This is a genomic window from Streptomyces sp. NPDC039609, from assembly GCF_055596705.1.
Genome location: NZ_JBVIUJ010000002.1, coordinates 495,660 through 609,593, shown reverse-complemented (window position 1 = coordinate 609,593; position 113,934 = coordinate 495,660). Strand labels below are relative to the sequence as shown.

Genomic DNA, 113,934 nt, shown 5'->3' with positions numbered 1-113,934 from the left:
GGTCGAGGGAGACGCGCTCCTGCTTCATGGTGTCGCGCTCGCGCACGGTCACCGCGTTGTCGTCCAGGGTGTCGAAGTCGACGGTGACACAGAACGGCGTACCGATCTCGTCCTGGCGGCGGTAGCGGCGGCCGATGGCGCCCGCGTCGTCGAACTCGATGTTCCAGTTCTGCCGCAGGTCGGCGGCGAGGCCCTTGGCCTTCGGCGACAGCTGCGGGTTGCGGGAGAGCGGCAGGACGGCGACCTTGACCGGCGCGATGCGCGGGTCGAGGCGCATCACGGTGCGCTTCTCCATGACGCCCTTGGCGTTCGGGGCCTCGTCCTCGTTGTACGCGTCGAGCAGGAAGGCCAGCATGGTGCGGCCGACGCCGGCGGCGGGCTCGATGACGTACGGGGTCCAGCGCTCCTGCGCGTCCTGGTCGAAGTAGAGCAGGTCGTTGCCGGAAGCCTTGGAGTGCGCCTTCAGGTCGTAGTCGGTGCGGTTGGCGACACCCTCGAGCTCGCCCCACTCGCTGCCGCCGAACTGGAAGCGGTACTCGATGTCGGCGGTGCGCTTCGAGTAGTGGGAGAGCTTCTCCTGCGGGTGCTCGAACCAGCGCATGTTCTCCTCACGGAGACCCAGGCCCGTGTACCAGTTCCAGCGCTGCTCCATCCAGTACTCGTGCCACTGCTCGTCCTCGCCGGGCTTGACGAAGAACTCCATCTCCATCTGCTCGAACTCGCGGGTGCGGAAGATGAAGTTGCCCGGAGTGATCTCGTTCCGGAAGGACTTGCCCATCTGCGCGATGCCGAACGGGGGCTTCTTGCGCGAGGTCTGCAGGACCTGGCCGAAGTTGGTGAAGATGCCCTGCGCGGTCTCGGGGCGCAGGTAGGCGACCGAGCCGGAGTCCTGGGTGGGGCCGAGGTGCGTGGAGAGCAGACCGGAGAACTGCTTGGGCTCGGTGAAGGTGCCCTTGTTGCCGCAGTTGGGGCAGTTCAGGTCGGTGAGGCCGTTCTCGGGGAGACGGCCGTGCTTCTCCTCGTACGCCTCCTCCAGGTGATCGGCGCGGTAGCGCTTGTGGCAGGAGGTGCACTCGGTCAGCGGGTCGGTGAAGGTGGCCACGTGACCCGAGGCCTCCCAGACCTCGGTGGCCAGGATCACCGACGAGTCGATGCCGACGACGTCCTCGCGCGCGGTGACCATGTAACGCCACCACTGACGCTTGATGTTCTCCTTGAGTTCGACACCCAGCGGTCCGTAGTCCCAGGCGGCCTTCTGGCCGCCGTAGATCTCACTGCACGGGTAGACGAAGCCACGGCGCTTGCTCAGGCTGACGATGGTGTCGATCTTGTCGGCGGCCACGGTGCTCTCTTCATTACGACGACGAAGTGCGAATGCTTCAGATTACCGGCGCCCGCACCCCCGGTATCAAATCGGTCCGGCCTCGCTCATCGGGAAGCGCAGGAAGGGTGGAACGCGGGCGTCGACGGCGGCGATCGGATCGCCTCCCGACTTGTACCAGTCTGCATGGATGTCGATGACGGCGCCGTGCTCACCGAAGAGCATCCGCCGCCACGCGGGTGACACCCCGAGGCCGGCCACCTGGTGCCGGCGCACGGCGTGGTGGCAGTGCCCGTCCAGTGCGCCAGACCCTCGTCGCCCACTTACACCCGCTCCGCGCGGCCGCACGGCGCGAGCCCGCACCGGCGTCGAGCCCGTCGGCGATCTCCTGGGCTGCAGTGGGGCGGAACACAGGAAGGGCAATTGACAACCGTTTCCAACTTTGTTGAAAATGAGTGTCATGAACGTACGCCGCCTCATACCCTCCACCGCCGTCGCCGGAGCTGTCGCCCTCGGGCTCGTGACCCTGTCCGCGTGCTCCGGAACGTCCGACGCCGCCGACAAGGGCGAGGGCAAGCTCAGCGTGGTGGCGTCGTTCTATCCCATGCAGTACCTGGCCGAGCAGATAGGCGGCGAGCACGTCTCCGTCGAGACGCTCACCGCGCCCGGCGTCGAGCCGCACGACCTGGAGCTCAAGCCGCGGCAGATAGGCGAGCTCGGCGACGCCGACTACATCCTCTATCTCAAGGGCGTCCAGCCCGCCGTCGACGACGCGATCAAGCAGGCGGGGGTCAAGAACACCGTCGACGTCAGCACCCTCACCACACTCGAGAAGCACGGCGCCGGCCACGACCACGGAGCCGACGACCACGGTCACGGGGAAGAGGGTCACGAGCACGGCCACGAGTCCGAGGCCGGTGCCGACCCGCACATCTGGCTCGACCCGGTGAAGTACGCCGAGGTCGCCAAGGGTGTCGGCGCCTCCCTGGAGAAGGCCGACCCGGACCACGCCGCCGACTACAAGAAGAACACCGACGCCCTGGTGAAGAAGCTCGGTGATCTGGACACGGCGTTCGAGACCGGTCTGAAGAACACCACCACCAAGACCTTCATCACCACCCACTCCGCCTTCGGCTACCTCGCCGAGCGCTACGGCCTGGACCAGGAGGGCATCACCGGCATCGACCCCGAGTCGGAGCCGAGCCCCGCCCGCGTCAAGGACCTCCAGGCCATCGCGAAGAACGAGAAGGTCTCCACCGTCTTCTTCGAGACGCTCGCCAGCGACAGGACCGCGAAGACCCTCGCCAAGGACACCGGTCTCAAGACCGACGTCCTGGACCCGCTGGAGGGAATCACGGACGCGTCCAAGGGCGATGACTACATCGAGGTCATGCAGTCCAACCTCGCCGCGCTGAAGAAGGCCCTCGGCGCGAAGTGACCCACGCACAGCAGGAGGCACCCGTGACCGCGCCCGTCATATCCGTCCGCGGAGCCACGGCGACCCTCGGCTCGCGCCCCGTCCTGCGCGGCATCGATCTCGCCGTGAACCCCGGCGAGGTCGTCGCGCTGCTCGGCGCCAACGGCTCCGGCAAGTCCACCGCCGTCCGCGCCGTCATCGGCCAGGTGCCGCTGACCGGCGGGACGATCTCGCTCTTCGGCACCGAGCAGAAGCGGTTCCGTGCGTGGGCCCGCGTCGGTTACGTACCGCAGCGCACCACCGCCGCCTCCGGTGTGCCCGCCACGATCCGCGAGGTCGTCTCCTCCGGCCGGCTCTCCCGCCGCAGGTTCGGCCCGCTGACCAAGGCCGACCGGGCCGCCGTGGACCGGGCCATCGAGCTCGTCGGTCTCGCCGACCGGGCCAAGGACTCGGTGAGCGCCCTCTCCGGTGGCCAGCACCAGCGCGTCCTGATCGCCCGCGCGCTCGCCTCCGAGCCCGAGCTGCTGATCATGGACGAGCCGATGGCCGGTGTCGACCTCGCCAGCCAGGAGATCCTCGCCGCCACCCTGCGCGATCAGGTCGCCGGCGGCACCAGCGTCCTGCTCGTGCTGCACGAGCTGGGCCCCCTGGAGCCGCTGATCGACCGCGCCGTGGTCCTCCGCGACGGCTGCGTCGTCCACGACGGCCCGCCGCCGCAGGCCGTCGGCCAGCACGCGCTGCCCGGCCACGACCACGTCCATCCGCACGCGGCCGGTGAGCCGCTCCGTACGGGTCTGCTGACCTGAGGAAGCTGACCTGATCATGGAATTCCTCGAACCCGCCTTCATGCAGCGGGCGCTCCTCGCGGCCGTCCTCGTCGGCATCACCGCGCCCGCCGTCGGCATCTTCCTCGTCCAGCGCCGCCAGGCCCTGATGGGCGACGGCATCGGCCATGTCGCCATGACCGGTGTCGGCCTCGGCTTCCTGCTGAACAGCAGTCCGGTGTGGATGGCCACCCTGGTCGCCGTCGCCGGCGCGGTCCTCATGGAGCTGATCCGGACGTACGGACGGACCCGCGGCGACCTCGCGCTCGCCCTGCTCTTCTACGGAGGCATGGCGGGCGGCGTCATGCTGATCCAGGTCGGTGGCGGCTCCAACGCCAACCTGCTCTCGTACCTCTTCGGCTCCCTCTCCACGGTGTCGTCCGAGGACGTCACGGCGATCGCGGTGCTCGCCGCCTTCGTCGTCCTCGTCACGATCGGTCTGCGCCGCCAGCTCTTCGCCGTGAGTCAGGACGAGGAGTTCGCCCGTGTCACCGGTCTGCCGGTGCGGGCCCTCAATCTGCTCGTCGCGATCACGGCGGCCGTGACCGTCACGGTCGCGATGCGGGTCGTCGGCCTGCTGCTCGTCAGCGCGCTGATGGTGGTCCCGGTGGCGGCGGCGCAGCAGCTGTCGCGCTCCTTCCGTACGACCTTCGTCCTGGCGATCGTCATCGGCACCGGCGTCACGCTGACGGGCACCGTCACCACGTACTACCAGGACCTGCCGCCGGGCTCGCTCATCGTGCTGCTCGCGATCGCCGTCTTCATCGTCCTGACGGCGCTCGCCGCTCCCCTGGCCAGGCGCCGCGCCAGGGCGGCGGAGGCCGCGGCCCCGTCCTCGTCGCCGTCCGGGGCGGAGTGCGACATGGCCGTTCCGTCCACCCGGCGACCCACGGACGACGCCAGGGTCTAGCAGCCTGGCAGAATGGCGGGGGCGACGACATCCCTAGGAGGCCCCTGTGGCGACGGCAGGACCCCCCGTACGCGGCCGCTCGACCAAACAGCGGGCCGCGGTGGCGGCGGCACTGAACGAGGTGGACGAGTTCCGCAGTGCCCAGGAGCTGCACGACATGCTCAAGCACCGCGGCGACTCCGTCGGCCTCACGACGGTGTACCGCACGCTCCAGTCCCTCGCGGACGCGGGCGAGGTCGACGCACTGCGCACCAACGAGGGCGAGACGGTCTACCGCCGCTGCTCGACCGGCGACCACCACCACCATCTCGTCTGCCGCGTCTGCGGCAAGGCGGTCGAGGTGGAGGGCCCGGCGGTGGAGCAGTGGGCGGAGGCGATCGCGTCCCAGCACGGGTACGTGAACGTGGCGCACACGGTCGAGATCTTCGGAACGTGCGCGGAGTGTGCGCAGAAGTGACCTGAGTACGGAAGGGGCCCGCACCGGAGCGATCCGGTGCGGGCCCTTTCGCGTGTCAGCCTGGCGTACGGGTGTCAGACCCGCTTCACATGACGTTCCAGGATCGCCCGCAGCCGGTCGAGGTCCCCGGGGGCGGACACGCCCTGCTTGGGCAGCGCGGCCACGCCGACACCCGCCTTGTCGGCGGAGAGCAGGACGAAGAGCGTGGGCGTCTCGACGTACAGGGGCAGCATCGCCCACCGGCTCGTGGTCTCGCTGACGCGCGTGGTCCAGGTCACCCCGTCGTCGTCCACGACGGCCCGGACCTCCCCCTGCGGCTCGACGAGACCGTACATCTGACGCCCCGTCATCCGGGGTATCAGCGGCCCCAGCACGAGGACGAAGACGCCCAGCCAGCCGAAGAGAAACACCTTGAACATGTCCGGCTCCCCCGGCCCCGCCAGCTCCCACGCCACGATCAGGGAGCACAGGACGCCGGCGGCGGGCAGCAGCCACCGCAGCAGCAGCCCCGTCGGCGAGTTGCGCATCCTGACCCGGACCGCCTCCGTGACCTCGGCCTTCGTCGGTACGTAGACCAACTCGACGGCGCTCGTTTCCTGCACGGTCCCTCCCCGGTACCTCGATGACGAGGCGTGATCGTAGCGGCGCCGGGGCGCCCCGTTTACGCTGGCCCCTCCGCAGGGGTGGCCGGGAGGGGTGGGGTACGGGTGGAGTCGGTGTCCGGGGACTCGTCGCTGCTCGCGCTGCTCGGGCTCGACGCGGAACAGGACAGTGTCTACCGGCTGCTGGTGGACCGGCCGGACAGCGATCCCGCCGCTCTCGGCCACCCCACGGCGGACCCGGAGACGGTCCTGCGCGCCCTCACCGAGCTCGTCGAGCGCGGGCTCGCCAGCGCCGAGCGGGACGGGGACCACGTGCGGTACCGGGCGGCCTCCCCCGTCCTCGCGCTCGGACCGCTCCTGGAGTCCCGGCGTACCGCACTGCACCGTGTCGAGCACTTCGTCACCGAGCTCGCCGAGCGGCACCGCGCCGCCCACACCCGAAGATCCGGCGCGCCCGTCGAGGTCCTCTCCGGAGCCGCCGCGATCCGGCGCCGGCTCATCGCGATGCAGCGTGAGGCGCGGTACGTGGTCCGCTCGCTGGTCCCGGCGATGCCGGCGCCCGCCGTCATCACCTTCGAGGACAACCTCGACGAGGTCGAGCGGGACTCGATGCGGCGGGGCCTGACCGTGAAGTCCGTCGTGTCGCGTTCCTGGCTGGAGGACGCGCATGCCGCGCAGTGGCTCGCGGAGCTCGCCGCGGACGGCCAGCAGATCGCGGTCACCGACGAGTTGCCGATCAAGCTGATCATCATGGACAGGGAGTGTGCGCTGCTTCCGCTCGATCCCGAGCGCGACAGGACGGAGGAGCCGGTGGCGCTCGTGGTGCACCGCAGCGGGCTGCTGACGGCGCTGGTCTCGCTCTTCGAGCAGTACTTCGAGAAGGGCTGGCGGCTCAGCACGGCGCCCGGGGAGGAGAGCCCGGTGGATGAGACGGGGTGGCTCGACCCGGTGGACCGGCAGATCGTCGCGCTGCTCCACGTCGGTCTCACCGACTCGGCCATCGCCCGCCAGTTGGGCATGGGTCACCGCACGGTGCAGCGGCGCCTGCACGCGCTGATGGAGGCGGTGGGCGCGGCGACCCGTTTCCAACTCGGCTGGCACGCGGCCCAATCGGGCTGGCTGGACAAGCGCCCCGCGGACCGCTGACCCACCCCGACCAGCCTCAACCCGCCCTGCCGTAGGCGCTTTTACGCCTGGGCGGCTTCGCGCCACCTCCGGTCCCTTGTATCCGGAACCTTGAATACCGAACCATCGACCCCATCAGTCGCGAGGGCCACCAGCCCTCGCGAACGTGTGTGATGGGGAGACTTCGTGAGAACACAACGGATCCGTCGGATCCTGGCCACCGGCGTCGTCGCCGCGGCAACCGGTTCAGTCCTGTTGACCGTTCCCGCCCAGGCGCAGGAGGTGCCGGAGACCCCGGCGGCGACCCTGCCCACCACCCCGGTCGCGCCCCGCATGACGCAGGGCCTCGACTCGACACCCCGCACCGGCACTCCGGCCGAGGCGGCCCGCGCCCACCTCAAGGCGCACGAGCAGACCTATCGGGTCCCCGTCGCCGAGCTGACAACGGTGCGCACGACCAGGTCCGGGGCCCAGTCCTCGGTCCGCTTCCAGCAGAAGCGGGGCGGCGTCCCGGTGTTCGGCGCCGAGTACGCCGTACAGACCGAGACGGCCGACGGCGGCGAGCAGGTCGTCTCCGCGACCGGCACGCTCTACCCGGAGCTGACCGTCTCCACCACGCCCACCGTCACCGAAGCCACCGCCCGGCAGCGGATGTTCACCCTCGACTCCGACCTCTCCGGTGTCGAGGGCGGCGGGACCGAGAGCCACGGTCTGACCGTGCTGCCCGGCTCCGGCGGTGGCCGCCTCGCCTGGCATTTCACCGTCACCGGCGCGAAGGCGGACGGCTCCCCGGTCCGCCAGGAGGTCTTCGTCGACGCGCACGTGGGCGGTATCGCGCTCTCGTACGACAATATCGACGCCGCCGCCGCGCCCGCACAGGGCACGGGCGTGAAGGTGGACGGTGCCGAGGAGCGGATCGAGATCGACAAGGAGGCCGACGGCTCGTACACGCTCGTCGACTCCTCGCGCTCGATGTTCGCGAAGACCGGCGGTCAGATCCGTACGTACGACGCGAACCGCAAGAGCTACCTCGAGGTCGCGAACGGCCCGGTCACGGAGGACGTCAAGGTCGTCTCCTCGCCGACCGACCGCTTCTCGGGGACCGCCACCACCTCCGGCGCGGTGGACGCCCACCTGAACGCCGCGAAGGTCTACGAGTACTTCAAGAACGAGATCGGCCGCGACGGCATCGACGGCAAGGGCGGCACCGTCCACTCGGTCGTGAACGTCGCCCAGAACGGCAAGGACTACGCCAACGCCTTCTGGGACGGCACCAAGATGGTGTACGGCCACATGAACGGTGTCCCGCTCTCGGTCGGCCTCGACGTCGTCGGCCACGAGATGACCCACGGCGTGACCGAGCACAGCGCCGGACTCGTCTACCTCAACCAGTCGGGCGCCCTCAACGAGGCGATATCCGACTACTTCGGCAACGCCATGGAGACCGCCGACAAGGGCGTCGCCATGTCCGACCCGACCTCCGGCCTCATCGGCGAGTACCTCTGCAACGGCACCAAGCCGCTCGCCGAGTGCGCGCTGCGCGACATGAACGACGGCCGGGTCGCGGGCGAGGACTACCTCCCGGCGTCGCTCGACATCGACAACGGTGGTGTCCACCTCAATTCGACGATCGTGTCCGGCGCGCTGTGGGACATGCGGAAGAACCTGGACCCCTCGCTCGCGGACAAGATCGTCTACCGGGCCGCGCAGAACTACCTCACTCCGCTCTCCGGCTTCTCGGACATGCGGAACGCGGTCACCCTCGCCGCGAAGTCGCTCAAGGCCTCCCGCGCCGACCGCGAGGCGATCGCCAGGGCCTTCGACGACCACGGCATCGTGGAGGGCTGGGAGCGCAGGTCCGGCACCCACGACGGGAAGACGCTCGCCCGTGACGTCCTGCCCGCGTACGAGGTGTACAGCGGGGTGGACGAGCAGGCGGCGCAGATCAGCGGCGACGTCTACGCGATCGGCCACGGCGACGCGATCGCCTGGAACGCGAACAGCGCGGACTTCGGCATCACGGTCGGCCGCTTCGGCAAGAAGCACGGTGACGACCGGCACGGCGACTCGCAGCACGAGCTGGCCCAGAAGGACGCCTACCTCCTCGACCCGTCGCTCGACGACGACCGGATCGTCTTCACCCGGATCACCGCCGACTCCATCGGCGTCTACACCGCGGGCGACAGGGGCCAGGGCGCCATCCGCAAGCTCGTGGACGGCCCGGGCGACGAGATGGAGCCCGTGACCGCCGACGGCCGACTCGCCTACGTCAACCAGCAGGACGGCGAGTCCGACGTCATGCTGCGGGAGCGCGACGGCACCACGGTCAACCTGACCCCGGCCCCGGGCACCACCGCCGCGCGCCTGGCCATGAAGAACGGCACGGTGGCCTGGCGGGACGGCGACAACGACCACATCAGCGTGTACGACATCGCCACCGGAGCCTCGCAGCGCGTGCGGATCCAGTCCTTCGTCTTCGGCGAGGCCACGGACATCCAGCTCACCGAGGACCGGGTCTTCTGGCGCGAGACCACCACGTTCCTCTTCCGGAGTGACACCTTCTGGTCGGCCCCCCTGGGCGACCTCACTCAGAAGAAGAGGATCGGCACTCCGTCCACGACCTACGGCGGCCAGTTCTCCGTGAACGAGCAGTACTTCGCCTTCTCGACGTACGACCCCACCGGTGCGCTCGGCGCCTGGACCGGCAGGATCGGAAAGGTGAACGTGGCCCCGCTCGCGGACGTGGTGGGCGGCACCCCGGCGTACAGCAGGGTCTCCTGCTCCTCCGGTATGCAGCTGTCCCCGCAGCTCGGTGACGGGCAGCGGACGGTCTGGCTGGACACGACGGCCGCCTCGACGGACGTCGTGACCCGGGACTCGTTCGCCGGCACCTGCGCGTAGCGAAAAGCCCGGGCCGTGCGGACAGCGTCCGTACGGCCCGGGCCTCGTCCGTCCTCAGGCCTTGTCGAGCACGGCCATGTCCGCCGGGTCCACGCCACCGAAGCGGCGGTCGCGGGAGGCGTACTCCACGCACGCCCGCCACAGGTCACGGCGGTCGAAGTCCGGCCACAACACGTCCTGGAAGACCATCTCCGCGTAACTGCTCTGCCAGATCAGGTAGTTCGAGGTGCGCTGCTCGCCACTGGGGCGCAGGAACAGGTCGACGTCCGGCATGTCCGGGTAGTAGAGGTACTTCTGGAAGGTCTTCTCGTTCACCTTCGACGGGTCCAGCTTCCCCGCCGCCACATCCTGCGCGATCTTCTTCGCGGCGTCGGCGACCTCGGCGCGCCCGCCGTAGTTCACACAGAAGTACAGCGTCATCGCGTCGTTGTCGACGGTCTGCTCCTGGGCGACCTGGAGCTCCTGGACGACCGACTTCCACATCTTCGGCATCCGGCCGACCCAGCGGATACGGATGCCCAGCTCGTCCATCTCGTCACGCCGGCGCCGGATGACGTCCCGGTTGAAGTTCATGAGGAAGCGGACCTCCTCGGGGGAGCGCTTCCAGTTCTCGGTGGAGAAGGCGTAGAGGGAGAGGTTCTTGACGCCCATCTCCAGGCATCCCTTGAGCACGTCGAGGACCACACCCTCGCCGACCTTGTGCCCCTCGGTGCGCGGCAGGCCGCGCTCCTGGGCCCAGCGGCCGTTGCCGTCCATCACGCAGGCCACGTGGTTCGGCACCAGCTCGGCGGGGAGCTTCGGCGGACGGGCACCGGAGGGGTGCGGCTCGGGGACCTTGTACTCCCGGCGCTGCCGTCCGAGGATTCCGCGTCGTGCGATGGCCATGGCGATGGATCTCCTAGCTCTTCTCTACATACCGCAGGGAGCGCAGGCCGCGCTCCAGGTGCCAGTGGAGGTAGGCGGACACCAGCCCACTCCCCTCCCTGACGTGACGCGGCTCGCACGCGTCCGCCGTCGCCCAGTCGCCGGTGAGCAGCGCACTGAGCAGGCCGATGGCCTCCGGAGAGGGTACGACGCTGCCGGGCACCCGGCAGTCGCCGCATATGACCCCGCCCGCTGCGACCGAAAAGAACCGGTTCGGCCCGTGAAGTCCGCATTTCGCGCAGTCCTCGAAGCTCGGCGCGTAGCCGTTGACGGCGAGGGAGCGCAGGAGGAAGGCGTCGAGGATGAGATGGGGCGCGTGCTCGCCCCGGGCGAGCGTCCGCAGACCGCCGACGAGCAGCAGGTACTGCTGCACGGCCGGCTCGCCCTCGTTGTCCGTGAACCGCTCCGCCGTCTCCAGCATCGCCGTCCCGGCGGTGTAGCGGGCGTAGTCGGTGACGATCCCGCCGCCGTACGCGGCGATGGTCTCGCTCTGCGTACAGAGCGGAAGCCCCCGCCCTACGAGATCACTCCCGCGGGCGAAGAACTGCACGTCGACATGGGAGAAGGGTTCGAGCCTGGCCCCGAACTTCGACTTGGTCCGCCGAACCCCGCGGGCTACGGCGCGTACGCGACCGTGACCACGCGTGAGGAGCGTGATGATGCGGTCCGCTTCACCCAGCTTCTGGGTGCGCAGCACGATGCCGTCGTCGCGGAACAGACTCATGCGGCCATTCTCGCTCATACGACAGGCGGCCATTTGCCATGTACACGGCAGCAAATCGAGAGTCGCCGCGTCCTTGATCGTTCCCACGAGGGTCACCGAACTCATGCGCCTCACACCGCTCGTCATCACCGCAGCGGCGGCCCTGCCGGCACGTTCCTGATCGGCAAGGACTTCGCCGTCCTCAACGACCGGAGCGCGGCGATCCGGAGTCTCCTTCACGACCCCGAGCGGCTACCGCAAGGACGACACGCCTGGCGGAGGGCTGCGTCCTGACCAATTACTACGAGGGCTGGGGCACCCGCGCCGAGGGGCGGGGGCCTCGCCCCCGCCCTGCGGCACCCTCTTCACGGCACCTCGCCCCGGCTCCGCGCGTTCGCGTGCGCCGTGGCCGCCCTCAGCCGCTCGGCGGCCGTGGCAGCCCGCACCCCGTCCGGTTCCGCGTCCCACTCCCGCCCGCCGCCGAGCGGCCGCAGCTGGATGTACGGGCCTTCGTGCCCCATGACCGTGCCGACCTTCCCTGTACGGATGTCGACGACATACGACCCGATGGGCAGTTTCACGACCGGCCCCCTTCTTCCCCCGGCGGTACGACGGCGGCCAGCCGACGCGCCGTCTCCACCGTGCAGCGTCCCAGTTCGATGAGCGGCCGAGGGGGATCGGAGGCGAGGGTGAGAACGTCGAGCCCGAGCGAGGGCAGGACGATTCCGACCCTCGCGAGTGCGTCGCGCAATTCCCCTGCCACCTCCTGAGCCTCTTGAACGGTCCCCGTTGTCGGTCGCTCGTGTTCTTCCTTCACCAACGCAACCCTTTCCGAATCAATTTCCCGCTTACCGCATCCAGGGTGGTGCCGGATCCGTAGAATCGGCAGATGCGCAGGTCCTACAACTGCTGAGTAGGGTTCGGGAGTTAATCCATGGCCAGAGCCGGCAAGCGGCAAGAGGCGTGGGAGTTCTTCGGCGAGCTCCTGAAGGAGCGCCGGGAAGCGGCGGGTCTCTCGCAGGGCGAGTTGGGCCGACAGGTGTTCGTATCGGGCGGTTACATCGGCCTGTTCGAACAGGGAATCCGAAAGCCGCAACTGGATGTGGCGCAGCGAATCGACCAGGTACTACAAACCGGCGGCATTTTCGAACGGACGTGGCGCAGACTCATCAACAAGTCGCCGTACGCGTCCTATTTCCACGAGGTGGCCGAATTGGAGTCGGTGGCGACGAAGATCTGCGAGTTCGCACCGACGGTGGTGCCGGGCCTGATGCAGACGGGCGAGTACGCGCGGGCGGTGACGCTCGCGGCGAACCCGTTCGCCACGGAGGAGTACGTCGAGGAGAAGGTGACCGCGCGGCTCGACCGCGCGGCGATCCTCAAGGCCGCTACAAGGCCCGAGTATTGGGTCGTACTGCATGAGAACGCGGTGCTCACCCCGGTGGCTGGAGCGGCGGGCATGGCCGGGGAACTGGACCACATCGCAGGGCTCATGCGTGAGCGCAAGGTACTGGTGACGATCCTGCCCCGCTCGGCCGGCGCGCACGCGTCCATGACCGGGTCGCTCAAGCTCATGGAATTCGAGGACGCGCCGCCAACGGCCTATACAGAGACGTCGTTCTCGGGAACGCTGCTCGACGATCCGGCGGTGGTGAAGCGGGTGGAGCGCGCCTACGATCTGCTCAGGGTCGCCGCGCTGTCGCCGGAGGCGTCCTTGGCCCTGATCGAATCGGCAGCGGAGGACTACAGACGATGCGCGACTACGACCTGAGCACCGCCCGTTGGTTCAAGAGCTCTTACAGCAACGGTGAGGGCGGCGACTGCGTCGAGGTTGCGTACGACTTCCCCGGCGCCGCATGGCGCAAGAGCACCTACAGCAACGGCGAGGGCGGCAACTGCGTCGAGGTCCTCGACGACATCCCCGGTGTCGTCCCCGTCCGGGACAGCAAGAACCCCGCCGGCCCCACCCTCATCGTCCCCGCCGCCGCCTGGGCGGCCTTCGTCGCGGGGGTCAGGAGGGGCTGACGATCAGCCCCACCGTCGCCAGTACGCCCGCCGCGAAGGCCAGGAGGGCGGTCCGCTGCGCGCCCCGCACAGAGCTCTGGCGGAATCTGAGCTCCTTGCGGACCGTCGCCTTCGTTCCCATGTGCACGCGCTTCACGTTGTTCGGGTCGTAGACCAGCGGATACAGGTCGTCGACCACGTGCGCGGGGCCCATCGAGACACCGGTTCCGTGGCGGGCGGTCCCGGTCGGGGTCCGGAACTCGTAGGTCACGCTCAAGGTGCCACTCGTGTTGATCTGCACCGCGCTGACCAGCCGCGCCTGCACCTCGATGCCGGACTCGTTCAGGTCCTTCATCTTTTTCAGCTCTCCCCGCTCACCACTGATGAGCAGCAGGCCGAAGATGAAGACCGGCACGGACGCGATGATGAAACAAACAAGCACTGCAGTCACCAAGTTCACAGGCGGACCGTACGACACCACGGCTCCCGACCGAAACCCCCACACCCCCTTCACCAGCGCGGACCTCGCACCCTACGATCACGCGCATGTCGATCACTTCGCCCATACCCGTCCTCCGGGGCGACAAGGGCACCGAACTCCGTTCCGACGGCGAGGAGCTGTTGCTGCGTCGCCCGGACGACGAGCTGCGCATCCCGCTCGCGGCGATCGCCCGCGTCCACGCCGAAAGGCGGGCCGTCTCCATCGAGTTGACGGCCCCGGCGGGGGCCACGCCGACCGTGTACCGGGTCACGGACGTGAGCGCGGCCGCCGCCTCGGTCTTCGCGGACGTGGTGAACGCCGCGCTGCCCGAACGCGCCGAGGGCGAGACGGTGATCGACGGCGCCACGCTCGTCGTCACCCGGAGTCTGGTCGCCGGCGAGGAGGAGGAAGAAGAGGACGACGAGGTACGGGGCGGCCTTCCCACCCCCGCCAAGTGGACGACCTACACAGCCTTCGCCGCTGTCGCGGCTCTCGCCGTCGTCGTCGGGCTCGTCGACAGGAACTGGGGTCGGGGAATCGCGACGCTGCTGCTCGGGGAGCTCGGCGTCGGAGCCTCCTTCCTCGCTTGGGCGGGTCTGACGTCCGTATGGGAGGACTGGTACCTGCGCCGCTACGGCATCACCGTGGACGCGCGGCAGATCTACCGGAACGGCACGACCACCAACGCCTACACGGACAGCGCCGGCGTGACCCGCTACGTCGGCGGCAGCAACAAGGGCAAGCCGGTCCAGGTCGCGTACCACCCCCGGAAGCCGCAGACCGCGGTCGTCCGCACCGGGCGGGGCGATCAGGTGGGCAGCCTGATCCTGTTCTTCGTGATCGCCGCCATCGCAGCGCTCATCGACTACGGGACGTTCCGGCTCGCGCTCCCCGCCTTCGGAGGATGAGGAAAATGTCGATCATCTCCTCCATACCCGTCCTCCTGGGCCGCGGCGGCTCCGTCCTGTCCGCCGATGAGCAGGCGCTCACTCTTGAGCGCCCCGGCGAGGTGGTGACGTTTCTCCCCGGGTCGGTCGCCAAGGTCCACGCCGAGGGCCGGAGGGTCACGCTCGAGCTGCGGGCCAAGGCTGGGGTCACGCCGGTCACGTACCTGATCGAGGACGTGAGCGAGGCCGCCGCCGTCGTCTTCGCCGATGCCCTGAACGAGCTGCTGCCCGGCCCGACGGACGACATCGACGGCACCCACTACACCGTGGTGCGCTCCCTCTCCCCCAGCTGGCACGAGAGGTTCCTGCGCCGCATCAAGTGGCTGGTGATCGGCTCCCTGGTCGCGGTCGCCGCCCTGTGCGTGATCGTCGCGGTCGCGGGAGAGGCGGGGCTGATCATCGGCCTCGTGCCGGTCGGCGGCATCACGACGGCGGGGCTCGGCGTCGGCACGTACGCGACCGGACGGTGGATCCGCGAAAGGCGGCTGCTCAGGCACGGCATCACGGTCATCGCGACGCCGTCCGACGTGCCGGGCATGTATCTGTACACGGACAACACCGGCACGACCCGCCCGCTCAAGTACTGGGGCTTCGAACAGTTCGTCCGGGCCGGGTACGACCCCCGCGACCCGTCGGACGCACTTGTGCCCCAGGCGCCGCTCCTGCGGCGCTTGAACTTCTCCCTGGGGCTCTTCATCCTCTTCTGCGCGCTGAACGGCGTGGCCATGCTGGTCATCCTGACCGTCGACGCCCTCACCGGCAGCGCCCTCTCCGGCTAGGCCCTCCAGGCCCCGGGGCGTCGGGTGCCGGCCGGAGGGCGGGCCCGCCTCCTCGGTGGGCCCGCCCTCCGGCCGTACGGCACGATCCCCTACTGCCTCCGCGCGTACCGCATCAGCGGGCGCGGGCGCCCTGGCGGGCGAACACACGCCACATCCATACCTGGCCGTACGCGACAGCCGCCAGCGCCGGCAGGACCAGCACCGCCAGCAACCCGAGGGAGGCGGAATCCGCGATGGCCTCGGACAGAGTGAGCGCGCCCTCGCCGGATCGGGTGGCCAGCACCGTCGTACCGTTCACCACGCCGACCGCGGCGGGCAGGGCGACCAGCGGGGCGCTGCCCAACAGCAGCGCCGCACCGGGACGGCCCGCCGTACGGAGGCGCTCGGATGCGTACGTGGCGAGCGCGGCGGCGACGGCGACCAGCGCCACCGCCACCGAGGCGCCCGTCACCCCGACCGCCGCGGCGAGGAGGACCAGCCCCACCAGGGGCCAGAGGAGACGGCCGGCAAGCCGCGCCAGCCGTACCTGGTCGGGATCGTCCTCGGGCAGCCGACGGGCGGCGAAGAGCACGCCCTGGCGGAGGCTGGCCACGACGACCACGGCCGCGCAGGCGAGTGAGAAGGGATGTGCCAGGTCGGAGAACGCGGCCACCGCGTGCCCGTTGCCGTCTGTCGACAGCCCCCGGATCAGGGCCGCCAGCAGCGTCCCCCACGCGACGGCGAGCACCAGGCTCGCAACCGGCAGGACGACATCCCACGTGCGTCGCCAGCCGCCGGACGGAAGCGCCGTGCGGAACCACAGGGCGGCGTCGCGCAGCACCCAGGCGCACAGCACGATCACCACGGGAATCCGCAGCACGGTCAGCAACTCGCCCTCCAGCAGCGGCAGGGCGCCGAGCAGCAGGCCGACCACGGCGACCAGCCACACCTCGTTGGCGAGGAAGAGGGGGACGACGGCACCGCGCGCCCGCTCGCGGTCCCGCTCCGTCCGGGCGAATGAGAAGAGCATGCCCATGCCGAAGTCGATGCTCCCCAGAGCCAGGTATCCGGCGAGGAGCAAACCCGTCAGGGCGTACCAGAAGACATCCACAGCGCGTCCCGTCAGATGTGTGAGTTCGGTCGGTCAGTAGGTGAAGTGGGCATCGGCACCGTCGGCGCGGCGGCCGACCTCCGCACCCTCTCGGTCCATCGGCGCTCTCGACCCGGGGAACGCATCGGGCCCGCCGATGAACGCCTGGTCGGGGCCCAGCCGGGCGTAGTGGGAGAGCAGTGCCCAGTCGACGACGGCGAGGAGCGCGAGAACGGTCGTCAGGGCGACGCACGTAGTCAGCATGGCGCCGAAGGAGACGTCCGAGACGGCCTCCTCCACGGTGAGTTCGCCGGTCACCACCCACGGCAGGCGGCCCACCTCGCGGGTGAGCCATCCGCAGATCAGCGCGATGAACCCGAAGGGGAGCAGTTTCACGGCGAGCCACATCCGGACCCGTTTGCGGGACGGTGGCACGTCCGTCCGTCGGGCGGCGGTCGCCGGGATCCACGCGATGAGCAGCAGGACCAATCCAATGGCGATCATGACCAGGGAGGCGGTGCTCACCCAGTCCGGCGGCATCCAGTCGCCGGGGCCGTGCCGCTCCACCTCGGCGGCACTCACCTCTTCCAGGGAGGGCCCCTCCCCGGTCACCACGGCGTACTTGGCGGGCTGGTAGCCCACCAGCGTCTCCAGATGGATGATGCCCGACACGACGGTGACGAGCGCGCCGACGCCCGCGAGGATGCCGCCCTGCGCCAGGGTGGGCCGGAAGAACTCGACCTCTTGGTCACGGCGCAGGTGGAAGGCGCTGACGGCGGCGATGAAGAGCCCGGCGAGCAGCGCTACGGCACCGGCGATGTGCGCGATCGCGTACCAGGTCGCCTCGTTGGTGAGGATCGCTCCCCAGTCGGTGACGCGGGTGACGCCGTCGCTCGTCTCGTGGCCGACGGGCTTCTGCATGAAGCCGTTGACCACCATGATCCAGAACGTGGAGGCGTACGCGGTGAGCGCGACCAGCCAGATCAGCACCAGATGGGCGCGGGCGGGCAGGCGCTGGAAGCCGAAGGCCCACATGCCGAGGAAGGTGGACTCGAGGAAGAACGCGACGATGGTCTCGATGGCCATCGGGGCGCCGATGATGTTGCCCATCGTGTGGGAGAGGCCGGACCAGTTCAGCCCGAATTGGAACTCCTGCACGATGCCGCTGATGATGCCGAGCGCGTAGTTGATGACGTACAGGCCGCCCCAGAAGCGCACCCGACGCATGCCCGTGGCCCGCGCCTCGGGGTCGCGGCCCCAGGTGGCGCGGGTCTGCGTCACGGCGACGACGGTGACGAGACCCAGGGTCAGGGCGACGAAGAGGAAGTGAAGCCCGGCCGTGACGGCGAACTGGAGGCGGGCGAGTTCGGCTGTGTTCAAGGCCGCGTTCCTCGGCCGAGGTGTGCGGCGTGCCGAACCACGGGGGCGGACGCTCCGACGCCCGTCATTCGCACCGTGCGCCCGCCGCGACCGGGTGGTTCCTCCCCGGCTCTCCGTTCACCTGGGCTTGCCCGGACGCCTGCCCGGGTCAGGTCGACGGATAAGCGTGCAACGACTCGGGAAGACCGCGCCGCCTCGGCGGCGCGGTGCAGTAACTGACACTCCATGGAGACACCGTATCCGTTGACATCTCAACTCAACATGTAAATAGGCTAGTTGAATCATCACGATCCGGGTCGACGGCCTATCGAAGGCCGCCGAATGATCGCGACATCACACGGACCCCAGCCCTTCCTTTGGGAAGTCATAAGTTCGACTTATGGGGCCATAGACGGGGGGCGGGTACCGCTCCGCGCAAGGCGTTATTTAGGGTGACCTAAGTGGCGACGGATATCGTCGCCACGTCGCTTGCGAAGGGAACCTGACATGCCCCGCCCTCTCCGGGTCGCGATCGTCGGCGCCGGCCCCGCCGGGATCTATGCCGCTGACGCGCTGCTGAAGTCCGAGGCCGCCGCCGAGCCGGGCGTGTCGATCGACATCTTCGAGCGGATGCCGGCTCCCTTCGGCCTCATCCGCTACGGCGTCGCCCCCGACCACCCGCGTATCAAGGGCATCATCACCGCGCTCCACCAGGTTCTCGACAAGCCGCAGGTCCGTCTCTTCGGCAATGTCGACTACGGCACCGACGTGCACCTCGACGACCTGCGCGCCTTCTACGACGCCGTGGTCTTCTCCACCGGCGCCATGGCCGACCGCGAGCTGAAGATCCCCGGCGTCGAGCTCGACGGCTCGTTCGGCGCCGCCGACTTCGCCTCCTGGTACGACGGCCACCCGGACGTCCCGCGCACCTGGGAGCTGAAGGCCGAGAAGGTCGCCGTCCTCGGCGTGGGCAACGTGGCCCTCGACATCGCCCGCATCCTCGCCAAGACGGCGGACGAGCTGCTGCCGACCGAGATCCCGGCGAACGTCTACGACGGTCTCAAGGCCAACAAGGCCGTGGAGATCCACGTCTTCGGCCGCCGTGGCCCGGCCCAGGCGAAGTTCAGCCCGATGGAGCTGCGCGAGCTGGACCACTCCCCCAACATCGAGGTCATCGTCAACCCCGAGGACATCGACTACGACGAGGGCTCGATCGCCGAGCGGCGCAAGAACAAGCAGACCGACATGGTCGCGAAGACCCTGGAGAACTGGGCGATACGCGACATCGGCGACCGCCCGCACAAGCTCTTCCTCCACTTCTTCGAGTCCCCCGTCGAGATCCTCGGCGAGGACGGCTCGGTCGTCGGCCTGCGTACCGAGCGCACCGAGCTGGACGGCACCGGAAATGTGAAGGGCACCGGCCAGACCACGGACTGGGACGTCCAGGCCGTCTACCGCGCCGTCGGCTACCTCTCCGACGAGCTGCCCAAGCTCCCCTGGGACACCGCCTCCGGCACCGTCCCGGACCAGGGCGGTCGCGTGATCGAGGAGGGCGGCGAGCACCTCGCGTCCACGTACGTCACCGGCTGGATCCGCCGCGGACCGGTCGGCCTCATCGGCCACACCAAGGGCGACGCCAACGAGACGGTCGCGAACCTGCTCGACGACTTCGCCAACGGCCGGCTGCTCACCCCCGAGACCCCCGAGACGGACGCGGTCGTGTCCTTCCTGGAGGGCAAGGGCGTCACGTACACGACGTGGGAGGGCTGGTACGCCCTCGACGCCGCCGAGAAGGCGCTGGGCGAGCCGCAGGGCCGCGAGCGCGTGAAGATCGTCGAGCGCGAGGACATGCTCCGCGCGAGCGGTGTCGACCTGGGCTGACCCGGTCCTGTTCCTCCCGGGCCCCCACCGGTCATATGCCGGTAGGGGCCCGGCCCGTTTCAGCGCCCGGCCGTTGCGGCGCCCGGGCCGTATCAGTGCCCGGCCGTTGCGGCGCCCGGGCCGTATCAGTGCCCGGGCCGTCTCCGCCGCCCGGGCCGTTTCGGAGACGCGCCGTTTCGGCAACCGAGCCGTTTCGGCAACCGCGCCCGTCCGGAGCCCCGGCTCATCTCAGCGCCCCGGCGCGACCAGGCCCGACTCGTACGCCGTGATGACCAGCTGGGCCCGGTCCCGCGCCCCGAGCTTGCCCATGATCCTGCTGACATGGGTCTTCGCGGTGAGGGGCGAGAGCCCCAGCGTCTCCGCGATCTCCGTGTTGTTCATGCCCCGGGCCACCAGCGCCAGCACCTGGCGTTCACGGTCCGACAGCCCTTCCGGCCCGCCCGTCACCGGCGCGTCCGGGCTCGCGAGGACCCTGGCTATCAACCGGGCCGTCGGGCCCGGGGACAGCAGGGACTCCCCCGCCGCCACCGTGCGGATCGCCGCCAGGAGTTCGGCGGGGCGGATGTCCTTGACCACGAAGCCCGAGGCGCCCGCCCGCAGCGCCTCCACGATGTGCTCGTCCGTGTCGTACGTCGTCAGGACCAGCACCTTCACCCCGGCCAGGTCCTCGTCGGCGGCGATCAGTCGGGTCGCCCCGATCCCGTCGAGCTCGGGCATCCGGACGTCCATCACCACCAGGTCCGCCCGCGCCGAACGGGCCAGCTCCACCGCCTCCTTGCCGTTGGCCGCCTGGCCCACGACCTCCATGTCGGGCGCCGAGTCGACGAGCATCGCGAACGACGCCCGGACGAGCGTCTGGTCGTCCGCCAGCAGCACCCGGATCACGCCGACACCCCCTCCCTCGCCGCGAGCGGCAGCGCCGCCGCGACCTCGAAGCCCCCGCCGGCGCGTGGGCCTGCGCTCAGTGTGCCTCCCACGCTCTTCGCCCGCTCCCTCATCCCGACGATCCCGTACCCCGAACCGCCCGGTCCCCGGGATCCGCCCGAACCGCCCGGGACACCCGAGCCCCTCGAACCCCCCGCCACAGCCCCGTCGTTGGTCACCCGTACCGTCAACACCTCGTCCGCCAGCCCCACATCGACCCGCACCTCGGCGTCCGCACCCCCGTGCCGTACGGCATTGGTCAGGGACTCCTGCACGATCCGGTACGCCGCCGCCCCCACCGCCGCCGGGACCTTCGCCTCGCCCGTCCGTATCGTCAGGTCCGCGCCCGAGGACCGTACGAGATCGGGCAGCGAGGCGAGATCCGGCAGGGGGCCCTCCGGGGCCGCCCGCAGCACGTCCAGGGTCGTCCGCACCTCGGAGCGGGCCTCCCGGCACGTCTCGGCGATCCCGTCGAGCGCCCGGACGAGCGCAGCCCTGTCGAGCCTGTCCGGGTCGGCGACCAGGACGTGCGCGGCGACCGACGTCTGCACCCCGATCAAGGTGATCGAGTGCGCCAGGAGGTCGTGCAGGTCCCTGGCTATCCGCAGCCGCTCCTCGGTGACCTTCCGCTCCGCCTCGTGCTCCGCCCGCTCCACCACGCCTGCCACGAGCTGCCGGTAGAGCCGGATGCTCGTGCCGAAGACCAGCATGGCGATCACCCAGCCGGAGATCCTCAGCACCTCCACCATCTCGTGCGGGTTGACGAAGCGCTGCATGGTGAGCGTGAGGCACGTGACCGAGAGACCCACGATCACCGTGCGCTTCGGCGGGCCGGTGGCCGCAACCGTGTACAGCGCGGTCATCGTGGCGGGTAGCGGCGCCAGATGCATGTAGTCCAGCCCGTGGTACGGGGCGACGCAGGCCGCCACGGCCAGCAGCACCGGCAGGGGCGCCTTGCGCCGCCAGGCCAGCGGGACGTATGTGGCGAGCAGCAGCGCCCAGCCGAGAGCGTCCGGCCGGCGGCCGTCCTCGACGGTGATCGCGATCACCGCCGCGACCACCGCGAAGACCGCGGCGGCCGTCGCGTCGCACCGCACCGGGTACGACGCCGCCTGCGGGTCACGGGTGAAGGCCGCTGCGAAGTCCATGAGGTTCATCCTCCCTGCGGGCGGGGGCTCCTGACAGTCCGGGGAGCCCCCGACCCGTCCCTGATCACACCCGTACGGGCTGCCGCTCGGACCCTGAGCCGTCCGTTGACGAATCGCCCGTCGACGAACCGTCTGTCGCCGAACCGCCCGTCGAGGCGGGCTTCTTGGACAGCGGTCCCGGCCACCACACCCTCCGGCCGAGCAGCACGCTCGCGCTGGTGACGAGGTACGTGCGGACCAGGAAGGTGTCGAGCAGGACGCCGACCGCGATCACGAAGCCCAGCTCGGCCAGTTGCACCATCGGCATGTTGACGAGGACCGCGAAGGTCGCGGCGAGGACGAGCCCCGCCGACGCGATCACCCCGCCGGTCGTGCGCAGCGCCGTCAGGGCCGCGGCGGCCGGCTCCGCACCGTTCAGGCACTCCTCGCGCATCCGGTGCATCAGGAAGATGCCGTAGTCGACGCCGAGGGCGACGAGGAAGACGAAGGAGAGCAGCGCCAGGCCCGGGTCGGTCCCCTCGAAGCCGAAGAGGGTCTCGAAGACGAGTCCGCCGATGCCGAGGGCCGCTCCCCAGACGGCGACGACGGCGGCGACCAGGATCAGCGGTGCGACAAGGCTGCGCAGCAGCACGATCAGGATGAGCAGGACGACGACGATGACGAGCGGGACGACGATGTTCCGGTCGCCGGCGTTGGTGTCGGTCATGTCGAGCTGCTCGGCGCTCGGCCCGCCGACGTACACGCCGTCGCCGAGCGCGGTCCGCAGCTCCCTGATGGTCGTGGTCTCGGCCGGCGACTGCGGCGGGTCGGAGGCGACGACGGAGATCTCCGTCCAGCCGTTGCCGCTGCGGCCGCTTTCGGCCTTCGCGACGCCGTCGGTCGCGAGGGCGGTCCGGAGCGCCCCGGGGGCCGAGGCGGTCGGGGCGACGACGGTGATGGGCTGGGTTCCCATCTCCGGATACGCGGTGGCGAGCGTCTTCAACGCGGCGACCGCCTCCGGGGTGGAGGTGAAGGAGTCCTCCTGCTTGAGGGCCCCGGGCAGGTTCAGCGCACCCAGCGCGAGCGCGGCCAGGGCGGCACCGCCCATGACGAGGACGGCGAGCGGACGGCGGCCGGCCGAGGAGCCCATGGCCGCGAAGAGGGAACGGCGCGCGGCCTTCGGCTCGCTCCCGTACGCCGGGATCAGCGGCCAGAACACCCGCCGGCCGAGGACCACGAGCAGAGCGGGGAGCAGCGTCATCATCGCGACGAGGGCGCACAGCACTCCGACGGCGGCCGTGGGGCCCATGCCCCGGCTGCTGTTCATGTCCGCGGCCAGCAGGCAGAGCATCCCGAGGGCGACGGTGCCGGAGGAGGCGAGGACGGCGGGGCCGCAGCCGCGCAGGGCGGTGACCATGGCGTCGTACGGGCGCGGGGTGCGACGGAGTTCCTCGCGGTAGCGGGAGACGAGGAGGAGGGCGTAGTCGGTGCCCGCTCCGAAGACCAGGATCGTCATGACGCCGGTGCTCTGACCGGAGACGCTGATGTCGAAGCCCTGGTGGAGAAGGTAGGTGACGGCCATGGAGAGGTAGTCGGCGACGCCGGCGACGACCAGGGGGACGAGCCAGAGGAAGGGGCTGCGGTAGATCACGATCAGGAGGACGGCGACGACGGCGACGGTCGTGTAGAGCAGCGGGCCGTCGAGGGAGTTGTAGACCTCGCTCGCGTCGGTGGCGAGGGCGCCGGGTCCGCCGACCTCGCCGCTGACCGTCTCGCGGATGTCGAGGACGAAGGCGTCCCTGGCCGTTTCGTCCGTACCGGGCTCGGTACTGGACACGGCGTACAAAAGGGTGGTGCCGTCCTCGGAGGGGACGGGCTGCGGGGGCGAGGTGAGCGGGTGCTCGGTGGCGACCTGCGCCACTTCCCGGGCGGCGGTGGCCTTGTCGGCGGGGGTCAGTCCGCCGTCGCGGTGGTAGACGAGGACGAGGTCGGTGGAGTCTCCGCCGGGCATCTGCTCGGTGATCTTCGCGACCTGGGTCGAGTCGGCGCTCGCGGGCAGGTAGTCGACGGCGCGGTCGCGCTGTACGTCGCCGAGCTTTCCGGCGAGGGGTGCGGCGAGGGCGATCAGGATCACCCACAGGGCCAGCACCCCCCAGCCGATGGTCCTCTTACGGCCCTCCATGGCGGGGGCTCCCTCCGGTCGGTGCGGTCATCTGGGCCGATCGGACCGAGTCGGTCGGATCGGGCCGTTCGGGTCGATCCCAGATTCCCGCCGCCCGAACGCGGATTCGTCGCGCCGAAGGCCGAGTTGGGAGCTACTGCCGGGGGCGGTACGGCGGCCCGGTTACTCCCGCGGGAGTACGGGAGGCCGTACGCGCCACGCGCTCATGTGCCGTACGCGCCACCCGCTCATACCCTGGAAGGACCGGCAGGGCCGGGAAGGGAAGTGAGCGGCGATGGCCGTCCCCGTCGAAGAGGCCCCGGTCGTCGAGCGGGCGCGGGACGCGGCGGCCCGGGAGTCGTGGGCCGAGGCGTACGTCCTGCTGCGCGAGGCCGACCTGCACCCCTCCGTCGCGCTGGGCCCGGACGACCTGGACCTCCTCGCGGACGCCGCCTGGTGGGCGGGGCACGTGGACGAGTCTGTCGCGGCGCGACTGCGGGCCCATGCCGGGTACGTGGCGGCGGGCGACCACCGCGGGGCGGGCCAGGTGGCCTGGTGGCTGCACTTCGAGTACCGCTGCCTGGGGCGACCCGCGGCAGCCGCGGGCTGGCTGCACCGGTCCCGGCACCACCTGGAGGACGTACCGGACTGTCCCGAGCAGTGCTTCCTCGCCTGGACGGACGCGGAGGAGGCCCAGGAGCACCGCGACCCGGCCGCGGCGCTCGCCGCGGCGCGGCGCATGGAACTCCTCGCCCGCGACTCCGGCAGTCCGGACCTGATCGCCCTGAGCCGCCAGGCCCACGCAGCGATTCTCCTGGCGAACGGCCACCGGGCGGAGGGTCTGGCCCTCCTCGACGACGCGATGTGTTCGGTCACGGCGGGCGAGTTGAGCGGCATGTTCACGGGCTGGCTCTTCTGTCTGGCGCTGACGCAGTGCATGGAGGCGGCGGACCTCGGCCGCGCCGTGGAGTGGACGGACGCGGCGATGGACTGGTGCGAGGTCCCCTGGTCCCAGCACGTCCGCCCGGCGGGCCCGGGCCCGGGCGCCGTCGAGCCCGCCGCCCCCGAGCCGGCCGCCGGCCCGCAGGCGGCCCCCGACAACCCGTTCCGCGGACTGTGCCGGATCCATCACGTCGAGGTGCTCGATCTGCTTGGTGCCTGGACGCTCGCCGAGGCCGAGGCCGAGCGGGTGTGTTCCGAGGTGGCGGTGGACAGTCTCGACGTCGCCGCCGGGGCGTACTACGCGGCCGGGGAGATCAGGCGCCGGCAGGGGCGGCTCGACGCCGCGGCCGTCGCGTACGGGCACGCCCACGAGCTCGGCCGGATCCCGCAGCCGGGTCTCGCTCTGCTGCGGCTCGCCCAGGGCAAGGCCGATGCCGCCGTGACGGGCCTGAAGCTGGCCCTGGCCTGTCAGAGCGACCCGAGTCACGATCTCCTCGGCAAGGCCAGGCTGCTCGCGGCGCAGACGGAGGTCGCGCTGGCCGTCGGGGACCCGGACACCGCCGCGGAGGCCGTGGCGGAACTGGAGGCGCTCGCCGCCGAGGCGCCGCTCCTCGGTGCCATGGCCGACACCGCCCGCGGCGCTCTCGCGCTGGCCCGGAACGAGCCGGCGCTGCGTCCGCTGCGCCGGGCGCTGGCCGGCTGGCTGGAGCTGCGCGTCCCGTACGAGGCCGGGCAGGTACGGATGCTGCTCGCGGCCGCCGACCGGGCCGCGGGAGACGAGGAGGCGGCCCGGCTGGAGCTGACGGCCGCCCGGGCGGCGTTCGAGCGGCTCGGAGCCGTGCCCGACGCGCGGCGCGCCGCTGCCCTGCTGTCGGGGCGGCACCGCCCGCTGCCCGGCGGTCTGACCGGCCGCGAGGCGGAGGTGCTGCGACTGGTCGCGGAGGGCGGCACCAACCGGGACATCGCGCACGCCCTGGTGATCAGCGAGCACACGGTCGCCCGCCACCTGAACAACATCTTCGCCAAGCTGGGCGTGACCTCCCGTACCGCCGCCACGGCCTACGCCTACTCCCACCGCCTGGCATAGGCCGTTCCCCCACCGCCTGGCGCGGGCGCTCTCCCACCGCCTGGCATAGGCCGTTCGACCCATGCCGGGCAGGCGCCCCGATGTGGGTGGTTCGGGCGATGCCCGTGCGTGCGCCCGCGGCCTAGAACGGGTTCATGAACACCACGACACTCAGCACAGAGGCTTCCCTGGACATCCTGCGCGGCGCCGTCCGCGGCGATGTCGTCGTCCCCGGCGACCCGTCGTACGACGAGGCCCGCCGTGTCTACAACGCCATCCACGACCGCCACCCGGCCGTCGTGGTCCGCGCCGAGGACACCGGCGACGTGATCGCCGGTGTCCTGTTCGCCCGTGACAACGGGCTGCCGCTCGCGGTCCGCGGCGGCAGCCACGCCGTCGCCGGGTACGGCACCGTCGACGACGGTCTCGTCGTCGACCTGTCCCGGATGCGTTCGGTCCGCGTGGACCCCGTGACCCGTACCGCCCGCGCCGAGGGCGGCTGCACCTGGGGCGACTTCAACCACGCCACGCACGCCTTCGGCCTGGCCACGACCGGCGGGGTCGTCTCCACCACCGGCATCGCCGGTCTCACCCTCGGCGGCGGGATGGGCAACCTGGCCCGGCGCTACGGATTGAGCTGCGACAACCTCGTGCAGGCCGATGTCGTCACCGCCGAGGGCACCCTCGTCACCTGCGACGCCGAGCGCCATCCCGACCTGTTCTGGGCGCTGCGCGGCGGCGGAGGCAACTTCGGCGTGGTCACCTCGCTCGTCTACCGCCTGCACCCGGTCTCCGACGTCCTGGGCGGCGTGGTCTGCTTCCCGCTCGACGCGGAGGTGGCCCGGCGCTGGCGCGACATGATCACCGGCGCGCCCGAGGAGCTCAACACGATCTTCGTCATGATGCTGGGCCCGGACATGCCGTTCCTGCCGGAGCGCTGGCACGGCCGTCCGATCTGCGGCCTGGTGACCTGCTTCAGCGGCCCCACGAACGAGGACGAGAAGGTGCTCGGCCTCCTCGACGAGCTGGGCCCCGTCGTCGGCAGATTCCTGGAGCGGATGCCGTACCCGGTGGTCAACACGCTCTTCGACGAGGAGTTGCCGCCGGGGCTGTACCACTACTGGAAGGGGAACTTCAGCCGCGATCTCAGCGACGGCGCCATCGATGTCCACATGCGCTACGGAACGACGCTTCCCTCGATGGAGAGCGACACGGCCATCTTCCCGATCGACGGCGCATGCCACCGCGTCGGCCCCGAGGACACCGCGTTCGCCTACCGCGACGCCTCCTTCTCGGCCGCGTTCGGCACCACGCACACGGACCCCGCCGACAACGAGGCGAACATCGCCTGGACGCGGGAGTACGACCGCGACCTGCGACCGCACACGGAGGAGGCCGGCTACATCAACTTCATGGACACCGACGACCAGGACCGAGTGCGCGCCAACTACCGGCAGAACTACGACCGCCTGCGGGCGGTGAAGCGCCGCTACGACCCCGGCAATCTGTTCCGCCTGAACCACAACATCGCGCCGTGAGCGCCGTGAGCACCGCGAGGGGGCGCTGTACGAGCCCTTCGAGCCCCTACAGCAGCGTCCTCGCGGTGGCGAGCAGCCGGGCGGTGTCGTCGGCGCAGAGCGCCAGGGCGTTGCCGACCGTGTTGAGCACGTCCCGCTCCGCCGGGCTGTACGCCCCGTCCGCGAGGGCGATCCTGGCTCCCTGGAGCAGGATCGACTCGCGGCCGGATGCGGCGAGGTGCGGGGCGAGCGGCTCCAGGGCTTCGTGGAGCTCGATGGCCAGGGCCGCGCCCCCGCTGCCCTCGTCGGGCAGGAAGCGGCCGGTGTCGGCCGCCAGCGCCTCGACGAGGTCGGTGAGCTGGATGGCGGTGCACTCGTCGAAGCCGGCGGCGCGGACCGCCCCGACCGCGGTGTCCACGGCCGTACGCGAGGAGGTCCCGCCGGCCGCGAGGACGGCGAGGGCGACGGTGTGGACGGCGTCCCGCAGCATCGCGGAGAAACGGCTCGTCGTCGGGTGGTCGAGGACGTCGGTGCCGAAGTGGGTGTGGCAGGCGGCGCATTCGACGACGGGTCCCGCGTGGCCGCGGGGCAGCACCGGGACGCCCAGGACGGCGAAGCGCCGACGGCCGGTCCGGCGGCGGTAATTACGGTCGCCGCCGCACTCCTCGCAGAAGAACTCACCGTCTCCTACGGTGTTCCAAGAAGTGCGAATGCCGCAGATGCCCACTTTTCGACTACGTGACTCCCGGGCAGACCGCATCCCGCACCTCCCTTAACGAACCGGCAACATTGCCGACGTGGGCGTGATGTTAACCACATCCGTGATGCGGCGTCAGCACCTCGTCCACAGAACGCCACGGACATGGCCGAGACGCGACACCCACCAGGAGCGGCGGAAGGGGGCTCGCCCGAACGGACGAGCCCCCTTCCGGCACTACCTCTCAAGTCGACCTGAAAGGGTGACGGGGACGAAAGCGGCCGGTCAGCGCGCGGCGCGGTTGACCGCCGAGATGACGGCCTTCAGCGAGGCGCGGGTGGTGTTGGCGTCGATGCCGATACCCCACAGGACCTTGCCGTCGATCGCGCACTCGATGTACGAGGCGGCCTGCGCGGAGGCGCCCTCGCTCATCGTGTGCTCCTGGTAGTCCAGCAGGCGGGCGTCCACGCCGATCGCCTGCAGGGCGGCGAAGAAGGCCGAGATCGGACCGTTCCCGGAGCCGCTCAGGACGGTGTCGACGCCGTCCACGACCGCCTCGACGGTCAGGGTGTCCGTGCCGTCCGTGTCGGAGGTGGTCTGGCCGGAACGCAGCTGGATACGGCCCCAGGCGTTGTCCGGGTTCGGCAGGTACTCGTCCTGGAAGACGGACCAGATCGCGGCCGGGGTGACCTCGCCGCCCTCGGTGTCCGTCTTCTGCTGGATGATCTTCGAGAACTCGATCTGCATGCGGCGCGGCAGGTCCAGCTTGTGGTCGTTCTTCAGGACGTACGCGATGCCGCCCTTGCCGGACTGCGAGTTGACCCGGATCACGGCCTCGTAGGAGCGGCCGACGTCCTTCGGGTCGATGGGCAGGTACGGCACCGCCCACTCGATGTCGTCCACGGTCTTGCCTGCGGCGGCCGCGTCGGCCTCCATGGCGTCGAAGCCCTTCTTGATGGCGTCCTGGTGGGAGCCGGAGAAGGCGGTGTAGACCAGGTCGCCCGCGTAGGGGTGGCGCGGGTGGACCTCCATCTGGTTGCAGTACTCGGAGGTGCGACGGATCTCGTCGATCTGCGAGAAGTCGATCTGCGGGTCGACGCCCTGCGAGAACAGGTTCATGCCCAGCGTCACCAGGTCGACGTTGCCGGTGCGCTCGCCCTGGCCGAACAGACAGCCCTCGATACGGTCGGCGCCGGCCATGATGGCCAGCTCGGCCGCCGCCACCGCCGTACCGCGGTCGTTGTGCGGGTGGACGGACAGGCAGACGTACGCGCGGCGGCTCAGGTTCCGGGACATCCACTCGAACCGGTCGGCGTGCGTGGACGGCGTCGAACGCTCCACGGTGGCGGGCAGGTTGAGGATGATCTCGCGACCCTCCTCGGGCTGCCAGACGTCACAGACCGCCTCGCAGACCTCCAGGGCGAAGTCCAGCTCGGTGTCGGTGAAGATCTCCGGGCTGTACTGGTAGCCGAAGATCGTCTCGTCGCCCAGCAGCTTGTCCGCGTACTCCATGACCAGCCGCGTGCCGTCGACGGCGATCTGCTTGATGTCCTCCTTCGAGCCGCGGAAGACGACCCGGCGGAAGGTGGGCGCGGTGGCGTTGTACAGGTGGACGGTGGCGCGCTTGGCGCCGACCAGGGACTCCACGGTCCGCTCGATCAGGTCCTCGCGGGCCTGGGTCAGTACGGAGATCGTGACGTCGTCCGGGATCGCGCCCTCTTCGATGATGGAGCGCACGAAGTTGAAGTCGGTGTCACCGGAGGACGGGAAGCCGACCTCGATCTCCTTGTAGCCCATGCGCACCAGCAGGTCGAACATCTCGCGCTTGCGGGCGGGGCTCATCGGGTCGATCAGCGCCTGGTTGCCGTCGCGCAGGTCGGTCGACAGCCAGCGGGGAGCCTGGGTGATGCGCTGCTCGGGCCAGGTGCGATCGGGAATCTGCACGGCCTCGTAGCGGCCGTACTTGTGGATCGGCATCCCGGACGGCTTCTGCATCTGGGTGGCGTTGGTGATGGGCGTCGGACGGCCAACGGGCTGAGACATTGCGTAGGGCTCCTCGGATCCAGCGGGAGTGGGGGTCCCCCTGCTCGAGCGAAGTCGAGAGCTTGGGGGAGGCCGACTGGTCGAACGCAACACCAGGTCCCGCGGGGAGGGGGTCGGCCTACGACTACAGGCCCTCGCCGCGGCAGCTAAGGAGAAGCAGCCCGAAACGCATGATGTGCCGCAGCCTAGCTCAGGTCCGCCGAGGGCGGACGTCCGTTTCAGTATGCGGGACGACTGGTGCGTCAATGCGAAAGGGTGATGAATCACTCCATTTCGCGGATCATGGTCGCCTCTAGTGACAGTGGCGTGACCCAGTGCCACATTGCTGGCATGACCTCCCACGCGTACGTACCCACCCACCCGGTCTTCTGCACGATCGTGCCGCCCCACCTTCTGGAGCACCTCGCCACCTCCACGAACCCGGCCGTGGCGGCGGTCGCCCGGCGGACGCTGGTCGCCGACGCCATGAACCGGACCAGCCGTGTCCACGCGCTGCCCGGCGCGGCCACGGCCGTGGCGCCCACGGAGCCGGCCCGCCCGCGGCGCACGGTGTACGACGCCCAGGGCGGCACGGAGCTGCCGGGTGTCGAGGTTCGCGCCGAGGGCCAGGAGGCCACCGGGGACGCCACGGTCAACCGCGCGTACGCCGGCCTCGGCGCCACCTTCGACCTCTTCCTCAAGGCCTTCGAGCGGGACTCGATCGACGGCGCGGGGCTGCCGCTCCTGGCGACCGTCCACTACGACCGGAACTACGGCAACGCGTTCTGGAACGGCGAGCAGATGGTGTTCGGCGACGGCGACGACGAGATCTTCCTCGACTTCACCCTTCCCGTGGACGTGATCGGCCACGAGCTCGCCCACGGCTTCACGCAGTACACGGCGAATCTGGAGTACTTCAGCCAGTCGGGCGCGCTCAACGAGTCGGTCTCGGACGTCTTCGGCTCCCTGGTGAAGCAGTACACGCTGGGCCAGAGCGCGCAGGGAGCCGACTGGCTGATCGGCGAGGGCCTCTTCCACCCGAACGTGGAGGGGACGGCGCTGCGCTCGATGAAGGCGCCGGGTACGGCGTACGACGACGACGTACTCGGCAAGGACCCGCAGCCGGGTCACATGGACGACTACGTCCGCACGAGCCGGGACAACGGCGGGGTGCACATCAACTCGGGCATCCCGAACCACGCGTTCTACCTGGCGGCGACCGAGCTGGGCGGCAAGGCGTGGGAGCGGGCCGGCCAGGTCTGGTACGACGTGATGACGGGTGGGGTGCTCACCCCCGAGACCCGGTTCTCCGAGTTCGCGGCGGCCACGGTGGCGGCGGCGAAGGCGCGGTACGGGGACGGGGAGGAGATCCAGGCCGTGCTGAAGGCGTGGGCGGCCGTCGGCGTACCGACGGACTGATAGACCTGCGGCATGCGTATTCGAGTGCGGCGCACCGGCGGTTTCGCGGGCATCGAGCGGTCGGCCGAGGTGGACACCTCCGGCCGGCCGGACGCCGGGGACTGGCACACCCTGGCCGTCGCCGTCCTCCGGGAGGGCGACGGCGACGTCCGGGGCGTGCCGGACGGCTTCTCGTACGAGATCACGGTCGACGGCGAGACGATCCGCTGCGGCGACCCCCGCCTGACGGAGTCGCAGCGCGCCCTGATCGCGAAGGTCCTGAAGGAAGGGGCGTAGGGGGTGTCTTGCCCGTGTCGCCTCGGCATCGCGGACGGGAACGCCGCGCGTTCCCGCCCGCGCACCGCCGTGACACGGACGGCACGAAGCCTGGACGCCCACACCGAACGACGGGTGAATGTGGGGGAAAGTCTGCGCATTGATCGCGTAGCCGCACAAGAGGAAACAACAAACAACACCATGCGACCGCCTGCGTCGCGCCGGAAGTCAACGCCGTTCCCGACGAACGGCGTTGCCGGCAGCGGTGCTGCCGCTAGAAGCCGAGCTTGCGGAGCTGCTTCGGGTCCCGCTGCCAGTCCTTCGCGACCTTGACGTGGAGGTCCAGGAAGACCGGGGTCCCCAGCAGTGCCTCGATGTGCTTGCGGGACTTCATCCCGACCTCCTTCAGGCGGCTGCCCTTCGGGCCGATGATGATCCCCTTCTGGCTGGGGCGCTCGATGTAGACGTTCGCGTGGATGTCGAGCAGCGGCTTGTCCGCCGGACGGTCCTCGCGCGGGATCATCTCCTCGACCACGACGGCGATCGAGTGCGGCAGCTCGTCCCGTACGCCTTCCAGCGCGGCCTCGCGGATCAGCTCCGCGACCATCACCTGCTCCGGCTCGTCCGTGAGGTCGCCCTCCGGGTAGAGCGGCGGGGACTCCGGCAGGAGCGGGATCAGCAGGTCGGCGACCAGCTGGACCTGCTTGTCGCCCACCGCGGAGACGGGGACGATCTGCTGCCACTCGAAGCCCAGCTCCTTGCCGAGCTGGTCGATGGCGATGAGCTGCTCGGCGAGCGTCTTGGAGTCGACCAGGTCGGTCTTGGTGACGATCGCGACCTTCGGGGTCTTCTTGATCCCCGCGAGCTCCTTGGCGATGAAGCGGTCGCCGGGGCCGAGCTTCTGGTCGGCGGGCAGGCAGAAGCCGATCACGTCGACCTCGGCCCACGTCGTCCGTACGACGTCGTTGAGGCGTTCGCCCAGGAGGGTGCGCGGCTTGTGGAGGCCTGGCGTGTCCACCAGGATCAGCTGCGCTTCCGGGCGGTGCACGATGCCGCGGACGGTGTGCCGGGTGGTCTGTGGCCGGTTGGAGGTGATCGCCACCTTCTGGCCGACCAGAGCGTTCGTGAGGGTGGACTTGCCCGCGTTGGGGCGGCCGACGAAGCAGGCGAAGCCGGCCCGGTGGACGGCTTCGGATTCTTGATTACGAGCGCTCATGGGGGCCATTCTCCCCGATGCGGGACGTCGTCACGTACTCAGTGCCCGCCGGGGGCCCTGCGACGCCGGACCCGCAGCACGATCAGCGCCGCCGCTCCCCCTGCGAGGACGGCCGCGGCGGCGAGCCAGGGCAGGGCGAGAAAGGACGCGCGCCCGGACTCCCGTACGTCCTTCGCGGTGGCCGTGAGGGTCACCTCGCCCCAGTCGAACTGCGGGGATCCCGTCCAGCGCTCGGTGAGCCGGATCTTCTGGCGGGGCAGCAGCTCGGAGGGGATCTTCGCCAGATCCCGGGCGAGCAGGGTGCGACCGAAGACGCCCTCGGCACGCAGGGCCACCTTGGGGTTGAGGGTCACGTTGCCGCGGTTGTGCAGGGTGTACGAGATGAGGGCGGTGCTCGCGCCCGCGCCGGGGACGAGCGGCCGGTCCTGGTCGAGGGTGACGTCCTCGACGGCGAGGGCCGGGACGGTGGGGCCGTTGACCCGGAGGTAGACCCTCGCCCCGACGGCGCGCTGTACGCCGACCGCGACGGAGCCCTTGCCGCCGGCCTCCACGCGCTCGTCGAGAGCCACGACGGCGCCGGGGTGGTCACCGGGCTCGGCGTCCTCGGGGACGGCGAGGGTGTAGGGCACGGTGACGGAGGAGCGGGGCGGGACCGTGACACGGGTCCGTTCGGGCGTGATCCAGGCGCCGGCGCCGGTCTGCTTCTCCTGGCTGGTGCGGACGGCGAAGCCGCCGTCGCGCTCGGTGTTGTAGGCGTCGGCCCCGTAGATGCGGAAGGTGAGCGGCGCGCCCGTCTTGTTGGTGACGGTGACCCGGTCGGTCAGGGTCGTGCCGGGGTCGGCCGCGAGATAGAAGTACGGCCGGCTGCCCAGCTGGGAGGCGGCCGGGTAGACCGCCCACTCGCCGTTCTCGGCGGCCGGAGCGGCGGGCGCGCCGAGCAGCACGAGCGCCGCCGCGACGAGGAGGACGTACAGCTTGGTGCGCACGGTGCGGAACCCCCCGGGGTCGGAGCGGGCCGACCGGGTGCGCGCCCGGCCCGCTGTGAGCGTTTCTGCGGTCAGCTGAGCGTGAGCGTCAGGACGCCCGCGTACGAGCCGGGCGCGGTGAACGCCGGGACGTCGAGGGAGACCTTGGCGTCGACGGTGAACTCACCGCCGGTGACCGTGCCGTTCGGGGTCGAGGCGAGGGTCGCCCCGCCACTCCCGACCGTGCCCGCGGAGCCGGGGACGCAGGTGCTGGGGCTGCCGGCCTTGGTGGTGCAGGCAGGGGTCCAGCTGAGCTTTCCGGCGCCGATGGAGCCGCCGGGTCCGGTGAAGTCGGTGACCTTGCCGGTCAGGGACCAGCCCGCGGGGCCGCCGCGGAAGTCCTTGACCGTCACCGTCTTCAGATCGCCGGTCGCCGCGCCGCCCTGACCGAAGTCGACGGACGACAGCTGGACCGTGTCACCGGCCTGGGTCATCGACAGTTCGCCCGCCGTGACGGCCGCAGTGAGCTTCTGGCTGTTCGGCGGTTGCGGGGTGTCGTCGATGACGGTGTACGCGGCAGGTCCGGCGCCCTTCTCCGGATCCCAGGCCGCCCCCTCGTACGCCACGACCCCGGTGGTCGCCTTGTCGTTGACCATCAGTCGGGCGGTGAACCCGCCCTGGCTGTCGGTCGTGACGGTCATCCGGTCGGCGGTCTCCGCCGCGCCGGAGCGGCCGACGACGGTGACCTCGGCGAGCGGGGTGAACTTGGCGCCGGTCACGGTGACCCGGACGCCCGGTGCGCCGGAGGGCGTGGCGAGCGAGATGTTGCGCTCGTTGGCACCCGGCTGCGCGCTCGCCGTGATCGTCTCGGAGACGGGGGCGGGCGGGTTGGTGACCGTACAGGGGGTGTCCAGCTCCATGATGTAGCTGGTGTGGATGTTGTAGTCGCCGGGCGAGAGGGTGATCGAGCCGGGCGCGGTGACCGTGAAGGTGCCGGTCATCGAGAACGGCGGGAACGCTCCCTTGCCGGGGACGGGGTCGTTCTTCTTGGGTCCGGTGACGGTGACCGCGCCGGACTGGGCGCCACCGAGGACGACCTTGCCGCTCGGGGTCATGATGTCGGCCGGAAGGGCCAGGTCGACCGGGTTGGACGCGGCCGGTTTGGTGACCTTGTAGGTGACCGTGACCGTGTCGCCGACCTTGGGCGTGGGCTTGTCCACGGTGATCTCGGCGGTCGTGGTGCCGTCGATGGGCGGGATGCCGGCGATCGGCGGCGGGACGCAGTGCGTGGGGAAGTCCACCGCCTGGGACGCGGCCGCCAGGGCGCCGGCCGGAGCGGCCAGCGCGCCGCTTGCGACCGCGAGTGCGGCGACGCCGAGGGCGGCGGTCCAACGCCGTCTTCGGGTCGGTGTTCTCAGAGCCATGTGTGCCCCCTCCTGAGGGATGAGAGGGCGCCATTGACGGCCGCGCGCGAGGAGAAGTCAATGGAATCGAAATGCACCGACTGATGGCCCATCAGGTAATGTCAAGATCGACGTTTTACCTGGTCAGACGCTTGCGCAACACAGGCACCGGCGCCGCCTGAGGCGACGCCGGTGAGGGGTGGAACAGGGGCCCGTCAGAAGACGAACGGCCCCGGCGACTGCGAGGTGACCGCGTCGCAGTTCACGGTCACCCCGAAGATCGTCATGGTGAGGGCGGTGCCCGCGAAGTACGAATCGAGACTGTCGCCGACGGCCACGGTCCCACTGAGCGGACCGATGGTGACGGACTGGTTCGCGGCGAGCGCCGGGTTCTTCTGACCGCTGAACACTCGGGTGCCGCCACCGCCCTTGGCCATCGTCAGCTGGGCGTTGATGGTGTCGGCGCCGACCGCGACGGGCGTCTTGACGGCCGAGGTGAGGGTGATCGTCGCGGCCGTGCCGCTCTGCGTGGCCTGGAGGGTGGCGAGACCGCCGCCCCAGATCCCGCAGTCGTACGTGGCCGTGGCGGTCCCCGGAGCGACGGCGGCGGCCGCCGGGGCGAAGGCGAGTCCGGTCACGGCGAGCGCGCCCGCGAGGACCGCACCGATTCCTAAGTTGCTGCCTCTCATGAGGTCGTACCCCTTCCCGATGAAGCACGCAGGGGTGCGGACGCTGCGTGAAGGCGTAGATCTGACGGCCCGTCGGGCGGACCGCTGTCATTGACGCGCAACGGACCGGGGAAGACAAGAGAAGGTTCGTTGATTCTTCACAAACACGCAAAGGGGGCCCGGCACATCGCCGGACCCCCTCGGAATCTCCCGTCGGACCTCAGCCCGCCGTGACCGCCGCGCGCAGCTGCCCGTCGGGGCCGGCGAGCAGTACCGGGGTCTCGGGGCCACCGAGGTCGCGCACCGCCGCGCGGTCCTCGTCGGAGGCGGCGTCGGCGGTCGACACGACGGCCGCGGCCTCCAGGGACTGGGCTCCGCTGGCCACGGCCATCGCGACCGCGGTCCGGAGAGCGCTCAGCTTGAGCGACTCCAGGGCCACGGTCCCTGCCACGTACGTGCGGCCGGTCTCGTCCCGTACCGCCGCGCCCTCGGGTACACCGTTGCGGGCCCGGGCGCTGCGCGCCAGCGTGATGATCTTGAGGTCCTCGGCGCCGAGATCGCCGTGGTCGGGGTTGAGTGTCATGCCCCGAGCATAGGTCGGGGCACGGACTCAGCTCTGCGCGCCCTTGACGAACTTGTCGGTGGCGAGCTTGGCGAGGGCGTCGAAGTCCTTGTGGCCAGAGGCGTTGGGCGGCACGTGGGAGATGCGGGCGACGCCGGTGCCCTGCCGCACGACGAACATGTTCGACTCGACATTCATGGCGAGGTCGGCGATCTTCATCTTCAGCCGGAAGGCGTGCGACTCCTCACCGGCCTTCGGGCCGGCGAGCTTCTCGGCGGTGACGGTCATCTTCATGCCCTGGAGGTCGGCGGCGAAGCCCTTGCAGGTGTCCAGCGAGGTGCCGAGCGCCTTGACGAAGTCCGTGGCGCCGGCAGCCGGGAAGGTGAAGACCTGGCTGTCGAGGCCGGTCGTGTCGCTGACCCGCTCGAAGGTACCGGACGGGCCCATCGTCGCCCCTGCGATGGTGTCGGCCATCAGGCCGGCGAGAGGCTGGCACTCCGCCTTGTCCGCCTTCGGCTGGATCTGGTCGGTGTCGGACGAGCCGCTCTTCCACCCCGACGGCAGGTCCTTCACCTCAAGGCTGGCGGCCTTCATCTGAGCCGCCGTCAGCGGCGTGGCCGGCTTGGCGGCCGGCGCGGACGAGGTCTGCCCCGCGGCCGGCTTGTCGGCTGCCTTCTTGGTGTCGTCCTTGGCGTCACCGCCACCGCACGCGGCGGTGAGGGAGAGCGCGGAGACGGTGAGGGCCGCGGCCAGGCCGTGACGTATGCGAGTGCGCATGAGGAAGTGCCCCTTGGGGGTACGAGGGTGAGCGGAATGTCCCGTACCACCGCATCGCGATGATCGGATCGTGTGGAGGATATAGGTGAGGTGTGACATTCCTGTGTGCAGGCCCCCGTCTCAGCCCGCGATCGGGAACATCGCCCCCCGCCGCCCCTCCGGGGAGACCAGCCACTCCAGCTTCGCCGCCGTGTCGTCCTGCGGCAGCGGGGTGTGCATGATGATCGTCAGGTCGGGCCGTGCGGGCACCCGCAACTGCGTGGATTCCACGTGCAGGACGCCGACGAGCGGGTGCTCGATCTCCTTGCGGATCTGGCCGCCCGGGGAGATGTCCTGTCGCTCCCACAGCTCGGCGAACTCCTCGCTCGCCGCCTTCGCCTCCTCCACCACCGCGCGGAAACCCTCGTCGTCGGGGCACTCCGAGCACGCGGCCCTGAACTGGGCGACGACCTGCGGGGCGAGCCGCCGCCAGTCGGTCGAACGGGAACGGTAGATCGGGTCGGTGAAGAACGAGACGAGGCAGTTCTGCGAGATCTCGGGGCGCATCCCGAGGACGACGGACGCCGACTCGTTGTACATGATCGTGTTCCAGTACGCGTCCATGATGTGCGCCGGGAACGGCATCCAGGCGTCGATCAGCCGACGCAGCCCCGCGCACATGTCCCGCGCCTCCGGATCGACCTCCGGCGCGGGCGGATTGAGCCCGGCGAGGACGTACAGATGGCGCCGCTCCGCCCCGGTGAGCCGCAGCACGCGCGCCACCGAGTCGAGCACCTGAGGCGAGACCGTGATGTCCCTGCCCTGCTCCAGCCACTGGTACCAGGAGACCCCGACGCCCGCGAGGACGGCGACCTCCTCGCGGCGCAGGCCGGGCGTACGGCGACGGGCGCCGCCGTCCGGCAGACCGGCCTCGGTCGGCGTGACCCGGGCCCGACGGCTCATCAGGAACTCGCGCAGTTGGGCCAGTCGGTGCCCCTTGGCGTCCGTGCTCTCGACCGCTGTGGCCACGTCTGCTTCCTCCCCCGGGATGCCTGGTGGTGCGACCAACAGGATAAGTTCCCGCTCCCCACGCTTGTTCCCGCGCGCCGAGGGTGGTTGCCATGGCAACCACCCTCGCACCCCCGCCCCCGACCCAGCCGGCCCTGACCGGCCGCTCCCGGCTCATCCTCTTCGTGCTGTGCGCGGCCCAGTTCATGGTGGCCCTGGACTTCTCCGTACTGAACGTGGCACTGCCCGTCCTCGGCGCCGATCTCGGTCTCGACGCGTCCGCGCTGCAGTGGGCGGTGACCGCCTTCGCCCTGCCGTCCGGCGGGTTCCTGCTCCTCTTCGGCCGCATCGGCGACCTGTACGGGCGCAAGAAGCTGTTCCTCGCGGGACTCGCGCTCTTCGGAGCGGCCTCGCTGCTCGCCACCTTCGCCTGGGACCCGGCCTCGTTCCTCGCCGGGCGCGCCCTGCAGGGCCTGGGCGCGGCCGCGATCGTGCCGACCGGCATGTCCCTGCTGACCACGACGTTCCCGGAGGGTCCGCAGCGCGACCGGGCCCTCGGCATCTCGGGCACTCTGCTGTCGCTCGGCTTCACGATCGGTATGGTCCTCGGCGGTGTCATGACCGACACCCTCGGCTGGCGCTCGACGATGGGTCTGCTCGCCCTGTTCACACTGATCGTGCTGCCGCTGGCACCGGGCCTGCTGCCCGAGTCGCGGACCCCCGACCGGCCCCGGCTCGACGTGCCGGGCGCGGTGACCGTGACGGGTGGGCTGCTCGCCGTGATCTACGCCCTGTCGACGGCGGCCGAGCGCGGCTTCGGCGGCGCGGACGTCCTGGTGACGCTGGTGGCCGGGGTGGCGCTGCTGGGCGCGTTCGTGCTCGTCGAGTCGCGGCACGCGGCCCCGCTGGTCTCGCTGCCGATGCTGCGCCGGCGGACCGTGGCGTTCGGCAATCTGGGCGGTCTGATCACCTTCTCGATGATGTCCGTCGTCATCTTCGTGCTGACCCTGTACCTACAGGAGACGCTGGGGCTCTCGGCCTTCGCCACCGGCCTGGTCTTCGGTGTGCAGGGCGCCGTGTCCGTGTTCGCCGGGACGATCGTCCCGAAGGTCATCGGCCGGTTCGGCGCCCGTCGCGTCCTGGTCTTCTCGCTCATGGGGCAGGGGCTGTTCGTGTCGACGCTGCTCGCCATCGGCACCGAGTCGGGCGCGATCCTCGCGGGGGTCGGCGTCTCGCTGGCGTCCATGTGCCACCTGGGCGCGATCATCTCGTACGGGGTGACCGTCACCTCCGGCGTCCCGGACGAGGAGCAGGGCCTGGCGACCGGCCTGGTCACCACCACGCAGCAGGTCGGCCTCACCGTCGGGATCCCGCTGCTCGGGGTGCTCGCCACCACGGGCGGGGACCTGTACGGAGGGGTCCGCACGGTCCTCGCCCTGGACGCGGCGATCGTGCTCGGTACGGCGGTGCTGATCGGCCTGGGTCTGCGGCGGAAGGCCTGAACCCGGACTCTAAGGCCGGTCGAGGCGGAGCCGTACCGTCTTCGGCAGACCGGCGACCACCAGGTCGTAGGAGTCCTCGATGAGCTCCCGGACCATCCGGTCCGGGAGCCCGCCGACCACCACGGTGTTCCAGTGGCGCTTGTTCATGTGATAGCCGGGGGCGACGGCCGGATACTCCTCGCGGAGCCGTACGGCCTCCTCCGGCTCGCACTTGAGGTTGATGCTCAGGGGCCGGCCGTCCAGCGAGGACAGCGCGAACATCTTCCCGGCGACCTTGAAGACGGAGGTGTCCGGCCCGAAGGGGAACTCCTCCGTCGCGTCGTTGAAGTCCAGGCAGAAGGCGCGCAGCTGGTCGGGGGTCATTCCGGCTTCTCCTCCGGTTCCACGAGGACGGTGACGATCTTGTTCCGCCGGCCTGCCGGGGACTCGGCCGTCAGCCGCAGCGTGCGGCCGTCCGGCAGTTGCACCTTCGCCTTCGCACCCGCGATCGGCACCCGGCCCAGCGCCTTGGCGAGGAGTCCGCCGACGGTCTCCACGTCCTCGTCGTCGTACTCGTCCGGGCCGAAGCCGTACAGCTCGCCGAGGTCCCCGATGTCGAGGCGGGCGGTGACGCGGTAGCGGTCGTCGCCCAGCTCCTGGACCGGCGGGAGCTCGCGGTCGTACTCGTCGGTGATCTCGCCGACGATCTCCTCCAGGATGTCCTCGATCGTGACGATCCCGGCCGTGCCTCCGTACTCGTCGATGACGACGGCGACATGGTTGCGCTCCTGCTGCATCTCACGCAGCAGGTCGCCGGCGTTCTTGGTGTCCGGCACGAAGGCGGCGGCACGCATCGCCGTGGACACGAGGTCGGCCTCGGCGTCGCGGTTGATGTGCGTCTTGCGGACCAGGTCCTTCAGATACACGATGCCGACTATGTCGTCCTCGTTCTCACCCGTGACGGGGATCCGCGAGAAGCCGGAGCGCAGCGCGAGCGTGAGCGCCTGACGGACGGTCTTGAACCGCTCGATGCAGATCAGGTCGGTGCGGGGCACCATGACCTCCCGTACGAGCGTGTCGCCGAGCTCGAAGACGGAGTGCACCATCCGGCGCTCGTCGTCCTCGATCAGCGACTCCTGCTCGGCCAGGTCGACCATCGCCCGCAACTCGGCCTCGGAGGCGAAGGGGCCCTTGCGGAAGCCCTTCCCGGGGGTGAGCGCGTTACCGATGAGGATCAGCAGCTGCGGGATCGGGCCCATGATCCTGGCCAGCGGCAGGAGGACGTACGCGGAGGCCGTCGCCGTGTTCAGCGGGTGCTGCCGGCCGATGGTGCGCGGCGAGACGCCGACGGCCACGTACGAGACCAGCACCATCACCGCGATGGCGACGAGCAGCGCCTCCCAGGTCTCGGCGAACTCCTCCAGGCAGGCGTACGTGACGAGGACGCCGGCCGCCATCTCGCAGGAGACCCGCACGAGCAGCGCCACGTTGAGGTAGCGGGTGGGGTCGGCGGCGACCTGGGCGAGCTTCTCGGCGCCGCGCCGCCCCGACCGTACGGCCTCGGCGGCACGGAAGCTGGAGACACGGGCGATTCCGGCCTCGGCACAGGCGGCCAGCCAGGCGACGATGACCAGGCCGACCGCGCCGAGGATGAGCGATGCGTTCATCGGAGGCTCAGGAGACGGTCGGCGCCGGGGACGGGCCGGTCAGGCCCTTCTCCGCGCGCCAGCCGTCGACGATGGCCGCCTGGAGGCCGAACATCTCGGCCTTCTCGTCGGGCTCCTCGTGGTCGTAGCCGAGCAGGTGCAGCACTCCGTGGACGGTGAGGAGCTGGAGCTCCTCGTCCATGGAGTGCTGCGTCGGCGCGTCCTTGCCCTGCTGGGTGGCTACCTCGGGGCAGAGCACGATGTCGCCGAGGAGCCCCTGCGGGGGCTCCTCGTCGTCCTTCGCCGGCGGGCGCAGTTCGTCCATCGGGAAGGACATGACGTCCGTCGGGCCCGGCAGGTCCATCCACTGGATGTGGAGCTGCTCCATCGCCTCCGCGTCCACGACGATCACCGAGAGCTCGGAGAGCGGGTGGATGCGCATCCGCGCGAGGGCGTAGCGAGCGATGTCGAGGATCGACTGCTCGTCGACCTCGGTTCCGGACTCGTTGTTGACGTCGATCGACATGGTGCTTCTGCGCTACTTCCCGTTGCGGCTGTCGTACTGCTCGTACGCGTCGACGATACGGCCGACGAGCTTGTGCCGGACGACATCCTGCGACGTGAGCATCGAGAAGTGGACGTCCTGGACTCCGTCGAGGATGTCCCGGACCTGACGCAGACCGCTCTTCGTACCGCCGGGGAGGTCGACCTGCGTGATGTCACCGGTGATGACGATCTTGGATTCGAAGCCGAGGCGGGTGAGGAACATCTTCATCTGCTCGGGGTTCGTGTTCTGCGCCTCGTCGAGGATGATGAAGGCGTCATTGAGGGTCCTGCCACGCATGTACGCCAGCGGCGCCACCTCGATCGTGCCCGAGGCCATCAGCTTCGGGATCGAGTCGGGGTCGAGCATGTCGTGCAGCGCGTCGTACAGCGGCCGCAGATACGGGTCGATCTTCTCGTAGAGCGTGCCGGGCAGGAAGCCGAGCCGCTCGCCCGCCTCGACGGCCGGCCGGGTCAGGATGATCCGGGTGACCTGCTTGGACTGCAGGGCCTGGACCGCCTTGGCCATGGCCAGATATGTCTTGCCGGTGCCCGCGGGGCCGATGCCGAAGACGATCGTGTGCTTGTCGATCGCGTCGACGTACCGCTTCTGGTTGAGGGTCTTGGGGCGGATGGTGCGGCCGCGGCTGGAGAGGATGTTCTGCGTGAGCACCTCGGCCGGAGTCTCCTGGCCTGCCTCCGCCTTGCCGTTCTCGCTCGCCCTGAGCATGGCGATCGAGCGTTCCACTGCGTCCTCCGTCATCGGCTGTCCGGTGCGGAGCACCAGCATCATCTCGTCGAACAGGCGCTGGATCAGAGCGACTTCCGCCGCCTCGCCCACCGCGCTGACCTGGTTGCCCCGGACATGGATGTCGGCCTTCGGGAACGCCTTCTCGATCACGCGCAACAGGGCGTCACCGGAGCCGAGAACGGTCACCATCGGATGCTTGGCGGGGACGGTGAAGTGGGCGCGGGTCTCGCCCTGCGCACCATTGGGGGCTGTGGGTGTCTGAGTCATGGGCCGGCACTGTGGCCTGCACATACCTCCCGTTGCAGGGTTCTCGCTGCTCGACAACCTCTGGGCTACCAAGCCTACGACTTGTCACTGACAAGGCCGAAGGCTTTTACGAGTGCGCTGCTCTGAACCCGATGGTCGGGACCGCACGGCGCAGGGGCCAGGGGCGGGAGCCCGCGGGGAGGAGGGGTTCCAGGAAGGCGTAGCGGCCGCGCAGGGCCTCCGGGTCCTGGCAGACGTGGTCCTGGACGTGCTCCCACCAGGCGGCGACCTCGCCCCAGCCGGGCGCGGAGAGCGAGCCGCCGAACTCCTGCACCGACAGTGCCGCGATGAGTCCGGCGAAGGCCAAACGGTCGGCGAGCGGCCAGCCCGCGAGCGTCCCGGTGACGAACCCGGCCACGAAGACGTCACCGGCGCCGGTCGGGTCGAGGGCGGAGACCTCGATGGCCGGCACCTCGGCGGTCTCCCCGGTGGCCCCGTCGACGGCGTAGGCACCCTCGGAACCCAGGGTGACCACGGCGTAACGGACCTTGTCCGCGAGCGCGCGGGCGGCGGCCCGCGGGCAGTCGGTACGGGTGTACCGCATCGCCTCCTGCGCGTTGGGCAGGAACGCCTCGCAGTGCTCCAGGTCGCTCAGGCCGTTCAGGTCCCAGCGGCCGGTGTCGTCCCAGCCGACGTCGGCGAAGACCTGCGCGCCGCCGCGTGCGGCCTGGGCGACCCACTCCTCGGCGCGCCCCGGCACGAGCGAGGCGACCGCGGCGCGGGCGTGCGGCGGGTAGGCGGGCAGGGCGCCGTCCAGCGGCGGGGCCTCGTGGCCGTGGGAGACCATCGTGCGCTCGCCCTCGTACGCCATGGAGACGGTGACCGGGGAGTGCCAGCCGGGCACGGTCCGGGAGAGCGAGAGGTCGATGCCCTCGCCCTGCTCCAGGGCGTCCCAGCAGTACTCGCCGTAGTGGTCGTCGCCGAAGGCGGCGGCGAGCGAGGTGCGCAGGCCGAGGCGGGCGAGCGCGGTGGCCATGTTGGCGACACCGCCGGGGCTGGAGCCCATGCCTCGCGCCCAGGACTCGGTGCCGCGCACGGGGGCGCTGTCGAGGCCGGTGAAGATGATGTCGAGGAAGACCGTGCCGGTGAGGAAGACGTCGCAGTCGGGGTCGGTGGGCTCGCGCAGGCACACCAACGGGTCGACCCCTGCGTCGTGTTGCTGGTCTCCCCTTGCTGTGGTCACGGCGACCTCCCCGAACGTGGTGCGGATCAGGTCAGTGTGCCTGATGGGGGTCCGGTGACGGGGGTGACGCAGTCAGGAAAGCGGCCGCATCTACCCGGAGAATCCGACCCCAAACCCATAGTGACCCAGATCACAGGAAGAAGGGGTGAAATTCGCCCTGTCCGGGCTTCTCCGGACCGTCGGTTGCTTGATACATATGTCCCGCGATCCCGTGCAACACCGGGCGCTCCTCCCCCTCTCCTTTGTTCCCTGGAACGCCCATGTTGTCGCGCCCGCGTGCCCTGGGGCCCCTTGTCGCCCTGTTCACGGCCGGTTATCTCGCCCCGTACCTGCTGCCGACCGTCGTCGGCCGGCTCTCCGCCGGACTCGGTCTCACCCCGGCCCAGGCGGGCCTCGTCGGATCGGTCCTCCTCCTCGCCTCCGCCTCCGCGGGCTTCACCCTCGCCTCGCGCGTGGAGCGGTTCGGGCCGCGCCGGACGGCGCGGGCCGGGCTGCTCGCCATGTGCGTCGGTTACGGCGCGGCGGCGCTCACCGCGAGTGTTCCGCCGGTGATCGGCGGCGCGGTCGTCGGTGGCTTCGGCTCGGGTACGACGCTGGCGGTGGCCGCGGCGGGCATCGCCGCGCAGCAGGATCCGCACCGGGCCTCGACGCTCGGTCTGCTCTCGGTCTCGGCGACGGCCGGCGCGCTCTACCTCACGCTGCCGCACCTCGGCGGCGGCCACGCGCTGCCGTTCGCGTCGATCGCGCTGGCGGCGGCGCTGGTATGGCCACTGACGGGCGGCCTGGCGGGCGGGACGAGGCGGGCGGATGCCGACCGCCTCGTCGAAACGCCGGGCAGGGGGTCGCCGCTCCCCCACCGGCGTTCGGGCCTCGTGCTCGCCGCCGCGATCCTGCTCTGGTCCATGGCGCAGAACGCCCTGTGGGGCGTGAGCGGCCGGATCGGCCTCACCCAGGCCGGGCTCGGCGAGGTCACCGTCGGTGCGGTCTTCGCCGTGGCGCTGGGGGCCGGGCTCGCGGGTGTCACGGCGGCCGGGGCGCTCGGCTCGCGGCTGGGCCGCGCGGTACCGATCGGCGCCGGTACGGCGATCATCGCCGCCTGTGTCCTGGTCAGTTCGAGCGCCGGGAGCCTGCCCGCCTTCGCGACCGGCGAGATCCTCTGGAACCTCTTCTATCCGGTCGTCCTGTCCTACCTGCTGGGCCTCGCCGCCTCCCTGGACCCGCGCGGCCGCTGGGCCGTGCTCGTCGGCTCGGCGTCCTCCCTGGGCGTGGCCTGCGGCCCGGTCGTCGGCAGCGTCCTGTCCGCGCGGGCGGGGTACCCGGGCATGGGCGTGGTCCTGTGCGTCCTGCTCCTGCTGGTCGCGGGCCCGATGACCGCGGTCGCCCTGCACACCTCGGGCCGCCCGCTGGTCCCGGGCTCCGTCCGGCGCCGCGGCGGCGCCCCGGCCGCCGTGCTCGCGGGCACGACGACCGCCGCCACGGGCCTCGTCCCGCAGATGGGCGCGCCGGAGCAGGAGGTCACCGAGATCCCGGTCCCGTCCCGCCGCCGCGCCGACCGCCGCGCCTTCCGCCTGGCCCGCCCGAGCGACCGCGGGTAGCTGTTCCTTCCCGACCCCGCCCCTTCCCGAACCGGGGCTCCGCCCTGGACCCCCGTACGGCCCGCGGCCGTGTCCTCGAACGCCGGAAGGGCTGGTTCTTCGCCCGCGGGGCGGAAGATGCAGCTGCGCTGGGGACCCCCTACGCCCTTAGGGCGTAGGGGGAGTTCGAGGCGCGGGGTCTGGGGCGGAGCCCCGGTTCGGGAAGGTGCGGGGTGGGGAAAGCGCCCGCCGCAGGCGCCTCGCCCGCCCCCTACTCCGCGTCGAAGTCGTACGCCTCGACCTCGGCGAGATACCGCGCCCTGCGCTCCTCCTCGTCGTCGAGGAACGACGCCTCGAAGGAGTTGCGGGCCAGCGTCCTCAGCTGCTCCCGGTCAAGACCCAGCGCACCCCGCACCGCGTCGAAGGTGTCGCCCACGTATCCGCCGAAGTACGCCGGGTCGTCGGAGTTGACCGTCGCCATCAGACCGGCGGCCAGCATCGACGCCAGCGGGTGGTCCTCCAGGATGTCGATCGCCCGCAGGCGCACGTTCGACAGCGGGCAGAGGGTGAGCGGCACCCGCTCGCGCACCAGGCGTGACACCAACTCGGGGTCCTCCATGCAGCGCAGCCCGTGGTCGACCCGCTCCACGCCGAGGACGTCCAGGGCCTCGCGGATGTACGCCGGCGGACCCTCCTCGCCCGCGTGGGCGACCTTCCGCAGTCCGAGCGCCTCGGCAGCCGCGTACACCTCACGGAACTTCGACGGCGGGTGGCCGACCTCCGCCGAGTCCAGACCGACACCGGTGATCCGGTGCAGATACGGCCTCGCGGCCTCCAGCGTCGCCATCGCCGACTCGGCGGACTCGTCGCGCAGGAAGCACATGATCAGCCGCGTCGAGACGCCGTGCTTCTCCTCGGCCCCGTCGAGCGCACGCCCCAGGCCCTCGATCACCGTCCCGATCGGCACGCCACGGGCCGTGTGCGCCTGCGGGTCGAAGAAGATCTCCGCGTGCCGCACGCCCTGCGCCGCCGCCCGCGCCAGGTACGCGTCGGCGAGCTCGGTGAAGTCCTCGGCCGTGTGCAGGACGGCCATCAGCCCGTAGTACAGGTCCAGGAAGGACTGCAGATCGCTGAAGAGGTACGCCTTGCGCAACTCCTCGGTGTCCGCGTACGGCAGGGTGACGCCGTTGCGCGCGGCCAGCGCGAACGCCAGCTCGGGTTCGAGGGTGCCTTCGATGTGGAGGTGGAGTTCGGCCTTGGGGAGGGGCATCGATCTATCTTTTCGGTAGGGGGACCCGCATGAGGTCCTGGGCAATGCTCAGTTCGCCGTCGAACCCGGCCGCCCGCGCCTGCCGTTCGAACTCGGCGGGATCGCTGTACCGCTGCGAGAAGTGGGTCAGGACCAGGTGCCGCACTCCCGCGTCGCGGGCGACGGCAGCGGCCTGTCCGGCCGTCAGATGGCCGTGGTCGGCGGCGAGCCGGACGTCCTCGTCGAGGAAGGTCGACTCGATGACGAGCATGTCGGCGCCCTCGGCGAGCGCGTGCACACCGTCGCAGAGCCGGGTGTCCATGACGAACGCGAACCGCTGCCCGCGCCGGACCTCGCTGACCTCCTCCAGCGTCACGCCGTTCAGGACGCCCTCGCGCTGGATCAGGCCGACGTCCGGGCCCTTGATGCCGTGCGCGGCGAGCCGTTCGGGCAGGATGCGGCGCCCGTCGGGCTCGGTGACCCGGTAGCCGTACGACTCCACCGGGTGCGACAGCTTGTACGCGTCGAGGGTGTACGGCTCGGTGACGGCGAGGGGCCCGTCGGCGGCCACCGGGGCCTCCGTCAGCTTCACCGTCTCGCGGTAGGCCGTCGCGTACCGCAGCCGCTCGAAGAAGCGCTGCCCGCTCGCCGGGTAGTGCGCGGTCACCGGGTGCGGGACCTGGTCGAGGTTGATCCGCTGGATCACGCCCGCCAGACCGAGGGAGTGGTCGCCGTGGAAGTGCGTGACGCAGATCCGGTCGATGTCGTGGGCGGCCACCCCGGCGCGCAGCATCTGGCGCTGGGTGCCCTCGCCCGGGTCGAAGAGGATGCCCTGCCCGTCCCAGCGCAACAGATAGCCGTTGTGGTTGCGGTGCCGGGTCGGGACCTGGCTGGCGGTCCCGAGCACGACGAGTTCACGTACGGACACGTCTTATCCGGGGGGCCAGTTGAGGCCACGGCCGCCGAGGACGTGCGCGTGGGCGTGGAAGACGGTCTGGCCCGCGCCGGCTCCGGTGTTGAAGACGATCCGGAAGCCGCTGCCGTCGACCTTCTCCTGGGCGGCGATCTCGCCGGCCTCGCGCAGCACGTCCGCGGCGATGGTCGGCGCGGCGGTGGCGAGCGTCGCGGCGTCGGGGTAGTGGACGCGCGGGATGACGAGCACGTGCGTGGGCGCCTGCGGGTTGATGTCCCGGAAGGCGACGGTCGTCTCGGTCTCGCGCACGATCGTCGCCGGGACCTCCCCGTCCGCGATCTTGCAGAACAGGCAGTCGCTCTGCGGCTCTCCGGCCATGGCCCGGGCCTCCTCGCCTTGGTGATCAGTACCCGGGCATCGTATCGGCCGTGTCACCGGCCGCGCTCGGCCGTGGGGGCGCGGCGCTGCAGGGCGGAGCGGCTCACCCAGTAGGTGATGATCACGATCCAGAAGAGCGGATAGCCGAGCGCCCCGACGACGGAGGCGTCCAGCGTCCACAGCGCCATCGAGACCATCGAGTGCAGACCCAGCAGTCCGACGGAGATCGCCATGGCGAGCACGGGCCGGCAGTTGCGTGCGACGAGGAGCATGGGGCGGCGCAGCCGCTGCGGTACGCGCCGGGTGATCCACACCGCCCAGCCGGCCCAGCCGCCGACGAGGACGAGCGCCCCGATCGCGTACGGGACGAGGGCCTCGGCGCCCGACGAACCGGTCCGCAGCGACGCCGAGCCGATGGCGGCGGCGACGAAACCGAGCAGGGCCACCCAGCGGGCTCCGGCGGCGGTGCCCCAGGCCATGGTCTCCAGGTTGTAGCGGGCCTGCCGGTCGTTCATGTCGAGGGCGGCGGACTCGACGAAGCCCTCGGCGGCCTTCGTCCACGCCCCGGGCCGGAGCCAGCGCCGGCGCAGGTGTAGCAGGGAGAGGTTGTTGTGTGCCTCGCTGCTCTGCGGGTCGAGCCGCAGCGCCGTCTCGTAGGCCTGCTTGGCGACGGCGTGGTTGCCGGTGCGCTGGGCGGTGAGTCCGACGAGGAAGTGCGCGTCGCTCTGCTCCGGTGCGAGAGCGACGGCGGTCCGGGCCGCCTCGTACGCCTCACGCCGGCGCTCCGTGCGGACGGACCGGTCGAGGACGGTACCGAGGGCGTAGTGGCTGCCCCAGTACTGCGGGGCGAGTTCGACGGAGTGGCGGGCGGCCTGCTCCGCCTCCTCGTACCTCGTCAGCGCGAGCAGGATGTGCGTGCGCATCAGCCAGGCCGGCAGCGAGTCGGGTTCGGCGTGCAAGGCCGATTCGATCGACTCGAACGCCTCCTCCTCACGGCCCAGGCGGTGCCGGCAGCGGGCCAGCAGGACCAGTGCGGTGGCGTCCTGCGGGTCGGTCGCCAGATGCTGGGCGGCGAGGGCTGCGGCCTGCTCGTACCGCCCGACGTCGAAGAGCGCGTCGGCCTTGTCCAGGGTGTGGCTCATCAGACCTTGTTCCGGTCGTGGGTGATGCTGAGCAGGTTCGGTACGAGTCCGAGCCAGAACAGGACCTGGGGGATCGTCCGGTCGGTCCACGGCACGAGGACGATCAACAGGGCGCAGAGCGTGGCGAGGACGGCCTGGCCGAGAACCACACGGGGCCAGAACAGCCGCCGCACGAGGTCGCGTACGGTCAGCTTCGCGCCGGTGCGCATCCGCAGATAGCGGCGCAGGGCGCCGAAGCCCCACACGGCCGCCATCAGGGCGAGCGCCCAGAGCCGGGTGCCGAGGTGGATGGGGAGTTCCTTCGGCTCCTCGCCGTCGGTGGGGAAGACGTCGAGGGTGACACCCGCCATGACCAGGCAGATGAGCGCGAGCCAGCGGGTGCCGCGCAACATCCGGTAGACGGCCTTGTCGAGATCGGAGCGGAGCGAGGCGGAGTCGGGGGCGGCGGCGAGTCCGCTCGCGTACACGTCGGCGGCCCTGGCGACGGAGGTGCCGGGCTTGGTGGCCTCGCGCTCGGTGCTCACGGTGACGGCGAGGGTGTGCGTCGGGTCGATGCGGATGAGCTCCCGGATGGCCTCGTCGGCCAGCTCGGTGCGCTCGTGGAACGAGGCGACCTTGTGCATGGTCTGCCAGGTGTAGGTGGCGTCCGGCCCCACCCGCACCGCCGCGTGGGCCTGCTCCAGCGCCTCCTCCGGGCGGTCCGGGGCCAGTTCGAGGAGCAGTTCGGCGAGATGACGGCGCGGGCCCCAGGCGTACGGGTCGATGCGGATCGCCTCGCGCTGTGCCGCCGCGGCCTCCTCCAGACGGCCGAGGTGGCGCAGCGCCACACCCCGCACGAAGTGGGCTTCGAGGTACTGCGGTTCGAGCCGCAGCGACGCGATGGCGGCGGCGAGAGCCTCGGAGGGCCGCCCGAGACCGATCAGGCACTGGCCCAGCACGGACCAGGCGTGGTGGTCGTCGGGGGCCTCGGCGAGGCGGCGGCCGATCAGCTCGTGGGCCTCCTCGTCGCGCGACATCTCGTAGAGGAGACTGGCCCGTTGGACCTGCGGATGGGGGCTCACAGCTTCCGCTTCTTCTTCAGATAGGCGACGAGATCGTCGTACATACCGCCGTCGTTGGCGAACATCGCCACGTTGCGGGCGGAGGCGAACCAGGACTCGCTCGACGGCCTGATCTGCTTCGCCGCGCCCAGCAGGTCCTTCATGTTGATCATGCGTACGGTGCCGGTGCGGGCGGAGTCGAGGAGCGCGGACTCGGCGGCCGTCTCGCAGAGATGGGCGAGGTCGGCGCCGGAGAAGTCCTCGGTGGCCTTGACGAGCTTGCCGAGGTCGACGGACTCGATGGGGCGCTCGCGCAGGTGGTAGCGGAGGATCGCCTCGCGGGCCGGGGCGTCGGGCGGCAGCACGAGCAGGGTGCGGTCGAGGCGGCCGGGGCGGCGAAGTGCGAGGTCCACGTCCCAGGGGACGTTGGTGGCGGCGAGCACGAAGACGCCTTCGTTCTCGGCACCGTCGACGCCGTCGAGCTCGGTGAGGAGCTGGTTGACGACGTTGCGCAATCCGCTGTGGTGGGTACGGGAGCGCTTCGCGCCGAGGGCGTCGAGCTCGTCGAGGAAGACGACGCAGGGGGCCTGGGCGCGGGCGGTCTCGAAGATGTCATGGACGTTCTTCTCGGACGAGCCGATGTACATGTCCAGGATGTCCGCGAGCGAGATCGACATGAAGCTCGCGCCGAGCTCACCGGCGACGGCGCGGGCGATGAACGTCTTGCCGCAGCCGGGCGGGCCGTAGAGCAGCAGGCCGCCGCGGAGCGACTTGCCGTACAGCTTGCGGAGTTCGGGGTTGCGCATGGGGGCGAGGAAGGCGGCCTCCAGGCGGTCCTTGACCTCCTGCATCCCGCCGACGTCGGCGAGGCGTACGGAGCCGGGGGCGTCGATGTCCCAGGCGGAGGCGTCCCCGGGGTCGCCGCTGCCGTCGGCGGTCAGCGGCTGCTCCAGGTCGCCACCGGCGCCGCTGCCGCTCTCGACGAAACGGGGCCCGACGAGGTCTCCGACCTCCTGCTCGGCCTTGTCCCAGTCGAAGGGTGAGGGCCGGCTGGGGGTCTCAGGGGCTGCCGGGGCTGCCGGGGCCGCGGGCGCCTCGGGCGCCGCGGGAGCCTGCGGGGCAGCGGGAGCCTGCGGGGCTTCGGGAGCCTGTGGGGCTGCCGGGGCGACGGCGGGCAGTCCCATCGCGCGGACCATCAGCGCACGTGCCGCCTCGTCACCCGGCGCGTGCTGGAGCGCGACGGCAGCCTCGGTGACGGCCTCGTCGCCTCGGCCCTCGGCGAGGAGCAGTTCGGCGAAGTGGAGCCGCAGGGGCACGTCTTCGGGCGCGGCGGCGACCGCTGCGCGCAGACTACGGATCAGGGGAGACTCGTCGGACATGCGGCCAGCCTATGAACCGACCCGCCACCCGCGCCCACCGGGTTCCCGAAATCCTGGTTGCCGGACCACCGGGTTCCCGGCATACCGTGGGCCCATGGGACGACGAGAACGCGTACCGCGCAGGCTGACGGTGGACGGCACGGTCTGGCTCTGGTCGGTCGGGCATCTGCATCCCCCCTGCCGGGAGCTGCTGACACTGCGCCGCGCCGACGCCCCCCACGCCCAACTGCGCCTGGTCTTCCAGGAAGGCCCGGCCCGTGTGACGCAGGGCGCGTACATGGGCGCGGGCCAGGTCGCGGACACCAAGGACGGCTACCTCAACCTCAACGAGCCCGGCGTGGTGCGCCGGTTCCTCGACGAGGCCACGGCCCGCGACCTCCTTCCGACGGCCCACGGCCTGCACGAGACGGACGGCTGGCCGCTGTTCGACACGCTGGTGGCGAAGGAGAAGCCGGCGGACTAGCTCCAGCGGCCCGTACGGCCGAGGAGGAGCGCGGTGGCCGCCGTGCCGGCCGTGGAGGTACGGAGCACGCTGCGGCCCAGCCGGTACGGCTTCGCGCCCGCCGCCTCGAAAACCGTCAACTCCTCGGGCGACACGCCCCCTTCGGGCCCGACGATCAGCACGATCTCGCCCTCGGCGGGGAGCGGGGCGTCCGCGAGCGCGCCGCTGGGGTGGTCCCGGTCCTCGTGCAGAACGGCGGCGAAATCGGCACCGGCGAGGAGCACCGCCACCTGCTTGGTGGTCATCGCGTCGGCGACCTCGGGGAAACGGGTGCGGCGCGACTGCTTACCGGCCTCGCGCGCGGTCGCCCGCCACTTGGCGAGCGCCTTCAGCCCGCGCTCGCCCTTCCATTGGGTGATGCAGCGGGACGCGGCCCACGGCACGATCGCGTCGACACCCGTCTCCGTCATGATCTCGACGGCCAGTTCGCCCCGGTCGCCCTTGGGCAGCGCCTGGACGACGGTGATCCGGGGAACGGGCTCCGGCTCGACCACGGTCGCCGAGACCTGGACGGTCAGCTGGTCCTTGCCCTCCGCGGCGACGACGACACAGTCGGCCGACGCGCCCCGCCCGTCCGTCAGGACGAGCTCCTCCCCCGCGCGCATCCGCTTCACGGAGACGGCGTGCCGGCCCTCGGGGCCGTCGAGGAGGAAGGAGCCGGGGCCTGGAACGGCCTCGACGACGAAGACGGGTGCGGTCATGAAGCGCTCCTGTGGGCCTGCGCGGTCAGTGCGGTGTCGAGTTCGGCGGCCAGCACCTCGACCAGCTGCCCCGCCGGGAGTTCACGGGCCAGCCGGTGGCCCTGGCCGGCCCACAGGGCCATGCCCTGGGCGTCGCCGGCGGTGGCCGCGGCCTTGCGCAGGGGGGCGGTGAGGTGGTGGATCTCGGGGTAGGCGGCGGGGGCGTACGGCCCGTGCTCACGCATGAAGCGGTTGACGAGCCCGCGCGCCGGCCGCCCGGAGAAGGCGCGGGTGAGCTCGGTGCGCACGAAGAGGGGGTTCGTCATGGCCTGCTTGTGCAGGGCGTGCGCGCCGGATTCGGGGCACACGAGGAACGCGGTGCCGAGCTGGGCGGCGTCGGCCCCCGCGGCGAGGACGGCGGCGATCTGCGCCCCGCGCATGATCCCGCCGGTCGCGACGATCGGCAGCTGGACGGTCTCCCGGACCTGCGTGACGAGGGTGAGGAGCCCGGTGCCCGCGACGGCGGCGTCCGGGTCGTCGCGGTGCGTCCCCTGGTGCCCGCCGGCCTCGACGCCCTGCACACAGACCGCGTCCGCCCCGGCCCACTGAGCGGCCTGGGCCTCCTCGGGCGAGGTGACGGTGACGATCGTGTACGTACCGGCACGGGCGAAGGCGTCGATCGTGTCCCGACCGGGGCAGCCGAAGGTGAACGAGACGACGGGGACCGGGTCCTCCAGGAGGATCGCGAGCTTCGCGTCGTACGCGTCGTCCCGCCCGCTGTCCGGGTCGCCGAGCTGTGTCTCGTACCAGGTGGCCTCGCCCGAGAGCTGGTGCCGGTACACCTCGATGGCGGCGGTGTCCCCGGGCTGTCCGCTCTGCGGCATGAAGAGGTTGACGCCGAAGGGCTGCCCGGTCAGCCCGCGCACCTGCTTGATCTCCTGGTACAGCCCGCCGGCGGTCTTGTACCCCCCGGCGAGGAACCCGAGCCCGCCGGCCTCGCACACGGCCCCGACGAGCTGGGGACTGGAGGCGCCACCCGCCATGGGGGCCTGCACGATCGGGTAACGGGAAAGATCGTTCAGTGCGGTGGACATGCAGGCATCGTGCCATACGGAAGGGCGGCACCCGCTCCCCGCGGATGCCGCCCTTCCAGGCACGACGTCCGGCCCACCGGCGGTTGGACGTGGTCTTCAAACGCGAGAACGGACCCTGCTGCCCCGGCTGACTGCACCGGCCCGGGGGCAACCCCCGGACCCCCGGCAATCACGCCACCTACCGACCGTTGAACGCATCCTTCAGCCGCGAGAACAGACCCTGCTGCCCCGGCTGGAACTGACCCGTGGGCCGCTCCTCGCCACGCAGCTTCGCCAGTTCGCGCAGCAGCCGTTCCTGCTCGGGGTCGAGCTTCGACGGCGTCAGCACCTCGACGTGCACGATCAGGTCGCCGCGACCGCCACCGCGCAGGTGCGTGATGCCGCGCCCGTGCAGCGGGATCGACTGGCCGGACTGTGTGCCCGGGCGGATGTCGACCTCCTCGAGGCCGTCGAGCGTCTGCAGCGGCACCTTCGTACCGAGCGCGCCCGCCGTCATCGGGATGGTGACCGTGCAGTGCAGGTCGTCGCCCCGACGCTGGAAGACCTCGTGCGGGATCTCGTGGATCTCGACATACAGGTCACCGGCCGGACCGCCGCCCGGACCGACCTCGCCCTCGCCCGCGAGCTGGATGCGCGTGCCGTTGTCGACACCGGCCGGGATCTTCACGGTCAGCGTCCGGCGCGAGCGGACCCGCCCGTCGCCCGCGCACTCGGGGCACGGGGTCGGGACGACGGTGCCGAAGCCCTGGCACTGGGGGCAGGGGCGGGAGGTCATGACCTGGCCCAGGAAGGACCGCGTCACCTGCGAGACCTCGCCGCGACCGCGACACATGTCACAGGTCTGGGCGGAGGTGCCGGGCGCGGCGCCCTCACCGGAACACGTCGTACAGACGACGGCCGTGTCGACCTGGATGTCCTTGGTCGTGCCGAAGGCGGCCTCGTTGAGGTCGATCTCCAGCCGGATCATGGCGTCCTGGCCGCGGCGCGTGCGCGAGCGTGGCCCGCGCTGCGACGCCGTCCCGAAGAACGCGTCCATGATGTCCGAGAAGTTCCCGAAGCCGCCCTGGCCGAAGCCACCGGCCCCACCGCCGCCGGACGCGGACAGCGGGTCACCGCCGAGGTCGTAGACCTGCTTCTTCTGCGGGTCCGACAACACCTCGTAGGCGGCGTTGATCTCCTTGAAGCGCTCCTGCGTCTTCGGATCGGGATTCACATCCGGGTGCAGCTCGCGCGCGAGCCGCCGGAATGCCTTCTTGATCTCGTCCTGGGACGCGTCGCGGCGTACGCCGAGTACGGCGTAGTAGTCCGTGGCCACTTACGACTCCGCCAGGATCTGTCCGACGTAACGTGCCACTGCGCGTACCGCTCCCATCGTTCCGGGGTAGTCCATGCGGGTCGGTCCGACCACGCCGAGTTTGGCGACTGCCTCGTCGCCCGAACCGTAGCCGACCGCGACGACGGACGTGGAGGTGAGCCCCTGATGGGCGTTCTCGTGCCCGATCCGTACGGTCATGCCCGAGTCCTTGGCCTCGCCGAGCAGCTTGAGGAGCACGACCTGCTCCTCCAGCGCCTCGAGCACAGGCCTGATCGTGAGGGGGAAGTCATGGCCGAAGCGGGTGAGATTGGCGGTGCCGCCGATCATCAGCCGCTCCTCGTGCTCCTCCACCAGGGTTTCGAGGAGGGTCGCGAGCACCGCCGACACCGTGCCGCGGTCCTCCGTCTCCTCGAACGACTCCGGAAGATCCTGCACCAGCTGCGGCACGTCCGCGAAACGGCGGCCGACGACCCGGCTGTTGAGCCGGGCCCGCAGGTCCGCGAGCGAGGTCTCGCCGAACGGCGCGGGGCAGTCGATCATCCGCTGCTCGACCCGGCCGGTGTCCGTGATCAGCACGAGCATCAGTCGGGCAGGGGCGAGCGAGAGCAGCTCCACGTGCCGGACCGTCGAACGGGTCAGCGACGGGTACTGCACGACGGCGACCTGGCGCGTCAGCTGCGCGAGGAGCCGGACCGTGCGTCCGACGACGTCGTCGAGGTCGACCGCGCCGTCGAGGAAGTTGTGGATGGCGCGCCGCTCTGGCGTCGACAGCGGCTTCACGCCGGCGAGCTTGTCGACGAAGAGGCGGTAGCCCTTGTCGGTCGGGATGCGTCCGGCACTGGTGTGAGGCTGGGCGATGTAGCCCTCGTCCTCCAGGACGGCCATGTCGTTGCGCACGGTGGCGGGCGAGACGCCGAGCTTGTGGCGCTCCGTGAGCGCCTTGGAGCCGACCGGCTCCTCCGTCCCGACATAGTCCTGGACGATGGCGCGCAGCACCTCGAGTCTGCGTTCGCTGAGCATCGCGCACACCTCCAGCTGTCGTATCGGTTTGCTCCGCTTTTGGCACTCGCCCTGCTCGAGTGCCAGGAATCCCCTGGCCAGTGTACGGCGGCGGGCATCGCTCCTGGCAAGGAGGCCGGGTCGCCGGGTCGTAGCGGATAGCGTCGCCGTATGGATGTCGATTGGGAAGAGTACGGCTGGGAACGGCTCGGGGACGGGGTGGGCAGGCGGCGGCTGCCCGTCTGGGACGCCACGGTGGGCCTGGTGCTCGGCGAGAAGGCCGTGCTGCTGTACGACACGGGCTCCACGCTCCGGGAGGGGGCCGAGCTGCGGGCTCAGGTGGAGGCCCTCACGGGCGGCAGGAGAGTGACGCACATCGCACTGAGCCACCCCCACTTCGATCATGTGCTGGGCACGGCGGTCTTCGCGGGGGCGGAGGTGTACGGGGCGGTCGGCCTGGACGAGCTGCTGCTGCGGGAGCGGGAGTCGCTGCGGGTGTCCGCGGTGCGTCACGGGGTCGAGGAGCCGGCGGCGACGGAGGCCGTGGACGTCCTCGTCCTCCCGCGCCACACGGTGTCGGGCGAGTGGACGCTGGACCTGGGCGGTCGGCAGGTGCTGCTGGCCAATGTCGGGCCCGGTCACTCGGGCCACGACCTGGCGCTCCTGGTCCCCGACACGAACGGGGCGGAGGTCGTCTTCTGCGGCGACCTGGTCGAGGAGTCGGGCGAGCCGCAGGCGGGCCGGGACGCGATCGGCTCCCGCTGGCCGGCGGCCCTGGACCGGCTGCTCGCGCTGGGCGGGGAGGCCGCGGTGTACGTGCCGGGGCACGGGGCGGTGGTGGACGCTGCGTTCGTGCGGCGCCAGCGGGATGAGCTGGCACGACGCTTCTCCGTCGCATAACGTCGCCCAAATGCGCAGCTACAACCCGGACCTGACGCCCCCTTGGAAGCGTTCCGCGCCCGTGCCGGAAGTACCGGCAGAACCGGACCTCGTCGTCGAGGAGGTCTCGACGGGCTTCTGTGGGGCGGTGATCCGCTGTGAGGCGGGCACGGTGACCCTGGAGGACCGGTTCGGCAAGCACCGGGTCTTCCCGATGGAGCCGCGGGGCTTCCTTCTGGAGGGCAGGGTGGTGACGCTGACCCGCCCTTCAGCCGCTCCGGCGCGCCCGAGTCGCACGGCCTCGGGCTCGATCGCGGTCCCGGGCGCACGGGCCCGGGTCGCGCGTGCGGGCCGGATCTACGTGGAGGGCCGCCACGACGCCGAGCTGGTGGAACGGGTCTGGGGCGACGACCTGCGCATCGAGGGCGTGGTGGTGGAGTACCTGGAGGGCATCGACGACCTCCCGGCCATCGTCGCGGACTTCGCCCCGGCGGCGGGCGCGCGCCTGGGGATCCTGGTCGACCACCTGGTGCCGGGCTCGAAGGAGTCCCGCATCGCGGCGCAGGTCTCGTCCCCGGACGTCCTGATCGTCGGCCACCCGTACATCGACGTCTGGGAGGCGGTGAAGCCGTCGTCGGTGGGCATCCCGGCGTGGCCGACGATCCCCCGGGGCCAGGACTGGAAAACGGGCGTCTGCCAAGCCCTGGGCTGGCCGGCCAACACGGGGGCGGCCTGGCAGCACATCCTGTCGAAGGTCCACTCGTACAAGGACCTGGAACCGTCGCTGCTGGGCCGAGTGGAAGAACTGATCGACTTCGTGACGGCACCGTAGAGCGAGCCCCGGAAACCCCCGAACGCCCCCACCCACCCGAACCCGGAGTGGGCAACTGATCCATCGGCCTCCCACCCACCCGAACCCGTTGTGGGCAACTGATCCATCGGCCTCCCACCCACCCGAACCCGTTGTGGGCAACTGATCCATCGGCCCGCCACCCACCCGAACCCGTTGTGGGCAACTGTTCCGCTGGGGCGGAACGGGTGGGCACAACCCACGGGGGCGGCGCCCTTGCAGGCCCCTCGTAGGAGGGCGGCACCCATTCACCCCCCCCCTCGCCCGGGGGCGGCGCCCTTACAGGCCCCTTGCCGGAGGGCGGCACGCCTTCACACCCCCTCGCCCGGGGGGCGGCGCCGCCCCCCGCACGGGCGCGGACGCCTAATCCACCAGGTCACGAACGACCGCGTCGGCCAGCAGCCGCCCCCGCAGCGTCAAGACGGCCCGCCCGGCCGCGTACGGCTCCTCCGCCAGCAGCCCGTCCGCCAGCGCCTTGCGAGCCGCGGCCAGTCCGGCCGGACGCAGGAGCTCCAGCTCCACGCCCTCCCGCAGCCGAAGCTCGAGCAGCACACGCTCGACGCGCCGGTCCTCCTCGGAGAGGACCTCGCGGCCCGCACCAGGAGACCTTCCGGAGGTCAGCGCCGCCGCATACGCACCCGGGTGCTTCACGTTCCACCACCGCACGCCCCCGACGTGCGAGTGCGCCCCCGGCCCCGCGCCCCACCAGTCGGCGCCGCGCCAGTACAGCTCGTTGTGCAGACACCGCCCGGCCTCCGAGGTCGCCCAGTTCGACACCTCGTACCACTCGAACCCGGCCTCCGCGAAGACGGAGTCCGCGATGAGATACCGGTCCGCGTGCACGTCGTCGTCGGTCATCGGCACCTCGCCGCGCCGAATCCGCCGCGCCAGCTGCGTCCCCTCCTCGACGATCAGCGCGTACGCGCTGACGTGGTCGGGTCCGGCGCCGATCGCCGCGTCCAGCGACGCACGCCAGTCGTCGTCGGACTCCCCTGGCGTGCCGTAGATCAGATCCAGGTTGACGTGGTCGAAGCCCGCCGCCCGCGCCTCCGCGACACACGCCTCGGGCCGCCCGGGCGTGTGTGTACGGTCCAGGACCTTCAGGACGTGCTGCCGGGCGCTCTGCATACCGAACGAGATCCGGTTGAAGCCCCCGGCCCTCAGCTCGGCCAGATACGCCGGATCCACCGACTCCGGGTTCGCCTCGGTCGTCACCTCGGCGTCGTCCGCGAGCCCGAACTCGTCCCGGATGGCCCCCAGCATCCGTACGAGATCGCCGGCCGCGAGCAGCGTGGGCGTACCGCCGCCCACGAAGACCGTCCGCACCGGTCGTGGGTCGTCGCCCAGCACCTTCCGGGCGAGGCGTATCTCCTCCACGACCTGCCCGGCGTAGTTGTCCCGGGAGGCGAGCACGCCACCGGCACCGCGCAGCTCGCTCGCGGTGTACGTGTTGAAGTCGCAGTAGCCGCACCGCGTGGCGCAGTACGGCACGTGCAGATAGAACCCGAGGGGCCGATCCCCGGCCCCTTCCAGGGCGTGGGCGGGCAGCGCCCCGTCCTCGGGCATGGGCTCACCATCGGGCAGTACGGAAGGCATGAGCCCATTGTCCCGTACTGCCCGAGGTAACCCTTCCGACCTGTGGACAACCCGGCCGCACGGGGCGACCCGGGTCACCCCCGGCGACCGACCACCAGGGGGCCGAAGGCCTTGTCAGGCCTTGTCATCCTTGTCGGCGCAGGCCGTGTCAGGCCTCCCGCGACCCCGCGTACATCTCCTCGATCAGCTCCTTGTACGTCCGCTCCACCACCGGCCGCTTCAGCTTCAGCGACGGCGTCAGCTCGCCGTGCTCGATGTCGAGGTCGCGCGGCAGCAGACGGAACTTCTTGATCGTCTGCCAGCGCTGGAGACCCTCGTTGAGGCGGTCGACGTAGCCCTGCACCATCGCCTCGGTCTGCGGGGCGGCGACGATCTCGGCGTAGGACTTGCCGCCGAGGCCGTTCTCGGCGGCCCAGCCGATGATCGTGGGCTCGTCGAGGGCGATCAGCGCCGTGCAGTAGTTCCGGTCGGCGCCGTGGACCAGGATGTTGGAGACGAACGGGCAGACGGCCTTGAACTGGCCCTCGACCTCGGCCGGGGCGATGTACTTGCCGCCGGACGTCTTGATCAGGTCCTTCTTGCGGTCGGTGATGCGGAGGTAGCCGTCGGCCGACAGCTCGCCGATGTCGCCGGTGTGGAACCAGCCGTCGGACTCCAGGACCTCCGCCGTCTTCTCGGGCAGGCCGTGGTAGCCCTCCATGACACCGGGGCCGCGCAGCAGGATCTCACCGTCGTCGGCGATACGGACCTCGCAGCCGGGGAGCGGCTTGCCGACGGTGCCCGTGCGGTAGGCCTCGCCCGGGTTGACGAAGGAGGCCGCGCTGGTCTCCGTCAGGCCGTAGCCCTCCAGGATGTGGATGCCGGCGCCGGCGAAGAAGTAGCCGATCTCGGGCGAGAGGGCGGCCGAGCCGGAGACGGCGGCGCGGAGGCGGCCGCCGAAGGCCTCGCGGAGCTTGGAGTAGACGAGCACGTCGGCGACCTTGTGCTTGGCCGTGAGCCCGAAGGGGACGGTGGCGGTGCCGGTGCGCCGGAAGTTGTCCTGGCTGACCTTGGCGTACTCGCGGGCCACGCCGGCCGCCCACTGGAAGATCTTGTACTTGGCGCCGCCACCGGCCCGGGCCTTGGCGGCGACTCCGTTGTAGACCTTCTCGAAGATGCGCGGAACGGCGGCCATGTAGGTCGGCTGGACGACCGGCAGGTTCTCGATGATCTTGTCGACGCGGCCGTCGACGGCCGTGACGTGCCCGACCTCGATCTGGCCGGAGGTCAGCACCTTGCCGAAGACGTGCGCGAGCGGCAGCCAGAGGTACTGGACGTCGTCCTTGGTGACCAGGCCGGTCGCCGCGATGGCCTTGGCCATGTACGACCAGTTGTCGTGCGGGAGACGGACGCCCTTGGGGCGACCGGTGGTGCCCGAGGTGTAGATGACGGTGGCGAGCTGCTCCGCGGTGATCGCGGCGACCCGCTCCTTGACGGCCTCGGCGTGCTTCTCCAGGTACGCCTTGCCGCGCGTCTCGAGGTCGGCGAGGGTCAGGACCCAGTCGTCGGTCTCGACGCCGGTGGGGTCGACGACCACGACGTGGTGGAGGTTCGGCAGGTCGGCGCGGCGCTCGACGGCCTTGGCGACCTGGGCCGCGTCCTCCGCGATCAGCACCACGGACTCGGAGTCCGAGAGGATGAACGCCGACTCCTCGGCGTTCGTCTGCGGGTAGACGGTGGTGACGGCGGCACCCGCGCACATCACACCGAGATCGGCGAGGATCCACTCCACCCGGGTGGAGGAGGCCAGCGCGACCCGCTCCTCCGCCTGGACGCCCAGGTCGATCAGACCGGCCGCGATGGCGTAGACGCGCTCGGCGGCCTGCTCCCAGCTCAGCGACTTCCAGTCGTCCGGGCCCTGGCCGGAAGCGGACGGGACCGGATAGCGATATGCCTCCGCGTCCGGAGTCCGCGCGACGCGTTCAAGGAAGAGGGTCGCCACGGAGGGCGGCCGGTTCTCGATCAGGGTCTGTGTGTCGCTCACGACGTCCTCCGGGCGGCGGCGGTGCGTTCTGGCGGTGCGTTCCTGCGTACTAACTGGCGAGTAACCTACGAGCCGCGATCAGAGTAAGGCGCCGAGGTCCGGCGCGTAAGAGGCTGCGGGCCGCCTCTTCATACCCGGTTCATAACGAACGGGCCCCGCGCTGTGCGCACGTGAGCCCGTTCGATGTATCTGTCAGCTGATTGGCTGATTACTGCCGATCACTTCTTGGACTTGCCGCCCGCGGAGTCGTCGCTCGACAGTACGGCGATGAAGGCCTCCTGCGGGACCTCCACGGAGCCGACCATCTTCATCCGCTTCTTGCCTTCCTTCTGCTTCTCCAGCAGCTTCCGCTTACGGGAGATGTCACCGCCGTAGCACTTGGCGAGGACGTCCTTGCGGATGGCGCGGATGGTCTCACGGGCGATCACCCGGGAGCCGATCGCGGCCTGGATCGGGACCTCGAAGGCCTGCCGCGGGATGAGCTCGCGCAGCTTGGCGACGAGCCGCACGCCGTACGCGTACGCGGCGTCCTTGTGGGTGACGGCGGAGAAGGCGTCGACCTTGTCGCCGTGCAGCAGGATGTCGACCTTGACCAGGCTGGACGCCTGCTCGCCGGTGGGCTCGTAGTCGAGGGAGGCGTAACCGCGCGTCTTGGACTTCAGCTGGTCGAAGAAGTCGAAGACGATCTCGGCGAGGGGCAGGGTGTAGCGGATCTCGACGCGGTCCTCGGAGAGGTAGTCCATACCGAGGAGGGTGCCGCGACGGGTCTGGCAGAGCTCCATGATCGCGCCGATGAACTCGCTCGGGGCGAGGATCGTGGCGCGCACGACGGGCTCGTACACGTCGTTGATCTTGCCCTCGGGGAACTCGCTCGGGTTCGTGACCGTGTGCTCGCTGCCGTCCTCCATCACCACGCGGTAGACCACGTTGGGGGCGGTGGCGATCAGGTCGAGACCGAACTCGCGCTCGAGCCGCTCCCGGATCACGTCCAGGTGCAGCAGGCCGAGGAAGCCGACGCGGAAGCCGAAGCCGAGGGCGGCGGAGGTCTCCGGCTCGTAGACCAGCGCGGCGTCGTTGAGCTGCAGCTTGTCGAGGGCCTCACGGAGGTCCGGGTACTCCGAGCCGTCCAGCGGGTAGAGGCCCGAGAACACCATCGGCTTGGGGTCCTTGTAGCCGCCGAGCGCCTCGGTGGCGCCCTTGCTCAGGGAGGTGATCGTGTCACCGACCTTGGACTGACGGACGTCCTTCACACCGGTGATGAGGTAGCCGACCTCGCCGACGCCGAGACCGTCGGACGCCGTCATCTCCGGGGACGAGACGCCGATCTCGAGCAGCTCGTGGGTGGCGCCGGTCGACATCATCTTGATGCGCTCGCGCTTGTTGAGCTGGCCGTCGACGACTCGGACGTACGTCACGACACCGCGGTAGGAGTCGTAGACGGAGTCGAAGATCATCGCGCGGGCGGGGGCGTCGGCGACACCGACGGGGGCCGGCACGTTCTCGACGACCCGGTCCAGCAGCGCCTCGACACCGAGACCCGTCTTGGCGGAGACCTTGAGCACGTCCTCGGGCTGGCAGCCGATGAGGTTGGCGAGCTCCTCGGAGAACTTCTCCGGCTGCGCGGCGGGCAGGTCGATCTTGTTCAGCACGGGAACGATCGTGAGGTCGTTCTCCATCGCGAGGTACAGGTTCGCGAGGGTCTGCGCCTCGATGCCCTGGGCCGCGTCGACGAGCAGGATCGTGCCCTCGCAGGCCGCCAGCGAGCGCGAGACCTCGTAGGTGAAGTCGACGTGCCCGGGGGTGTCGATCATGTTGAGGATGTGGGTCTTCCCCTGACCCGCACCCTCGGTGGGCGCCCAGGGAAGACGGACCGCCTGGGACTTGATCGTGATGCCGCGCTCGCGCTCGATGTCCATCCGGTCGAGGTACTGGGCGCGCATCTGCCGCTGGTCGACCACCCCGGTCAGCTGGAGCATCCGGTCGGCAAGCGTGGACTTGCCGTGGTCGATGTGCGCGATGATGCAGAAATTGCGGATCAACGCCGGGTCGGTACGGCTCGGCTCAGGCACGTGGGTAGGAGTCGCGGGCACGCAAGGTCTCGTCTCGGGGCGATGGTCGGATCGATACGTAGGCTCCATCGTCCCATGACTGGGGACCTCCGCTCGGTTTGGGCGGAGGTTATGCCCCCTGATATCGTGGACAGCTGTGTCTCGTACGCCCTCTCAGCGATGAGGCACACCTCAGAAACAACACCGAACCTGAAAAGGCTCTTTTCGTGGCGAACATCAAGTCCCAGATCAAGCGGAACAAGACGAACGAGAAGGCGCGCCTGCGCAACAAGGCCGTCAAGTCCTCGCTCAAGACCGCGATCCGCAAGGCCCGCGAGGCCGTCGCCGCGGGTGACGTCGAGAAGGCCGTCGTGGCTTCTCGCGCCGCCTCCCGCGCGCTCGACAAGGCTGTCTCGAAGGGCGTCATCCACAAGAACGCCGCCGCCAACAAGAAGTCGGCGCTGGCCACCAAGGTTGCCGCTCTGCAGGGCTGAGCTTCTCTGATGTAACGCCGGACGGGACCCAGCGGGCCCTCTCTCCCGCTCCCAACCGGCACCCCGGACTCGTACGCGACACGCGTTCGCCACGCGTGTACGAGCCCACCAGCCGTACGACAAGGCCCCGCGCCCTCCTTCCCCAGGAGAACGCGGGGCCTTCGTCGTACGCGGCTCAGCGGCCGGGCAGGGCCCCAGTTCCCGGTCCGGGAGGTACCGAAAGCCGCGCTCCCGACGGGTGCGGTACGCACGGCACGACGCGAAGCCGGGCGCTGCCGGCGCCGCGAAGCCGCCGCGTCTCCGACAGGGTTGGGATTTGTCGCGCGGCGCGAACTGCCACGACCCACGACCCGGGCGCTGCCGGCGCATACGAAGCCGCGCTCCCGACAGGTGCGGTGCACACCGCACGACGCGAAGCTGGGCGCTGCCGGCGCATACGAAGCCGCGCTCCCGACGGGTGCGGTGCGCACCTCACGACGCGAAGCCGCCCCAGACCTACGGCCCGGGCGCGTTTGCACCTCGCACAGTCGAGTCTCCGACGGGAGCAGGAGGGCCGCACGGCGCGAGGTTGCCGCGCATGCACGGCGCCCGGACACCCCAGCGGCGCGAAGCCGCCACGTCTCCTACAGGGTGGGTCCTGTCGGTACCGCCCGAAGCCACCTCGCCTCCGACGAGAGCGGGCACACCGCGGGCGGGAGGCCACCGCAACCCGCGGGGAGACAGGCCCCGCCGACGCGGCGGCGAAGCCTCCAGGACTCCGGCGGGGCCGGGCGCTGCCGGCGCAGCGCGAAGCCGCTGCTTCCCATGAGGGCCGGGGCGAAGCCCCGGGAAGGGGTCGTTCCCCACCAGCCCCGGCAGGGTTTCGGGAAGGGGTGGGGTGGGGTGGGGTGGGGGAATCAACCGTCCCGGCACCGCCCCGCGGCTACCGCCGCATCCGCGCCGCCCGCGCCACCGCCACGACCGCCTTCTCCAGCGCGTACTCCGGGTCGTCCCCCCCGCCCTTCACACCCGCGTCCGCCTCCGCCACAGCCCGCAGCGCCAGCGAGACCCCGTCCGGCGTCCAGCCCCGCATCTGCTGCCGCACACGGTCGATCTTCCACGGCGGCATCCCGAGCTCCCGTGCGAGATCGGCCGACCGCCCGCCCCGCGCCGCCGACAGCTTGCCGATCGCCCGGACGCCCTGCGCCAGCGCGCTGGTGATCAGGACCGGCGGGACGCCGGTCGAGAGCGACCAGCGCAGCGCCTCCAGGGCCTCCGCCGCCCGCCCCTCCACCGCGCGGTCCGCGACGTTGAACGACGACGCCTCGGCCCGCCCCGTGTAGTACCGCCCGACGATCGCTTCGTCGATCGTGCCCTCGACGTCCGCCGTCAGCTGCGACACCGCCGACGCCAGCTCCCGCAGGTCGCTGCCGATCGAGTCGACCAGCGCCTGGCACGCCTCGGGCGTGGCCGAACGCCCCAGCGTCCGGAACTCCTGCCGTACGAACGTCAGCCGCTCCGCCGGCTTCGTCGTCTTCGGGCAGGCCACCTCCCGCGCGCCCGCCTTCCGCGCCGCGTCCAGGAGCCCCTTGCCCTTGGCGCCGCCCGCGTGGAGCAGCACGAGGGTGATCTCCTCGAAGGGCGCGTCGAGGTACGCCTTGACGTCCTTGATCGTGTCCGCGGACAGATCCTGCGCGTTCCGCACGACCAGGACCTTGCGCTCGGCGAAGAGCGAGGGGCTCGTCAGCTCCGCCAGCGTCCCGGGCTGAAGCTGGTCGGACGTGAGGTCCCGGACGTCCGTGTCGGCGTCGACGGCCCGGGCGGCCGCCACCACCTCCTGGACGGCGCGGTCGAGGAGCAGGTCCTCCTGGCCCACGGCGAGCGTGACGGGGGCGAGGAGGTCGTCGGTCGAATTCTTCCTGGTGGCCATCGCTTCACAGCATCCCACGGGCCACTGACAGCCATGCCCGAGAATGGCGGGGTGAGCGAACGACACGTACTGGTACTGCCCGACCGCGATGCCGCCGAGGAGGTCGCCGAAGAACTGCCCGCCCGCTTCGGCGTCGCCGAGGAGCCTCAGCTCGTACGCGACGCGCTGGCAGGCGAGGACGACGCCGAGGACGCGCAGTGGCTGGTGGTCGTCGAGGACCCGCAGGGCCGGCTGGACTCGGCGGCACTGGACGCGCTGGCCGCCGAGTACGAAGGCTGGCTGGAGTCTCCGTGACCGGGGTTATGCCTGCGAGGCGCCCTCGGCTTCAGCGCTCCGCGCGGACCGTGCCGGAGGCACGGGCAGCTCGCGGAGCTCGATGCCGAACCGGTCGCGGTACACCGCCCGCACCTCCTCCTCGCGCTCGAGCATCCTCTCGGTCCGCTCGCCGTTCGCGTGCGTGACCAGCTTCAGGCCGCTGAGGGTGATCCGGCCCTCCTCGGTGAGCCGGGAGCAGATGAGGGAGCGGGTGAAGTGCGAGTCCGGGGAGGTGCGGTGGTACCAGGCGCCCGCCGTGAAGTCACCGAGCACGCGCGGCCGCGTCTCCAGACGGCATTGCGTTTTGCCGTTCCGCAGCACGTCCAGATCGCCCTCCTCGGTCTCGACGACGCGGAACGTACCGCCCGGATCCGTCTGATCGCCCCGCTCGTCCAGCGCCAGCGGGAAGTGGCTGTGGTCACCGAACCCGACGTCCGCGAGCCATCGTTCTCCGTCCACCTCCACCACCACTGCCATGTGGTCGTACGGGATGCCCAGTCGGCCGCCCGGGCCGAAGCCGCGCCCCTGGAGAAGCGAGACGGTGAAGCCGAGTTCGCGCAGGAGGACGGCGAAGGTGGCGTTGATCTCGTAGCAGAACCCTCCTCTGCGGGCGCCGACCACCTTGTCGAGCAGCGCCTTCTCCTCCAGGACGATGTCCTCGCCGAGGTGGATCGACAGGTTCTCGAAGGGGACCGTTCTCAAGTGCCGCAGATGCAGATCGCGCAGGGCCGCCACGTCGGGGCGTTCCGGGCGCGCGGCTCCGATGCGGTGCAGATAGGCGTCGACGATCGCGCCCGGGACCGGCTGGGTGTCAGTACTCATGCCGAGAGTGTGCCGGGCCGCCGCCCGATACCCCATGAGGCTCTGGTCCTAGGCCCGTTGCCCGAGGCGCTCGTCCGGTCCGCGCCGCTACCGTGCGAGCCATGAGTGATCTTGAACCGCCCCGCCCCCGCGCCGAGCGCAAGCAGGACGTCCTCACCCGGCTCCGGCACGATGTGGACCTCTGGGTCGCGACCGCGTCCGCCCAGGACGAACCGTGTCTGGTGCCGCTGTCCTTCGTCTGGGACGTCCAGGACGGCCGGATCGACGAGGGAACGCTGTTGCTCTGCACGAAGCGGAACAACCCCACGGCCCGCAACCTCACCCCGAACGGTGAGGTCCGGATCAGCCTCGGCCATACCCGTGACGTGGTGCTGATCGAGGGAACGGCCGAGAAGGTGGAGGGCTCCGACCTGCCGAAGGCCTCCGCCGACGCCTTCGCGACCAAGCTGGCCTGGGATCCCCGCGACCGATCCGCCTGGATCTACCTCCGGATCACCCTCAGGTCGGTGAAGGCCTGGCGCGAGGTGAACGAACTGCCCGAACGGGAGCTGATGCACGACGGCGAGTGGCTCGTCTGACCTGCTCTCCTCCCACCTCACCCTCGGGCAGCAGGCACCGGCTCCTCGGCCGGCGCGGGCAGTTCACGCGTCCGCGGCAGCGGCGAGGGCAGCAGCCACAGCACGGCGAGTACGGCTCCGGCGGTGGCGATCCACAGCGTCGGCCGCAGACCGACGGCCGTGCCGAGGAGGCCCCCGACGAGCGCACCGACGGGACGGAACCCGTGGTTGAGGGTGCGAAAAGCACCCATCACCCGCGCCCGGACGGCGTCGGGTATCAGCGCCATCTGGAACGACCCCGCCGCGATGTCGACGACCATGACGGCCGCGCACGAGAGGAACTCGGCCGCGAACAGCAGGCCCACGACCAGGGGTGTCGGACCCTCCGCGAGCGGTATCAGCAGCAGGGGCACGGTGAAGCCGAGGGAGCCGACGACGATGGACGCGCCGATCCCGAAGCGGCGTACGACCGCCCCGCTGCCCGCGGCCCCGATCAGCCCGCCGACGGCTCCCGCGCCGAGGACGGCGCCGAGCACGCCCGCGCTCAGGCCGAGTTCGGTCGTGGCGTACAGCACGAACAGGGTGTGGAACATGTAGTTGAAGAACTGGATCGTCCCGGAGGCGGCGAACAGTGCCCGCATGGACGCGTTGCGGACGACCCAGCGCAGGCCCTCGGTGAAGTGGCCCTTGCCGACCGGCGCGGGTGGCGGTTCCACGGGCTTGATCCGGGCCAGATAGCCCGCCGAGACCAGGTACGTGAGGGCGTCGGCGAGCAGGGCGAAGGGCGCGGTGAGGAACTGCACGAGCAGGCCGCCCGCCCCTGGTCCCGCCAGCCACGACATCGAACGGCTGCCGTTGACCAGTGAGTTGGCCTGTACATAGCGCTCGGTCGGGACCAGCGCCACCAACAGCGTGACGTTGCACGCCTCGAAGAGCACCGTCAGGGCGCCCACCCCGAAGGCGACCGCGTAGAGCTGGCCCAGAGTGAGCATGTCGAGCAGGTACGCGACCGGGAGCGTCAGGAGCAGGGCCGCCCGCCCGAGGTCGGCGGCGATCATGGCGCGCCGGCGGCGGGCCTGCCGGTCGGCCCAGGCTCCCAGCGGAAGGTTGAGCAGCAGCGCAGGCAGCAGCTCGGCCGTCTTGAGCCAGCCCATCTCCGCGGCGCCGGCACCGAGCACGAGCACAGCGGCGAGCGGGATCGCGATCAGGGAGATCTGGTCCCCGACGAGCGAGATGGTCTGGCCGGCCCAGTAGCGCCGAAAGGACCGCTCACGCAGGAGCGCGGGTACGCGTTCCGCCACTCGCATCCTTCACTCCCCGTTCTCGTCGTCAAGGAGCTCAGGAATCTCGCCGGGGATCTCGCGGTCCAGGTACGCGATCCGCAGCACGCTGACCGGCCTGGCCTCCTCCGGCCGCAGCGACGGGTCGGACTCGCGGCCCTCGTACGGCAGCAGCAACTCGTCGATCCGTCGCCCGAAGGCGGCCAGCTCGTCCGGCGTGAGGTAGAGCAGGGAGTCGCCGAACATCTCGGCCTCCCGCCACTCCTTCGGCAGCCGATGCCGGTCCTCCATGGCACGCAGGACCCGCTCGAAGTACCGCTCGGCCACCGCGCTGCTCAGCGCGTCCGCCGCCTCCGCGACCGTGGCGTCCTCACTGTCCCCCGGCCAGTCGGTGTACCGGGCCGTGGCCCTCCAGGGCTTCTCCCGCCCCCGCCCGCCGGGCGCCACCTCCACCAGCCCGTACTTCGCGAGTATCCGCAGGTGGTACGAGCAGCTGGCGACCGATTCCCCGGTGAGCTCGGCGGCCCGGGTGGCGGTGAAGGGGCCGCTCCGCCGCAGCAGGCCGACCAGCGTCATCCGTGTCGGGTGGGCGTAGGCCCGCAGCGCGCGGGGGTCCGTGAGGCTGATGCTCCGGGGCTGCTCGTCGTCGCCTTGCTTCATCGACTCCTCCATGATGTAAAGCTAGCTTTAGAAAGACTTCTTTACAAGCGTCTCCCAGTCGGCACGGCCACAAGATCCCGGCCCGACCCGGTCACCGCGATCGCTCCGTCCCGGTCCGTCCGAAGCACCTCCGCTCCCCCGTCCCGCAGCGCCTCGACCGTCCGGGGCGAGGGGTGCCCGTACGGGTTCCCGCTCCCGGTCGACACCAGCGCCAGCCGGGGCCGGACCGCACGTATCAGCCCGGGGTCCTGATGCGCGGAGCCGTGGTGGGCGACCTTGAGCACGTCCACCGGAGCCAGCCGGGGATACGCCCTCAACAGGCGCTGCTGGGCAGGCGGTTCGAGGTCACCGAGCAGCAGCAGGCTCAGCCCGCCCGCCGTCCGGACGAGCAGGGTGACGCTCGCGTCGTTCGGCTCGGACGCCTCCGGCTCCACCGCCCCGGGGGCCCCGCGCGGCCACAGCACCTGCCACTCCAGCGCGCCGAGACGTCGCCGCTCCCCCGGCCCGGCCAGAACCATCGGAACCCTGGCCGCCGCTGCGGTCCGCCGCACGAACGCCGCCTGGCCCTGCGGCTCTTCGAGCCACGTCGTCTGGATCGCCCCCACCGACCGCCCGCGCAACACCCCTGGAAGCCCCGCGACATGGTCCGCGTGAAAGTGCGTGAGCACCACCAGCGGGATCCGGCGGACACCGAGATCACGGAGGCAGCGGTCCACCAGAGCCGGCTCCGGCCCGGCATCCACGACGACGGCCGCGTCCCCGCCCGCCGCGAGCACGGTCGCGTCGCCCTGCCCCACTTGGCACATCGCGAACACCCAGCCCGGCGGCGGCCATCCGGTGACCACCCGGGTCAGCGGCGGCGGCCTGACCACAGCGAGGAGCAGCAGTACCGCGCAGCCCACGGCGATTCTGCGTCGGTACGGCAGCCCCCACGCCCCCAGCACCACCAGCCCGAAGAGAGCGGCCAGCATCAGCCCGCCCCACCAGCCGCCCGGCCACTCCGTCTCCGCACCCGGCAGCGCCGCACCGGCGCGGGCCACACCCGCGATCCACCCCGCCGGCCAGCCCGCGACCTCAGCGACCAGCTCCGCCGCCGGCAGCCAGACAGGGGCGAGTGCGAGCGCGGCGAACCCCAGCACCGTCGCCGGGGCGACCGCCGGCTCCGCCAACAGGTTGCTGGGGATCGCGACCAGGCTGACCCGCGCGGCGAAGACCGCCACGACGGGCGCGCACACGACCTGCGCCGCCAGGGCGGCGGCCAGCGCCTCGGCGAGCCTGCCCGGCACCCCGCGCCGCTGAAGCGCCTCGCTCCACCCCGGCGCGATGGTGAGCAGCGCCCCGGTGGCAAGGACCGAGAGCAGGAAGCCAAAGCTCCGCGCCAGCCACGGGTCGTAGAGCACGAGCATCAACACCGCCGCCGCCAGAGCGGGGATCAGCGATCTGCGGCGCCCCGTACCGATGGCGAGCAGGGCGACCAGGCCACAGGCCGCGGCCCGCAGCACGCTCGGGTCCGGTCGGCAGACGACGACGAAGGCGAGTGTGAGCCCTCCGCCGATCAGGGCGGTGGACCGCAGTGGAATGCCGAGCCGTGGCGCGAGCCCGCCGCGCTCGACCCGCATCGCGGCACCCGGCCGACCGACCAGAAGCAGCAGCACGACTGTGAGATTGGAACCGGACACTGCCAGAAGGTGCGTGAGGTCGGTCGCCTCGAAGGCGTCGCTCAGCTCCGGATCGATCCGGGACGTGTCTCCGACGACCAGTCCGGGCAGCAGCGCCCGGGCGTCCGGATCGAGGTGGTCCGTGGCGCGCCGCAGCCCCGCCCGCAGCTCACCGGCCGTGCGTTGCACGGCGCTCGGCGCCCCCGTGATCCGGGGCGGCCCGGCCCCGGCGACGCGCAGCACCGCCGCGAACCGGTCTCCCGGCCGCGCCGGGGGCGCGAGCCGTCCCGTCAGCCGCAGCCCGGTCGACGGCAGCAGCCGCAGCCACTCCCGCTGGGCGTCGCCGGCGGGCACGATCACCAGGATCGGTGTCCGGGTCCGGTGGACCGCTCCGCCGGGCGCCTCGACCCGGTTCACCTCGCCGTTCAGAACGACGGAGACCGGCGCCGCCCGATCTCCGCGGACGCGGGGCCCGGTCAGTCTCGGATCGGAGGTGACCGTCACCTCCACGCCCACCCGGGCGTACTCCCCCGCGAGGCCCGGCAGTGGACCGCGCCTCAGGTCAGCCGCATGAAGCCCGCCCGACGCGGCACCGGCCGCGGCACAGAGCAGCACCGCCGCGACCGCGGTGGCCCTCAGCCGCCCACCGGGCCGTCCTCGAACCGCCGCCCGCAGCATCGCCGCCCCCGCCAGGCAGGCGAGCACTCCCGTGACCACCCACCACCCCGTGGCGCCCACCGCCAGCGCGGCCGCTCCCCAGGCCGCCAACGCCGGTGGCACGAGCCGAAGATCCGCAGGGCCCTCCCCACCCGCACCGCGCGGTGCGGGGTCCTCGCTCATGGCCGAACCAGAGGAGCGAGTTCGGCGAACCGCCGCTCACCGATCCCGGTGACCTCGCGCAGCTCGGCGACCGACCGGAATCCACCGTGCTCCAGACGGTGGTCGACGATGTGCTGCGCGAGTACGGGCCCGACCCCGGGCAGGGTATCCAACTGCTCCACGGTCGCGGCGTTCAGACTCAGCGGCCCCGCCCGGACACCAGTCGTGCCCCCGCCACCGGCGCCCACGCCCGCGGCGTTCGGCATCGCAGGCAGGCCGACCACGACCTGCTCACCGTCCATCAGAACCCGGGCCCGGTTGAGTCCGGTGACGTCCGTGCCCGGCTTGACACCTCCGGCCGCGCGCAGCGCGTCCGCGACCCTCGACCCGCCGGGCAGGGTCAGCACCCCGGGCCGTCGTACCTTGCCGCTCACATCGACCACGACCGCCGGCGGTGACGGCGCCCCGGCCGTCGGCTCCGCCGACACCACCGGAGACGCCCCGCTCTCCGGCAGCGGCGCCGCGCGCACGATCTCCGGCGCCCGAACGGCTTCCGGCCGCCCTGCCCAGAAGTAGCGTCCGGCGAACCCCGCGGCCACGACCAGGACCACGGCCAGCGCCGCCAGCGTCCTCGGTTCGAGGCCACACCTGGACCGCACCCACATCGGCAGCCGATCGCTCAGTGCGAGCCGCAGCCGTTCCCACCTCCCGGGCGCGGCAACCTCCTCCCGCACCCCGGGCGCGGCAACCTCCTCCCGCACCCCGGGCGCGGCAACCTCCTCCCGCACCCCGGGCGCGGCAACCTCCTCCCGCACCCCGGGCGCGGCAACCTCCTCCCGCACCCCGGGTGGGGCATCCTCCTCCCGCACCCCGGGCGGGACCACGACCTCCGGCGCGCCCCACCCCACGGTCGGTGCGGGCTCGACGGGCGGCGCCGCGGAGGGGAAGAGCGCTTCCCCTCGTCGTCGTACGGCGGCACGGCTCGCCGCGACCGCATGTCTCCCGCGCGCCCGCCCTCGCACCCGCCCGGGAGGCGAACCCCGCCCGCCGACACGAGTCCGCCCGTCCGAACCGGGCCCACGGCCGGGACCGCTGGACGCACCCGCCCTCCTCACCGAGGACGTGGCCGCCGTCGCCGCGCTCCGTGCCGCCTCATCCGTACATGTGGTGTCGCTTGCTGCGGTGTCTGTGTGAAGAGCCATGGACAGGACGGTAGGCACATCTGTCCGAACCCGCTGAGATGGATCGATTTCCGTGGATGAGAGCCCAGTTGTGGAAAAACCCGTCACTCACACGAGGGATCGCGCGGGTCAGCGGGGCGAGACCACGACGGCCAGCAGCCCTGGGCCCGTGTGCGCTCCGATCACCGCACCCACCTCGCTGACCTGCAACTCCGCAATGCCAGGCACCCGTTCCCGCAGCCGGTCGGCCAGGACGGCGGCTCGCTCGGGCGCGGAGAGATGGTGCACCGCGATGTCCACGTCGCCGGAACCCGCCCGCTCCACGGCGATCTCCTCGAGGCGGGCGATCGCCTTCGACGCCGTCCGCACCTTCTCGCGCAGCTCGATCCGACCCCCGTCGAGCTGGAGCAGCGGCTTCACCGCGAGCGCGGAGCCGAGCAGCGCCTGGGCGGCCCCGATCCGCCCGCCCCTGCGGAGGTAGTCCAGGGTGTCGACGTAGAAGAACGCGGAGGTTCCGGCCGCCCGCTTCTCCGTGGCGGCGACGGCCTCGTCGAGGGAGCCGCCCGCGTCCACGGCCTCGGCGGCCGCGAGCGCGCAGAAGCCGAGCGCCATCCCCACCATCCGGGTGTCGACCACCCGGACCGGTACGGGGGCGTCCTTGGCCGCCAGCACGGCGGCATCGTACGTACCGGAGAACTCGGCGGAGAGATGGAGCGAGACGACGCCCCGCGCCCCGGCCTCGGCGGCCGCGCGATAGGTCTCCGCGAAGACATCGGGGCTCGGCCGTGAGGTGGTCACCGGCCGCCGTTTCTGGAGCGCCTGGGCCAGTGAGCGGGCCGAGATCTCGGTCCCCTCCTCAAGGGCCTGGTCGCCGATGACGACGGTGAGCGGGACCGCGGTGATGCTGTGCCGCTCCATCGCCTGGGGTGGCAGGTAGGCCGTGGAATCGGTGACGATCGCGACATGCCGGGACATGAGCGGGAGGTTACCCGCCGAGGCCGCCGCATGGCAGCCCGGCCCTCGCTCAGCGAGCGTCCGCGCCGCCCTCGCCGGTGCCACGTCCGCCCCGCCCCGCCACACAGACACCCCACACCACCCGCGGCCGGCCGGCCAGGCCGACCGGAGCCGTCAGGGCGGCCAACCGGGCCGTCGGGTCGGATCGGCGGTGTCAGTTGGTGGTCTCGGGCCGTGCCGACTTCTCCCACGGATAGGCGGCCTGGCGCGGATCGCGCGCCGTGATCGCCGGCGGCGGTTCCTGCTGCCCCTGCGCCTGGGCACCGGCGGCCTGCGCATCCGGGCGCGGGCCGGCTTCCGCCTCCGCGGGCCACACCTGCTCACGCTCCGCTCCCGCGGCGGCGGCGCCGGCGGCGGGCCACGAGAAGTCGCCCGACGCGGGGCCCTGTGCGGCAGGCTCCGACCAGTGCCGCAGCGCGCCCGCCTCCATGTCGATCTGCTGGCTCAACGAGGACAGGTCGTCCTCCGCGAACTTCCGCGCCCGGTCCCTGGCCGCCCAGCGTAGCGAGTCCGCGGACTGCGTGATCTGCTCGGTCCGTGCCCGCAGGTCAGAGAGCTGTCCGGCCACGCGCGAGCGGTCCGGCTCCCGCTCCAGGCGCTTGAGGTCCTCGTCCAGCTCCTGGCCGTGGGCGCTCAGCCGGCGGAAGAGGTCGAGTGACTCCTTCAGCGAGGCGTCCTCGGCGACGCCCGCCTGCAGGGCGTCCTGGGTCGCGCGCATCGACGTGCGCAGCGAGAGCCGCAGCTGGGCCAGCTCACCGGCGACCCCGCCCTGACCGTAGCTCTTGGCGCGCAGCGTCGTGTCCTCGACCGTGCGCCGGGCCTGGTTGATGGTGCGGTCGACCCCACGCTTGGCGGCCTTGACCACCTTCACGGTCGCGTAGACCCCCAGCGCCACGAAGGCGAAGAAGAGCAGCGCCATGATCACAATCGCGGCTTCCATGTCCGCCCCTCCGGCGTGGGTCGAGTTTCCTCGGTTGTCGTTCTTCCACGGTAAACGGAACGGGCAGGCCGAGGGTTCCATCGGAACCCTCAACCTGCCCGTAGGGGATGCCCCCTATACCTCCGTCGCCGCCGGGACCGGCGGCGACGTCAGGCAACCGTCAGGCGACGATGTTGACCAGCTTCGGGGCGCGCACGATCACCTTGCGGATCTCCGCGCCGCCCAGCGCCGCAACCACGTTCGCGTCGCCGAGCGCCAGCGCCTCCAGATCCGCGTCCGTGATGGACGGGGAGACCTCCAGACGCGCCTTGACCTTGCCCTTGATCTGCACGACGCAGGTCACGGTCTCGTCCACGACGTACGCGGGGTCGGCGACCGGGAAGTCCTGGTGGACGACCGAGTCGGTGTGGCCCAGCTTGCGCCACAGCTCCTCCGCGATGTGCGGGGCCAGCGGGGCGACCAGCAGCACCAGCCGCTCGGCGACCGAGCGGGAGACCGGGCCGCCCACCTTGGTCAGGTGGTTGTTCAGCTCGGTCACCTTGGCGATGGCGGTGTTGAAGCGCATGGCCGCCATGTCCTGCGAGACACCGTCGATCGCCTTGTGCAGGGCGCGCAGGGCGTCCTCGTCGGGCTCGGTGTCCACGACGGTGACCTCGCCCGTCGACTCGTCGACGATGTTGCGCCACAGGCGCTGCAGCAGTCGGTACTGGCCGACGACCGCGCGCGTGTCCCACGGGCGGGAGACGTCCAGCGGGCCCATCGCCATCTCGTACAGGCGCAGGGTGTCGGCACCGAACTCGGCGCAGATCTCGTCCGGGGTGACCGCGTTCTTCAGGGACTTGCCCATCTTGCCCAGGACGCGGCTGACCTTCTCGCCCTGGTACCAGTAGCCGCCGTCCCGCTCCTCGACCTCGGTCGCCGGCACGGCGATGCCGCGCGCGTCGCGGTAGACGAAGGCCTGGATCATGCCCTGGTTGTACAGCTTGTGGAACGGCTCGGCCGAGGAGACGTGGCCCAGGTCGAACAGCACCTTGGACCAGAACCGCGCGTACAGCAGGTGCAGTACGGCGTGCTCGGCACCGCCCACGTACAGGTCGACGCCGCCGGTGGGCATGCCTTCGCGCGGGCCCATCCAGTACTGCTCGATCGCGGGGTCGACCAGCTTCTCGGAGTTGTTCGGGTCCAGGTAGCGCAGCTCGTACCAGCAGGAACCGGCCCAGTTGGGCATGGTGTTGGTCTCGCGGCGGTACTTCTTCGGGCCGTCGCCCAGGTCCAGGGTGACATCGACCCAGTCCTCGTTGCGGGACAGAGGCGTCTCGGGCTGGGTGTCGGCGTCGTCCGGGTCGAAGGTGCGCGGCGAGTAGTCGTCGACCTCCGGCAGTTCCAGCGGCAGCATCGACTCGGGCAGCGCGTGTGCGACGCCGTCCTCGTCGTAGACGATCGGGAAGGGTTCGCCCCAGTAGCGCTGACGGCTGAACAGCCAGTCGCGCAGACGGAAGTTGACGGTGCCCTCGCCGATGCCGCGGTCGGCCAGCCAGACGGTGATCTTCGCCTTGGCGTCGACGACGCCCAGGCCGTCCAGGGAGATCTCGTCGTTGGCGGAGTTGACGAGCTTCGCCTCGTACGAGGCGAAGGCGTCGTCCCACGTGGACGGGTCGGTGCCGCGGTCGTCGCTCGGCTCGACGACGCAGCGCATCGGCAGCTCGAAGGCGCGCGCGAAGGCGAAGTCGCGGGTGTCGTGGGCGGGGACGGCCATGATCGCGCCGGTGCCGTAGCCCATCAGGACGTAGTCGGCGATGAAGACCGGGACCTGCTCGCCGCTGACCGGGTTGGTCGCGTACGCGCCGGTGAAGACGCCGGTCTTGTCCTTGGCCTCGGCCTGCCGCTCGACGTCGGACTTGGAGGCAGCCTGCTTGCGGTACGCGGCGACGGCGTCGGCCGGGGTGGCGTGTCCGCCCGTCCACACGTCGTGGGTACCGGCGGGCCAGGCGTCCGGGACGATGTTCTCGACCAGGTCGTGCTCCGGGGCCAGCACCATGTAGGTGGCGCCGAACAGGGTGTCCTGGCGGGTGGTGAAGACGGTGATCGCGCCGGCCTCGCCGACCTGGAAGTCGACGCGGGCGCCCTCGGAGCGGCCGATCCAGTTCCGCTGCTGCAGCTTGATGGCCTCGGGCCAGTCCAGCGCGTCCAGGTCGTCCAGCAGGCGGTCCGCGTAGGCGGTGATGCGCATGTTCCACTGGCGCAGCTTGGACTTGAAGACGGGGAAGTTGCCGCGCTCGGAACGGCCGTCGGCGGTGACCTCCTCGTTGGCCAGGACGGTGCCCAGACCGGGGCACCAGTTGACCGGCGCGTCGGAGGCGTACGCCAGGCGGTACTCGCCGAGGACGTCGGCGCGCTCGGCCGCGGTCAGCTCGCTCCACGCGCGCGTGGAGCCCGGAACGTCACGGGTGCCGTTCTCGAACTGCTCGACCAGTTCGGCGATCGGACGGGCCTTCTTGGCCTCGTCGTCGTACCAGGAGTTGTAGATCTGCAGGAAGATCCACTGGGTCCACTTGTAGTAGTCCGGGTCGATCGTGGCGAACGACCGGCGCTTGTCGTGGCCCAGGCCCAGCCGGCGCAGCTGGACCTTCATGTTCTCCATGTTGGCCTCGGTGGACACGCGCGGATGCGTGCCCGTCTGCACGGCGTACTGCTCGGCCGGCAGGCCGAATGCGTCGAAGCCCAGGGTGTGCAGCACGTTGTGGCCGGTCATGCGCTGGTGACGGGCGAAGACATCCGTGGCGATGTAGCCCAGCGGGTGGCCGACGTGCAGACCCGCGCCCGAGGGGTACGGGAACATGTCCATGATGAACTTCTTGGGCCGGGCGGCGATCGCCGGATCGCCCGCCAGGTCACCGGTCGGGTTCGGCGCCTCGTAGGTGCCCTCGGCGTCCCAGAAATCCTGCCAGCGTGCCTCGATGTCGGCGGCCATGGCCGCCGTATAACGATGCGGGGCCGCCGTCTCGGCAGCCGAATTCATCTCGCTCATGATCCTTGAAGCTCCATCGATCGTCTCTGCCCACTGCCCGCGAACTGCACTGCCACGAAATGAAAAATCCCCTCGCACAGGAGGGGACGCCGCGCCGATTCCGACCGGATCTTTCATCCGTCGGGACTGATCAGCGCGGCTCGCTAAGCAGAAGGCGTACGGCACGCATGGCGCCAGGGTACCGCAGGGCCCGAGGGGGCCGCACCGACGTTCCGACCGGTGGCCGAACGACCTTCGGGTGATTGAGGCGCCGTGAGCGCGTCACGCTACCCAGCCGCCCGAGGCGCCCAGGTTACTCCGCGTATCGCCCCTATCCGGGGCAACCCCAAAGTCAGTAGGCCGTTGAGAGTCCCGTAAACACGCAAACCACCTACCGGCCGGTATGGGGCGACCTAACATGCGGCCCAACGGGACTGCTTATCCGCACCATTCGGAGTCGCCCCTATGAACCCTCATCGCAAGAAACGCTCCACCCCCGCCGAGCGAACCGGTATGAGCCGGCCGGTTCAGGGCGGGCTTTCGGTCGCGGCGCTGGTGATCATTCCGCTGCTCGCCGTCGGAGGCAGCGACAGCTTCCGGGCCGCGCTCGACTTCACCACCGGCGTGCTGTCGCTGGTGTCCCTCACCGCATCGGTCGCCTGGGGCCTGATCGCCACCGACCGACTGCTGCTCTCCCCACGCCACCGGTTGCTCGCCCAGGGCATCCACCGGGGCACCGCGGTCGCCTCGCTCGGCTTTCTGCTGCTGCACGCCACGGTCAAGGTGTCCCTCGGCCATGTCGCGCCGATCGGCGCCCTGATTCCCTTCGGCCTCGGCGTCACGGGCACGTCGGCCCTCATCGGCTTCGGTTCGCTCGCCGGGCTGCTGATGGTCGTCGCCGCCTCCACGGGCGCCCTGCGCAGCACTCTGGCGGGCCGCAGCCGTTTCGCCGCCCGCTGGCGACCCCTGCACATGCTGGCGTATCCGGCCTGGTGCTTCGCCCTGGTCCACGGTCTGTACACCGGCCGGCCCGCCGCCACGTGGGTCGTCGTCATGTACTGCCTGGCCCTGACCTTCGTCGCCGCGACGGTCTCGCTCCGGATGCTCCCCGCTCCGACGCAGCGGGAGCTCGCCGAACGGTTCGTCGGGCTCCTGGCGTCGCTGGAAGGCCGCGCCAGGCCCGAGGCGGCCAACCGGGCGCCCGACCCGGCCGAGGGACCCACCGGAGCCGATGACGAGGGCGAGCGCGGCGGCTACGAGCCGCCGCCCACCATGTCCGCCGAGTGGCTGGACCGGCCCACCGGCCGCCCCTCCCTGCCGTCCTCGCCCGAGCCGCTCGCACCCCCCGTACCGAGCAGCCGGCTGTACGAGTCCCCTCCCCCGCTCTACGAGTCCACCTCACCGCTCTACGAGACGCCTCCCCCGGTCTACGAGCCGACCTCACCGCTGTACGAGTCCCCTCCCTCGCTCTACGAGACGGCTCCCCCGATCCCGACCTCGGCCCCGACCGTCGGCCCCGGCACCTCCGCCGGTTTCTCGGCCGCCTACCGCGCGGTGTCCCGTGCCGCGCCGGCGCCCGACCCCACCCCGTACACCTCCGGCGACGCCCCGCTCGCCGAGCGCATACCCATGACCGAGGAGCTCCCCGTCGTCCCCGATCCCTCCCTCCGACCCGGCTTCTGGCCCACGCCCTCGCCCCCGATGCCGACCTACTCCAGCCCGCCCCCCGCGGGTGAGCCCTGGACCGCACCCGCAGGAGACCGCCCGTGAACGCCCCGCTCCCCGACGTCCCCGAGGTCCGCGTGGTCGGTCTGCCTCAGCTCACCCAGGGCTTCGACCTGGTGGAGCGGCTCGGTCTGGAGATGCATCTGAAGGTGCACGGGCCGCTGGATCCGATGAGCGGCGAACGGCTCGCCCAGCTCGCGGACGAGATATCCCTCCACGGGCGCGGTGGCGCCGGCTTTCCCTTCGGCCGCAAGCTGAGGGCGGTCGGCAAGGCGGCCATCCGCCGTGGGATACGCCCTGTGGTGGTGGTGAACGGCAGTGAGGGCGAGCCTGCCTGCCGGAAGGACACGGTGCTGCTCAACCGTGCCCCGCACCTGATTCTGGACGGGGCCCTGCTGGCGGCCGAGGCGCTCGGCGCCCGGACGCTGATCGTGGCCGTGACCCGTAACTCCACGGAGATCTCCATCCGCTCGGCACTCGCCGAACGAGGCCTCTCCGACCGCCGTGGACAGGCTCTACGCGCGCGTGTCGTCCGAACTCCCGAACGCATGGTCTCCGGGGAGGCATCGGCCGTGATCCGCGCGATCGGCGGTGGCCCGGCGCTGCCCCCCGGACGCCGGGAGCGCGCGGCTGAGTCCGGCGTGGGGGGAGCACCCACGCTGCTCTCCAACGCCGAGACGTTCGCGCAGCTGGCCGTGGCCGCCCGGATCGGTCCGCGCCGCTACGGCCACACCGGTCTGGAAGCGGAGCCCGGCACAGTCATGCTGACGATCTCCGGGGCTGTCGCTCGCCCCATGGTGGTCGAGGTGCCGACGGGCGTCCCGCTGCGGTACGTGCTCCAGCTGGCCGGGGCCCCGCTGCTCCCCCAGGGCGTCCTCACGGGCGGGTACCACGGCAACTGGATCGACTCCATGGCGGTCGACAACGCGGTCGTCTCACGGGCATCCCTGTCGGCCGTCGGCGGCTCGCTCGGCGCCGGGGCGATCCTGCCGATCGGCCCCGAGACCTGCCCGATCGGCGAATCGCTACGGGTCGCGAACTGGCTCGCCGCCGAGACCGCAGGCCAGTGCGGGCCGTGCCGGCTCGGTCTGCCCGCGGCGGCCGGCGGCCTCTCCGACGTGCTCAACGGCGGCGGTCCCGCCGCGCTGGAGGCGCTGCGCGAGGTCACCCAGGCGGTGAAGGGCCGCGGTGCGTGCAAGCACCCCGACGGCTCGGCCCGCTTCTTCTCCTCGACGCTCTCGGCCTTCACGGACGATCTCGCGGCCCACGTCCTCGACGGCGGCTGCGGTCGTCCGACCGTCGGGGTGCTGCCGCTCCCCGCCGCCGGCTACCAGGACGCGGAGGAGTCGATCCCGAGCGGCGAGAAGCTGGCCGTGGACTGGACGCTGTGCCAGGGACACGGGCTCTGCGCGGACATCGTCCCGGAGCTCATCAGACTGGGCCCGGACGGCTACCCGGCGCTCGCCGACGCCTCCGTGCCGATGCACCTCCGGGGACGGGCGCAGCGGGCCGTACGTCGCTGCCCCGCGCTGGCACTCCGGATCGAGCAGGGCCCCCAGGAGCGGCCGGCCCTGCCGCCGGGCGGCGGCCGTAAGGCACTGGGCAGCGGCCGGGGTTGACGCCCCGCCCCTTGAACACGAAGAAGCGGATCATCCGATTCGGATGATCCGCTTCTTCTTTCTGTGGAGCTAAGGAGAATTGAACTCCTGACCTCCTGCATGCCATGCAGGCGCTCTACCAACTGAGCTATAGCCCCTTACTGTCCGCCCCGTTCCGGGTTTCCCCCGCGGCGACAGACAGAACATTAACCGGCCCCCCTGGGGATCACCAAATCGATTTCCCTGGTGGTCCGGGCGTGACGGGTAAGGTCCCCCTCTGTGACCGTGTCCGTGCTCGCCAGAACCCGTGCCGACCGGTGGCCCCTCGCCACCGCCGCGGCAGCCTGTCTCGTGTCGTTCATAGCCTTCTGGGTGGCCCAACGGGTCGCCCACGTGAACATGCTCGACGTGATGGTCTACCGGGCGGAGGGGGAGACCGTCCGGGCCGGCGGCGATCTCTACGCGATGCGCGCCACCTCGGCGAACCTCGCCATGACCTATCCGCCCTTCGCGGGGCTGCTGTTCGTCCCCTTGACGTTCGTCGGTGTTCCGCTGATGCGGACGCTCGCGACGGCCGGGAACCTGCTGCTCGTGGTCGCGCTGGTCCAGCTCTCCCTCCAGCTCGTCCGCCCGTCCCTCTCCCGGGAGCGGCTCTGGCGCGCCACTTTCCTGGTGGCGGCGGTCGTGGTCTGGTGCGAGCCGGTGTGGACGACGCTGCGGTACGGGCAGATCAATCTGCTCGTCGCGGTGGCGGTGCTGTGGGACTTCACACGGCGTGAGGGCAACCGCTGGGCGGGCCTCGGCATCGGTCTCGCGACTGCGGTGAAGCTCACACCCGGCCTGTTCGTCGTGTTCCTGCTGGCCGCCGGCCTGCTCCTGTGGCGGCGCGAGAAGGGCTGGAACCAGTGGCTGCGCACGGCGGCCACGGCGACCGCGGTGTTCCTCGGGGCGACCCTGATGAGCGCGCTGATCCTGCCGTACGACTCCAAGCGCTTCTGGACCGGGACACTCTTCGAGACCGGCCGGGTCGGCTTCGCCGAGGAGACCGCGAACCAGTCGCTGCGCGGGGTTCTCGCGCGGCTGATGCACACCGACGACCCGGGCATGTGGTGGGCGTTGGTCGCTGCCGTGTTCGGTGGTGCGGCCATGGTCCTCGCGGTGCGGGCCGCGTTGCGCGGGGACAGGGCCCTGGCCGTGATCGTCTGTGCGGTGACGGCGCTGATGATCAGCCCGATCTCCTGGTCTCACCACTGGGTGTGGTGCGTCCCGCTGCTCGTCCTGCTGGTGGACCGCCGCGACCGCGTGCGGCCCGGGTGGGCGGTGGCCGCGGTGGCCCTGGCCTTCGCGTCGTTCGCGCTGTGGTGGGTGCCTCACGACCCGGGGCGTCCGGAACTCGACCAGAACCCGGGTCAGATGCTGCTCTCGGCGATCTATCCGCTGACCGCGACCGCCCTGTTCCTGGGGTACGGCCTCACCCGGTGGCGTCAGGCCGTGGCGAAGGAGTAGAAGCGTTTGAGAGTGCAGTGCTCGTCGAGCAGCCGTCCGTAGATCGGCTCCCCCTCGAGCTCGCGGTAGGTCTCGATCGGGTCGCCCTTTATGATCAGCGCCCGCGCGCACTCCTCGCACCAGTACTGGTACTCGGTGTTGACCGGGTCCATGTCCCGGACAATGGGCGTACCGCTGCCGCACCAGTCGCACTTCCGCCTGTGTGCACCCATCAATCAGCTCCAGCTGTGGCCGCAGGACGTGCACACAAAGGACACTCCGCCGTTGTCGCCGAGCACTTGGACAACCCGGACGGAACCGCACGAGGGGCAGTCGAGCGGGGCTCCTGCCCCCTGGACCGCGGCGCGGTCCTCGACGGGCTCGGCGACGGCATCGGTCCCGGCACCCTCGGCACCGCTCGCGGCCATCGCACACTCCCTCCCGTCCGGACCCTCGTTCCCCTCCGGCCGTCCGATTCTGCCATGGCCCCGCAAGAGGGTCAGCGAGCTCTGTGTGCCAGGGCGGCCGACGCGCCCAAGATCGATGCGGCGGCCAGCGCGAGGGCGCACGCCCACAGCGCGTCCGCGGAGTCATGCGCCCCCGGCGTATGCAGTCGGGCAAGGAAGAGTGTGCCGAAACTCGCGACACCGATCAGCTGGCCGAGCTGGGTGACGGTGGCGAGCAGACCACTGGCGTCGGCGGCCTCCTCGGGTCGTACGCGGGACAGCGCCCCGGTCAGTGCCGGGCTGAAGGCCAGCGCGAGCCCCACGCCCATGGCCGCGAGTGCCGGGTAGAGCCCCCAGCCGCCCGCGTCGCCGTCCCTGAGCAGGCCACCCATGGTCGCCGCGGCGATCGCGGCCAGCAGGAAGCCACCGGGGATCAGAAGGCGCTGAAGGCGCGCGGGCCAGCGCCGCCAGGTCAGGCCGACCACGCCGAAGAACGCGGCGGCCGGCGCGAAGGTCAGCCCGGCGCGCAGGGCGCTGTGCCCGAGCCCTCCCTGCAGATGCAGGGTGATGGTGAAGAGGAAACCGGCGTTGACGGCCATCGCCACGGCGATCTGGAACGCGGCCCGACCGATGCCGGGGATGCGCAGGACTCGTGGGGCGATGAGCGGAGCGCCGCCGCGGCGCGCGAGCCGGGACTCGTACGTGCCGAAGGCCACGAACACCACCGCGGAGCACGCGAGCGAGATCCAGGCCCACGCCGGCCAGTCCTGCTCCTGCCCGAGGACGAGGGGGACCGTGAGCAGCGAGACGGCGACGGCGAGCAGGACGAGTCCGGGCAGGTCGAGGGAGCGGTCGCGTTCGGGCTCGGTGCGCGCGTCACGCGGCAGCACTCGGGCGCCCAGGGCCAGCAGCACCAGACCGATGGGCACGTTGACGAGGAAGACCGGCCGCCAGCTGCTGCCGAACAGGTCCGCGCTGACGAGGATGCCGCCGACGACCTGGCCGGCCGCGGCGCCGGTGGCGAGCACTGCGGAGTACGCGCCGAGTGCGCGGACGCGGCCCTCCCCGGTGAAGTTCCGCTGGATGAGGCTGAGCACCTGAGGGATCATCAGGGCCGCGCCGGCGCCCTGGACGAGCCGGAAGGCGATGAGCGGGCCCGTTCCCGCGGCCAGCCCGCAGGCGAGCGAGGCCGCCGTGAAGACGGCGAGTCCGACGAGGTACGTCCGTCGGTGCCCGAGCCGGTCGCCGAGCCGTGCGCCGGTGATCAGCAGGACCGCGTAGGCGATGGTGTATCCGGCGATGACGAGCTGAAGTCCCGCCCCGGAGGCGGACAGTTCGGTGCGGATGGTGGGGGCGGCGACATTGACGATGAAGACGTCGAGCAGCGCCATGAACTGGGCCGCGAGTACCACTCCGAGCAGCAGACCGGGCCGGTTGTCGGTGCCACCGTCTTTACTGAGTAGGGGCCGTGTTGTGGTCGTCGTCATACGAGGCAGCGTGACGAGGATTCGATACGGGTAACGAGAGCCCGCCGATGCTGGTACTGACAGCACCTGGCAACGGCGGCACGGGGACTCGACCATGGGGGTGTGACGACGATGGCAGCACTGACACAGCGGCGCCGCCGACCGGAGCTGGCGGCGTTCCTGCGCAGCCGCCGGGCGCGGGTGACTCCGGAGGACGTGGGTATGCCGCCTGGCCTGCGCCGCCGTACGCCCGGCCTGCGCCGCGAGGAGGTCGCCCAGCTCTCCGGCGTCGGCGTCACCTGGTACACCTGGCTGGAGCAGGGCCGCCCGATCAATGCCTCCGCCCAGGTGCTCGATGCGGTCGCCCGCACACTGCGGCTGGACCGGCCCGAGCGCGAGCACCTGTACCACCTGGCGGAGGTGCCGTTCGCGCCGGACCGGGGCGCAGAGGCCGTCGAGACGGTCGGTCCGGAGCTCCAGGGGATTCTGGACGCCCTGGTCCCACGTCCGGCGGTGGTCTACAACAGCCGGTACGACGTACTGGCGACCAACTCGATGTACCGGACGCTGTTCTCGGATCCGCAGAACACACCCTTCGGCTTCCGCAACGTGCTGTGGACGCTCTTCACGATGGACGAGGACCGCTGTCCGCTCGTCGACAAGGAGCGGGAGCTTCCGCTGATGGTCGCCCAGATGCGGGGCGCGTACGGCCGGCACGTGGGCGAGCCGGCCTGGGAGTCGTTCGTGCGGCGGCTCTCGGAGGCCAGCCCACGGTTCTCCCGGCTGTGGCGGAGCGGCGATGTCGTACCGCCGGGAAGCCACGTCAAGACCTTCCGTCACGACACCGTGGGAGAGCTGCGGATGACGTCGCTGTCGCTCTCCATCAACGGGATGCCGGAGTGCCGAATAGTGACCTACACGCCGAACGACGAGGAGAGCAGTCGCGCGATGGCGACGCTGCACGCCGACGGGGTGGACGACTGGCAGTGACGGAAACGACGAATCCCGCCCCCTGGTGGGGACGGGATTCGGTGACTGTGGAGCTAAGGAGAATTGAACTCCTGACCTCCTGCATGCCATGCAGGCGCTCTACCAACTGAGCTATAGCCCCTCGTGTTCTTCGCGCTCCGCGCTGCGAACAAGAAGAACTCTAGCTTGTGACCAGCCGGAAAGTGAAATCCGGGTCTGCGGGCGACTCAGTCGTCGTCGCCGAGGACCGGCTCGGGCAGCGTGCCGGCGTTGTGCTCCAGGAGCCGCCAGCCTCGTGCGCCCTCACCGAGGACGGACCAGCAGCAGTTGGAGAGCCCGCCGAGGCTCTCCCAGTGGTGCGCCTCCATACCGAGCAGTCGGCCGATGGTGGTGCGAATCGTGCCGCCGTGGCTCACCACGACGAGCGTGCCGTCCTCGGGCAGCTTGTCGGCGTGCTCCAGGACCACCGGAGCGGCCCGGTCCGCGACCTCGGTCTCCAGTTCGCCGCCACCCCTGCGCACGGGCTCGCCGCGCTTCCAGGCGGCGTACTGCTCGCCGTAGCGCGCCACGATCTCGTCGTGGGTCAGCCCCTGCCACTCCCCCGCGTACGTCTCGCGCAGGGCGGAGTCGTGCGCGACGGTGTGGCCGGTGAGCGCGGCGAGCTCGCTGGCGGTGGCCGCCGCCCGCTTCAGGTCGGAGGCGATGATCGCGTCCGGCTTCAGCGAGGCGAGCAGCCGGGCGGACCGGCGGGCCTGGGCCACGCCGGTCTCGGTCAGCTCGATGTCCGTGGAGCCCTGGAAACGGCGCTCCAGGTTCCACGAGGTCTGACCGTGACGCCACAGGACGATACGGCGGCCGCTGCCGCCCTTGGTGGTGCTCAGCGCAGCTCACCGTCCGTCTCGTCGGCGGCACCCGTCAGCGCGGCGTGCTCGGCGGCCTTGCCGCGGGTCTTCAGGGCGTCGTCGGGCAGCGGCAGCTCGGGGCAGTCCTTCCAGAGCCGCTCCAGGGCGTAGAAGACCCGCTCCTCACTGTGCTGGACGTGGACGACGATGTCGACGTAGTCCAGGAGGATCCAGCGGGCGTCGCGGTCGCCCTCGCGGCGCACCGGCTTGGCGCCGAGCTCCTTGTTGAGCTTCTCCTCGATCTCGTCGACGATCGACTTGACCTGGCGGTCGTTGGGCGCGGAGGCGAGCAGGAATGCGTCGGTGATCGACAGCACATCGCTGACGTCGTACGCGATGATGTCGTGCGCGAGCCGGTCGGCCGCCGCCTGGGCGGCGGCGTTGACGAGCTCGATGGAGCGATCCGTGGCGGTCACAAGCAGGCTTTCGTCGGCGGTCAGAGACACATCAAGGGTCTCACGTACCGCCGACCGCCCCGCAAACCATTACGAGCAGGTCACTTCTTGCTCCCAGGGATCTTGTAATCCTCGCCCAGGACCACCGTGACAGCACCGTTCCCGGCGGTCTCGCCCTTCTTGACCGCGCCCTCCGGCAGCCCCAGTGTCTTGGCCACCTCGCCCGCCGTCGCCTTCTGGGCGTCGTCACCGTAGAGGACCTGCGACTTCTCCTGGGTCTCCGCCTTGGCACCGCCCACGAAGGCGAAGCCTCCGTTGATCAGGACGACCCTGGCGGCCTCGGTCGCGTCCTTGCCGGTGGCGTCCCGGATCGCGACACGGACCGCGCTGCCCTGGTCCGGGGCGCTGACCTTGCCGCCGAGGATGTCCTTGACCACACTGTCGGCCGCGCTCCGGCCCAGCGAGCCGTCCTGCTCCACCGGGAGCACCGCCGTCTTGTAGTCGCCGCCCTTGGCGTGCTCGGCGAGCTTGGCGAGCGAGGCTCCGAGATCCTTCTCCGGCAGGGACGGGTCGAGGATCTGGGCGAGGGTCTCGACGGTGATCGTGGCGGCCTTGGGGTCGTCGGACATCTTCCGCAGCACCCCGTAGACGACCTGGCCGAAGCGCTGGAGCTGCTTGGCCTCTGCCTCGCCGGGCCCTCGGTAGGTGGCGTAGGCGACGGCCGCCCGGCCGTTGAGCGTCTGGTTCTCGCCCTTGGCGACGAGCGGGTCCTCGCCCTTCTTGTCGCTCGGTACCTCGGTGTCGGTGGTGATGTCGATGTTGCTGACCAGCTCGACCAGGTTCTCCAGGTACGGGGTGTCCAGCCGCCAGGTGCCGGTGATCTTCGTACCGAGGAGGTTGCCGATGGCCTCGCGGGTGCCGGCGGAGCCGTCGTCCTCGACGGACTTGGCGAGCGTGGTCGCGGAGCCCTCGTCGTTGGCGACGGAGAGCGCGTTGGGGAGCAGGACGGTGGTGCCCTGCTTGGTCGTGGTGTTGTCCACGAGCAGGGCGGTGCTGGTGCCGCCGCCCTTGGTGTCGTGGAGATGGACGACGATCGTGTCCCGCTTCTGGGGCCCGGTCGCGGTGTTCTGCTTCTGCTCCTCGCCGGACATGCCGGGGATGAGGCCCGCGTTCCAGAGGTAGCCGACGCTGCCGACAGCGGCGACGACCAGGGCCACGACCAGTGCGACGACCCGGTTACGGCCGCGCCGCCTGGCCTCCTCGCGCCGCTCGGAGCGGCTCTCGGTGAACTTCAGCCAGTCGATGACGTCTTCGGAGTCCTCGTCGGGCTCCTCGATGAACGAGAACTGCTCGGTTCGGTAGGCCCGGTCCTCCCCGCTGTCGTCCGGCGCGGGGCGCTGTCCGGGCACGCCCGCGGGAGCGGCCACCGGGGCGCGCGGCGGGGCCGCTGGGGCGGGTGCGGGAGCAGAGGCCTGGGTCGCTTGGCCCTGCACGGCCCACTGCTGCCCGGTGTCGTACGAGGCGTACGGGTCGTATCCGCGCTGGTGCCCGTACGAGTCGTACTGAGGCTGCGGCTGCTGCTGCTGCTGGGGATGTTGCGGCTGGACGGGCTGCCCGTAGGGGTCGTAGCCGTAGCCCTGCTGCTGCACGGGCTGCTGCTGCGTGGGCTGCTGGACATGCTGCTGCTGCGCGTACGGGTCGTAGTGCTGCTGTGCCTGCGGTGGGACCTGCTGGTACACCGGCTGCCCGTACTCGTCGTAGCCGATGATCTGCGGCTGCGGGTAGTACGGGTCGTACGGGTTCTGTTCGTTCACCGGTGCCCCTCTCCGAGGCTCACTCGCCGCGGTACAACTGGCGCTTGTCGATGTAGCGCACCACGCCGTCCGGCACCAGGTACCAGACGGGGTCGCCCTGGGCGACCCTAGCCCGGCAATCGGTGGAGGAGATCGCCAGCGCGGGAACCTCCACGAGCGAGACCCCGCCCTTGGGCAGTCCGTCGTCCGTGAGGTCATGGCCCGGTCGGGTGACGCCGATGAAGTGGGCGAGCGAGAAAAGCTCCTCCGCGTCGCGCCACGTGAGGATCTGCGACAGCGCGTCGGCCCCGGTGATGAAGAAGAGGTCCGAGTCGCTGTTGAGGGAGCGCAGGTCCCGCAGGGTGTCGATGGTGTACGTCGCCCCGCCGCGGTCGATGTCGATGCGGCTGACCGAGAACTGCGGGTTGGACGCGGTGGCGATGACCGTCATCAGATAGCGGTCCTCGGCCGCCGACACGGCCTTGTGGCTCTTCTGCCACGGCTGCCCGGTCGGCACGAACACCACCTCGTCGAGGTGGAACAGGGCGGCCACCTCACTGGCGGCCACCAGGTGTCCGTGGTGGATCGGGTCGAACGTTCCGCCCATCACGCCGAGTCTGCGCTTGGCGCGGCCGCCAGTAGGCACTTCCTGCTCTCCCATGCGTGCAGAGCCTACTGGCACCGCTTCGAACGTCCGATCCGCGGTCGCCGGCTCAGCGGTCGCGGTTGAAGCGGGTGGTGATCCACAGCAGCAGAAGCAGCGCACCGAGCGCGCCGAAACCGGTGAGGTACGGGTTGAGGCTGTCGTGGTTGCCACCGTGCTCGGCGGCACCCTCGGCGAGCGAGACCAGGTTGGCGGCGGTGCTGTGGAGGCTCATCGTCAGCAGGACCTATCGATCGGGGATGGGAGCGGAGACTTCGCGCACATCGTATGCGGGCGGTCCGGGCACGCTCACGCCGACTCAGTCGTTGTCAGGGCGGTCGTACTCCGCGGTTGTCCGCTGTGCCCGAGTTATCCACAGGCTCCGGCGCCCGGTGGGCCCCAGCACCTAGTCTGGGATTCGTCAGGGGGACGAGCAAGGTCTCGTACGAACAGGGGGCATCCATGACCGAGAAGACCGACAACGGCAACGGGAACGTGCCGAGCAGGCAGCGCAAGCGCTTCCCCGGCATTTCCTCACGGGCCTACGAACATCCGGCCGACCGCTCCGCGCTCGTCGCGCTGCGCAAGCTCACCGGTTTCGACACGGTCTTCAAGGCGCTCAGCGGGCTGTTGCCCGAGCGCAGTCTTCGACTGCTGTTCCTCTCCGACTCCGTGCGGGTGAGCGACGCGCAGTTCACGCACCTCAACGACATGCTGAGGGACGCGTGTTACATCCTGGACCTGGAGAAGGTCCCGCCGATGTACGTCACCCAGGACCCGAAGCCGAACGCGATGTGCATCGGCCTGGACGAGCCGATCATCGTGGTCACCACCGGCCTCGTGGAACTGCTCGACGAGGAGGAGATGCGGGCGGTCGTCGGCCACGAGGTGGGCCACGCCCTCTCGGGTCACTCCGTGTACCGCACGATCCTGCTGTTCCTCACCAGCCTGGCGGTGAAGATCGCCTGGATCCCGCTGGGCAACGTCGCGATCATGGCGATCGTGACGGCGCTGCGGGAGTGGTTCCGCAAGTCCGAGCTCTCGGCGGACCGGGCGGGACTCCTCGTCGGCCAGGACGTCCAGGCCTCGATGCGCGGTCTGATGAAGATCGCCGGCGGCAACCATCTGCACGAGATGAACGTGGACGCGTTCCTCGCGCAGGCCGACGAGTACGAGAAGGGCGGCGACCTGCGGGACTCCGTCCTGAAGATCCTCAATGTGCTGCCGCGCACGCACCCGTTCACCACCGTCCGGGCGGCCGAGCTGAAGAAGTGGTCCGAGACCCGCGACTACCAGCGGATCATGGACGGGCACTACCCGCGGCGATCGGAGGACAAGGACACCTCGGTTACCGACTCCTTCCGGGAATCCGCCGGGCATTACGCCGAATCGGTGCGCACCAGCAAGGATCCGCTGATGAAGCTCGTCGGCGACATAGCCGGTGGCGCGGGCGATCTCGCGGGCGACCTGAGCGGAAAGCTGCGGGACCGGTTCGGCGGCGGGGCCTCGCGGGGCGACGCCGGCGGAGCGGCTGAGACCGGCAGCGCTCAGAGCGAGGGCTGAGCGCTCGGGTCCAGGGTTCCGCAGAGCGAGGAGACGGCGGGCCGGCCCGTGGCATACGGGTCGGTGACCGCCGGGTCGCCGGAGGCCGAGGTCCGCTCGCCCGCCAGGAGGGGGCGGAGGGAGCCGCTGGTGTCGGCGCCGCAGGCCTGCGGGCCTGCCTGGACGGTGCTGGTCACCAGCTCGGCGCGGTGCATCCGCAGGTCCTCACGGTCGAAGCGGAAATGCATCTCGCGGTGGACGGTGAAGAGCGATGCCTGGCCCACCGGGCCGGCGCCCGAGGTCGCGGGACGCAGGGCGTAGGTGAACGTGTGGTCGGCGGTGACCTCCAGCATGTCGGTGCCCGTCTCCGCGAAGCGGAGGGTGCCCTGGACCCGGATGGCGGGGTCGGCCAGGACGACCTTGGCCGGGTCGAACCGCACCAGCCAGCCGGACACCGCGTGGCGGCCGTCGTCGAGCGAGGACTCGACGCTCCGGTCGAACTGCGCCAGCTGGTCCGGGTCGAGCAGCAACCGCGGGGGACGGGCGGTCACGCCGGCCAGCACATCGGGATCCAGGGAAGAGGCCACGAGGTAGTCCTTGGCGATCGTCAGGGCGGCCACCACCTGGCTCTCCGCGAAGTGGGTGGTTCGTCCGGCGACCGGGAGGTTGATGCCGGCGGCTCCGGTGCGGTACTCGGCCACGGGGCTGTGGGCGAACAGCTGGGCGGGCTGACCGCCGGCCACGGGGCCCTGGGGGGCCAGCGGGACCAGGGTGATCCGCAGCGGTTCGGCGCGCTGGTCCAGCGGGGGCTGGTAGGGGTTGCGGACGCCGAGATAGATGGCCGTACCGAAGGCGAGGAGGATCAGCAGGACCAGCATCACGGCCTGGCGGGAGCCGCTTCTGGCCTCCCAGTGGGGGCGGGAGCGCACGGCCTGGGAGTGCTCCCCCATCCGCTCCTCGGCGGAGAACTCCTGAAGCCGGGCAGCGCGGACGAACGACTCGTCGAAGACGACGGATCGGTACTCGTCCTCACCACCGCCGGGGTCGGGTGCCGGCCCCTCAGGCGGGTCGCCACGCCCTGCCATACCTTCAGGGTAGGTCTGCGGAAGCCCTGGTAAACGCCCAGGTACACGACAAGTTCGGAAGATTTCCGACGCGTGGCGCTCGCCTCGGGCCCGGAGGCCTCAGGGAGTGCGGGGAACGGCGGAGACGGGGGGTGCGGAGTACTCGGCGGAGGCCGAGGGTGCGGTGACCGCGGGAGGGACGGCGCGTGGCTTGTCGATGCCGGTGGTGGCGGGGGCCGGGACCTGGTCCTGGCGGTTGGCGGAGGCGCCGCGGTAGACCGCGGTGAAGGCGAGGGCGACCATGCCGACGCCCATCACGAGGGCCAGCACCCAGGCGACCGGCCGGTGCCAGCGGGCGCTGCCCCGGTAAGGGCGCAGGGCGCCGCCGTGGCGTCCGTACGGCCCGGAGTCGTCGTCGGGGTCGTACGGGTCGTAGGCGTCTGCGTAGCGGCTGCTGAAGGGATCCGAGGGGTCGTAGCCGTCCTCGTAGAGCTCGTCGTCGCCGGCTCCCCCACCGGCCCTGGCGCGGGCGGCCTCGGCCTCCGCGCGAGCCTGTGCGGCCGCCAGCAGTCGCTCCACGGCGGTCGGCTCATGGACCTCGGCTGCCCGTACGAAGTCCTCGTCGAACACCACGGTGGCGAAGTCTTCGTCCGCGCCCCCGCGGTCGTCAGAGTCCTCAGGGTCCCTGCCGTCCTGGAACGGCCCGCCCCCCACGTCGTCCGGCACGAATTCAGAGTAGACCGGGGAGGTGGTTTTGGGCAGGGAGAGTGCGAACTATCCCTGCCCGTCCGGCTCCCCCGCGGCCCCGCGGGAGCGGGGCCGAACGAGGGAAATCGGGAGTTACCGCGTGTGACCGTCGCCGGTGACGATGTACTTCGTGGAGGTCAGCTCGGGCAGGCCCATGGGCCCGCGGGCATGCAGTTTCTGCGTCGAGATGCCGATCTCGGCGCCGAAGCCGAACTGGCCGCCGTCGGTGAAACGGGTGGACGCGTTGACGGCGACCGTCGTGGAGTCGACCAGCTGGGTGAAGCGGCGGGCGGCGGCCTGCGAGGTGGTGACGATCGCCTCGGTGTGGCCGGAGGACCAGAGCCGGATGTGCTCGACGGCCTTGTCGAGCGAGTCGACGACGGCGGCGGCGATGTCGTAGGAGAGGTACTCGGTCTCCCAGTCCTCCGGGGTCGCGGGGACGACGGTTGCCTTGGAGCCCTCGGCGTGGGCGAGGATCCGCTCGTCGGCGTGGACGGTGACGCCGGCGTCGGCGAGGGCCACGAGCGCGCGGGGCAGGAAGGCCTCGGCGATGTCCTTGTGGACAAGGAGGGTCTCGGCGGCGTTGCAGACGCTGGGCCGCTGCGCCTTGGAGTTGATCAGGATGTCGACGGCCATGTCGAGGTCGGCCTGGGCGTCGACGTAGACGTGGCAGTTGCCCGTGCCGGTCTCGATGACCGGGACGGTCGACTCCTCGACGACCGTGCGGATGAGGGAGGCGCCGCCGCGCGGGATGAGGACGTCGACCAGGCCGCGGGCGCGCATCAGCTCGCGTACCGACTCGCGGGACTCGCCGGGGACGAGCTGGATGGCGTCGGCGGGCAGGCCGGCGCCGCCGATGGCGTCGCGCAGGACCTTCACCAGGGCGGTGTTGGAGGCGTACGCGGAGGACGAGCCGCGCAGCAGGACGGCGTTGCCGGACTTGAGGCAGAGGGCGGCCGCGTCCACGGTCACGTTCGGCCGGGCCTCGTAGATGATGCCGACGACGCCGAGCGGGACGCGGACCTGGCGGAGGTCGATGCCGTTCGGGAGGGTCGAGCCACGGACGACCTCGCCCACCGGGTCGGGCAGTGCGGCCACGTCACGGACGTCGGCGGCGATGGCCCGTACCCGCTCCGGGGTGAGGGTGAGCCGGTCGATGATCGACTCGCTGGTGCCGGCCTCGCGGGCGCGGGCGACGTCCTCGGCGTTGGCCTCGACGATCTCGGCGGCACGAACCTCAAGGGCGTCCGCGATGGCGAGCAGGGCGTCGTCCTTCGCCGCGCGCGGAAGTGGCGCGATTTCGGCGGCGGCCCCGCGGGCCTGGTAGGCGGCCCGGGTGACCGGGGACAGGTTGTCGAGGGGCGTGAGCGAGGTCATGTCCGCAGGGTACTGGCACCCCTGCGGACATCCCGCACGTATCCCGTACGTATCCCGCACTGCGAGACGCCTCCCGGGGGGCGAGACGCCTCCGGGGGCGAGGCGCCCGTCAGCCCGTCCCGGCCCGTGAGCCCGTCAGGTCAGCCGTCAGCCCGTCGGCTCAGCCCGTGAGCCCGTCAGGTCAGCCGTCAGCCCGTCGGCTCTGCCCGTTTCGGCCCGTCAGTACGGGTGGACCCCCACCGGGGCGGCCGGCGGCGGGCCGTAGCCCTCGGCGATGCGCTGGTGGTAGGTCTCGCGGTCGATGACCTCCAGGCCGACGATCTCCCAGGGCGGCAGCTTGGCGGTCTGCCGGTGCTCGCCCCACAGCCGCAGCGCGACCGCCGCGGCATCGTGCAGGTCACGGGCCTCTTCCCAGTAGCGGATCTCCGCGTGATCATTGGCGTAGCGACTGGTCAGCAGGAAGGGATGGTCGTGGGCCAGTTGCTCCAGGGCGCGCCTGACCTCCTTCAGTGGGGCCTCGGCCCCCGAGACGCTGAGGGTGATGTGCCAGAGCTTCGAGGCGACCACCGCCCGCTCCTCGACGCGTGCCTCAGCTGTCTCGGTGTCCTGCCCCTCGTCGAAGTCGGCTCCGGCCTCGACACTGGTCAGGGCGCGTTCGGCAGTCCCGCGGGGCGGTGCCCCTGGGCGCGCTCGTCTCACCGGCGGCCTCCTGTTTGATGCGTGTGGTGCTGTACCCCGCCTTGTCTTGCCCCCGAGACAAAGTTGACCAGCCCGAGCGGGCACGTGGGGCGGTTTTGGTAAAGGTCTCTACCGGATGGCCGGACTTTCAGCCGTTTCCCCACACCCCGGACCCCACCCCGGCACACGCCCCTTACGCCACCCCACCGCCACCCCGCCGAAGTCCGACGATCGGACGGGGTTCAGTGACGAGCCGGACGGCCCGGATCAGCCCCGGACGACCACCAGGTCGTCCCGGTGGACGACCTCCCGCTCGTACTCCGGGCCCAGCGCCTTGGCGAGCTCGGGCGTGGAGCGGCCGAGCATCCGGGGGATCTCCTTGGCGTCGAAGTTGACGAGGCCGCGGGCGACGGCCCGGCCCTGCGTGTCACGGAGTTCGACCGGGTCACCGGCCACGAACTCCCCCTCGACCGCGGCGATCCCGGCCGCGAGCAGCGACTTCTTGCCCTCGACGACGGCCCGTACGGCCCCTTCGTCGAGCGTCAGCGAGCCCTGCGGGGTCGAGGCGTGGGCGAGCCAGAGCAGTCGGTCGGCGGAGCGGCGGCCGGTGCGGTGGAAGTACGTGCCGGTGTCGCGACCGGCCAGGGCGTCGGCGGCGCGGCTGGCGGAGGTGAGGACCACGGGGGTCCCCGCGGCGGCGGCGATCCGGGCGGCCTCGACCTTGGTGACCATGCCGCCGGTGCCGACCCCGGCCTTGCCCGCGGAGCCGATCTCGACATGGGCGATGTCCTCGGGGCCCGCAACCTCCGCGATCCGCGAGGTGCCCGGCTTGGACGGGTCCCCGTCGTAGAGTCCGTCGACGTCCGAGAGCAGCACCAGCAGGTCGGCGCGGACGAGATGGGCGACGAGGGCGGCGAGCCGGTCGTTGTCGCCGAAGCGGATCTCGTCCGTGGCGACCGTGTCGTTCTCGTTGACGACCGGCAGCGCGCCCATGGCGAGGAGCTGGTCGAGGGTCCGGTAGGCGTTGCGGTAGTGCGCGCGGCGGCTGGTGTCGTCGGTGGTGAGGAGAACCTGCCCGACGCGTACGCCGTACCGCGCGAAGGAGGCGGTGTAGCGGGCGACCAGGAGGCCCTGGCCGACGCTGGCGGCGGCCTGCTGGCGGGCGAGGTCCTTGGGGCGTCGGGTGAGGCCGAGCGGGGCGAGTCCGGCGGCGATGGCCCCGGAGGAGACCAGGACGATCTCCTTCTCCCCGCCGCTGCGGACCTTGGCGAGAACGTCGACGAGGGCGTCGACCCGGTCGGCGTCGAGGCCCCCGGAGGCGGTGGTCAGTGAGGACGAGCCGACCTTGACGACGATCCTGCGGGCTTCCGTCACGTACTGCCTTGCCACTGTCACCTGTACCGCCGTCACCTGCGTCGCCTCACTCGGATGTCACGCGCCGCGCTCTCCCCGCCGCGACTGCCAGGCAATCTACGCGAGGCAGGGCGGCCGCCGCCCGTCCATTCCGGTGGATGGAACGAGCGGGCGGTGCCGGGAGGCGCGCCGGTGTACGTCTCCGGTCAGCGCGTCCTGACGGGCTTCGACGCGGCCCCGGTCCCGTCGGCCGGACCGGTCCCCCGAGCGTCCGCACCGACGTCCGCACCGGCAGCCGTACCGCCCTCCGCACCGGCAGCCGTACCGCCACCCGCATCGGCGGTCACTCCGCCATCCGCACCGGCCTCCCCGTCCTTCTTCCCCTGCTTCCCGCCCGTCACGAGGATCTTCCGCGACAGCAGATAGGTGAACGGGATGGCCACGACCGCCGCGACGAGCGGCGCGATCCGGTCGTCCATCCCGGCCCAGGTCACCAGGGCGTAGAGGCCGACGCTCTGCACCAGGTAGTTGGTGACGTTGGTGAGCGGGAAGAGCGCGAACTTCTTCCAGGTGGGCCGGGTGCGGTAGGTGAAGTAGGTGTTCAGGAAGAACGAGCCGATCATGCTGAGCACGAAGGCGATGGAGTAGGCGGCGAAGTACGGCATCCACGGGTGCAGCAGCAGATAGCAGCCGTAGAACGTGCCGGTGTTTATCCCGCCCACCAGGCCGAATCGGACGATCTGGCCGAGCTGACCACGCATCACATCTCCCGGTCGGTCGAGACGAGGCGGACGCGATCGCGGCCTGCCGCGCGACGGTCGCGGTCACCGCCTGTGAAGGAGCGGTGGGTCTCCCTCACGAGGAAGTGCGGCCGGCGCTTGGTCTCGTAGTAGATACGGCCGATGTACTCGCCGATGAGGCCCAGCATGACCATCTGGACGCCCCCGAGGCCCACGATGATCGCCACGAGAGTCACATATCCGGGGGCGCTGACGCCCTGGGTGAGGGCGGTCACGGTGATCCAGACCGCGTACAGCGCGGCCACCCCGACGAGCGTGAGGCCGAGCCAGATCGCGATGCGCAGCGGCCTGTTGTTGAAGGAGATCAGCCCGTCCATGCCGTAGTTGAGCAGGGAGCCGAGCTTCCACTTCGTCTCGCCCGCCTCGCGTGCGGCGTTCTGGTAGTCGAAGGTGGCGGTGTCGAAGCCGATCCAGGAGAAGAGGCCCTTGGAGAAGCGGTTGTACTCGGGCAGCGACAGCAGCGCGTCGACGGCCGGGCGCGAGAGCATACGGAAGTCTCCCACGCCGTCGGCGAGTTCCACGTCGACCCACTTGTTGACCGCGCGGTAGTAGAGCCTGCTGAGCGCGCTGCGGACCTTCTTGTCGCCCTCGCGGGTGCGGCGGGCGATGATCTGGTCGTGGCCGCGCTCGTACAGATCGAGCATCCGCGCGATGAGCTCCGGCGGGTGCTGGAGATCCGCGTCCATGATCACGACGGCGTCGCCGGAGGCCTCGCGCAGCCCGGCGAGCATCGCGGCCTCCTTGCCGAAGTTCCGGCTGAAGGAGACGTATCGGGTCTCCTTGGTGAACTCGGCGGCGATGGCGCGCAGCCGGAGGGCCGTGCCGTCGCTGCTGCCGTCGTCGACGTAGCAGAGCTCGTACTCGACGCGCAGGTCGGCGAGGACCTCACGGATCCGGGTGTCGAACCGGTCGATCACCGCTTCTTCGTTGAAGCAGGGCACAACCACGGAGATCTTGGTCATGAGCGTCGGCTCCTGGACGGTGAGCGAGAGGTACGGGTCCGCAGGGCGTGCCCCACGGCGACGGCGAGCAGCAGCGCGGCGGCGGCTCCGCTCGCAGCGAGTCCGAGCCGCAGCCCGGGGGTGTGGAAGGAACACGACAGCCGCGAGGCGCCGTCTCCCAGATCCACGGCCATCAGTCCGCCGAGCGTCCGGGGCGCGCGGGCCTGGCCGCCGTCGACTGAACAGAGCCAGCCGGTGGTGGCCGGCACGGAGACGATCGCGGCGCCCCTGGTCCCGGGCGTGAACGTGGCACTGATGCCGTGCCCGGAGGCCTCGACGCGCTCGGGCCCGGTGGCGCGCAGATGCCGAACGGCCCGGTCGAGGGCGGCCCGGTCGAGGCAGCCGAGGGGGTTCCTCGGGATGAACTGTCCCCGGCTCGAGTGGATCGTGACGGTGACCCTGCCGTCGGCCGGCACGGCCCCGAGGGGGAACAGCTGGACGCTGGTCATCGGGTACTTGCCGCCGGTCTTGACGGTCCTCCCGAACGCCTGGACCCGTCCGGCCAGCCATGGCACGTGCAGGTAGGCCTCCGTGCCCGGGGTGCAGGTCGCGGTGAACGTCGAGCCGGCGCCGCGCGGACGGTCGGCCTTGAGCGGCCAGCCGCGGCCGGGAACGAACCCGGTGTCCGGGCCGCCCGACGCTATGGCGCCGGCCCGGACGAACGCGGGCACCTCGTAGACCTTGGCACCCAGCACCCGCTCCTGACGGGCGAAGACGGTGGCGTCGCGGGTGGCCCCGTCCAGAGGAGTACCGGGCGGACGCACGGTGACGACGGGCGGCGCGTCGGCGGTCCGCTGGACGAATCCGTTCGGCCCGGGCGTCCGTTCGAGGTAGCTGCTCACGCCCATGATCGCGCGGCCGACCGGGTCGTTGAAGCTGTTCGTGTGGCGGCCCCGGATGAACCAGCCGGCGCCGAGCCCTTGCAGGGTTTCGGCGGTGATCGCCGGCAGATAGCTGCTGTAGTAGCGGCCGCCCTGGCCGGCCAGCAGCATGGGGTCGTTGGCGGCGAACCCGTTCGGGCCCGGCTCGGTCCGGCTCGAGGGCCACGCGTCGGCGGCCTTCAGCTGGTCGTACGCGGCGCGCGTGGCGGCGTCGTAGGTGCGCTTGGGCTTCCACCAGTTGTCGGCGTCGCGGATCCGGGTCGTCGACAGGACGGTGTACGTCGAGGAGAGGAAGACGGCCCCGGCCAGGGCGGCGGTCAGCCACGCGCGTACCCGGCGGTCCGCCCGGTATCGGTGCAGCGCGATGAGCAGGGCGAGGAAGACGAGTCCGCCGGCGACGGCGAGGATCCAGGGTCCGCTGGTCATGTACTTCGCGGTGCTCGCGCAGGCGGCCAGGATCAGGACCACGGCGGCGCCGCGGAGCAGCTCCTTGGGGCGGGGCCGGCGGGCGAGGGCCAGCCAGGCGACGCACACGAAAACGGCGGTGAGGGCGATCGAGGCGCGGTAGGGGTTGCCGTTGGGCATGGCCAGTCCGTGCCAGAGCAGGATCGTGGGCTGCCAGACCAGCGAGGTGGCCACGGCCACGGTCAGGCCCAGCCACACGAACCGCTCCTTGAGCGGCACCCGGCCGATGAACGGGTAGGTGGCGACCAGGAGCAGCGCGAGCATCCCTACGGAGACACGGGGCGCTCCGGCCGCCAGCCCGCCGGGGAACAGGTGCGCCGTGTAGTCGGCGACGGTCGGCCACCCCTTGTAGGCGACCCCGGGGGCGGGCTGGGACAGCTTGCTCGCCTTGAGGCTCACCGTGAGCACGGGGGCGGCCAGCAGCACTCCGGTGACGGTCATGGAGGCGCCCCGCGCGAGGACGCGGACGCGGTCCGCGGTGGACCGCTGGTCCAGCAGCACCCGGACCAGCAGCACCAGCGCCATGCCGATGGTGGCCATGGCGGCGGTGTAGAAGTTGCCGGCCCAGCAGACGGTCACGACCAGGGCGCCGAGCACCCAGCGGCGGCGGCCCAGGCACCAGTCGTAGGCGATGCCCAGGAGGGGGAAGGCGACCAGGCCCCACATCCACATGGGGTCGGAGAAGCCGTCCGAGATCATCCAGGCGCTCAGCCCGAAGCCGACGGAGAGCAGCGCACGCAGCCAGGGGCTGCCCGGGTGGAGGCGTCCCAGGAAGACGGTCATCAACCCGGCGGCCAGCCCGACGCTGAAGAGGGTGACCAGAAACACGGGGAACTCGACGCTGTCCCGAGGGAAGACCCCGACCAGCCACGAGAACGGGTTCATCAAATAGGTGAAGAAGTCCGCAAGAAACGGTGTGCCGAACCCGCTCGCCCAGTTGAAGAAGAGATCCCCGCTGGTGTCCCCGTGCATCAGGTCACGAAGGCGGGCGTGGAACGGCACGAACTGATTCCCGAGGTCGTTCACCGCGCGCGAGCGGCCACCGAAGGGGTAGGTGCCCTGCAGGGCCATGGCCAGGCAGTACGCGCCCATGGACACCAGGGCGGCGAACCACGACGCGACGAGCTGGGATCTTCGGTTCCGCCGGGGTTCCGGGGCTGCCGGCGTCGCCGGCGAGGAGGGGTCGGTCTCCTGACGTCGAGCGACTTTCGGAGGCGGGGGAATCAGCATGGGGGCCTTCCATGGGTTCCTTGCTCCTGGGCGCCCCCCGCACCCCGGATGTCCCACTTGATTCCCATATGCTCTTTCCGTCACCCTCTGTCCGTAAATGACTACAGAATGAGGCTAAGGCCTTATCTGCACGCATCTGCTAGACGGGGACGGAGCCGAACGGGTTGCCCTTAAAATCGACGAATCCGATCGAGGAGAGTGTGTTCCCGATCGCCCAGGCCCGGGCTTCCCGCCCGGACGCCTCCCAGACCATCGGACCGTCGGAAAGTGAACGCGAGGTACCGTTGAGGCAGCCTGTGCAAGACAAGTGGATCGAGGTGCCAGTGCCTGACGTCTCAGTGATCGTCATCGCCTACAACGACGCAGAGCGTCTTCCCACGGCCGTGCGATCGGTGTTGGACCAGACACTGCAGAGCGTCGAAGTCGTGATCGTCGACGACTGCAGCAAGGACCGCACCTTCGAAGTCGCCCAGGAACTGGCAGCCGCGAACCCGGAGCAGATCCGGGCCTACCAGCTGCCCGAGAACAGCGGCGCGGGCGGCGAGCCCCGTAACGTCGGCATCGGCCACGCGCGGGGCCGGTACGTCATGTTCCTCGACAGTGACGACGTCCTGGAGCTCAACGCCTGCCGCAACATGGTCTCGGCCGCCGAGGAGACCCAGGCCGACCTGGTGTCGGGCCTCTGCGTGCGCCTCACCAAGGACAGCCGCAACGAGAAGCGCAACGAGTGGTACCCGTGGCTCTACTCGACGACCCGCACGCTGGACTCGGTCGCCGAGCTGCCCGACCTGTTCGTCTGGGACACGCTCTCCACGAACAAGTGCTACCGCCGCGACTTCCTCGTCGACAACGCTCTCCGCTTTCCCAAGGGGATGTTCTACGAGGACCTGATGTTCATCGCCGAGGCGTATCTCGCGGCGAAGAAGATCACCCTCATCCCCAACCAGGTCTACTTCTGGCACGTCTACGAGCAGGCCAAGGTCAAGTCGGTCACCAACAGCCGGCACGAGATGCGGAACTACCAGCACCGGCTGGAGATCCACCGCCGTATCGACGCGCTCCTCGACCAGCACGGTATGGAGGAGATGCGGGCGGCCAAGGACGTCAAGTTCCTCAAGCACGACCTTGTCCTCCATCTGCGTGATCTTCCCTTCCGGGACGAGGAGTACCGCCGCGAGTTCGCCGAGCTCTCCCTCTCCTACCTCCAGGGGCTGGACCGTGAGGCGTACGGCAAGGCCGCCAAGATCCAGGCGATCTGCGCCTACCTCCTGGAGAAGGGCGACTGGGACAACCTGCTGCCCGCCGTCGACAGCCTGACCCACCGCGACAAGCTCTCCTCTCCGCTCACGCAGCGCGACGGCCGCATCTACTGGTGCGACGAGCACCTGGACGACGCGTTCGGCCGCGAGGTGCTCGACGTCACGGACCTCGGCTACCACCAGAAGCCGCTCAACAAGCTGTTCCTGCGCAACGAGCTCACCACGTACGCGGAGTCGGACGGCACCGCCAAGCTCGCCGGCCGGATCACCAACCCGCTGGGGCTGGTCACGGCGGAGGACACCCTCACGGCCGAGCTGGAGTTCCAGGCGCGCCGCCGCAGCCTGCAGACGTTCCGCTTCCCCGTCAGGTCGCTGCGCCACGACGGCGAGACGATCCACTGGGAGACCGACGCCGACATCAGCTCCAAGCTGCGGCCCCTCGGCATCATCGACTCGGTGTGGGACGTCCGCCTCAACCTCAAGGCGAACGGCGTACGCACCCAGACCCGCCTCACCGTCGACCAGAACGAGCTGGGCAGCGGTGCGCTCCCCGTCAAGCCTCGGCTGACGCGTCTGGTGGGCGACCGCATAGAGCCTCACCCCACCGCCAAGGGCCACCTCGCCTTCCGTCTCGTCTCCGGCAAGGACGACGGCGACCGGATCGAGGAGCTGCTCCAGAAGGGGCTGCAGGGCAAGCCCGGGCAGCTCGTGAAGTCCGGGTACCGCCGCGCCAAGGAGCTGCGCAAGACGCTCACCTCCGGCGAGACCAAGCTGCGGCTCTACCACGACGTCTACAGCCGGCTGCCCGTCAAGAAGCGGACGGTCGTCTTCGAGAGCCAGCTGGGCAAGCAGTACAGCGACAGCCCGCGTGCGATCTACGAGGAGATGCGCAGGCAGGGTCTGGACTTCCAGGCCGTCTGGTCGTACGCGGGGAGCCCGAAGGACTTCCCCAAGGACGCCACTCTGGTGCGCCGTTGGTCACTGCCGTATCTGAAGGCCCTGGCGCGCGCCGAGTTCTGGGTGGACAACCAGAGCTATCCGCTGCGTCTGGCCAAGCGTCCCGAGACGACGTACATCCAGACCTGGCACGGCTCCGCGCTCAAGAGGATGGGCTTCGACCAGCCCAACCTCAAGGCGAAGACGCGGCAGCAGCAGGAGGCCCAGCAGAAGCACCTCGACCGCTTCGACCACTTCCTGGTGCGTTCGGAGCACGACGTACGGACGCTGGCCAAGGCCTTCCGGCTGAAGGACCGGACGCTGCTGCGGTCCGGCTACCCGCGCAACGACGTGCTGGTGGAGGCCAGGCAGCGTGAGGAGGCGGCGGGCTCGCGCGTGCGCGGACCGCTCGCCGAGCGCCTCGGGATCCCGGCGGACAAGACCGTGCTGCTCTACGCGCCGACGTTCCGCACGTCGGGCAAGGAGAGCCAGTTCGCCCTGCCCTTCGACGTGGAGCGCTTCGCCGAGGAGTTCGGCGACCGCTTCGTCCTGCTGGTGCGCGCGCACTACTTCAACCACGTGGTGCTCCCGCCCAACGTGGCGGGCAAGATCATCGACGTCTCTTCGGAGCACGACGTGATGCCGCTGATGGAGCTCGCCGACGCGCTGATCACGGACTACTCCTCCGTGATGTTCGACTACGCGCTGCTCGACCGGCCGATGCTGTTCTTCACGTACGACTACGAGGCCTACGTCCACGAGGACCGGGGCACGTACTTCGACCTGCTGGAGCACGCACCCGGCCCGGTCTTCCGGACGGAGGACGAGCTGTACGCCGCCGTGCGGAACCTCGAATCGGAGGGCCGCGAGTACTGCGACGCCCGCAAGCGTTTCGTCGCCGAGTTCGGCGAGTTCGACCAGGGCAACGCCGCGCGCTCCATCGTCCAGCAGTTCTTCTCCCGGTGGAGCCGTTGATGACCGAAGTGATGACCACGACGATGACCGAGCAGCAGACCACCGGGTCGCGCGACATCATCCTCGTCTCCAACAGCGTCGACGAGCTCGGCGGAATCACCAGCTGGTCGCACCAGATGGCCCGGCTCTTCAGTGAGCAGGGTCACGCGGTGCACGTGGTCGGCATCGTTCCCGCCCCGGAAGGACGGCGCGCCGACCTCGGCGACGACCTGCCCTACCGGACCACGACGCTGTACGACGTCCACCCGCCGTCCCTGAAGCCGCTGCGCGGCATCAAGGGCAAGCTCGACCTCGTCGAGCGCCGGCGCAGGGCCTCGCGTGCGGCCGGTATGCGCCGGCAGGCGGCCAAGCTCACCGCGCTCTTCCGCTCCGCCCGGCCGGGAGCCGTCGTCATCGTGACGCAGGTCTGGGCCATGGAGTGGGTCGCCCTCGCGGACACCGCGGGGCTGCGTGTGGTCGGCATGAGCCACGAGTCCTTCGAGACGTGCCGCAACTCGTCCCGCTTCCAGCGGGTCAAGCAGTACTACAAGGACGTCGACCGGATGCTCGCGCTGACCCGCGAGGACGCGGACCTCTGGATCCGGCAGCGCTTCGACCATGTCGGGGCCATGCCGAACCCGCTTCCGTTCTTCCCCGACGAGCCGTCGCCGCGCTCGGCCAAGGTCGTCGTCAGCATCGGTCGGCTGCACGAGGAGAAGGGCGTCGACCTGCTCCTCGAAGCCTGGTCCGACGTGGCGCCCAAGCACCCCGACTGGACCCTGCGTCTCTACGGCTCCGGCGAGGAGGAGGCGGCACTCAAGAAGCAGAGCGAGCAGCTGGGACTGACGTCCTCGGTCGAGTGGATGGGGCGTACCAGTGACGTCCCCGGCGCGCTGAAGGACAGCTCGCTCTTCGCTCTGTCGTCGCGGGGCGAGGGCTTCCCGCTGGCCCTCATGGAGGCCATGGCCACGGCCGTGCCGTGTGTCGCCTTCGATGTCGCCCCCGGCGTCCGCGAGATCATCACGGACGGCGAGAACGGCCTGGTCGTGCCTCCCGGCAACACCGCCGAGTTCGCCCGCAAGCTCGACAGGCTGATCTCGGACCAGGAGCTGCGCGACCGCATGGGCGAGGCGGCCCGGGTCGACATCCAGCGCTACTCGACGGACGAGATCGTGGCCCGCTGGGAGAACCTCTTCACGCTGCTGGACCGCTAGCGCGGAAACGGACGCTCGCAGAAGCGAAAGGGAGGACCGCCCTCACGGGCGGTCCTCCCTTTTCGTGTGCTCGGGCGGAAGCGGTCAGGCGGACACGCCTCGACGGGCGACCCAGCCGGCCCACGCGGAGCTGATCATGTCGCGGACGTCGTGGCGGGCCTTCCAGCCCAGCTCCGTCGCGATACGGTCCGCGGCGGCGACGACCCTCGCCGGGTCGCCGGGGCGGCGCGGGGTGACGGCGGGGGCGACCGAGTGGCCGGTGATCTCGTTGATCAGGTCGATCATCTCGCGGACGGAGACGCCCTCGCCGCGGCCGATGTTGACGGTCAGATCGCGCGGCTCGCCGGCGGCCGCCCACTCCGCGAGCTTGCGTGCGGCGACGAGGTGGGCGTCGGCGAGGTCCTCGACGTGGATGTAGTCGCGGACGCAGGTGCCGTCGGCGGTGTCGTAGTCGTCACCGAAGATCCGCGGGGCCTCGTCGGCGTCGAGCCGCTCGAAGACCATCGGGACCAGGTTGAAGACACCGGTGTCGGCCAGCTCGGGGGTGGCGGCGCCGGCCACGTTGAAGTAGCGCAGGCAGGCCGTGGAGATGCCGTGGGCCTTGCCGGCGGCGCGGACCACCCACTCGCCGGCGAGCTTCGTCTCGCCGTAGGGGCTCATGGGAAGGCACGGCGTGTCCTCGGTGACGAGGTCCACGTCCGGCATGCCGTAGACGGCGGCCGAGGAGGAGAAGAGGAAGTTGCGCACGCCCGCGGCGGCCACGGCCTCCAGGAGCACGGTCAGGCCCTGGACGTTCTCGCGGTAGTAGTGCAGCGGCTGCTCGACGGACTCGCCGACCTGCTTCTTCGCCGCCAGGTGGACCACGCCCGTGACACCGTGCTCGGCGATGGTCCGGTCCAGTACCTCACGGTCCAGGGTCGAGCCGACCACCAGGGGCACGCCCTCCGGGAGCCGCTCCGCGTACCCGGTGGACAGATCGTCGAGGACGACGACCCGCTCCCCCGCCTGCGTCATGGCGCGGACCACGTGCGAGCCGATGTAGCCGGCGCCTCCGGTGATCAGAAAAGTCATATCGCCCCATATCCCTTTCGCTAAGAACTGCGGGAGAACCGACGGAGCCTGGCCCTGACCGCCCGGAGCCCGTCACGGGCGCCCGGTGCGAGCCGCACCGCGAGCGAGCCGTTTGCCGTCGTGTACTGCTGCACCAGCAATACACCGTACCGGCTGCTCGGCACGACCGAGCGCCGCTCGCGGCCGTCCGGCAGCCGGAGCGCCGTCGAGAAGGAGTCGCCGTCCGCGCATGTCACCGTGATCCGGATGTCCCACAGCTGGGTGCCCCGGTTCCCGCGGCGGCGGCCCGCCCCGGCCAGAGCGGTGAGCCCGGCAGGAACCCGGGCGGTCCAACCGCCCTCGCCCTCGGCGAGCTCGCCCTCGGCGGTGCGGGCGGGCTCCTCCGAGCCCCGGGGCAGGAACGCGACCTGGACGGTACGGGGTCCGGCCGCGCGCAGCCTGCCGTACAGATCGCGGACCGTGAGCCGCAGCTCGCCGCCCCCGCCCGTCTGCAGGACCGCGTCGACGACGACCGGGAGCTCGTCGAGGGGCAGCGTCTCCACGCCGTCCAGCTCCACGTCGGGAAGGTCCAGGGACCAGACGGCGACGTCCTCGCTCCGCACATACGGCGGGAGCAGACGGGCCGGCTCTGCGGCGAGCCGGGACAGCCGGAGCAGGTCCCGCGGCTCCTTGGAGGCCAGGACGAACCGGGCAGCCCAGCGGGCGGGCGCGACGGCCGCGGCGATCTCGGTCTCCTCGAACGCCCCGAGGTGGTCGCGCGTCGCCACCCACCAGTCGGCCTGGTAGGTCTCGTCGCGCAGTCTCAACTCACGGGCGTACAGGCGCAGATCGTGTTCGATGAACTTGGTGCGGCAGGCGGCGGCGAGTTCGGTGCGGCCGGCCTCCGTGAAGGTCTCCACGGCCTTGCGATGGGCGGCGATACGGGCCTGCCAGTTGCCGACGCCCTCCCGGTCCAGGGAGATCGACAGCTGCGCGGCGGCGCGGCGGACGTGCCACACGTACACCGTGTCGGGGATCACCGCCACACGCGGCGCGGCGGCCAGGACGCGGGCGGTGAAGAGGAAGTCCTCGTAGATGAAACGGCCGTCGGGGAACCGGATGCCGTGGTCGAGGAGGAAGGACCGGGCGTAGACCTTGTTGACGCAGAGCGTGTCGTGCACCAGGGGGACGAGGTCCGCCGCGGTATCCAGAAGGGCGGGCTCCCGGTAGAGCCCGGGCTGCCAGCGCACCTCCCGGCCGCCGGGCAGTTCGCGCCGTACGCAGACACCGACCGCGACGGGGGTCCGGTGCCGCTCGGCCGCCGTCACCAGGGCCTCGGCCGCGCCCTCGGGCAGGATGTCGTCGCTGTCGAGGAACATCACGTACGGCGCGGTGGCCGCCTGGATGCCGTCGTTGCGGGGGGAGCCGCAGCCGCCGCTGTTCTCCGTACGGTGGACGACACGCACCCGAGGGTGGAGCGCCGCCAGCTCGTCCAGGACCTTCGCGGTGCCGTCGCTCGACGCGTCGTTGACGGCGACGACCTCCGCGACCACGGGGCCCTGGTCGAGTGCGGACCGGATGGCGTCGCCGACCAGCGTCTCGTCGTTGTAGGCGATGACCACGACACCGAGGGTGCCTTCTACCGTGGGTGGGGGGGTGCTGCTCACACCGAGGATCCTACGGGAGCGGCCGACGTCGCCGACCGGCCGCTCCCGGGGCCCTGGGCCCGTCCTAGAACGGGTTGAACTCGTCGAACTCGCGCTGCGCGTCGTCCCGCTCCGCGTCGCGGTCGCGGCGGCGCTGCGCGGCGGGGCGCGGGGCCTCGAGGCGGTGGTCCTCGCCACGACGGCCGAGCATCTCGGCGCCGGCCATCATCGTCGGCTCCCAGTCGAAGACGACCGCGTTGTCCTCGGAGCCGATCGCGACACCGTCGCCCGCGCGGGCGCCCGCCTTCATCAGCGCGTCCTCGACGCCCAGGCGGTTGAGACGGTCGGCGAGGTAGCCGACGGCCTCGTCGTTGTTGAAGTCGGTCTGGCGGACCCAGCGCTCCGGCTTCTCGCCGCGCACCCGGTACACGTCCTCGGCCTCGTCGTACGTGACGGTGAAGCCGGCGTCGTCGACCGCCTTCGGACGGAGGACGATCCGCGTCGACTCCTCCTTCGGCTTGGCCGCGCGCGCCTTGGCGACGATGTCGGCCAGCGCGAAGGAGAGCTCCTTCAGACCCGTACGGGCCACGGCCGAGGCCTCGTAGACCTGGTAGCCCCGCTCCTCCAGGTCCGGGCGGATCATGTCCGCCAGGTCCTGGCCGTCCGGGATGTCGATCTTGTTGAGGACGACGATGCGCGGGCGGTCCTCGAGACCGCCGTACTGCTTCAGCTCTTCCTCGATGATGTCGAGGTCGGTGACGGGGTCGCGGTCGGACTCCAGCGTCGCCGTGTCCAGGACGTGTACGAGGACGGAGCAGCGCTCCACATGGCGCAGGAACTCCAGGCCCAGGCCGCGGCCCTGACTGGCGCCCGGGATCAGACCCGGCACGTCGGCGATCGTGTAGACGGTCGAGCCGGCGGTGACGACGCCCAGGTTCGGGACCAGGGTGGTGAAGGGGTAGTCCGCGATCTTCGGCTTGGCGGCCGACAGGACGGAGATGAGCGAGGACTTGCCGGCGCTCGGGTAGCCGACCAGCGCCACGTCCGCGACGGTCTTCAGCTCCAGGACGATGTCGCGCGCCTCGCCGGGCTCGCCGAGCAGCGCGAAGCCGGGGGCCTTGCGGCGGGCGGAGGACAGCGCGGCGTTGCCGAGGCCGCCGCGGCCGCCCTGGCCCGCGACGAAGGTGGTGCCCTGGCCGACCAGGTCGGCGAGGACGTTGCCCTGCTTGTCGAGGACGACGGTGCCGTCGGGCACGGTCAGGACGAGGTCCTGACCGTCCTTGCCGGAGCGGTTGTCGCCGGCGCCGGGCTGACCGTTGGTCGCCTTGCGGTGGGGCGAGTGGTGGTACTCGAGGAGCGTGGTGATCGCCTGGTCGACGACCAGGATCACATCGCCGCCACGGCCGCCGTTGCCGCCGTCGGGGCCGCCGAGCGGCTTGAACTTCTCCCGGTGTACGGAGGCGCAGCCGTGGCCTCCGTTACCCGCGGCGACATGCAGCTCGACGCGGTCCACGAAGGTGGTCATGGTTGTGCCTCCAATTACAAGGGGTACTACGAGGTGGAATGTCTATCTAGTAACACGCGAAAGGCGGACCCGCTTCCCTGCCGGGAAGTGAGGTCCGCCTCCGCAAAAGAACCGATCAGGCGACCGGAACGATGTTCACGACCTTGCGGCCACGGTGGGTGCCGAACTGCACCGAACCGGCCTGCAGGGCGAACAGCGTGTCGTCGCCGCCACGGCCGACGCCCGCGCCGGGGTGGAAGTGGGTGCCGCGCTGGCGGATCAGGATCTCACCGGCGCTGACGACCTGACCGCCGAAGCGCTTCACGCCGAGCCGCTGAGCATTGGAATCGCGACCGTTCCGGGTGGACGATGCGCCCTTCTTGTGTGCCATCTCTCCTCAGTCCCTTACTTCGCAGCCGCGGGGATGCCGGTGACCTTGATCGCCGTGTACTGCTGGCGGTGGCCCTGGCGACGGCGGTAACCGGTCTTGTTCTTGTAGCGAAGGATGTCGATCTTCGCGCCCTTGTGGTGGTCCACGACCTCGGCCGTGACCTTGATACCGGCCAGCACCCACGGGTCGCTGGTCACGGCGTCGCCGTCGACAACGAGCAGCGTAGAGAGCTCTACGGTGTCGCCAACCTTGGCAGTGGAAATCTTGTCAACCTCAACGATGTCGCCGACAGCAACCTTGTGCTGGCGACCACCGCTGCGCACGATGGCGTACACGCGGATCTCTCTCTCACTCGGGAACGGTCCCCTGATGCCAGCCGCTCACACGCGCCGAGGCCCGTGATGATCCGGAAGTGGACGAGCGGCCTCTCCCGACAGACCGGGAGGAGGGTGCTCAGGGGGGTGGCGCGCCATACGACACGCCGACGGTCAAGGTTACGGGCCGGTGCCTCAAGGGGTCAAATTCGGTGACTTCGACCTCTGGGGCGGTGCGGGCCGTCCGCCATGGGACGGCCCGCACCGGCCGTGTCAGTCCTGCGCGGGGGCGGCCGTCTTCTTGGTGGCCGCCTTCTTCGCAGTCGTCTTCTTCGCCGCGGTCTTCTTGGTCGCCGCCGTCTTCTTGGTGGCGGCCTTCTTCGCGGTGGCCTTCTTGGCCGTCTTGCGGGCGGCCGTCTTCTTGGCCGGGGCGGGAGCCTCGGCCTCGGCGGCGGGCGCCTCGACCGGTGCCGGGGCGGCGGTCGGGGTCTCGACCACGAGGACGGCGGCCTCCTCGGCGCCCGAGGGCGAGCCGGCGGGGGCGGTCACCTTGCGGACGACCCGGCGGCGGGCCCTCGGCGGGGCGGCCACGGGGGCCTCCTCGACGACGGGCGCGACCTCCGGCTCGGCCTCGACGACCGGCTCCGGGGCGGCGACCGGCTCGACGACGGTCTCGACGACCGGCTCCGCAGCGGCCGGGGAACCGGCCGGGGCCGTCGCCTTGCGGGTGGCGCGGCGGCGGGCACGGGGAGCCGGGGCAGCCTCCTCGACGACCGGGGCGGCCTCGGCGACGGGGGCCTCGACGACCGTCTCGGCGACGGGCTGCGGCTCCTCGACCACGACCGGGGCAGCGGCGACCGGAGGACCGGCCGGCGCGGACACCTTGCGGGTCGCCCGACGGCGGCCACGACCACGCGTGGCGGCGGCCTCGGCCTCGGCGGCGCTGCTGTACAGCTCCTCGTCGGCGCGGAAGGGCTCCTCCACGGCCACCGGGGCGGCGATCTCCGCGGCCACCTCGGCCTCGGTCTCGACCGTCTCGGCCTCGGAGTCCGTCTCCACGGCCTCGACGTGCTCGTGCTCGTGGTGCTCGGCACCGCCACGGCCACGCTTCTTCGAGCGCTTGCCGCCGCCACCGCCGCCCGGGGCGGTCGGCTGCTCCATGTGCACGATCACGCCACGCCCGTTGCAGTGGACGCAGGTCTCGGAGAAGGACTCCAGCAGACCCTGGCCGACCCGCTTGCGGGTCATCTGGACCAGGCCCAGCGAGGTGACCTCGGCCACCTGGTGCTTGGTCCGGTCACGGCCCAGGCACTCCAGGAGGCGGCGCAGCACCAGGTCGCGGTTGGACTCCAGGACCATGTCGATGAAGTCGATGACGACGATGCCGCCCAGGTCGCGCAGGCGCAGCTGGCGCACGATCTCCTCGGCCGCTTCGAGGTTGTTCCTCGTCACGGTCTCTTCGAGGTTGCCGCCCTGACCGGTGAACTTGCCGGTGTTGACGTCGACGACGATCATCGCCTCGGTCTTGTCGATCACCAGCGAGCCACCGCTCGGCAGCCAGACCTTGCGGTCCAGCGCCTTCATCAGCTGCTCGTCGATCCGGTACGTCGCGAAGACGTCGACCTCGCTCGTCCACTTGGACAGGCGGTCGGTCAGGTCCGGGGCGACGTGGTTCACGTAGCCGTGGATGGTCTCCCACGCGTCGTCGCCGCTGACGATGACCTTCGAGAAGTCCTCGTTGAAGATGTCGCGGACGACACGGACGGTCATGTCCGGCTCACCGTAGAGAAGGGTCGGAGCGTTGCCGTTCTTCGCCTTCTTCTGGATGTCCTCCCACTGGGCCTGCAGACGCTCGACGTCACGGCGCAGCTCGTCCTCGCTCGCGCCCTCGGCGGCGGTGCGCACGATGACGCCCGCGTCCTCGGGGACGATCTTCTTGAGGATGGTCTTCAGCCGGGCGCGCTCGGTGTCCGGGAGCTTGCGGCTGATGCCGGTCATCGAGCCCTCGGGGACGTACACGAGGTAACGGCCCGGCAGGGAGACCTGGCTGGTCAGGCGGGCGCCCTTGTGGCCGATCGGGTCCTTCGTCACCTGGACGAGGACCGACTGGCCGGACTTGAGGGCGGCCTCGATGCGGCGCGGCCCGTTGGCCATGCCGAGCGACTCGAAGTTGACCTCACCGGCGTACAGGACGGCGTTGCGGCCCTTGCCGATGTCGACGAAGGCGGCCTCCATGGACGGCAGGACGTTCTGGACCTTGCCCAGGTAGACGTTGCCGACGTACGAGGTGGCCTGCTCCTTGTTGACGTAGTGCTCGACGAGCACGTTGTCTTCCATGACGCCGATCTGGGTGCGGTCGCCGTTCTGGCGGACGACCATGACACGCTCGACGGCCTCGCGGCGGGCCAGGAACTCGGCCTCGGTGATGATCGGGACGCGGCGGCGGCCCTGCTCGCGGCCCTCGCGGCGACGCTGCTTCTTCGCCTCCAGGCGGGTCGAGCCCTTGATGGACTGGACCTCGTCGGACGGCTCGGCCTTCTCACGGGCCGGGCGGGGCTCGCGGACCTTGACGACCGTACGGACGCCGTCCTCCTCGCCCGCCTCGGTCTCGCCGGAGGCGTCACCGCTGCGGCGGCGACGGCGGCGACGGCGACGGGAGCTGCTGCTGCCGCCCGTGGAGGTGCCGCCCTCGTACTCGTCGGACTCCTCGTCCTCCTCCTCGGACTCCTCGTCCTCGGCGCGGGCCTCCTCCGCCTCTTCGCTCTCCTCGGTGTCCTCAGCCTCGGCGAGCTCACCACGACGACGACGACGGCCGCCACGGCGGCGACGACGGGACGGACGGTCTTCGTACTCGTCGGACTCCTCGGCCTCGGCCTCGGGCTCCTCGGCCTCGACCTCGGGCTCGTCGGCGACGGTGGCGGGGACCGGCTCGACGGCGACGGGCTCGGCGGGCTCGCCACGGCGGCGGCGACGGCGCCGGCCGGCGGGCTCGGGGCGCTCGGCCGTCTCGACGACGGCAGTGGTCTCCTCGACCTCGACCGTCTCCTCCTCGTCCTCCTCCGGCTCCACGGCCTCGGCGGCAGCGGCGGCGGCCGCGGTCTCCGGGGTCTGGAACATGGGCTCGGTGAAGACCGGGGCCTGGAAGACGGCGACGGCGGGGCGCGTGGCGCGGCGGCCGCGGGGCTCCTCCTCCGCCTTGGGGGCAGAGACCGGCTCGGCGGTGAACTGCGGCGAGGACGCGCGACGGCGGGTACGGCCCCGGGTGGCGGCCTTCTCGGCGGCGACGACCTCGGGCTCGGCCTCTTCGGCGGTGATCTGCGCGACGGTCTCCGACGGCAGGCTCTCTCCGGCGGTCTCGGCGACCGGCTCCGGGGAGGTGGCCTTACGGGTGGCACGGCGACGCGTACGGGCGGGCGCGGCAGGCTCCTCGACCGGGGCCTCCTCGGCCACCGGCGCGACCTCGGCGG

100 protein-coding genes, 2 tRNA genes and 1 pseudogene (1 of these 103 cut by a window edge) are annotated in these 113,934 nt (G+C 70.9%); 30 read left to right on the top strand and 73 right to left on the bottom strand.

Going from position 1 to position 113,934, the window contains the following annotated elements; genetic code table 11:
- Both ACZ561_RS08150 and ACZ561_RS08145 read right to left on the bottom strand, forming a co-directional pair.
- A protein-coding gene (locus ACZ561_RS08150) for a glycine--tRNA ligase (RefSeq protein WP_376437440.1) crosses the window boundary here: on the bottom strand, nt 1-1,342 show its 5' portion. 41 nt of this gene lie to the left of the window's left edge; 1,342 of the gene's 1,383 nt are visible here — the first part of the coding sequence; its start codon is at nt 1,340-1,342; its stop codon lies off the left edge, out of view.
- A 66-nt stretch (nt 1,343-1,408) separates the two neighbouring features.
- Complete coding sequence (locus tag ACZ561_RS08145; protein ID WP_470990956.1) at nt 1,409-1,597, bottom strand: hypothetical protein; 189 nt, start codon at nt 1,595-1,597, stop codon at nt 1,409-1,411.
- Nucleotides 1,598-1,781: 184 nt separating this feature from the next.
- Between ACZ561_RS08145 and ACZ561_RS08140 the strand changes: the two genes are divergently transcribed.
- From ACZ561_RS08140 to ACZ561_RS08125, 4 genes are read left to right on the top strand one after another with little or no spacing between them, the layout of a single operon-like run.
- Nucleotides 1,782-2,759, top strand: a complete 978-nt coding sequence (locus ACZ561_RS08140) for a metal ABC transporter substrate-binding protein (RefSeq protein ID WP_470990954.1) — start codon at nt 1,782-1,784, stop codon at nt 2,757-2,759.
- A 23-nt stretch (nt 2,760-2,782) separates the two neighbouring features.
- Nucleotides 2,783-3,544: a metal ABC transporter ATP-binding protein gene (locus ACZ561_RS08135; protein ID WP_470990952.1), complete on the top strand. Its 762-nt coding sequence runs from the start codon at nt 2,783-2,785 to the stop codon at nt 3,542-3,544.
- A 16-nt stretch (nt 3,545-3,560) separates the two neighbouring features.
- Nucleotides 3,561-4,472: a metal ABC transporter permease gene (locus tag ACZ561_RS08130; protein WP_470990950.1), complete on the top strand. Its 912-nt coding sequence runs from the start codon at nt 3,561-3,563 to the stop codon at nt 4,470-4,472.
- Nucleotides 4,473-4,518: 46 nt separating this feature from the next.
- On the top strand, nt 4,519-4,929 hold the full coding sequence (locus ACZ561_RS08125; RefSeq protein WP_376437433.1) for a Fur family transcriptional regulator: 411 nt from the start codon (nt 4,519-4,521) through the stop codon (nt 4,927-4,929).
- A 74-nt stretch (nt 4,930-5,003) separates the two neighbouring features.
- Here the strand turns inward: ACZ561_RS08125 and ACZ561_RS08120 are convergent, their stop codons facing one another.
- Nucleotides 5,004-5,531: a YcxB family protein gene (locus ACZ561_RS08120; protein WP_470990948.1), complete on the bottom strand. Its 528-nt coding sequence runs from the start codon at nt 5,529-5,531 to the stop codon at nt 5,004-5,006.
- 105 nt (nt 5,532-5,636) lie between these two features.
- On the opposite strand from ACZ561_RS08120, the gene ACZ561_RS08115 reads away from it, so the two are divergent.
- Together ACZ561_RS08115 and ACZ561_RS08110 are read left to right on the top strand one after the other, a co-directional pair.
- Complete coding sequence (locus tag ACZ561_RS08115) at nt 5,637-6,677, top strand: helix-turn-helix transcriptional regulator (RefSeq protein ID WP_470990946.1); 1,041 nt, start codon at nt 5,637-5,639, stop codon at nt 6,675-6,677.
- Nucleotides 6,678-6,842: 165 nt separating this feature from the next.
- Nucleotides 6,843-9,557 (top strand): M4 family metallopeptidase, encoded by a 2,715-nt coding sequence (locus ACZ561_RS08110; protein ID WP_470990944.1) that lies wholly within the window; start codon nt 6,843-6,845, stop codon nt 9,555-9,557.
- A 54-nt stretch (nt 9,558-9,611) separates the two neighbouring features.
- Here ACZ561_RS08110 and ACZ561_RS08105 read toward each other — a convergent pair whose 3' ends face one another.
- The 4 genes from ACZ561_RS08105 to ACZ561_RS08090 form a co-directional block, all read right to left on the bottom strand.
- Complete coding sequence (locus tag ACZ561_RS08105; protein WP_470991328.1) at nt 9,612-10,436, bottom strand: isoprenyl transferase; 825 nt, start codon at nt 10,434-10,436, stop codon at nt 9,612-9,614.
- 19 nt (nt 10,437-10,455) lie between these two features.
- Nucleotides 10,456-11,205: a DNA repair protein RecO gene (recO, locus tag ACZ561_RS08100; protein ID WP_352187931.1), complete on the bottom strand. Its 750-nt coding sequence runs from the start codon at nt 11,203-11,205 to the stop codon at nt 10,456-10,458.
- A gap of 344 nt (nt 11,206-11,549) precedes the next feature.
- Nucleotides 11,550-11,765: a hypothetical protein gene (locus ACZ561_RS08095; protein ID WP_470990941.1), complete on the bottom strand. Its 216-nt coding sequence runs from the start codon at nt 11,763-11,765 to the stop codon at nt 11,550-11,552.
- Nucleotides 11,762-11,947 (bottom strand): hypothetical protein, encoded by a 186-nt coding sequence (locus tag ACZ561_RS08090; RefSeq protein WP_376446475.1) that lies wholly within the window; start codon nt 11,945-11,947, stop codon nt 11,762-11,764. Before ACZ561_RS08090 ends, ACZ561_RS08095 begins: the two co-directional genes overlap by 4 nt.
- A 171-nt stretch (nt 11,948-12,118) precedes the next feature.
- Between ACZ561_RS08090 and ACZ561_RS08085 the strand changes: the two genes are divergently transcribed.
- Both ACZ561_RS08085 and ACZ561_RS08080 read left to right on the top strand, forming a co-directional pair.
- A complete protein-coding gene (locus ACZ561_RS08085; protein WP_470990939.1) occupies nt 12,119-12,955 on the top strand; it encodes a helix-turn-helix domain-containing protein in 837 nt (278 codons plus the stop codon).
- Nucleotides 12,937-13,209, top strand: a complete 273-nt coding sequence (locus ACZ561_RS08080) for a DUF397 domain-containing protein (protein WP_470990937.1) — start codon at nt 12,937-12,939, stop codon at nt 13,207-13,209. Before ACZ561_RS08085 ends, ACZ561_RS08080 begins: the two co-directional genes overlap by 19 nt.
- On the opposite strand, the gene ACZ561_RS08075 is transcribed toward ACZ561_RS08080, so the two are convergent.
- Nucleotides 13,196-13,648 carry a hypothetical protein gene (locus ACZ561_RS08075; protein WP_470990935.1) on the bottom strand — a complete coding sequence of 151 codons (453 nt, stop codon included), beginning with the start codon at nt 13,646-13,648 and terminating at the stop codon, nt 13,196-13,198. The genes ACZ561_RS08080 and ACZ561_RS08075 overlap by 14 nt on opposite strands.
- 86 nt (nt 13,649-13,734) lie before the next feature.
- Here ACZ561_RS08075 and ACZ561_RS08070 point away from each other — a divergent pair, with 86 nt between their 5' ends.
- Entirely contained in the window at nt 13,735-14,577 is an 843-nt protein-coding gene (locus ACZ561_RS08070; protein WP_470990933.1) for a hypothetical protein, read from the top strand.
- A gap of 5 nt (nt 14,578-14,582) precedes the next feature.
- Nucleotides 14,583-15,395 (top strand): hypothetical protein, encoded by an 813-nt coding sequence (locus tag ACZ561_RS08065; RefSeq protein WP_470990931.1) that lies wholly within the window; start codon nt 14,583-14,585, stop codon nt 15,393-15,395.
- A gap of 112 nt (nt 15,396-15,507) precedes the next feature.
- On the opposite strand, the gene ACZ561_RS08060 is transcribed toward ACZ561_RS08065, so the two are convergent.
- Both ACZ561_RS08060 and ACZ561_RS08055 read right to left on the bottom strand, forming a co-directional pair.
- Entirely contained in the window at nt 15,508-16,485 is a 978-nt protein-coding gene (locus ACZ561_RS08060) for a cytochrome d ubiquinol oxidase subunit II (RefSeq protein WP_470990929.1), read from the bottom strand.
- 33 nt (nt 16,486-16,518) lie between these two features.
- Nucleotides 16,519-17,844 carry a cytochrome ubiquinol oxidase subunit I gene (locus ACZ561_RS08055; RefSeq protein WP_470990928.1) on the bottom strand — a complete coding sequence of 442 codons (1,326 nt, stop codon included), beginning with the start codon at nt 17,842-17,844 and terminating at the stop codon, nt 16,519-16,521.
- A gap of 486 nt (nt 17,845-18,330) precedes the next feature.
- Here ACZ561_RS08055 and ACZ561_RS08050 point away from each other — a divergent pair, with 486 nt between their 5' ends.
- Nucleotides 18,331-19,704 carry an FAD-dependent oxidoreductase gene (locus tag ACZ561_RS08050; RefSeq protein ID WP_470990926.1) on the top strand — a complete coding sequence of 458 codons (1,374 nt, stop codon included), beginning with the start codon at nt 18,331-18,333 and terminating at the stop codon, nt 19,702-19,704.
- A gap of 228 nt (nt 19,705-19,932) precedes the next feature.
- On the opposite strand, the gene ACZ561_RS08045 is transcribed toward ACZ561_RS08050, so the two are convergent.
- The 3 genes from ACZ561_RS08045 to ACZ561_RS08035 form a co-directional block, all read right to left on the bottom strand.
- Nucleotides 19,933-20,589 carry a response regulator gene (locus tag ACZ561_RS08045; RefSeq protein ID WP_470990924.1) on the bottom strand — a complete coding sequence of 219 codons (657 nt, stop codon included), beginning with the start codon at nt 20,587-20,589 and terminating at the stop codon, nt 19,933-19,935.
- Nucleotides 20,586-21,776, bottom strand: a complete 1,191-nt coding sequence (locus ACZ561_RS08040; protein ID WP_470990922.1) for a sensor histidine kinase — start codon at nt 21,774-21,776, stop codon at nt 20,586-20,588. Before ACZ561_RS08040 ends, ACZ561_RS08045 begins: the two co-directional genes overlap by 4 nt.
- Before the next feature lie 64 nt (nt 21,777-21,840).
- Nucleotides 21,841-23,937, bottom strand: a complete 2,097-nt coding sequence (locus tag ACZ561_RS08035; RefSeq protein WP_470990920.1) for an MMPL family transporter — start codon at nt 23,935-23,937, stop codon at nt 21,841-21,843.
- 274 nt (nt 23,938-24,211) lie between these two features.
- On the opposite strand from ACZ561_RS08035, the gene ACZ561_RS08030 reads away from it, so the two are divergent.
- Entirely contained in the window at nt 24,212-25,945 is a 1,734-nt protein-coding gene (locus tag ACZ561_RS08030) for a response regulator transcription factor (protein ID WP_470990918.1), read from the top strand.
- Nucleotides 25,946-26,079: 134 nt separating this feature from the next.
- A complete protein-coding gene (locus ACZ561_RS08025; RefSeq protein ID WP_470990916.1) occupies nt 26,080-27,462 on the top strand; it encodes an FAD-binding oxidoreductase in 1,383 nt (460 codons plus the stop codon).
- Between the two features lie 46 nt (nt 27,463-27,508).
- Here ACZ561_RS08025 and ACZ561_RS08020 read toward each other — a convergent pair whose 3' ends face one another.
- Nucleotides 27,509-28,201 (bottom strand): TerB family tellurite resistance protein, encoded by a 693-nt coding sequence (locus tag ACZ561_RS08020; RefSeq protein WP_329120750.1) that lies wholly within the window; start codon nt 28,199-28,201, stop codon nt 27,509-27,511.
- A 222-nt stretch (nt 28,202-28,423) separates the two neighbouring features.
- Nucleotides 28,424-30,181 carry a 2-isopropylmalate synthase gene (gene leuA, locus ACZ561_RS08015; RefSeq protein ID WP_470990913.1) on the bottom strand — a complete coding sequence of 586 codons (1,758 nt, stop codon included), beginning with the start codon at nt 30,179-30,181 and terminating at the stop codon, nt 28,424-28,426.
- 330 nt (nt 30,182-30,511) lie between these two features.
- On the opposite strand from leuA, the gene ACZ561_RS08010 reads away from it, so the two are divergent.
- Together ACZ561_RS08010 and ACZ561_RS08005 are read left to right on the top strand one after the other, a co-directional pair.
- The gene (locus ACZ561_RS08010) at nt 30,512-31,579 is read left to right on the top strand and encodes a M4 family metallopeptidase (RefSeq protein WP_470990911.1); all 1,068 of its coding nucleotides are present in this window, start codon (nt 30,512-30,514) and stop codon (nt 31,577-31,579) included.
- Nucleotides 31,580-31,591: 12 nt separating this feature from the next.
- A complete protein-coding gene (locus ACZ561_RS08005; RefSeq protein WP_376433765.1) occupies nt 31,592-31,855 on the top strand; it encodes a protealysin inhibitor emfourin in 264 nt (87 codons plus the stop codon).
- 253 nt (nt 31,856-32,108) lie between these two features.
- Here ACZ561_RS08005 and era read toward each other — a convergent pair whose 3' ends face one another.
- The 7 genes from era to ACZ561_RS07970 all read right to left on the bottom strand — a co-directional run bounded on the left by era (nt 32,109) and on the right by ACZ561_RS07970 (nt 38,433).
- Nucleotides 32,109-33,059 (bottom strand): GTPase Era, encoded by a 951-nt coding sequence (era, locus tag ACZ561_RS08000; RefSeq protein WP_376433761.1) that lies wholly within the window; start codon nt 33,057-33,059, stop codon nt 32,109-32,111.
- Between the two features lie 29 nt (nt 33,060-33,088).
- Nucleotides 33,089-34,036 carry a DUF916 domain-containing protein gene (locus ACZ561_RS07995; RefSeq protein ID WP_470990908.1) on the bottom strand — a complete coding sequence of 316 codons (948 nt, stop codon included), beginning with the start codon at nt 34,034-34,036 and terminating at the stop codon, nt 33,089-33,091.
- Between the two features lie 71 nt (nt 34,037-34,107).
- Entirely contained in the window at nt 34,108-35,439 is a 1,332-nt protein-coding gene (locus ACZ561_RS07990) for a beta-xylosidase (protein WP_470990906.1), read from the bottom strand.
- Nucleotides 35,440-35,633: 194 nt separating this feature from the next.
- Nucleotides 35,634-36,107 (bottom strand): hypothetical protein, encoded by a 474-nt coding sequence (locus ACZ561_RS07985; RefSeq protein WP_470990904.1) that lies wholly within the window; start codon nt 36,105-36,107, stop codon nt 35,634-35,636.
- A 199-nt stretch (nt 36,108-36,306) separates the two neighbouring features.
- Nucleotides 36,307-36,669 carry a cytidine deaminase gene (locus ACZ561_RS07980; RefSeq protein WP_329120733.1) on the bottom strand — a complete coding sequence of 121 codons (363 nt, stop codon included), beginning with the start codon at nt 36,667-36,669 and terminating at the stop codon, nt 36,307-36,309.
- A gap of 27 nt (nt 36,670-36,696) precedes the next feature.
- On the bottom strand, nt 36,697-37,425 hold the full coding sequence (locus tag ACZ561_RS07975; RefSeq protein ID WP_470990902.1) for a hypothetical protein: 729 nt from the start codon (nt 37,423-37,425) through the stop codon (nt 36,697-36,699).
- A gap of 120 nt (nt 37,426-37,545) precedes the next feature.
- Nucleotides 37,546-38,433, bottom strand: coding sequence for a helix-turn-helix transcriptional regulator (locus ACZ561_RS07970; RefSeq protein WP_470990900.1), 888 nt, complete (start codon nt 38,431-38,433; stop codon nt 37,546-37,548).
- Nucleotides 38,434-38,525: 92 nt separating this feature from the next.
- Between ACZ561_RS07970 and ACZ561_RS07965 the strand changes: the two genes are divergently transcribed.
- Nucleotides 38,526-39,914, top strand: a complete 1,389-nt coding sequence (locus ACZ561_RS07965) for an MFS transporter (RefSeq protein WP_470990898.1) — start codon at nt 38,526-38,528, stop codon at nt 39,912-39,914.
- Between the two features lie 9 nt (nt 39,915-39,923).
- On the opposite strand, the gene ACZ561_RS07960 is transcribed toward ACZ561_RS07965, so the two are convergent.
- The 5 genes from ACZ561_RS07960 to ACZ561_RS07940 all read right to left on the bottom strand — a co-directional run bounded on the left by ACZ561_RS07960 (nt 39,924) and on the right by ACZ561_RS07940 (nt 44,322).
- Nucleotides 39,924-40,277 carry an MmcQ/YjbR family DNA-binding protein gene (locus tag ACZ561_RS07960; protein ID WP_470990896.1) on the bottom strand — a complete coding sequence of 118 codons (354 nt, stop codon included), beginning with the start codon at nt 40,275-40,277 and terminating at the stop codon, nt 39,924-39,926.
- Nucleotides 40,274-41,560: a hemolysin family protein gene (locus ACZ561_RS07955; protein ID WP_376433745.1), complete on the bottom strand. Its 1,287-nt coding sequence runs from the start codon at nt 41,558-41,560 to the stop codon at nt 40,274-40,276. The genes ACZ561_RS07960 and ACZ561_RS07955 overlap by 4 nt, the downstream gene beginning before the upstream one ends.
- Before the next feature lie 7 nt (nt 41,561-41,567).
- Complete coding sequence (gene ybeY / locus ACZ561_RS07950; protein WP_329120722.1) at nt 41,568-42,065, bottom strand: rRNA maturation RNase YbeY; 498 nt, start codon at nt 42,063-42,065, stop codon at nt 41,568-41,570.
- Between the two features lie 12 nt (nt 42,066-42,077).
- Complete coding sequence (locus ACZ561_RS07945) at nt 42,078-43,100, bottom strand: PhoH family protein (RefSeq protein WP_470990893.1); 1,023 nt, start codon at nt 43,098-43,100, stop codon at nt 42,078-42,080.
- Between the two features lie 106 nt (nt 43,101-43,206).
- Nucleotides 43,207-44,322: a PfkB family carbohydrate kinase gene (locus ACZ561_RS07940; RefSeq protein ID WP_470990891.1), complete on the bottom strand. Its 1,116-nt coding sequence runs from the start codon at nt 44,320-44,322 to the stop codon at nt 43,207-43,209.
- Between the two features lie 260 nt (nt 44,323-44,582).
- Between ACZ561_RS07940 and ACZ561_RS07935 the strand changes: the two genes are divergently transcribed.
- A complete protein-coding gene (locus tag ACZ561_RS07935) occupies nt 44,583-45,917 on the top strand; it encodes an MFS transporter (RefSeq protein ID WP_470990889.1) in 1,335 nt (444 codons plus the stop codon).
- Nucleotides 45,918-46,167: 250 nt separating this feature from the next.
- Here the strand turns inward: ACZ561_RS07935 and ACZ561_RS07930 are convergent, their stop codons facing one another.
- The 6 genes from ACZ561_RS07930 to ACZ561_RS07905 are packed head-to-tail and all read right to left on the bottom strand — an operon-like array spanning nt 46,168 to nt 51,997.
- Entirely contained in the window at nt 46,168-47,166 is a 999-nt protein-coding gene (locus ACZ561_RS07930) for an adenosine deaminase (RefSeq protein ID WP_470990887.1), read from the bottom strand.
- Nucleotides 47,167-47,170: 4 nt separating this feature from the next.
- Complete coding sequence (locus ACZ561_RS07925) at nt 47,171-48,073, bottom strand: ribonuclease Z (protein ID WP_470990885.1); 903 nt, start codon at nt 48,071-48,073, stop codon at nt 47,171-47,173.
- 3 nt (nt 48,074-48,076) lie between these two features.
- Complete coding sequence (locus tag ACZ561_RS07920; protein WP_376433733.1) at nt 48,077-48,436, bottom strand: histidine triad nucleotide-binding protein; 360 nt, start codon at nt 48,434-48,436, stop codon at nt 48,077-48,079.
- A 53-nt stretch (nt 48,437-48,489) separates the two neighbouring features.
- Nucleotides 48,490-49,578, bottom strand: a complete 1,089-nt coding sequence (locus ACZ561_RS07915; protein ID WP_470990883.1) for a tetratricopeptide repeat protein — start codon at nt 49,576-49,578, stop codon at nt 48,490-48,492.
- Nucleotides 49,578-50,639 (bottom strand): tetratricopeptide repeat protein, encoded by a 1,062-nt coding sequence (locus ACZ561_RS07910; protein ID WP_470990881.1) that lies wholly within the window; start codon nt 50,637-50,639, stop codon nt 49,578-49,580. Before ACZ561_RS07910 ends, ACZ561_RS07915 begins: the two co-directional genes overlap by 1 nt.
- A complete protein-coding gene (locus tag ACZ561_RS07905) occupies nt 50,636-51,997 on the bottom strand; it encodes an AAA family ATPase (protein ID WP_470990879.1) in 1,362 nt (453 codons plus the stop codon). Before ACZ561_RS07905 ends, ACZ561_RS07910 begins: the two co-directional genes overlap by 4 nt.
- A 94-nt stretch (nt 51,998-52,091) precedes the next feature.
- Between ACZ561_RS07905 and ACZ561_RS07900 the strand changes: the two genes are divergently transcribed.
- Nucleotides 52,092-52,460, top strand: coding sequence for a hypothetical protein (locus tag ACZ561_RS07900; protein WP_470990877.1), 369 nt, complete (start codon nt 52,092-52,094; stop codon nt 52,458-52,460).
- On the opposite strand, the gene ACZ561_RS07895 is transcribed toward ACZ561_RS07900, so the two are convergent.
- From ACZ561_RS07895 to hrcA, 4 genes are all read right to left on the bottom strand, one after another.
- On the bottom strand, nt 52,457-53,200 hold the full coding sequence (locus tag ACZ561_RS07895; protein ID WP_470990875.1) for a 16S rRNA (uracil(1498)-N(3))-methyltransferase: 744 nt from the start codon (nt 53,198-53,200) through the stop codon (nt 52,457-52,459). The genes ACZ561_RS07900 and ACZ561_RS07895 overlap by 4 nt on opposite strands.
- The gene (locus tag ACZ561_RS07890) at nt 53,197-54,273 is read right to left on the bottom strand and encodes a nitronate monooxygenase (protein WP_470990873.1); all 1,077 of its coding nucleotides are present in this window, start codon (nt 54,271-54,273) and stop codon (nt 53,197-53,199) included. Before ACZ561_RS07890 ends, ACZ561_RS07895 begins: the two co-directional genes overlap by 4 nt.
- A gap of 178 nt (nt 54,274-54,451) precedes the next feature.
- Entirely contained in the window at nt 54,452-55,588 is a 1,137-nt protein-coding gene (gene dnaJ, locus ACZ561_RS07885; protein WP_329120695.1) for a molecular chaperone DnaJ, read from the bottom strand.
- Complete coding sequence (gene hrcA, locus ACZ561_RS07880; RefSeq protein WP_470990870.1) at nt 55,589-56,608, bottom strand: heat-inducible transcriptional repressor HrcA; 1,020 nt, start codon at nt 56,606-56,608, stop codon at nt 55,589-55,591.
- A 150-nt stretch (nt 56,609-56,758) separates the two neighbouring features.
- On the opposite strand from hrcA, the gene ACZ561_RS07875 reads away from it, so the two are divergent.
- Both ACZ561_RS07875 and ACZ561_RS07870 read left to right on the top strand, forming a co-directional pair.
- Nucleotides 56,759-57,487, top strand: coding sequence for an MBL fold metallo-hydrolase (locus ACZ561_RS07875; protein ID WP_470990868.1), 729 nt, complete (start codon nt 56,759-56,761; stop codon nt 57,485-57,487).
- A gap of 10 nt (nt 57,488-57,497) precedes the next feature.
- A complete protein-coding gene (locus ACZ561_RS07870; protein WP_470990866.1) occupies nt 57,498-58,298 on the top strand; it encodes a DUF3097 domain-containing protein in 801 nt (266 codons plus the stop codon).
- Between the two features lie 381 nt (nt 58,299-58,679).
- Here the strand turns inward: ACZ561_RS07870 and hemW are convergent, their stop codons facing one another.
- From hemW to lepA, 3 genes are all read right to left on the bottom strand, one after another.
- Complete coding sequence (gene hemW, locus ACZ561_RS07865; protein WP_376433711.1) at nt 58,680-59,912, bottom strand: radical SAM family heme chaperone HemW; 1,233 nt, start codon at nt 59,910-59,912, stop codon at nt 58,680-58,682.
- Nucleotides 59,913-60,060: 148 nt separating this feature from the next.
- A complete protein-coding gene (locus ACZ561_RS07860) occupies nt 60,061-61,935 on the bottom strand; it encodes an AMP-dependent synthetase/ligase (RefSeq protein WP_470990864.1) in 1,875 nt (624 codons plus the stop codon).
- Between the two features lie 218 nt (nt 61,936-62,153).
- Nucleotides 62,154-64,025 carry a translation elongation factor 4 gene (lepA, locus tag ACZ561_RS07855; RefSeq protein ID WP_384529298.1) on the bottom strand — a complete coding sequence of 624 codons (1,872 nt, stop codon included), beginning with the start codon at nt 64,023-64,025 and terminating at the stop codon, nt 62,154-62,156.
- Between the two features lie 185 nt (nt 64,026-64,210).
- Here lepA and rpsT point away from each other — a divergent pair, with 185 nt between their 5' ends.
- On the top strand, nt 64,211-64,477 hold the full coding sequence (gene rpsT, locus ACZ561_RS07850) for a 30S ribosomal protein S20 (protein WP_137989361.1): 267 nt from the start codon (nt 64,211-64,213) through the stop codon (nt 64,475-64,477).
- 922 nt (nt 64,478-65,399) lie between these two features.
- Here the strand turns inward: rpsT and holA are convergent.
- Complete coding sequence (holA, locus tag ACZ561_RS07845; protein ID WP_470990861.1) at nt 65,400-66,386, bottom strand: DNA polymerase III subunit delta; 987 nt, start codon at nt 66,384-66,386, stop codon at nt 65,400-65,402.
- A 33-nt stretch (nt 66,387-66,419) separates the two neighbouring features.
- On the opposite strand from holA, the gene ACZ561_RS07840 reads away from it, so the two are divergent.
- On the top strand, nt 66,420-66,680 hold the full coding sequence (locus ACZ561_RS07840; RefSeq protein ID WP_470990859.1) for a hypothetical protein: 261 nt from the start codon (nt 66,420-66,422) through the stop codon (nt 66,678-66,680).
- A gap of 6 nt (nt 66,681-66,686) precedes the next feature.
- On the opposite strand, the gene ACZ561_RS07835 is transcribed toward ACZ561_RS07840, so the two are convergent.
- Nucleotides 66,687-67,523: an arylamine N-acetyltransferase family protein gene (locus ACZ561_RS07835; RefSeq protein ID WP_470990857.1), complete on the bottom strand. Its 837-nt coding sequence runs from the start codon at nt 67,521-67,523 to the stop codon at nt 66,687-66,689.
- A gap of 101 nt (nt 67,524-67,624) precedes the next feature.
- Between ACZ561_RS07835 and ACZ561_RS07830 the strand changes: the two genes are divergently transcribed.
- Entirely contained in the window at nt 67,625-68,101 is a 477-nt protein-coding gene (locus ACZ561_RS07830) for a pyridoxamine 5'-phosphate oxidase family protein (RefSeq protein WP_470990855.1), read from the top strand.
- A gap of 17 nt (nt 68,102-68,118) precedes the next feature.
- Here ACZ561_RS07830 and ACZ561_RS07825 read toward each other — a convergent pair whose 3' ends face one another.
- The 7 genes from ACZ561_RS07825 to leuS form a co-directional block, all read right to left on the bottom strand.
- A complete protein-coding gene (locus ACZ561_RS07825) occupies nt 68,119-69,387 on the bottom strand; it encodes an MFS transporter (protein ID WP_470990853.1) in 1,269 nt (422 codons plus the stop codon).
- Between the two features lie 3 nt (nt 69,388-69,390).
- Nucleotides 69,391-70,032, bottom strand: coding sequence for a winged helix-turn-helix domain-containing protein (locus ACZ561_RS07820; RefSeq protein ID WP_470990851.1), 642 nt, complete (start codon nt 70,030-70,032; stop codon nt 69,391-69,393).
- Nucleotides 70,033-70,061: 29 nt separating this feature from the next.
- Nucleotides 70,062-72,518, bottom strand: a complete 2,457-nt coding sequence (locus tag ACZ561_RS07815) for a ComEC/Rec2 family competence protein (RefSeq protein ID WP_470990849.1) — start codon at nt 72,516-72,518, stop codon at nt 70,062-70,064.
- Complete coding sequence (locus ACZ561_RS07810) at nt 72,515-73,339, bottom strand: ComEA family DNA-binding protein (protein WP_470990847.1); 825 nt, start codon at nt 73,337-73,339, stop codon at nt 72,515-72,517. Before ACZ561_RS07810 ends, ACZ561_RS07815 begins: the two co-directional genes overlap by 4 nt.
- A gap of 468 nt (nt 73,340-73,807) precedes the next feature.
- Complete coding sequence (locus ACZ561_RS07805; protein WP_470990845.1) at nt 73,808-74,653, bottom strand: DegV family protein; 846 nt, start codon at nt 74,651-74,653, stop codon at nt 73,808-73,810.
- A 193-nt stretch (nt 74,654-74,846) separates the two neighbouring features.
- Nucleotides 74,847-75,632, bottom strand: a complete 786-nt coding sequence (locus ACZ561_RS07800) for a hypothetical protein (RefSeq protein ID WP_470990843.1) — start codon at nt 75,630-75,632, stop codon at nt 74,847-74,849.
- 160 nt (nt 75,633-75,792) lie between these two features.
- Nucleotides 75,793-78,660: a leucine--tRNA ligase gene (gene leuS, locus ACZ561_RS07795; protein ID WP_470990841.1), complete on the bottom strand. Its 2,868-nt coding sequence runs from the start codon at nt 78,658-78,660 to the stop codon at nt 75,793-75,795.
- Between the two features lie 492 nt (nt 78,661-79,152).
- On the opposite strand from leuS, the gene ACZ561_RS07790 reads away from it, so the two are divergent.
- Entirely contained in the window at nt 79,153-80,409 is a 1,257-nt protein-coding gene (locus ACZ561_RS07790) for a hypothetical protein (RefSeq protein WP_470990839.1), read from the top strand.
- Nucleotides 80,406-81,983 (top strand): NADH-ubiquinone oxidoreductase-F iron-sulfur binding region domain-containing protein, encoded by a 1,578-nt coding sequence (locus ACZ561_RS07785; RefSeq protein WP_470990837.1) that lies wholly within the window; start codon nt 80,406-80,408, stop codon nt 81,981-81,983. Before ACZ561_RS07790 ends, ACZ561_RS07785 begins: the two co-directional genes overlap by 4 nt.
- Before the next feature lie 64 nt (nt 81,984-82,047).
- On the opposite strand, the gene ACZ561_RS07780 is transcribed toward ACZ561_RS07785, so the two are convergent.
- Nucleotides 82,048-82,120, bottom strand: a tRNA-Ala gene (locus ACZ561_RS07780).
- A 121-nt stretch (nt 82,121-82,241) separates the two neighbouring features.
- Between ACZ561_RS07780 and ACZ561_RS07775 the strand changes: the two genes are divergently transcribed.
- On the top strand, nt 82,242-83,468 hold the full coding sequence (locus ACZ561_RS07775; protein WP_470990835.1) for a glycosyltransferase 87 family protein: 1,227 nt from the start codon (nt 82,242-82,244) through the stop codon (nt 83,466-83,468).
- On the opposite strand, the gene ACZ561_RS07770 is transcribed toward ACZ561_RS07775, so the two are convergent.
- The 3 genes from ACZ561_RS07770 to ACZ561_RS07760 all read right to left on the bottom strand — a co-directional run bounded on the left by ACZ561_RS07770 (nt 83,447) and on the right by ACZ561_RS07760 (nt 85,380).
- Nucleotides 83,447-83,680 (bottom strand): hypothetical protein, encoded by a 234-nt coding sequence (locus tag ACZ561_RS07770; protein WP_137989347.1) that lies wholly within the window; start codon nt 83,678-83,680, stop codon nt 83,447-83,449. The genes ACZ561_RS07775 and ACZ561_RS07770 overlap by 22 nt on opposite strands.
- A 3-nt stretch (nt 83,681-83,683) precedes the next feature.
- Entirely contained in the window at nt 83,684-83,875 is a 192-nt protein-coding gene (locus ACZ561_RS07765) for a hypothetical protein (RefSeq protein WP_470990833.1), read from the bottom strand.
- 71 nt (nt 83,876-83,946) lie between these two features.
- Nucleotides 83,947-85,380 carry an MFS transporter gene (locus ACZ561_RS07760; protein WP_470990831.1) on the bottom strand — a complete coding sequence of 478 codons (1,434 nt, stop codon included), beginning with the start codon at nt 85,378-85,380 and terminating at the stop codon, nt 83,947-83,949.
- Between the two features lie 111 nt (nt 85,381-85,491).
- Between ACZ561_RS07760 and ACZ561_RS07755 the strand changes: the two genes are divergently transcribed.
- Complete coding sequence (locus tag ACZ561_RS07755; RefSeq protein WP_470990829.1) at nt 85,492-86,349, top strand: helix-turn-helix transcriptional regulator; 858 nt, start codon at nt 85,492-85,494, stop codon at nt 86,347-86,349.
- A 48-nt stretch (nt 86,350-86,397) separates the two neighbouring features.
- Here ACZ561_RS07755 and ACZ561_RS07750 read toward each other — a convergent pair.
- From ACZ561_RS07750 to ACZ561_RS07725, 6 genes are all read right to left on the bottom strand, one after another.
- Nucleotides 86,398-86,470: transfer RNA gene (locus tag ACZ561_RS07750), tRNA-Ala, on the bottom strand.
- 85 nt (nt 86,471-86,555) lie between these two features.
- A complete protein-coding gene (locus tag ACZ561_RS07745) occupies nt 86,556-87,209 on the bottom strand; it encodes a histidine phosphatase family protein (RefSeq protein WP_470991326.1) in 654 nt (217 codons plus the stop codon).
- Complete coding sequence (gene rsfS, locus ACZ561_RS07740; protein WP_376433671.1) at nt 87,206-87,646, bottom strand: ribosome silencing factor; 441 nt, start codon at nt 87,644-87,646, stop codon at nt 87,206-87,208. The genes ACZ561_RS07745 and rsfS overlap by 4 nt, the downstream gene beginning before the upstream one ends.
- A gap of 80 nt (nt 87,647-87,726) precedes the next feature.
- Nucleotides 87,727-89,439, bottom strand: coding sequence for an LCP family protein (locus ACZ561_RS07735; protein ID WP_470990827.1), 1,713 nt, complete (start codon nt 89,437-89,439; stop codon nt 87,727-87,729).
- A 19-nt stretch (nt 89,440-89,458) separates the two neighbouring features.
- Nucleotides 89,459-90,079, bottom strand: a complete 621-nt coding sequence (gene nadD / locus ACZ561_RS07730) for a nicotinate-nucleotide adenylyltransferase (RefSeq protein ID WP_376433667.1) — start codon at nt 90,077-90,079, stop codon at nt 89,459-89,461.
- Between the two features lie 52 nt (nt 90,080-90,131).
- Nucleotides 90,132-90,296, bottom strand: coding sequence for a hypothetical protein (locus ACZ561_RS07725; protein WP_329120641.1), 165 nt, complete (start codon nt 90,294-90,296; stop codon nt 90,132-90,134).
- A gap of 227 nt (nt 90,297-90,523) precedes the next feature.
- On the opposite strand from ACZ561_RS07725, the gene ACZ561_RS07720 reads away from it, so the two are divergent.
- A complete protein-coding gene (locus tag ACZ561_RS07720) occupies nt 90,524-91,624 on the top strand; it encodes a M48 family metallopeptidase (protein WP_470990825.1) in 1,101 nt (366 codons plus the stop codon).
- Here the strand turns inward: ACZ561_RS07720 and ACZ561_RS07715 are convergent.
- The 8 genes and pseudogenes from ACZ561_RS07715 to ACZ561_RS07680 form a co-directional block, all read right to left on the bottom strand.
- Nucleotides 91,609-92,688 (bottom strand): SCO2583 family membrane protein, encoded by a 1,080-nt coding sequence (locus tag ACZ561_RS07715; protein WP_470990823.1) that lies wholly within the window; start codon nt 92,686-92,688, stop codon nt 91,609-91,611. The two genes, ACZ561_RS07720 and ACZ561_RS07715, sit on opposite strands and share 16 nt — an antisense overlap.
- Before the next feature lie 99 nt (nt 92,689-92,787).
- Nucleotides 92,788-93,393 carry an SCO2584 family spore wall biosynthesis protein gene (locus ACZ561_RS07710; protein WP_470990821.1) on the bottom strand — a complete coding sequence of 202 codons (606 nt, stop codon included), beginning with the start codon at nt 93,391-93,393 and terminating at the stop codon, nt 92,788-92,790.
- A gap of 114 nt (nt 93,394-93,507) precedes the next feature.
- Entirely contained in the window at nt 93,508-94,791 is a 1,284-nt protein-coding gene (locus tag ACZ561_RS07705) for a glutamate-5-semialdehyde dehydrogenase (protein ID WP_329120634.1), read from the bottom strand.
- Between the two features lie 219 nt (nt 94,792-95,010).
- On the bottom strand, nt 95,011-95,490 hold the full coding sequence (locus tag ACZ561_RS07700) for a hypothetical protein (protein WP_376433658.1): 480 nt from the start codon (nt 95,488-95,490) through the stop codon (nt 95,011-95,013).
- Nucleotides 95,491-95,736: 246 nt separating this feature from the next.
- A complete protein-coding gene (proB, locus tag ACZ561_RS07695; RefSeq protein WP_470990818.1) occupies nt 95,737-96,864 on the bottom strand; it encodes a glutamate 5-kinase in 1,128 nt (375 codons plus the stop codon).
- A gap of 356 nt (nt 96,865-97,220) precedes the next feature.
- Nucleotides 97,221-97,583: pseudogene (locus ACZ561_RS07690) on the bottom strand (GtrA family protein); the annotation flags it as partial.
- Entirely contained in the window at nt 97,583-98,584 is a 1,002-nt protein-coding gene (locus ACZ561_RS07685) for a glycosyltransferase family 2 protein (RefSeq protein WP_470990816.1), read from the bottom strand. The gene ACZ561_RS07685 and the pseudogene ACZ561_RS07690, both read right to left, overlap by 1 nt.
- Entirely contained in the window at nt 98,581-101,061 is a 2,481-nt protein-coding gene (locus tag ACZ561_RS07680; RefSeq protein ID WP_470990814.1) for a YfhO family protein, read from the bottom strand. The genes ACZ561_RS07685 and ACZ561_RS07680 overlap by 4 nt, the downstream gene beginning before the upstream one ends.
- A 461-nt stretch (nt 101,062-101,522) precedes the next feature.
- Between ACZ561_RS07680 and ACZ561_RS07675 the strand changes: the two genes are divergently transcribed.
- Together ACZ561_RS07675 and ACZ561_RS07670 are read left to right on the top strand one after the other, a co-directional pair.
- Nucleotides 101,523-104,369, top strand: coding sequence for a bifunctional glycosyltransferase/CDP-glycerol:glycerophosphate glycerophosphotransferase (locus ACZ561_RS07675; protein WP_470990812.1), 2,847 nt, complete (start codon nt 101,523-101,525; stop codon nt 104,367-104,369).
- Nucleotides 104,369-105,562, top strand: a complete 1,194-nt coding sequence (locus ACZ561_RS07670) for a glycosyltransferase family 4 protein (protein WP_470990810.1) — start codon at nt 104,369-104,371, stop codon at nt 105,560-105,562. The genes ACZ561_RS07675 and ACZ561_RS07670 overlap by 1 nt, the downstream gene beginning before the upstream one ends.
- A gap of 84 nt (nt 105,563-105,646) precedes the next feature.
- On the opposite strand, the gene galE is transcribed toward ACZ561_RS07670, so the two are convergent.
- From galE to ACZ561_RS07640, 6 genes are all read right to left on the bottom strand, one after another.
- Nucleotides 105,647-106,633 (bottom strand): UDP-glucose 4-epimerase GalE, encoded by a 987-nt coding sequence (gene galE, locus ACZ561_RS07665; RefSeq protein WP_376433646.1) that lies wholly within the window; start codon nt 106,631-106,633, stop codon nt 105,647-105,649.
- 20 nt (nt 106,634-106,653) lie between these two features.
- Nucleotides 106,654-108,279 carry a glycosyltransferase family 2 protein gene (locus ACZ561_RS07660; RefSeq protein WP_470990807.1) on the bottom strand — a complete coding sequence of 542 codons (1,626 nt, stop codon included), beginning with the start codon at nt 108,277-108,279 and terminating at the stop codon, nt 106,654-106,656.
- 64 nt (nt 108,280-108,343) lie between these two features.
- Complete coding sequence (obgE, locus tag ACZ561_RS07655) at nt 108,344-109,783, bottom strand: GTPase ObgE (RefSeq protein WP_470990805.1); 1,440 nt, start codon at nt 109,781-109,783, stop codon at nt 108,344-108,346.
- Nucleotides 109,784-109,898: 115 nt separating this feature from the next.
- Nucleotides 109,899-110,153, bottom strand: coding sequence for a 50S ribosomal protein L27 (gene rpmA, locus ACZ561_RS07650; RefSeq protein ID WP_260226291.1), 255 nt, complete (start codon nt 110,151-110,153; stop codon nt 109,899-109,901).
- A 14-nt stretch (nt 110,154-110,167) separates the two neighbouring features.
- A complete protein-coding gene (gene rplU / locus ACZ561_RS07645) occupies nt 110,168-110,488 on the bottom strand; it encodes a 50S ribosomal protein L21 (RefSeq protein ID WP_015033583.1) in 321 nt (106 codons plus the stop codon).
- A gap of 252 nt (nt 110,489-110,740) precedes the next feature.
- Nucleotides 110,741-113,934, bottom strand: a 3,194-nt coding sequence (locus ACZ561_RS07640) for an Rne/Rng family ribonuclease (RefSeq protein WP_470990803.1), incomplete at its 5' end; no start/stop codon positions are given.

Bases quoted from the DNA above. Each gene is read 5' to 3' on its own strand.
- recO (WP_352187931.1), bottom strand. From the start codon at position 11,205: ATGAGTCTGTTCCGCGACGACGGCATCGTGCTGCGCACCCAGAAGCTG.
- ACZ561_RS07715 (WP_470990823.1), bottom strand. From the start codon at position 92,688: ATGGCAGGGCGTGGCGACCCGCCTGAGGGGCCGGCACCCGACCCCGGC.
- ACZ561_RS07830 (WP_470990855.1), top strand. From the start codon at position 67,625: ATGAGTGATCTTGAACCGCCCCGCCCCCGCGCCGAGCGCAAGCAGGAC.
- ACZ561_RS07965 (WP_470990898.1), top strand. From the start codon at position 38,526: ATGGCAACCACCCTCGCACCCCCGCCCCCGACCCAGCCGGCCCTGACC.
- ACZ561_RS07935 (WP_470990889.1), top strand. From the start codon at position 44,583: ATGTTGTCGCGCCCGCGTGCCCTGGGGCCCCTTGTCGCCCTGTTCACG.
- ACZ561_RS07915 (WP_470990883.1), bottom strand. From the start codon at position 49,578: ATGAGCCACACCCTGGACAAGGCCGACGCGCTCTTCGACGTCGGGCGG.
- ACZ561_RS08005 (WP_376433765.1), top strand. From the start codon at position 31,592: ATGCGTATTCGAGTGCGGCGCACCGGCGGTTTCGCGGGCATCGAGCGG.
- ACZ561_RS07985 (WP_470990904.1), bottom strand. From the start codon at position 36,107: ATGAGAGGCAGCAACTTAGGAATCGGTGCGGTCCTCGCGGGCGCGCTC.
- ybeY (WP_329120722.1), bottom strand. From the start codon at position 42,065: ATGTCGATCGACGTCAACAACGAGTCCGGAACCGAGGTCGACGAGCAG.
- era (WP_376433761.1), bottom strand. From the start codon at position 33,059: ATGGCCCCCATGAGCGCTCGTAATCAAGAATCCGAAGCCGTCCACCGG.
- ACZ561_RS07890 (WP_470990873.1), bottom strand. From the start codon at position 54,273: ATGTCCACCGCACTGAACGATCTTTCCCGTTACCCGATCGTGCAGGCC.
- ACZ561_RS07870 (WP_470990866.1), top strand. From the start codon at position 57,498: ATGCGCAGCTACAACCCGGACCTGACGCCCCCTTGGAAGCGTTCCGCG.
- ACZ561_RS08025 (WP_470990916.1), top strand. From the start codon at position 26,080: ATGAACACCACGACACTCAGCACAGAGGCTTCCCTGGACATCCTGCGC.
- ACZ561_RS07800 (WP_470990843.1), bottom strand. From the start codon at position 75,632: ATGGAAGCCGCGATTGTGATCATGGCGCTGCTCTTCTTCGCCTTCGTG.
- nadD (WP_376433667.1), bottom strand. From the start codon at position 90,079: ATGGGAGAGCAGGAAGTGCCTACTGGCGGCCGCGCCAAGCGCAGACTC.
- ACZ561_RS07805 (WP_470990845.1), bottom strand. From the start codon at position 74,653: ATGTCCCGGCATGTCGCGATCGTCACCGATTCCACGGCCTACCTGCCA.
- hemW (WP_376433711.1), bottom strand. From the start codon at position 59,912: ATGCCTTCCGTACTGCCCGATGGTGAGCCCATGCCCGAGGACGGGGCG.
- ACZ561_RS08035 (WP_470990920.1), bottom strand. From the start codon at position 23,937: ATGGAGGGCCGTAAGAGGACCATCGGCTGGGGGGTGCTGGCCCTGTGG.
- ACZ561_RS07790 (WP_470990839.1), top strand. From the start codon at position 79,153: ATGAGCCGGCCGGTTCAGGGCGGGCTTTCGGTCGCGGCGCTGGTGATC.
- ACZ561_RS08010 (WP_470990911.1), top strand. From the start codon at position 30,512: ATGACCTCCCACGCGTACGTACCCACCCACCCGGTCTTCTGCACGATC.
- ACZ561_RS07990 (WP_470990906.1), bottom strand. From the start codon at position 35,439: ATGGCTCTGAGAACACCGACCCGAAGACGGCGTTGGACCGCCGCCCTC.
- ACZ561_RS08140 (WP_470990954.1), top strand. From the start codon at position 1,782: ATGAACGTACGCCGCCTCATACCCTCCACCGCCGTCGCCGGAGCTGTC.
- ACZ561_RS07875 (WP_470990868.1), top strand. From the start codon at position 56,759: ATGGATGTCGATTGGGAAGAGTACGGCTGGGAACGGCTCGGGGACGGG.
- ACZ561_RS07765 (WP_470990833.1), bottom strand. From the start codon at position 83,875: ATGGCCGCGAGCGGTGCCGAGGGTGCCGGGACCGATGCCGTCGCCGAG.
- ACZ561_RS08030 (WP_470990918.1), top strand. From the start codon at position 24,212: ATGGCCGTCCCCGTCGAAGAGGCCCCGGTCGTCGAGCGGGCGCGGGAC.
- ACZ561_RS07670 (WP_470990810.1), top strand. From the start codon at position 104,369: ATGACCGAAGTGATGACCACGACGATGACCGAGCAGCAGACCACCGGG.
- ACZ561_RS07720 (WP_470990825.1), top strand. From the start codon at position 90,524: ATGACCGAGAAGACCGACAACGGCAACGGGAACGTGCCGAGCAGGCAG.
- obgE (WP_470990805.1), bottom strand. From the start codon at position 109,783: ATGACCACCTTCGTGGACCGCGTCGAGCTGCATGTCGCCGCGGGTAAC.
- ACZ561_RS07900 (WP_470990877.1), top strand. From the start codon at position 52,092: ATGGGACGACGAGAACGCGTACCGCGCAGGCTGACGGTGGACGGCACG.
- ACZ561_RS07705 (WP_329120634.1), bottom strand. From the start codon at position 94,791: ATGACCTCGCTCACGCCCCTCGACAACCTGTCCCCGGTCACCCGGGCC.
- holA (WP_470990861.1), bottom strand. From the start codon at position 66,386: ATGGCCACCAGGAAGAATTCGACCGACGACCTCCTCGCCCCCGTCACG.
- ACZ561_RS08065 (WP_470990931.1), top strand. From the start codon at position 14,583: ATGTCGATCATCTCCTCCATACCCGTCCTCCTGGGCCGCGGCGGCTCC.
- galE (WP_376433646.1), bottom strand. From the start codon at position 106,633: ATGACTTTTCTGATCACCGGAGGCGCCGGCTACATCGGCTCGCACGTG.
- ACZ561_RS07755 (WP_470990829.1), top strand. From the start codon at position 85,492: ATGGCAGCACTGACACAGCGGCGCCGCCGACCGGAGCTGGCGGCGTTC.
- ACZ561_RS08040 (WP_470990922.1), bottom strand. From the start codon at position 21,776: ATGGACTTCGCAGCGGCCTTCACCCGTGACCCGCAGGCGGCGTCGTAC.
- ACZ561_RS07840 (WP_470990859.1), top strand. From the start codon at position 66,420: ATGCCCGAGAATGGCGGGGTGAGCGAACGACACGTACTGGTACTGCCC.
- ACZ561_RS07960 (WP_470990896.1), bottom strand. From the start codon at position 40,277: ATGACCCCCGACCAGCTGCGCGCCTTCTGCCTGGACTTCAACGACGCG.
- ACZ561_RS07945 (WP_470990893.1), bottom strand. From the start codon at position 43,100: ATGACTCAGACACCCACAGCCCCCAATGGTGCGCAGGGCGAGACCCGC.
- ACZ561_RS07895 (WP_470990875.1), bottom strand. From the start codon at position 53,200: ATGACCGCACCCGTCTTCGTCGTCGAGGCCGTTCCAGGCCCCGGCTCC.
- leuA (WP_470990913.1), bottom strand. From the start codon at position 30,181: ATGTCTCAGCCCGTTGGCCGTCCGACGCCCATCACCAACGCCACCCAG.
- ACZ561_RS07770 (WP_137989347.1), bottom strand. From the start codon at position 83,680: ATGGGTGCACACAGGCGGAAGTGCGACTGGTGCGGCAGCGGTACGCCC.
- ACZ561_RS07820 (WP_470990851.1), bottom strand. From the start codon at position 70,032: ATGGAGGAGTCGATGAAGCAAGGCGACGACGAGCAGCCCCGGAGCATC.
- ACZ561_RS08130 (WP_470990950.1), top strand. From the start codon at position 3,561: ATGGAATTCCTCGAACCCGCCTTCATGCAGCGGGCGCTCCTCGCGGCC.
- ACZ561_RS07930 (WP_470990887.1), bottom strand. From the start codon at position 47,166: ATGCCCCTCCCCAAGGCCGAACTCCACCTCCACATCGAAGGCACCCTC.
- ACZ561_RS07685 (WP_470990816.1), bottom strand. From the start codon at position 98,584: ATGACCAAGATCTCCGTGGTTGTGCCCTGCTTCAACGAAGAAGCGGTG.
- ACZ561_RS08085 (WP_470990939.1), top strand. From the start codon at position 12,119: ATGGCCAGAGCCGGCAAGCGGCAAGAGGCGTGGGAGTTCTTCGGCGAG.
- ACZ561_RS07955 (WP_376433745.1), bottom strand. From the start codon at position 41,560: ATGAACGCATCGCTCATCCTCGGCGCGGTCGGCCTGGTCATCGTCGCC.
- ACZ561_RS07725 (WP_329120641.1), bottom strand. From the start codon at position 90,296: ATGAGCCTCCACAGCACCGCCGCCAACCTGGTCTCGCTCGCCGAGGGT.
- ACZ561_RS08020 (WP_329120750.1), bottom strand. From the start codon at position 28,201: ATGCGGTCTGCCCGGGAGTCACGTAGTCGAAAAGTGGGCATCTGCGGC.
- leuS (WP_470990841.1), bottom strand. From the start codon at position 78,660: ATGAGCGAGATGAATTCGGCTGCCGAGACGGCGGCCCCGCATCGTTAT.
- ACZ561_RS08070 (WP_470990933.1), top strand. From the start codon at position 13,735: ATGTCGATCACTTCGCCCATACCCGTCCTCCGGGGCGACAAGGGCACC.
- ACZ561_RS07835 (WP_470990857.1), bottom strand. From the start codon at position 67,523: ATGAGTACTGACACCCAGCCGGTCCCGGGCGCGATCGTCGACGCCTAT.
- hrcA (WP_470990870.1), bottom strand. From the start codon at position 56,608: ATGCTCAGCGAACGCAGACTCGAGGTGCTGCGCGCCATCGTCCAGGAC.
- ACZ561_RS07920 (WP_376433733.1), bottom strand. From the start codon at position 48,436: ATGGCCGGAGAGCCGCAGAGCGACTGCCTGTTCTGCAAGATCGCGGAC.
- ACZ561_RS07905 (WP_470990879.1), bottom strand. From the start codon at position 51,997: ATGTCCGACGAGTCTCCCCTGATCCGTAGTCTGCGCGCAGCGGTCGCC.
- ACZ561_RS08050 (WP_470990926.1), top strand. From the start codon at position 18,331: ATGCCCCGCCCTCTCCGGGTCGCGATCGTCGGCGCCGGCCCCGCCGGG.
- ACZ561_RS08080 (WP_470990937.1), top strand. From the start codon at position 12,937: ATGCGCGACTACGACCTGAGCACCGCCCGTTGGTTCAAGAGCTCTTAC.
- rpmA (WP_260226291.1), bottom strand. From the start codon at position 110,153: ATGGCACACAAGAAGGGCGCATCGTCCACCCGGAACGGTCGCGATTCC.
- ACZ561_RS07980 (WP_329120733.1), bottom strand. From the start codon at position 36,669: ATGACACTCAACCCCGACCACGGCGATCTCGGCGCCGAGGACCTCAAG.
- ACZ561_RS07680 (WP_470990814.1), bottom strand. From the start codon at position 101,061: ATGGGCGCGTACTGCCTGGCCATGGCCCTGCAGGGCACCTACCCCTTC.
- ACZ561_RS07815 (WP_470990849.1), bottom strand. From the start codon at position 72,518: ATGAGCGAGGACCCCGCACCGCGCGGTGCGGGTGGGGAGGGCCCTGCG.
- ACZ561_RS07975 (WP_470990902.1), bottom strand. From the start codon at position 37,425: ATGCGCACTCGCATACGTCACGGCCTGGCCGCGGCCCTCACCGTCTCC.
- ACZ561_RS07760 (WP_470990831.1), bottom strand. From the start codon at position 85,380: ATGACGACGACCACAACACGGCCCCTACTCAGTAAAGACGGTGGCACC.
- ACZ561_RS07825 (WP_470990853.1), bottom strand. From the start codon at position 69,387: ATGCGAGTGGCGGAACGCGTACCCGCGCTCCTGCGTGAGCGGTCCTTT.